This window comes from Cytobacillus firmus (assembly GCF_023657595.1).
GTDB lineage: Bacteria > Bacillota > Bacilli > Bacillales > Cytobacillaceae > Cytobacillus > Cytobacillus firmus_B.
In genome coordinates this window covers 3,740,803-3,856,145 of the sequence record NZ_CP098323.1, presented here as the reverse complement: position 1 = coordinate 3,856,145, position 115,343 = coordinate 3,740,803, and the positions used below count along the sequence as shown (strand labels likewise).

Genomic DNA, 115,343 nt, shown 5'->3' with positions numbered 1-115,343 from the left:
ACTGCCAAACATCAGAGACGCCATTTTCAAGAAGTCCCATCCACTCAGCTACTCTGTCATAAAACAGGAGCAACGCGGCAAGAATTAAGAATAAGATGCCCTGGAATAATCCTGCACCTGTTTTCTGATGCCGAAGGAGGAAGCCGAGAGCAATTATAAGAATGAATGTACCAATATGATCCGGCCAAATTTCGAGGCGGTTCACCACATGAAAATGCAGGCCAAATCCGGTTAAAATAACCCCTGGCAATATGGAGTCATAATCCCTGGCGCCATATCCCTGAGTTAAAAAGGCTGCTCCGACGATAATGAGAAGAGTCGGCCAGGAATAATAAGACTGTAAGGCAGTAAATCCGCTCTGCTGGAGAAAAAAGTAGGCTCCAAATCCGAGTAAAATAATTCCGGGGAAAATACGCTGATTTTTCATGAAAAACACCACTTCCAATAAGGTTCACTTGAATCCGGCAAGTTTTTTTGTTACTGTACATAAGGGAGTATTTGTCTATTTTAAGATTACCTTAATACAAGGCTCCTGTTTAAAATATAGTATCATATGTGTTCATTATCTGTTCACATTTAAGCATTAATTGAAAAAATAGAAATGATATAATTAATATTAATGAACTAGGCAATAATTCTGGGGGTGTCAATTTCAATGCATATCTTAGTCGTCGGTCTTAACTATAAAACTGCCCCTGTTGAAATCCGTGAACGTCTAACCTTTAATCCTTCACAATTGGGCGAGGCAATGAAGACTTTAAATGACAAAAAAAGCATTTTAGAGAATGTCATTCTGTCTACTTGCAATCGGACCGAAATTTATGCAGTTGTGGACCAGCTTCATACTGGCCGCTATTATATAAAGGAATTTTTGGCAGAACATTTCAATATGGATCAGAATGAATTTTCTCCATTCCTATTTATTTATGAAGGGGATGGGGCAATAGAGCATCTATTCAAAGTAGCATGCGGCCTAAACTCCATGATCCTTGGCGAGACACAGATTTTAGGACAGGTAAGGTCTAGTTTCCTGGGAGCTCAATCGGAAAATTCAACCGGTACCGTCTTTAACCACTTGTTTAAGCAGGCAGTAACGCTTGCTAAGCGTGCACACTCCGAAACGGATATAGGAGCAAATGCAGTATCTGTCAGCTATGCAGCAGTGGAACTGGCTAAGAAGATTTTTGGATCACTCGAAAATAAACATGTTCTAATATTAGGAGCCGGTAAAATGGGTGAGCTGGCAATCCAAAATCTTCATGCCAACGGAGCAAGCAAAGTAACGGTAATTAACCGTACATTTGAGAAAGCACAGAATCTTGCAAGCCGCTATGCGGGCCAGGCAAAAACGCTGCATGAGCTTCAGTGTGCTCTTGTTGAAGCTGATATTTTAATCAGTTCTACAGGGGCCAAAGAATTTGTTGTCACAAAGGAAATGATGGCTTACGCAGAAAGAATGCGTAAAGGCAAGCCTCTATTTATGGTTGATATTGCTGTTCCAAGAGACCTGGATCCGAAACTGGCAGACCTGGACAGTGTTTTCCTATATGATATTGATGATCTTGAAGGCATTGTTGAAGCGAACCTTCAGGAGCGTAAAAAGGCAGCCGAAAAGATTCAGCTTATGATTGAAGGAGAGATTGTTGAATTCAAGCAATGGCTGAACCTGCTTGGTGTTGTTCCGGTCATTTCCGCCTTGCGTGAGAAAGCACTGGCTATACAGAGTGAAACCATGACAAGCATTGAAAGAAAGCTGCCGCATTTGAGTGATCGTGATAAAAAAGTGCTGAACAAGCATACAAAGAGCATTATCAATCAGCTATTAAAGGATCCTATTTTACAAGCTAAAGAAATGGCTGGACAGAAAGATTCCGAACAGGCATTAGATTTATTTGTAAAAATCTTTAATATAGAAGAACTTGTTTCAGATCAGCAGAACGTGCACGCAGCAGCTAAACCAAAGCACGCATTCGCTCAATCACAGCAAACTTCCTTTCAATCATAAAAGGGGTTCTGTCCATGTTTGACATCTATATGACACGGCTGCATGAATTCACGGTGGTTCTGTATGCCTTATGTGTCTTATTATATTTTATTGATTTTCTTCATCATAACCGGAAGGCGAATAGAATTGCCTTCTGGTTACTTGCATTTGTATGGGTGCTTCAAACGGTGTTCCTAATTCTTTATATGATTAATACAGGAAGATTTCCCGTATTGACCATTTTTGAGGGCCTGTACTTTTATGCCTGGGTGCTTATCACTCTTTCTTTGGGAATTAACAGGCTGCTTAGAGTTGATTTTATCGTCTTTTTTACAAATGTTCTCGGCTTTATCATAATGGCGATCCATACATTCGCACCTGTGCAGATTGATTCGGCTGTCAAAGCGCAGCAGCTCATATCAGAACTGCTGCTGATTCATATAACAGTTGCGATACTTTCATATGGAGCCTTCTCGCTCTCCTTCGTTTTCTCATTGCTGTATCTTATTCAATATGATTTGCTGAAAAGGAAAAAGTGGGGAACGAGGCTGCTCCGGATAACGGATTTGTCAAAGCTTGAACATATGTCCTATGTATTAAATGTAATCGGTGTACCTATGCTGATGATAAGTTTAATTTTAGGCATCCAGTGGGCATACATTAAACTGCCGCATATGGTCTGGTATGACTCCAAGGTAATCGGTTCATTCATTGTCCTGGCTTTATATAGTATTTATCTCTATATGAAAGTAGGAAAGGGCTTATATGGAAAATCTTTAGCACTCTGGAATTTAGCATCATTTTTAATTGTATTAATTAACTTCTTTTTATTCGGCAAACTTTCATCTTTCCATTTTTGGTATTCATAGAAAAGCGGAGGCGACTGTTCAGCCCCGACAAGCATAAGATGGTCTGCGGCCGCGGCGCAGTTTGCCGCAGAGCAGAACAGCTTATGACCTCGAGGGGCTAGGAGCCGGAGCTGGACAAAGAAAAGCGGAGGCGACTGTTCAGCCCCGACAAGCATAAGATGGTCTGCGGCCGCGGCGCAGTTTGCCGCAGAGCAGAACAGCTTATGACCTCGAGGGGCTAGGAGCCGGAGCTGGACAAAGAAAAGCGGAGGCGACTGTTCAGGCCCGACAAGCATAAGATGGTCTGCGGCCGCGGCGCAGTTTGCCGCAGAGCATAACAGCTTATGACCTCGAGGGGCAGGAGCCGGAGCTGGACAAAGAAAAGCGGAGGCGGCTGTTCGCTGCCAGACATAATTGCAGGAGGCTGTCATGAGAAAAATAATTGTAGGTTCAAGACGAAGCAAGCTGGCATTAACTCAGACCAACTGGGTGATCAGCCAATTGAAAAACATCGATTCATCCTTTGAGTTTGAAGTGAAGGAAATTGTCACAAAAGGTGATAAAATTCTTGATGTTACCCTTTCAAAGGTCGGAGGAAAAGGTTTATTCGTAAAGGAAATTGAACAGGCCATGCTTGATGAGGAAATTGATATGGCTGTACATAGCATGAAGGATATGCCTGCTGTTCTTCCGGAAGGTCTGACAATTGGAAGCATTCCGGAAAGAGAAGACCATCGGGATGCACTCATTTCAAAAGGGCATATCAAACTGAATGACTTAAAGCCGGGATCTGTAATTGGAACAAGCAGCCTGCGCAGAGGGGCACAGCTTCTGGCGCAGCGTCCGGATCTCGAGATTAAGTGGATCAGAGGAAACATAGATACCCGATTATCCAAACTGGAAACGGAAGAATATGATGCAATCATTCTTGCGGCAGCAGGTCTATCCAGGATGGGCTGGGCATCGGATGCTGTTACGGAATTCCTGGAGCCGGAAATCTGTGTGCCGGCAGTTGGCCAGGGAGCACTTTCCATAGAGTGCCGTGAAAGTGATAAGGAGCTTCGGGCATTGCTGGATAAATTCACATGCCCTGAGACGAACCAGACTGTACGTGCAGAGCGTGAGTTCCTGCATAAGATGGAAGGCGGCTGCCAGGTTCCGATTGCAGGGTTTGCAACAATTAATGAAACAGGGGAATTGGAGTTAACTGGACTTGTAGGCTCTCCTGATGGAAAAGTGATTTATAAGGAGACATTAACAGGTTCAAACCCGGAAGAGCTTGGTGTTAAGGTGGCTGTTAAGTTAACCGAACAGGGAGCTAAAGAGCTTATCGACAGGGTAAAAGAGGAGCTTGACGGGCAATGAAACGGACTTCCCCTTTAGAAGGCATGAATGTTCTGGTGCCAAGAGGGAAAAAAGAGGCTCAGTCCTTTTCAGCTCTTATCCGAAGCTATGGGGGGATGCCGGTTGAGATCCCCCTGATTGCTTTCGAGCCTTTGCGGGATATAGCTTTATTTCAGGCCCATAAGAAAATTCATACTTATGACTGGGTGATATTCACCAGCAAAACTGCTGTGGATGCTTTTTTTGAAAATTTTAGTCTAAGCAGCCCCTTCCCTAAAATAGCGGTTATCGGCGAGAAAACTAAAAAATTGCTTGCCGACAAGGGATTAAAGGTGCAGTTTGTGCCCGGAGAATATGTTGCTGAAGGGTTTGTTGAGGATTTTTTGCCATTAGTAGAAAAAGGGATGAAGGTATTGATCCCTAAAGGAAATCTGGCACGTGACTATATCGCAGCATCTCTCTCAGAAAAGGGTGCAAATGTTGATGAAATTATTGTATATAAAACTGTTTTTCCACGTGAAAGCATCAGTCTGTTAAGAGATCAGCTTTCAGGAAAAGGGTTAGACATTCTTCCTTTTACCAGTCCTTCCACAGTGGATCATTTTATGGGGGCTGTTAAGGAGCTTGGATTTCTGAATGCTGTAAAAGACAGTGTGGTGGGCTGCATCGGCCCTGTGACTAAAGAACGTGCAGAGGCATATGGCCTGCAGGTACATGCAGTTCCGGAAGAATATACAGTACATAGCATGCTCAAGAGCATTAGCAGATACTTAGCAGAAACCAGGAGGGAAAATTAATGGATCTTCAATTTAACAGGCATAGACGCCTTCGTAAAAGTCCGAATATGAGAGCGCTTATTCGTGAAAACTTCTTGCGTACTGAGGATTTAATTTATCCGATTTTTGTGGCAGAAGGAGAAGGCATTAAAAGAGAAATACCTTCAATGCCGGGCATCTTCAACTTATCGCTGGATCATCTTGAAGAGGAAATGAACGAAGTCGTTTCTCTTGGAATAAAATCAGTTCTCTTATTTGGAATTCCTAAAGAGAAAGATGCATGTGGACAGCAGGCTTATCATGATCATGGAATCGTACAGGAAGCTACAAGATTTATTAAAGCTAAATTTCCGGAAATCATCATTATCGCTGATACTTGCCTTTGCGAGTATACCGACCATGGCCACTGCGGTTTAATTGAAAATGGGGAAGTGCTGAATGATGCATCTCTGGAACTGCTTGTGCAGACGGCTGTAAGCCAGGCTAAAGCAGGAGCAGACATTATTGCCCCATCAAATATGATGGATGGGTTTACAGCAGCCATCCGGGCAGGTCTTGATGAAGCCGGATTTGAAGATATCCCTGTTATGTCTTATGCAGTTAAATATGCATCTGCATTCTATGGTCCTTTCCGAGATGCAGCTGACAGCACACCGCAATTTGGCGACCGTAAAGCATATCAGATGGATCCTGCCAACCGCATGGAAGCCATGCGCGAAGCTGAATCTGATTTAATGGAAGGGGCAGACTTCCTGATAGTTAAGCCGGGAATGCCATATTTGGACATTGTACGGGACGTTAAGAACAACATCAATCTGCCAATTGTGATTTATAATGTGAGCGGTGAATATTCAATGGTTAAAGCTGCGGCACAAAACGGCTGGATCGATGAACAGAGAATAGTTATGGAAATGCTTACAGGCATGAAGCGTGCAGGAAGTGATTTAATTATTACTTACCATGCAAAAGATGCGGCAAGGTGGATTAAGGAACAAGGCTAAAACTGCAGATCATTAGTTAATGAAACTCCTTATTAAATTGAAAAGAGGGATGACATGCGCTCTTATGAAAAATCTAACAAGGCTTTTAAAGAGGCAAGCGAATTGATGCCTGGAGGAGTAAACTCTCCTGTACGTGCCTTTAAATCGGTTAATATGGATCCCATTTTTATGGAACGCGGACGCGGCTCTAAAATCTACGATATCGATGGCAATGAATATATCGATTATGTATTGTCCTGGGGCCCCTTAATTCTGGGTCATACGAATGAACGTGTGGTCGAGGGTATTAAAAAAGTAGCTGAAATGGGGACAAGCTTCGGAGCTCCAACTGAAATTGAAAACGAGCTTGCTAAGCTTGTTATTGAGCGCGTCCCATCCATCGAAGTGGTGCGGATGGTTTCTTCCGGAACAGAAGCTACCATGAGTGCTTTAAGACTTGCCCGAGGATATACCGGCCGGAATAAAATAATGAAATTTGAAGGCTGCTATCATGGCCACGGCGATTCTCTTCTAATCAAAGCCGGCTCTGGTGTAGCAACATTGGGGCTGCCTGACAGTCCGGGGGTTCCTGAAGGTGTTGCTAAAAACACGATTACAGTTCCTTATAATGATCTTGAAAGTGTAAGATATGCCTTCGAACAATTCGGAGATGATATTGCAGGTGTGATTGTGGAGCCGGTAGCTGGAAATATGGGAGTCGTTCCTCCACAGCCAGGCTTCCTTGAAGGCTTAAGGGAAATTACAGAGCAAAGCGGATCCCTGCTTATTTTTGATGAAGTAATGACCGGATTCCGCGTTGGCTACAATTGTGCGCAGGGCTATTTTGGGGTGACTCCGGACATTACATGTCTTGGAAAAGTTATTGGCGGCGGTCTCCCAGTCGGTGCATATGGCGGAAAAGCTGAAATAATGAAGCAGATTGCACCAAGCGGCCCAATTTACCAGGCAGGAACATTATCAGGAAATCCTCTTGCCATGACAGCCGGTTTCGAGACTTTAAGCCAGCTGACACCGGATTCCTACAAAGAATTTGAAAGAAAAGCAGACAGACTGGAAGAAGGGCTTAAGGCAGCTGCTGAAAAATATGATATCCCGCACACCATCAACCGTGCCGGATCCATGATCGGCATCTTCTTTACAAATGAAGACGTTATTAACTATGAAAAAGCCAAAACATCCAACCTAGAATTCTTTGCAGAATACTACAGGGAAATGGCAAACCAGGGAGTCTTCCTGCCGCCATCCCAATTCGAAGGACTCTTCCTCTCAACTGCACATACAGATGAGGATATCGAAAAAACAATCCTGGCTGCTGAACAGGCATTCTCCAAATTAAAATAAGCAAAACCTGACACTCATCATTTTTGATGAGTGTTTTTCATATTCCCATTAAGCGCTATTTTTCTAATCATAAAGTATCCTCATCCCTCATAGGATTGTTAATGACATAGTGATTAAACGCAAAGATTCGAAGGGAGGAGTCGCTTTGTCTCAGGGGAATCCATCGTGCTTACGATTTTCTTTAGAAGAATCAGTATGGTTTCAAAAAGGACAGGAAGTATCAGACCTGATTTCCATCTCGTTAGACCCCAATATAACGATTCAGGAAAGCGATCAATATGTAACAATCCAGGGAGCACTGGAACTGGCGGGTGAGTATAGACGCAGCGATGAAGAAGCATCCGAGGAAGAACAAGAGGATTTTGCAGTTACCAAGTTCGTTCAGACAATCGAAGAACGGGGAGAAGGAATTTGTGAATTCAAGCATTATTTTCCTGTCGATATCACCATTCCGAATAATAGAATCCAAAGCATTTACGATATTGACGTTGCGGTAGAGTCCTTCGATTATGTTCTGCCGGAAAGAAGCTGTATGAAGCTGACAGCTAATTTAACCATAACAGGATTATATGGCGATCAGCAGCATGTGCCTGTTCAAGTATGGGAGGAAGAAATTGAACCTGAAACTGAAATTGAACCTGAAATTGAAGAATTAGAGCCTCTGTACAGATCTCCTGAAGCGGTGGAGGAGACAGAGGAAGAAGAGCCGATTCTGCAGGAATGGCCGTCTTATCAGCAGGAAGAACAGGAGCAGGAGGAAGAAAGGGAGGAACGGGCATCCGCTGAGCAGGTATTCGCTGGTGCCGAGGAAGATATACGGGAAGAGGAACAGCTGGAAGAGCAGCCGGAGACAGCTGAGGTATATATCCCATTTGAGGCAGAGGCAAGAAAGCAGCCTGAAACGGAAGAGCAGGAAGTCATCAAACCTGCAGTGCCGGCAGCGCTTGAAGTAACACAAGACCAGCCGCAAGAAGAACAAACGCAAAAAACTGCACCGGAAATATCTTTCTCTTCTCAGCGCAGTGAAGAGGAAACACCGCCAACTGCACAGGAAATTTATCAAATGACGGAAGCATCTGAATCGGATAGCCCCTCTTTTGAAAAGAAACCTGTCCAGGCAGCTGCACAGCAAACCCCTGAGGAAACAGAGGAATCATCATCCTCTTCAGAACAGGAAGCTAAGAAAAAGAAAATCTCCAAAAAGAAAAGCATGTCGTTAACTGAGTTTTTTGCCCGCAAGGAAGAGTCGGAAGAACATGTTAAACTCAAGGTTTGCATTGTGCAGAACGGTGACACAATTGATGCCATTGCTGAAAGGTATGATATACCGGCTCAGCAGCTATTAAGGGTGAATCATCTGGAAATTAATCAGGATATTTATGAAGGGCAAGTGCTGTACATTCCTGTTGCGGTAGCCCATTAAAAGGTTAAAAGGCTGAGCAGGTATTGATAACCCGCTCAGCTATTTTTGTTTGACCAATATATATTTTTTCATTCTGGAAAGTGAGTGGTTAAGGTGGAAGAAAAAAATCGGCTGCAGAAAGTCTCTCCCATTTTAAAACATTATTCATTAGAGCCGCATTTTGTAGAGGATTTTGGGAGAGTTCAGAAGGTTTACAGCAGCAAAGGCGTGTTTGCTTTGAAAAAAATAAAGCCTCAGCGTGGAGCGGACTTTATAAGGCATGTACAAACACTCTTTCAAAAAGGCTATAACAGAATAGTTCCTATTTACCCAACGGTGGACGGGAGATATGCTGTGCTCCATCAGAATGAATTATTTTATTTAATGCCCTGGATGTCCAATGAAGAAAAGGAGGACAGATTTGAGCGGCATCAGCAGATGATTAGGGAATTGGCAAGACTCCACACATTGTCCTCACGGGAAGTTCCTATAAAAAAAGAAGACCGTACTGAACATTACGAAAATACCTTACAGGAATGGGAGAAGGAAAAGGAGTTTTTGGAGGGATTCATCGAGGCCTGCGAACGAAAAGAGTATATGTCTCCTTTTGAGCTAATGTTTTCCCTATACTACCATGATGTCAGCCAGGCACTAAAATTCTCCACAAACAAATTTAAGGATTGGTATGAAAAAACAAAGGAAAGTGAAAAAGCACGTACGGTCATCATTCATGGAAAAGTTTCAACCGAACATTTTTTATACGATGATAGGGGATATGGCTACTTCACAAATTTCGAAAATGCAAGACAGGGATCGCCGCTCCATGATTTGTTGCCGTTTTTATCAAGAACACTGAAAACATATCCAAAAAGATCGGAAGAAAGTGTAGAATGGATATACACATATATGAAGTACTTTCCCTTCAGGGACGACGAGATGCTGCTGTTTCAAAGCTACTTTGCTCATCCGGGTCCGATTATCAAAGCTTGCGAACAATATTATAAAGGGGAAGGAAAGAGAGGAGAGAGAAAGGCGGTTCAGCATCTGCAAAGGCAGTACTGGCTTTTAAAAAATATTGAATATGCTGTTATGAGAATCGATGAGATTGAGAGGCAAAAGCAGGAAGCCAAAGCCGCAGCAGAAGCTCAGACACAGGAAGGAGCCCAAAGCTGAAGAAAGCGGGCTCCTAAACCAATTGAAGATGAAAGGCGATAGCGATCAGGATGAACAGCGAGAGCAGCAGTACATCGAAGGTAGTAGGCAATAATATGGTTCTTATGCCTTGAAACACACAGAACGGGATAATGAATTGTGCACATACATTCCTGAAAGTTCTTAACCAGGGAGGCAGTGTGTATGGATTATATTTTCTTCTCATTTGTGCATACCCCTTTTCCCAATGTTCTTATATATATCCTATGATTCTTTTTTCCGTAAAGTGCCTATTTTCATTTTTCCCTCTATAACATTCACGCACCCGGCAATGAATAAGGGCAGATTAATCAGCACTTCAATGGAGACAGTGAATAATATATAAAAAACTGGGATATCCTTATTGACTATAACAGTCTTTTTTCGGTAGTATATTTTATATATAACTTTATATCGATGCTAAGACAGGGAAGAGTACAATGGCCATTTGCCTTTTAGAGAGGAAAACCAGCAGCTGAAAGGTTATCCAGGCAAAACCGTTGGAAGGTCGCCCCAGAGCATCTTTTGCGAAAGGCTTAAGCCAAGTAGTAAAAGACGGGAAATCCGTTATCTGCATAAGTGTCAATCACTATTTAGAATGTCTTTTGGGGATTTTCTTGAGTGGCTGAAAAAAAGGTGGTACCGCGAAACAAACTCCATTCGTCCTTTTATGGCGAGTGGAGTTTTTTTATTTTTGCTGATTGCTTTTAGAAAGGAAGTATGACATATGGATAACAATGAATTAACAATGCCGACGAAATATGATCCGCTGGCGATTGAAAAAGGAAGATATGACTGGTGGCTGGAAGGGAAGTTCTTTGAGGCAAAAGATGACGAAACGAAGCAGCCGTATACAATTGTAATCCCGCCTCCAAACGTAACAGGAAAGCTTCATCTCGGCCATGCATGGGATACGACGCTGCAGGACATCCTCACCCGAATGAAGCGTATGCAGGGTTACGATGTTTTATGGCTTCCTGGAATGGACCATGCAGGTATCGCCACGCAGGCAAAGGTTGAAGAAAAGCTTCGCAATGATGGAAAAAGCCGCTATGATCTAGGCCGTGAAAAATTTGTGGAAGAAACATGGAAATGGAAAGAGGAATATGCCAGCCATATCCGCCAGCAATGGTCAAAGCTTGGATTAGGGCTTGATTACAGCCGTGAACGCTTCACCCTTGATGAAGGCTTATCAAAAGCTGTTAGAGAGGTTTTCGTTTCACTTTATAATAAAGGCCTGATTTACCGCGGCGAGTACATCATCAACTGGGATCCGTCTACGAAAACAGCCCTTTCTGATATCGAAGTTATATATAAGGATGTTCAAGGTGCTTTCTACCATATGAGATATCCACTGACAGACGGTTCGGGACATATCGAAATTGCCACTACGCGCCCTGAAACGATGCTTGGCGATACAGCTGTAGCAGTACACCCGGAAGATGAGCGTTATAAGCATTTAATCGGCAAGACGGTTAAACTGCCGATTACAGGACGGGAAATTCCGATTGTTGCAGATGATTATGTAGAAATGGATTTCGGGTCAGGTGCAGTAAAAATTACACCGGCTCATGACCCAAATGATTTCGAAATCGGAAACCGCCACAATCTTGAAAGAATCCTTGTAATGAATGAAGACGGCACGATGAACACGAGAGCCGGTAAATACCAGGGTATGGACCGCTTTGAATGCCGCAAGCAGATCGTAAAGGACCTTCAGGAAGAAGGAGTTCTTTTCAAAATTGAAGAGCATATGCATTCTGTGGGCCATTCAGAGCGCAGCGGTGCAGTAGTCGAACCATACCTTTCAACACAATGGTTTGTAAAAATGCAGCCTCTTGCAGATGAAGCCATCGCACTTCAAAATAAAGAGGAAAAAGTGAACTTTGTTCCGGAGCGATTTGAAAAAACGTATCTGCGTTGGATGGAAAATATCCGCGACTGGTGCATTTCACGCCAGCTTTGGTGGGGACACCGCATCCCGGCCTGGTATCACAAGGAGACTGGTGAGGTTTACGTAGGTCATGAAGCTCCTGAAGACAGTGAAAACTGGGAACAGGATAAAGATGTATTAGATACATGGTTCAGTTCTGCATTATGGCCGTTTTCAACGATGGGCTGGCCGGATACTGAATCTGCTGACTTTAAGAGATACTATCCGACAGCAGCTCTTGTAACAGGCTATGACATCATTTTCTTCTGGGTATCACGAATGATCTTCCAAGGTCTCGAATTTACAGGAGAGCGTCCTTTCCAGGATGTATTAATTCATGGACTTGTTCGTGACTCACAGGGACGCAAGATGAGTAAGTCCCTTGGAAATGGCGTTGATCCAATGGATGTAATCGACCAGTATGGTGCCGATTCACTCCGTTATTTCCTTTCTACAGGAAGCTCGCCGGGACAGGATCTTCGTTTCAGTATGGAAAAGGTAGAGGCAACCTGGAACTTTGCCAATAAAATCTGGAATGCATCCCGCTTTGCCTTAATGAATATGGATGGATTAAAATTCGAAGAAATTGATTTAAGCGGTGAAAAGTCTGTTGCTGATAAGTGGATATTAACCCGTTTGAATGAAACAATTGAGACTGTTACAAGATTGTCTGACCGCTATGAGTTTGGAGAGGTTGGCCGAGTGCTTTACAACTTCATCTGGGATGATTTCTGCGACTGGTATATCGAAATGGCGAAGCTTCCCCTTTATGGAGAAGATGAAGCTGCCAAGAAAACGACGCGCTCCATCCTGGCATATGTTCTGGATAACACAATGCGCCTGCTTCATCCATTTATGCCATTCATAACGGAGGAAATTTGGCAGAACCTTCCTCATTCAGGCGAATCCATCACAGTTGCTCAGTGGCCAGCTGTAAACGATGAATACACAGACAACCAGGCTGCAAATGAAATGAAGCTGCTTGTTGAAATCATCCGTTCTGTCCGCAACAGCCGTGCTGAAGTGAACACGCCAATGAGCAAGAAAATTAAAATGATGGTTAGGGCTAAAGACCAGGAAATTCTTACTACACTGGAAAATAACAGTGCCTATATTGAACGCTTCTGTAATCCTGAGGAACTGGTGCTGGCTTTAGAGGTTGAAACACCTGATAAGGCGATGACAGCAGTTGTGACTGGTGCAGAAATTATCCTGCCTCTTGAGGGCTTGATTAATATTGAAGAAGAAGTGGCCAGACTGCAGAAAGAATGGGATAAATTAAATAAAGAAGTAGAACGGGTTCAAAAGAAACTTTCAAATGAAGGCTTTATTAAAAAAGCGCCTGAAAAGGTAATTGAAGAAGAGAAAGCAAAAGAACAAGACTACAGCGAGAAGAGAGCAGCTGTAGAAGCCCGCATTAGAGAGTTAAAAGGAGAATAATTAAAAGTTGCGGAAGGCGGGTCCATATTAAGGATTCGTCTTCCTTCCTGTTATAACGGAGGTGCATATAGATGTTTACTGCTTATGAGGAAGCTCTTGGATGGATTCATTCAAGGCTTAGGCTGGGGATGAAACCTGGTCTGCAGAGAATGGAATGGATGATGGAAAAACTCGGGCATCCGGAGAGAAGGATTAAGTCTGTTCATATTGGCGGAACGAATGGGAAAGGCTCAACAGTCACATTTTTGAGATCAATTCTTCAAGAGGCGGGTTATTCGGTCGGGACGTTTACATCGCCATATTTTGAGAATTTTAATGAACGCATTTCTCTTAACGGAACTCCAATTGGGGATGACGATCTCGTTCAGCTTGCTAATGATATATATCCGCTGGCTGTTGAATTGGAACAGACTGAACTTGGCGGCCCAACTGAGTTTGAAATCATTACCGCCATGGCTTTTCAATATTTTGGTCATATAAGACCAGTGGATCTTGTATTGTTTGAAGTGGGGCTTGGGGGCAGATATGACTCCACTAATATCATCTATCCCGTGTTATCAATCATTACAAGCATCGGGCTCGATCATACAGCCATACTTGGGGATACATATGAGAAAATCGCTTTTGAAAAAGCGGGAATCATTAAACCTGGTATCAGTGTTATTACAGCTGTTAAACAGGAAGAAGCCCTCGCTGTTATTCAAGATAAAGCTTTAGGTTTAAAGTCCCCGATTTATCAGCTGGGAAATGAATTTACTATTTCGGATCATAAATCCCTGGTCCAGGGTGAGTTTTTCTCCCTTGAGACAGTATTTCAGGAGTTCCGTGATCTTGAGACAGGGATGAGCGGGAAACACCAGATTGAAAATGCATCCCTGGCTGTAATGGCAGCAGAGCTATTAAATAAGTTTTATTCGTTCTTAATAGAGGAGAAACACATAAGAGCCGGATTGAAAACAGCCTTCTGGCCCGGCAGATTTGAAATTGTGTCTCATGACCCGCTGGTGGTAATAGATGGGGCACATAATGAAGAAGGGATATCTGCTTTAACTGCTGAGCTGGAGAAGCGTTTTGGAGATCGAAGCAAAAAGATTATATTTGCTGCGCTGGCTGATAAAAAGCTTGATAAAATGATCAATAAGCTTGACTCTGCTGCAGACTCCATCACCTTTACAGAATTTCACTTTCCGAGAGCAGCATCAGCTGAAGATTTATATAATCTCAGTGACAACAGCAGGAAACAATTTCACACAGATTGGAAAGAGCTATTGAAGACTGAAGTGTGCGAATCAGGAAAAAACAGTGTCCTTGTCATAACCGGATCCCTTTACTTCCTGTCAGAAGTGAAGCCAGTTCTTTTGAAACTTTTGGAAAACAAACAATGAAAATATGACAAAAGTTAGAAAATTTGATAAAATATTTTTATTATCAGACTATTTTCCTGAATAAATTGGAGGAGGGGAAAAAAGATAGTTAGTTCACGAGCCAAGAAAAAAATATGGTTATTATGGATACTGCTATTTCCCGCAGGTTCCATGCTAACCTATCATTTTTACCCTCCCGATCTTTCAGGACAGGGAATCAGTTTATTTGCCTTTTTTATTTTAATGTTTCTCGTTTCTTCCATGCCGATGGTTGTCAATAATACACCAATCTTTTTGATTCAATGGGTTTCCATGGCAGTATTCTTAACCTTTGGTCTTCTTGCTGAAATGGTTATGGTTCAGGTGGGTGTCCTGGTACTTCTTATTAGACTTAAAGTACAAAAAGACCAGTTGTTTCGTCTGCCGCTTAACTCACTTTTATTCTTTACGGTCTCTTTATTGAGCGGGCTGGCTTACTTTGCAATGGGAGGAAAAACAGGCATAGATTTGATTGCTGAACCCCGGTATTTCTGGGTTGCGGCCGCCTATCCGGTTATTCATTTTACACTAAATCAGATATTGATCAGTGTAATTCAGGCTGCCTTATACGGCAGGAGAATATCCTTTCTGGAAAAAGACCTGATTTGGGAAACGGTCACTTCACTCATAACATTCCCGATTGGCCTTATCCTTTACATTCTCTATGCTGAAGTGGGAATTCTTGCACTCCTGATTGTAGGTGTGCCATTTGTAAGTCTTTCAACCATACTTCATCTTTATTACTCAAGTGAAAAGGTGATTGATTACCTTCAAAAAGCCTCAGAAATTAGTCACAAAATGGCCGAGCATCTTGATGTTAATGAGGTTATGGAGCTTTTCATTTTGAAATTGAGCGAAATGGTTCCTGTTGATTATGCCTATATCCTTGATATCAAAGACAATGATGAACTTCACTCCATTTACCGGAAAGAGCATGAACTAATTAAGCCGAATGATCTTATGCCAACAAATAAAAATGAGGGAATCAGCGGATTGGTTTTGGAAACCGGAAAATCTGTCCTTTTTCATTCGAAAAATAAATGGAAAAGCATTGCTAAGGAATTTTTGCCTGAAGATGCTGAGAGCATCATTTGCGTTCCCATAGTCCGTAGTAATGAAATATTGGGGATTCTGCTGCTTTCATCCACGAAAAAGAGGGCATATGAAAAGTCGCAGCTCATGATTGTCGATATATTATGTTCGCATTTTGCAATAGCGATTGAGAATGCCAGGCACTATGAAGAAACAAAAGCCAAAAGCGAGCGCTGTGCGCTTACGAAACTATATAATTACCGCTATATAGAAGCGAAACTAAATGAAGAGTTCAGCAGATTGCATAATGGTTCAAGGGATCTCCTCTCTCTCATCATACTCGATATCGATCATTTTAAAAAAGTGAACGATACGTATGGGCATCAGAGCGGAAATGAAATCCTCTGTGAATTGGCTGATCGGCTGACAAATTTGATTGATACGGCTGGAATTGCTGCCCGATATGGCGGCGAGGAATTTATTGTCTTAATGCCTGATACCAGCAAGGAAGATGCAATAGGCTGGGCCGAGCTTATCAGACAGACCATTGCCAATCGACCATTTATACTCAAACAGACCATCGATGGAAGAAGCAGCAACACAAAAGTATATATAACCGCTTCTATTGGGGTAGCTGCTGCACCAGATGATGCCGATGATTCACTGGCCCTCATACGCCATGCTGACAGAGCTTTATATGTTGGAGCTAAGCAGGCTGGGAGGAATAGGGTTGCGGAATATGTGAAGTAAAATCCTTTTGCCTGTCAAAAGGATTTTTTTGGCAGAAGTAAACCTTTTTAGCAATTCAATATATGGTTCTTACAGGTGTATTGGTCTAATATTAGTGATATACATCATTGAAGTTTATAAAGATTACACATATACTGTCAAGTATATTCAGATTCCATTGATCATTTTTTGATTTTTTACAAATTTTAGAGGAGGAAACAAGCTGCGGGCATATAACAATATTGAGAACCTCTATAAATAGGACACTGAGGAAATCAGCTTTCTTGTGCCTACGCCGTTGCGTTAATATTTATGCTAAATCTCTTGATAATATTATTTTTATTTGGTTCCATACTAGGTTCCTTTTACAATGTAGTTGGCCTAAGAGTTCCTGAAAATCAATCAATAGTAAAGCCGAGGTCACATTGTAAACACTGTAAGCATACTTTATCATATTTAGAGCTTATCCCAATTCTTTCTTATGTATTTCTAGGTGGAAAATGCAGGCGCTGTAAGGAGTCAGTTTCAGCCTTATATCCGGCTGTTGAGCTTTTAACAGGTACTTTGTTTGCTGCTGCTCCATTAATTTTGGGGTGGACTTCAGAGTTGATTGTTGCCTGGACACTAGTTTCTCTTATGGTCATTATATTTGTATCTGACTATAAATATATGATCATTCCAAATAAAATTCTCTTTTTGTTTGGCGTGATCCTAACAGCAGAACGGATTCTAATTCCCCTTTCTCCATGGTGGGATAGTTTAGTTGGTGGGGTACTTGGTTTTTCACTACTTTTAATTATAGCTGTAATCAGTAAAGGCGGCATGGGTGGAGGTGATATAAAGCTATACTCAGTTATTGGTATTGCTTTAGGTGTGAAGCTTGTTTTGGTTTCGTTTTTTCTAGCAACTTTGCTTGGAGCATTTCTAGGTGGGATAGGCATGCTTTTAGGAGTTGTGAAAAAGGGAAAACCAATTCCATTCGGTCCTTTTATTGGTATGGGAACCATGATTGCTTACTTTTATGGCAATGAATTGATAGAATGGTACTTTCACTCAGTCTTATAGAGATACTCAGAATTGTAAAGAAGTTAATGAGTAAAAGATCTATATTTTTATTTCAAGATTTATATTATTTTGATATAAAATCAAATGCGGAAATGATAGACTCTCTGTTTACAATAATTCAGAGAAAATTCATAACCCGCTGTTTGTTTAAGATAAGAAAAGCGGAGCTGATGCTATTCTGATGGTAATTAAGGAATCCACAAAAAATAAATTAGATCCTGATATAATTTCAGTAACTAACTGAACAACCAAATGAAAAATTTGACGAAATCCTTCCGTAACAAGACGACAAAAGTCTTGTTATTTTTTTTTTTCATTATGTTAGGATGGAAACAATTCAGGAAACGGTGCGGAAGGGAGGATGAGATGTGGACAAGCCTAAAAGCGAAAAAACAATCACGATAAAGATTAATGGCAAGGACCGTCCGTTTCAGGAGAAAAAGGAAGAAATGAAGGAAAAATCATGGGATCCGAGGCAGCTGGATAGACAGAAAAAACAGGATCAAACTGAATTTTTCGCTTCCATACAAACAGCGGCCGGCAAAGAGGCGGATGACAGCTTTGACTGGATTCTGCCTGAGGAAACGGAAGATGAGGATATAAAGGAATATAAAATAGCAGCTCCTCCTAAATCACCAGCTAAAAATGGTCTGAGTACACTGGCCAGGAAATTCCGGGGAAGAAATAAGCAAGGATTCTTAACATCCATTTTTCTCGCTGTCTTTTTTGCGGTCCTTCTTGGGACAAGCTTCGGATTCATCATGCTGAAGCTGGTATTCACAGATCAGGCAGCAGAAACTGTGGTGGCGCCTCCAATCAATGAAAAACCGGCAGCAGCCAGTCAGCAGACTCCTGCAGGATCTGCGGGTTTAAAAACGATTGCAACATATGTAGTTCAAGGGGGCGTTTTTTCAAACAGCGAAGCAGCACAGCAAATCAAGGATGCCAACTCTCAAAAAGGGGTTTATAGCCAATCCATAACAATGGGAGAGCAAACTTTTCTTTTCTTAGGGGTATCAGGCAGCCTTGATGAGGCAAAGGAAATAGGAGCTGATCTTAAAAGCAAGGGAATTGATGTATTTGCTAAAGAAGTAACCTTTGAAGGCAAAGCAATTGAAGGAGTAAATGCCGAAGAGAAAAAACTGGCTGAAATTGCTCCCGCTTTATATCAAAGCCTGTCAGAAGGTGCAGCCAGTGCCACTCTCGGCAGCTCCATAACTCCTGAAACAGCTGAAAAAATAGAAAGCCACAGAAAGACAGTGAATGAACTGGAAACAGATCAAATTCAAAATAAAAGCCTGATTTCGGTAAGAGAAGAACTATTGAATGCTTCTAAGCAACTGGAAACTTACCAGCAGTCAGGTGATGCTGCATCAGCCGGTAAAATTCAGGAGCATCTGCTTGGGTTTCTTGCCGCTTATCAGTCACTGCTTCAGTCAGGCGGGCAGTAAGGACCCGGCATATTGTGCCATAAGGTTATAAGATTCGAATATTTTCTGGGAAATATCACATATTAAGCGGAGTCTGTTCGGGAAATTTAGACAGACTCTTTCTTTTTGTCATTATTTGATATAAAAATACCGTGAATTTCTTCTTTAAAATTGTTTGTCTGGCAATTTTTTGATACGATTAACCTGTATCTCCCAATATGATACATAAAGGTAAGGTGATTACATGCAAAACCTCATTTTAGCCTCCTCTTCCCCGCGGCGAAAAGAACTTCTTGAAAATCTTCATTTGCAATTTGAAGTCTCCAGCAGTGATGTCGATGAAAGTTTTGATCCAGTGCTGACACCAGGAGAGATCGTGAAGGAGCTTGCCCATAGAAAGGCAAAGGCTGTATTTAATAAGCACCCTGATTCATATGTAATTGGATCAGATACAGTTGTTGTTAAGGACGGCGCTGTTTTAGGAAAGCCAGACAGCAGCAAGGAAGCCTTTACTATGCTGAAAAGTCTGTCTGGAACCATTCATTCTGTTTACACAGGTGTATCTATCATGACGCCTGAAAAAAATGCCATTACATTTTATGAAAAAACTGATGTGGTGTTCTGGGAGTTAACAGATGAAGAAATTAACTCTTATATTGGCACCGGTGAACCGTTTGACAAGGCAGGGGCATATGGGATACAAGGCATTGGCAGCATGCTTGTAAAAAGTATAAGCGGAGATTATTTTTCTGTTGTCGGACTTCCTGTCTCCAGAACGGTTCGTGAACTGAGGAAAGCGGGATATTCGCTACCTTAATATACTTCATTCATCTTCAGCTCCCTGAGCCCAGAGTTTAGGGAGGACAATATGCAAACAGATTCTCTTTTAATTAAAGATTTTCCTCAGGATGAGCGCCCTCGTGAGCGCTTTGTCCAAAATGGTCCAGAGAGCTTGTCCAATCACGAACTGATAGCAATATTACTCAGAACAGGCACGAAAGATGAATCAGTTCTGCAATTAGCGAATAGGCTTCTTACCCATTTTGAAGGACTTCGGCTGTTAAAGGATGCATCCCTGGATGAAATAACGGCCATTAAAGGAATAGGATCGGCAAAGGCAATTCAGGTGCTGGCAGCAGTTGAAATTGGCCGGAGAATTTCAAAACTCACATATGATGACAGATATATTATCCGTTCGCCTGAGGATGGGGCAAATTATGTCATGCATGAAATGCGATTTTTGTCTCAGGAGCATTTTGTATGCCTTTATTTAAATACAAAAAATCAGGTGCTTCATAAGCAGACTATTTTTATTGGGAGCCTGAACGCTTCAATTGTTCATCCCAGAGAGGTCTTTAAGGAGGCATTTCGCAGGTCGGCTGCTTCCATCATCTGCATTCATAATCATCCGAGCGGCGATCCGACTCCAAGCAGGGAAGACATTGAAGTAACCAAAAGACTAGCAGAGTCCGGAAAAATAATCGGCATCGATGTGCTGGACCATCTGATCATCGGTGAAAATAAATTTGTCAGTTTAAAGGAAAAAGGGTATTTATAACACTATGTTTTTGTTTGACGTTAAGATATAATATTGGTTATGATTTTTGAGATGCCTTGCATTTTTGGAGGCGGATTGTACTAGAAAAATAAAAGAAAATTCCATTAAAAAACCTTACTTAGGAAAATGAGCAATTTGTATCAGAAAGGGAGATACCATTTATGTTTGGAATCGGTACTAGAGACCTTGGAATAGATTTAGGAACAGCTAATACGCTTGTCTATGTTAAAGGAAAAGGGATTGTTGTCAGAGAGCCGTCTGTAGTGGCACTGCAGACAGATACTAAAAATATTGTAGCCGTAGGTAATGACGCTAAAAATATGATCGGCCGTACTCCCGGCAATATTGTTGCGCTGCGTCCAATGAAGGATGGCGTTATTGCGGATTATGAGACCACTGCTGTCATGATGAAATATTATATTAAACAAGCCAATAAAAATAAGGGCTTCTTCTCAGGGAAGCCGTATGTAATGGTTTGCGTACCATCAGGTATTACAGCCGTTGAAGAGCGCGCTGTTGTGGATGCAACCCGCCAGGCAGGCGCCCGTGATGCTTATACCATCGAAGAGCCGTTCGCCGCAGCAATCGGAGCTAATCTGCCTGTTTGGGAACCTACAGGAAGCATGGTAGTTGATATTGGTGGGGGAACTACTGAAGTAGCGATCATTTCCCTGGGCGGAATTGTTACAAGCCAATCGATCCGCATTGCCGGTGATGAAATGGATGATGCGATTATTAATTATATCCGCAAAAATTACAACCTGATGATTGGTGATCGTACAGCAGAAACAATAAAAGTGGAGGTAGGCTCTGCCGGAGATCCGGAAGGCGTCGAAAACATGGAAATTCGCGGACGCGATCTGTTGACAGGCTTGCCTAAAACAATTGAAATTACTGCAGAAGAAATCTCAAAAGCATTGAATGATACAGTATATGCGATTGTGGATGCAGTAAAAAATACTCTTGAAAAAACACCTCCTGAACTGGCAGCAGATATTATGGACCGGGGTATTGTCCTGACTGGAGGAGGAGCGCTTCTTCGAAATCTGGACAAGGTGATCAGTGAAGAAACCAAAATGCCTGTCCTAATTGCAGAAAATCCATTGGACTGTGTTGCTATTGGAACCGGAAAAGCTCTTGACCATATCGATTTATTCAAAACAAAAGCTAAAGAATCCAGATAATAGAGTTCTGAATAAGTAAAATAATAAAGCCCATTCACTTCTTTAAAGTGTATGGGCTCAAATTTGGTTTTTTATTGAGCTTCAAATGATATCTTTGCAGATATATGTTATATTTTGTTGAGCAGTGCCTAAATGGCACAGGATTCCCTAGAAAAATACTATTCGAGGTGTAAAGGATGCCACAGTTCTTTCTGAACAAACGCCTGATTATTTTGCTTGTCAGCATTATTATTCTCGTGGCATTGATTGGATTTTCTTTAAAGGATAGAGAAAATTTGACCTGGCCTGAACAATTTTTAAAAGATACTACCGGGTTTATACAAAATGCTGTTTCCAGCCCTGTGAATTATGTGGCGGGATTCTTTGAAAATGTCGAAGACTTGCAAAATACATACAAAGAAAATAAAGATCTGAAAAAAAGGCTGGATGAACTTGCAAGACTTGAGTCTGAGGTTCAGAGGCTGAAAAAGGATAATACGGAACTTCGAGAAATTTTGGATAAGAAGGATTCTTTAAGTGAATTTGAACCAAAGCAGGCAACAGTAATAGGAAGAAATCCTGACAGATGGCATGAGCTGCTTATTATAAATAAGGGGAAAAATGCCGGAATTGAACCGAATATGGCGGTCATTACTTCAAAAGGCCTGATTGGCAAAGTAAAAAGCAGCAATACATTTACTTCAACCGTCCAGCTTCTTAGTTCAATGGATCCGACCAATCGCATCTCAGCTAAGATTCAGGCAGGCGAGAATAACTTTTTCGGTCTGATTGAAGGCTATGATGATGATAAGGGTCTTCTTTTGCTTAAGAAGATTCCTTATGATGCGAAGGTTGAAAAGGGTCAAAACGTTATTACATCAGGTCTGGGCGGTGTTTTCCCTGAGAGCCTTCCGATTGGGAAGGTTGTAGATGTTGTTCCAGATGAATTTGGTCTGACTCAAACCGCATATGTTAAGCCAGGAGCAGACTTCTATGATATCGGACATGTAATGGTCGTTAAAAGAGGGGCATCCCAGCCTGAACTAATGGAAATGGTTGATGAGAAGGAGGAGGAACTGTGAGAAGATTCCTTCTTCCTCTCATTCTCCTGGCCTTATTTATTGGGGAAAGCATATTTGTTCAAGTAACTCCGCATGATTTATTAGGCAGCGGAAAAATAGCAGTTCCCCGTTTTCTGATGGCTGCATTGCTTTTTTTGACTATTTTTGGCTCAAAAAAGCACGGAATTCTTTACGGCCTATTATTCGGGCTGCTTTTTGATATTGTGTATGTTGAAATTATCGGCATTTATTTGTTTCTATTTCCGGTCATTGCTTTTATTACAACCAAACTAATGAGAATTCTTCAGACGAATATAGCGATGGCTTCTATAATTGTTCTTTTGGGCATCACCCTTCTTGAGGCAGGTGTTTACCAGATGAACTTACTAATTCACCATACAGATATGGAATTTGCAGTCTTTCTTTCGTCCCGTCTCCTGCCTACTTTGATATTGAATGCCATTTTTATTATATTAGCTGTCTACCCATTTAAAAGACTTTCTGAAAAATTTGCAGACAGCTTAAACGAATAATTGTTGAAGTGATATAATTTTACAATTCAGAGAAAGAAACCGGATTACTCCGGTTTCTTTTAAATGAATCATTTTCAGTACCCTGTTTATTAAAGTTTGTTGCTTTTTCATAACTTAGTTTATTGCTGAGTTGATTATCGCTGTGGGCACTTGATCCTCGAAAAAGCTGACGCATTTCCTTCGTGCGGTGTTCAATCGAGGAAGCTTATTCAATGTCCTGCGGGAGGAGAGGGAAGTGTGAGACCCCGCAGGCGAAGCCGAGGAGGCTCGCATTCCTCCCCCCGCGTTCGCTGCGTGCCTGGAGCGGAACACAACAGGCAGAATTCACAAACTAAAACAAAAATCTTTGAAAAAAGAGCCTTTCAGTAAAAAAGGGATTTAGAAGGTTTCTGTCGAATTCTACCTTTATGGGCAAATAAGGATAAGGAAAATCGACATATTTTTTATGGGATTTCCCAAACTGGCTATGTTTATAGTAATAGCCTGTTTAAAAATAGAGTGCATCAGCACGAATGTGTTTCTTATCATTGAGGTGAACATCTTGTAATGAAAAAAAACCAAAACGTTACAATAAAAGGCACGAAAGATGGACTGACTTTGCATCTTGATGATTCCTGCTCTTATGGAGAGCTGAAGAAAGAGCTTGATAGAAAGCTTTCAGAAAACTCCAGATCTGTTGAAGACCGGCTTCTTTCCGTTAGGGTACAAGTCGGCAACCGTTATCTCACAGAAGAGCAGCAGGAAGAATTAAAGGAGTTAATCAGGCAAAAGAAGAACCTGATCGTCGAGTCTATAAGCTCCAATGTCATTACCAAAGAAGAAGCTGAAAAACAGAAGGAAGAAAACGAAATTGTATCTGTTGCGAAGGTAATTCGTTCGGGGCAGGTTCTCGAAACTCCTGGAGATTTGCTTCTTATCGGAGACGTAAATCCAGGAGGCACTGTTATGGCAGGAGGAAACATCTTTGTTATGGGTGCTCTAAAAGGCATAGCCCATGCCGGTTGCCATGGAAATAATGAAGCCGTGGTGGTAGCTTCGCTTATGAAGCCGTCCCAGTTAAGAATCAGCAATTGTATTAACCGTGCACCTGACAATGATCAGGAGGAAGAAAAACGGGAAATGGAATGTGCTTATATTGATGAAAATGATCAAATTACAGTAGATAGATTACAAGTTTTGATGCATCTAAGACCTAATATAACTAGATTGCAAGGGGGAAGCTAGGATGGGAGAAGCGATTGTCATTACGTCCGGAAAAGGCGGAGTCGGGAAAACGACTACTTCCGCAAATGTAGGTACTGCTCTGGCCCTTCAGGGAAAAAGAGTGTGCCTGGTGGATACAGACATTGGCCTTCGAAATCTTGATGTGGTAATGGGGCTTGAAAACCGCATTATTTATGATCTGGTCGATGTAGTGGAAGGCCGGTGCAAAATACATCAGGCTGTGGTTAAAGACAAACGGTTTGAAGATCTGCTGTATTTGCTTCCTGCTGCTCAAACAAGTGATAAGACGGCTGTTACACCCGAACAGATGAAAAAGCTGGTTGATGAATTAAAGCAGGATTATGACTATATTGTCATAGACTGCCCTGCCGGAATTGAGCAGGGGTACAAAAATGCGGTTGCTGGTGCAGATAAAGCAATTGTTGTAACCACTCCGGAAGTTTCAGCTGTACGTGATGCCGACCGGATTATCGGCTTGCTTGAAAAAGAAGAAAATGTAGAGGCTCCTAAACTGATAATAAATAGAATTAGAAGCCATATGATGAAAAATGGCGACATGCTTGATGTTGATGAAATAACTGCGCATTTGTCGATTGATTTAATCGGAATTGTGGCAGATGATGATGAAGTAATCAAGGCATCGAATCATGGTGAGCCTATTGCTTTAAACCCTAACAGCAAAGCTTCGGTTTCCTACCGTAATATCGCCCGCAGAATTCTTGGCGAAGCTGTACCCCTTCAGCCTCTGGAAGAAGAGAATAAGGGTGTATTTTCAAAACTGAAAAAGTTTTTTGGAGTAAAATAATAATATCTATTGAACCAAAGCCGGGGAGCCATCTCCGGTTTATTTTTTTATTCAAGACACCACTTCAAGTCATACTCTATTTGGACAACTCATAAACTTGTACAAATAGAGTTATATAGAAATGGTGGGGATATCATGAATTCAAGAGCGGATGAAATACGCAAGAGAATCGAGCGGAGAAAAAAGGACAAAGAGAGATTCTCCAAAAAGAAAGATTCAACGGTTCTTTGGACAGAAGATGAAGAGCGGTACGGCTTTAATAAGCTGCCCTCATACGAAAGCAAGCTTGAAGAGGGAAACCACCCTTTATTTCGCAAGGAACTATTTCTTTTCAAATTGCTTGCTTCTGCCTGTATTTTTTTATTCGCTGCCATACTTTTTAAAAACCAGGCAGCGACTTTTGATCCTGCAAGAGATTTTGTAAAAACAGCAATGGAGAAAGATTTTCAATTCGCCGCAGTTTCCGGCTGGTATGAAGAACAATTTGGTAAACCGCTGGCCCTGCTGCCATTTTCAGATGGCAAAAGTGAAGAGAAGAACGTTAAAGAAAACAGCGAATATGCATTGCCCGCTTCTGCAAAAATCCTGGAAGAATTTGATGATAATGGACAGAGAATAACAATCGAAACAGGAAAGGAAGCTTCCATTGAAGCAATGAGTGAAGGGCTTGTGCGGTTTGCTGGAAAGAAGGATGGTTTTGGAAATACGGTCATTATTCAGCATGGTGATAAAAGTGAGTCCTGGTATGGCAATTTGGCTGAAATTAATGTGAATTTATATCAATACGTCGAAAAAGGAACAGGTATTGGTACAGCGGGTGACGCCGGTGATGCTGAAAAAGGCTCTTTTTATTTCGCGATTAAAAAAGATGATGATTTTATAGATCCGATCCAGGTGATCCCATTTGAATAAAATAACAGGGTTAATTACACATATTCATATTCATCCTTTGTTATGGGCCGTTATCGGACTGTCTGTTGCAACTGCTCACTTTATGGAATTATGCATGCTGCTGCTGATTATCTTTGTTCATGAAATGGGCCATGCCGCTGCTGCATCCTTCTATTCCTGGAGAATAAAAAAGATTGCCCTCCTGCCATTTGGCGGTGTAGCGGAAATGGATGAGCACGGGAACCGGCCGCTGAAAGAGGAGATTATAGTCATTATAGCAGGGCCGCTTCAGCATATATGGATGATGGGGGCGGGGCTGTTATTTTATGAGCTTTCCTGGCTTTCTGCTGATATCTTTCATCTGTTTATTCAATTTAATTTAATGATATTAATTTTTAACCTGCTCCCTGTCTGGCCATTGGATGGAGGAAAGCTTGTATTCTTATGGCTTTCTCTTAATCAGGCATTTCCGGAAGCGCACAGAAAAACACTTTTCATTTCGGCTGCGGGTCTAATCAGTTTCATTATACTAACTTTGCTGACCTCTCCGGTTAACTTGAACATTTGGGTAATCCTCGCTTTTTTGGTGTTTTCGCTATATCATGAATGGAAGCAGAGCCGGTTTGTGTTTATCCGTTTTCTTCTCGAAAGGTATTATGGGAAGCACAGCGACTTTCGGACATTGAAGCCAATCGTTGTCCGGGAAGAGGAATTGGTTATTGACGTGCTGGAAAGATTTCAGCGAGGATGCAAGCACCCCATCATTGTTGAAAAGGACGGGAAAGAAAAGGGTGCATTAGATGAAAATGAACTGCTGCATGCATGCTTTGCGGAAAAAGTGCTGACAGCAAAAATAGGGGATTTGCTTTATGTTTACTGAAGAGCAAATTTTGATTAACATGAATAAATAATGTTTTAAAGTGAGGAAATCGTTTTGGATAAGTTAGTTGTAAATTATGCATCAAGAGAGCGCCGATTTGTGCATTTAAAAGATAATAGGGTCGAGAAGCTATTTATTGACCAGCCGAAGCATCGTTCATCAGTTGGGGATATATACTTAGGCACTGTTGCAAAAGTAATGCCTGGATTGAATGCAGCTTTTGTAGAGATAGGTGAAGATCAAAGCGGATTCCTTCACCGGGACAAACTGGCATCTTATGTTTGTTCTGCCGAGGATTTGCAAATGAAGGAAAAACGGAGCATTTCTTCCTTTGTCCATCAGGGAGAAAGAATACTTGTTCAAGTTGAAAAAGACGCTGCTGGCACGAAAGGACCAAGATTGTCTGGTTTAATTGAATTTTCAGGAGAGTCACTGATATATATGCCAAACGGCCGTTATGTTGCTGTTTCCAAGAAAATTGAGGATAGTAAAGCAAGAGAAAACTGGCGCCAATTTGGCTATCGTGCTAAAGAAGAGAATGAAGGTCTGATTTTCAGAACATCCTGCGTCAGCAGGAAAGAGAATGAGATTATGGATGAACTGGAAAAGCTCAGGCTGGAGTACAGGGACCTGTTAAGGGAAGCGGAAATGAAAAAGAAGCCGGGAAAAGTGTATGAAGCGGATTCTTTTATTAAGGAAATTATTGAAGAGGCGAAGAAAATGGCTGGCGGTGAAATCGCCGTGGACGATTTATCACTGAAGAATGTGCTAGCGAAAATCACGGGCCTGACAATTCAGCTATACACGGGCAAGGAAAATATCTTCTCTGCTTTTAATGCGGAAGCTGAGATTGATAAAGCGCTGAAACGAATTGTATGGCTTGAAAATGGGGCCTATCTTATTTTTGATGAAGCAGAAGCTTTAACAGTCATCGATGTCAATACCGGGAAGTTCGCCGGTAAACAGGACCGCAGAGACACTGTGCTAAAAACCAATGAAATGGCAGCTGAAGAAGCTGCAAGACAGATCAGGCTCCGTGATATTGGCGGCATGATCCTAATCGATTTTATTGATATGAAAGAAGCATCCGACAGGAAGCATATTCTTGCCATAATGGAAAACGCGCTGAAAAAAGATGAAAGACGCACGAATCTTGTTGGATTCTCCCCTCTAGGGATCCTTCAGATGACCCGCAAGAAAACGAGACCGGCCATTTCTGAATCACTTACCGAAAGGTGTCAATTATGCGAGGGCACCGGAAGAGTGCTGAGTGCTGAGACCATTGCCTTCAGGCTGGAAAGAGAACTGTGGGAACATCGCGGCAAAGACCATGAAGCTGTCCTGATCGAAACCACACGAGACACAGCAGCGGTATTCTCAGGGGAAAATGATGACCATAAAAAAAGAATCGAAGACAGTATTGGCTTTAGAATTATTTTTTCCATTAAGGAAAATAGCAAGCCATTTTATGAAATCCGAAAGTTTGGCAGAGTTAATGAGCTGGGATAGTTCCAAGCAGGCTGGGTTAAGCGTCCCGCCTGCTTTTTTAGTGCAGTATTTCCCACTTCCCTAATAACCCCATTAGCATTATAATTGTAAAGGCACGCAAAAGAGTTACTTTCAGGTGCAAACAAAGAGAATCATATAATTCTTATTGACATGATTAATCATTATATGATAGGATTTTCATGTTATGTTTGTAGCGCACCCGTGCTACAACCGCACAGAACAGGTACATAAGCCCGTATTTCGTGTCGGCGCCTGGGATGGCGAGTCTTAGTCTAAGAGGAGGTGCAGTTCATGTACGCGATTATCGAAACTGGCGGAAAGCAATTACGTGTAGAAGAAGGTCAAGCTATCTACATCGAAAAGCTTAACGCTGAAGCAGGCGAAACAGTTACTTTTGAAAAGGTTCTTTTCGTTGGCGGAGACAGCGTAAAAGTAGGAAGCCCTGTAGTTGAAGGTGCTACTGTTACAGCTAAAGTTGAAAAACAAGGCCGTCAAAAGAAAATCACTGTATTCAAATACAAAGCGAAGAAAAACTATCGTAAGAAGCAAGGTCATCGTCAGCCTTACACTAAAGTTGTGATTGAAAAAATCAACGCTTAATCAGGCGATTTAAGATGATTGAAATTACGATTATTCGTAAAGATTCCGGAAATATTCATTCGTTTGAAATTAGTGGTCATGCATTCTTCGCAAACAGAGGCAAGGATATCGTCTGTGCAGGCGTATCTGCTGTGTCCATCGGTGCCATTAATGCTGTCCATGCCCTAACCGGCGTGACACCAGAAATCAGCCATGGAGAGGGCTTTCTCCGCTGTGTCCTTCCTGATCTTCGGGATGACATGAATGAGAAAGTGCAGCTTCTGCTTGAAGGCATGGTTGTCTCATTGCAGACGATTGAAGAGGACTACGGAAAGTATATAAAAATTACCTTCAAAAAGCAGGAGGTGGAATAAATGCTATTAAAATTAGATCTTCAGTTGTTCGCTTCTAAAAAGGGAGTAGGTTCTACAAAGAACGGCCGTGATTCAATCTCTAAGCGTCTTGGCGCTAAGCGTGCGGACGGACAATTCGTTACTGGCGGCTCAATCTTATACCGTCAGCGCGGTACTAAGATCTACCCAGGTGTAAACGTGGGTAAAGGCGGCGATGACACACTATTCGCGAAAGTTGACGGTGTTGTTAAATTCGAGCGTCTTGGACGTGACCGCAAGCAAGTGAGCGTATATCCTGCAGCTCAAGAGGCGTAAGCCTTTTCGAGAAAACCCTAGCCCCACAAGGTTAGGGTTTTCTTTTTTTGGCAAAAAACCCCGCCGGTGCACTTCAAATTTTATCTGATAAATTTATAGCAGCTGAAGACATAAGCTCTTCATCGCATAAGCAATATTTTCTTATTTATCATAAATTTGCTTACTGTACCTATGTTTTTTGATATACTTACAGCAAGCACAGTCTTCTGACAGCCTAATAACCATACAGGAGTGCATATATGGAAAAAGACTGGAATATGATTGAAGTGCTGCGTCATGCCCGGCATGACTGGCTGAATAAAATACAATTAATTAAAGGCAACCTTTCCCTTAATAAGATAGACAGGGCTAAGGAAATCATAGATGAAATTGTAGTGGAAGCACAGCAGGAGGCAAGACTTTCGAATTTGAATCTTCCTGGTTTTGCTTCGCTTTTATTGACTTATAATTGGGAGAACCACTACTTTCAGGTTGAATATGAGGTGCTCGATGATCCCATTGCCGGACGGTTGGATGACTCTGTCCTTTCTGAGTGGACAGGCTCTTTTTTGGCCATTTTGGACTCATCAGTTAAGCCTTACCATGATAATCATTTATCTGTGTCCATCAGGCATGAAAAAGAAGGGGCTCGTTTCTTTTTTGATTTTAGCGGAATACTAACAGATATGGATCAATTGGAGAAGTTCTTTAAAAAGAAGAACACTGACATAACGGCTGCTGTTCAGGACTTAGCTGAAGAGGAGCTTGCACTGGAATTATTTGTGCCATTCATTGCGAATGGCAGAGAGTGATTTCCGCCAAAAAAAGCAATACTAAGTGTGAAACTCTGCAGGCTGGGCACTTCTTAAGTGTAAGAAGCGGATCCGGTCAGTGCCGGTAATCTGGCTGAATGCCAGACAATCGGGACATACTGCAGACGGGAGGAATTTATATATGTTTGTCGATCAAGTCAAAGTTTATGTTAAAGGTGGGGACGGGGGCAACGGAATGGTTGCTTTCCGCCGGGAAAAGTATGTGCCGAACGGAGGCCCGGCCGGCGGAGATGGCGGCAAGGGTGCCAATGTTGTTTTTGAAGTGAATGAAGGATTGCGCACGTTAATGGATTTCCGTTATCAGCGCCACTTTAAAGCTCCCCGCGGTGAGCATGGCATGTCCAAGAACCAGCATGGAAGAAATTCAAAAGACATGATTGTTAAAGTACCGCCGGGAACAGTCGTAACAGATGCCGAATCAGGGGAAGTAATCGCCGATCTGACTGAGCACGGGCAAAGAGCTGTCATAGCACGCGGGGGCCGCGGAGGCAGGGGAAATACCCGATTTGCGACACCTGCCAATCCTGCGCCTGAATTGTCCGAACATGGCGAACCTGGCCAGGAACGAGATGTTGTGCTTGAGCTCAAGCTTTTAGCTGATGTTGGTTTAGTAGGTTTCCCAAGCGTCGGAAAATCAACTTTACTGTCAGTTGTATCATCAGCAAGACCAAAGATTGCGGAATACCACTTTACGACAATTGCTCCCAATCTGGGAATGGTTGAGACTGAAGATGGACGCAGCTTTGTAATGGCAGACTTGCCTGGATTAATTGAAGGAGCCCATTCGGGAGTAGGACTTGGCCATCAGTTTTTGCGGCATATTGAAAGAACAAGGGTTATTGTTCATGTTATCGATATGGCTGCTGTTGAGGGCAGAGATCCTTTTGAAGACTATCTAACGATCAATAAAGAATTAAAAGAATATAACCTGCGTCTCACCGAAAGGCCGCAGATCATTGTGGCTAATAAAATGGACATGCCTGATGCAGAGGAAAATCTAAAAAAATTCAAGGAACAGCTTGATGAAGATTATCCGATTTTCCCGATATCCGCTTTAACAAGACAAGGGTTAAGGGATTTATTATTTGCCGTTGCAGATAAGGTTGAAGAAACCCCTGAATTCCCGCTGTCACATGAAGAAGAGGAAGACACAGGTGTCCACCGCGTTCTTTACAAGCATGAAGCAGAACAGACCGAATTTGTCATTACTAGAGATCCTGCAGGAGTGTTCGTTGTATCAGGTGATGCTATTGAGAAACTCTTTAAGATGACTGACTTCTCAAGAGATGAATCTGTCCGCAGGTTTGCCAGACAGCTGCGCGGAATGGGTGTGGATGATGCTCTTCGTGAAAAAGGAGCAAAAGACGGTGATACCGTTAAGCTGCTTGATTATGAATTCGAGTTTATTGACTAACCTTCTCGATTGACGGGGTGGAGAAATGAGAAAAGATAGATTCGATAAGAAATTTTATTTGGTTCGTGAAGATGTTCTGCCTGAAGCCATGAAGAAAACATTGGATGCGAAGGAAATGATCGAAAGGGGAAAAGCCGAATCGGTTTGGGATGCTGTCCAGAAAGTTGATTTGAGCAGAAGTGCTTTTTATAAATATAGAGACACTGTGTTCCCTTTCCATACGGTTGTCAAAGAACGGCTGATCACTTTATTCTTTCACCTGGAAGACAGGTCAGGGACTTTATCACATTTATTGGGCGTTGTGGCTTCATCGGGGTGCAATGTCTTAACAATTCACCAGACCATTCCCCTTCAGGGAAGGGCAAATGTCACGCTTTCCCTGAATGTAACTGAAATGGGCATCGAGATTGAGGAACTCTTGACGAGGCTTCGAAAATTGGAGTTTGTAGAAAAAGTAGAGGTGCTGGGAACGGGTGCATGAGAAAATGTGCTCTGTACCCTGCCCTTTTTTCATTTTTTATTTTGTAAACCACATACATATGTTAAAGTAATAAAGTATAAAGTAAATTTTCAGTGATTTAAAATAAGTCTGAATAAGAAGGAGGTAATTACCGTGAAGTTAGGATTTTTAGGACCTAAAGCCACTTTTACAGATATTGCAGCCAGGAGCTTGTTCCCTAATGAGACAGCCGTTGCCTACCCAACGATACCTGCCTGTTTTGATGCTTTAAATGAGAATGAAATAGAGCTGGCGGTAGTTCCTCTTGAAAACGCATTGGAAGGCTCAGTGAACATTACATTGGACTATTTAATCCATGAAGTGGATTTTCCGATTATCGGCGAACTGACAGCTCCTATTCGCCAGCATTTTATGGTTCATCCAGCTCATGTTAAGGAGTGGGATAAAACAGATGTGGTTTATAGTCATTCCCATGCTATTGCACAATGCCATAAATTTCTGCATAAAGAGCTGAAAGGGATCCCTTGTGAAAGCACTACTTCCACAGCAGCCGCAGCTCAATTTGTAAAGGAAAATCCAGACATGCGGGCAGGCGCCATAGCTAATGAATTAGCTGCGGAAGTATATGGGTTGGCGATCGTTAGAGAAGATATCCATGATTTTGATTATAACCATACAAAGTTCATTGTTTTAGCCAATAAAGAATTGTCAATCAGCGATGACCGCAAGGAATTTGCAGGGCACAAGACGACTGTTATGGTGACGCTGCCGGCTGACAGGTCAGGGGCTCTTCATCAGGTACTTTCGGCATTTGCCTGGAGGAAGCTCAACTTGACCAAGATTGAATCAAGACCGATGAAAACAGGATTAGGGAATTATTTCTTTATCATTGACGTGGATATGAAACTGGATGACATCCTAATCCCTGGTGCAGCTGCTGAATTGGAGGCATTGGGCTGCAGTGTTAAGGTTTTGGGCAGCTATCCGTATTTTCAGCTTCGGAATAAGAACAGCAGAGTTCTGCAGGAATAAAACAAAAAGGATCCGGCAAATACATATCCGGGTCCTTTTTGTATATAAAGCTATTCCAGGTTAATAAGAAATCCAGCTTCTTTTAATAATTTCTCAGCTTCATCGAGTTTCCGTTCGGAGGCTGCGGACAGAGTATGGAGGTGGATGCCGTCTGTTAATTCTGATAAGAAAGAAGCCTTTGTAGAAGTAATTTTATTCATAAATTGCTTCACTTCCTGGCGGGTGGATACCATAACCGATGCAGTTAAGTCACCATAGACGGGATGTTCAATTCTTACATCTTTTACAGTAACTCCATGATCGACAAGCAGATTCAATTCCTCTTCAGTCCTCCCAGGGTCATGATGACAGGCAATGACCCGCTCGGCTGCTGATGCAGGAGAAGCCTGATGAAGATACATATAACCCTGGCTCGTGGCAATGATTGGCTCTTTTCTTGCTTTTAGAAGGGTGATATCCCCAACAATTACCTGTCTGCTTACATTTGTTTTTGCTGCAAGGTCGCCTCCTGTAATGGGCTGTCCGCTTTCTTTCAGCAGCTCAAGCAGAAAGGTCCTCCGCTCTTCTCCGAGCACCTTTTTTTGTTCATTCATATTTTCTCACCCTTATAATCCGATAATGTCTCATTTTAACATAAGGAAACGGCAGAAGAAAAAATTAGAGAGGTACAAGTTCCCTGGCCATGATAGCCAGCTTTTCCCCCAATGCCTTTGCATCCGCTGCAGATGTATTCCATCCGAAAGAAATCCTGATAAATTCTTTGCCTTTTTTATCTGCAACTCCCAGTGCCTCCATCGTTTTAGAAACAGTTTGCAGGCCTGTGCTGCATGCACTTCCTGTAGATATGGCAAATCCGAGCCTATTGCATTCGAGCATGATGTATTGTCCTTCCACCCCTTTTAGCCGAAGTCCCAATGTAGAAGGAAGCTGGTAAGAGCCTGTAAAATCGTATATTACGAATTTCTCCTGTGCAGCTTCAAGTTCCTTTAGCAGTACTTCTCGCAGCATTTGGAAATGGCTGTTATGCTTGCTTAAATTTACATAAGCTTTCTGTGCAGCCACTGTCATCCCAACAACCCCCGGAAGATTTACGGTGCCTGGCCTGAATCCCTTTTCATGTGAAACTCCTGGTAAAAAGGAGCTCCACCGCATGCCTGGTTTTAAGTAAATCCCTCCGATCCCTTTTGGCCCATAAAATTTATGTGCAGAAAAGGACAGGCTATCAGCAAAGCGGGCGACTTCTTTTAAATCTGATTTGCCAAACGTATGGACACAATCACTATGCAGCAATATTTGCCTTTCCCTGCAAAGCTCGCTGATCTCAAGGAGAGGCTGCAATGTGCCGATTTCAGAATTGCCATGCTGTATGGTAACTAAGACGGTATCATCCCTGAAGGCGGAACTTAATTTTTTCAGGTCTATTCGGCCATCTGCACCAAAAGGAATTTTTGTAATTTCATACCCTTTCTCAAGGCGTAATTTCTCTAAAATACTATGAATGGATGAATGTTCAGCGATTCCCGTTATGATATGTTTTCCTGATTTTTCAGAAGCAGACAGCAACGCATCTATTGCAAGAAAATTGCTTTCCGTACCTCCGCTGGTAAAATAGATTCCTTCACTCTTAACGCTTAAAATGCCTGCCAATTCCATCCTGCAATTTTCAAGAAGCCCTTCTGCTGCGCTCCCGGTATCATGAAGGCTGCGGGAATTGCCAAAGTATTCAGTTGAGGCTTTTATATAGGCATCTGCGGCTTCCTTGTCAAGCGGACAAGATGCTGCGTAATCGAAATATTTAATGTACCTCACCTGCTTTCGCTTTCTAATTAAATCGTTCAAAAAGTCGGAAGTTCCTCTTAAACTATGAAAACCTCTTGTCATAATTCTAAATCTGTGTAAATATAGGTGTCAAGACACCTGTAAAAACAGGAGGTAAAAAATAATGAATGCCGACGTTTTAATTATTGGAAGCGGGGTAGCCGCTCTGCAGTTGGCAAAGAAGCTGCGCCAGGACTTAAATGTGATTATTCTCACAAAGTCGAGTATAAAAAATGGAAACTCATATATGGCGCAGGGCGGTATTGCTGCTGCCCTGGGAAAAAATGATCACCCATCAAAGCACTACATGGATACACTCGAAGCAGGAAGGTTCCATAATGATTCTGATGCAGTGCTGTCCTTGACCAGTGAGGCGCCAACCCTTATAAAAGAGCTGAATCAGGAGGGATGCCTGTTTGATATGGATTCTGAAGGATCCATTGCGTTAGGAAGGGAAGGGGCTCATTCAGAAAATAGAATTGTTCATGGGGGAGGAGACAGCACAGGAAAAACAGTCATCGATTTTATGCTGTTAAAGCAAAATCCCAACGTTCGTTTCTTAGAAGATATTCTTGTATTCCAATTGCTCATAAATGAAAAAGACGGCAGGTGTATAGGGCTAAAAGGAAAAGATTCTGCTGGTGCCATTCATCGATTCTTTTCCTCTCATGTTGTGCTCGCTACGGGAGGCTGCGGCCAGCTGTATGAATATACCTCCAATGCCGTCACTGTAACTGGAGATGGGATTGCCTTAGCATACAGGGCCGGGGCAGAGATTGCAGATATGGAGTTCATCCAATTTCACCCCACACTTCTCTATAAAGACGGCAAAGCACTGGGGCTGATCTCTGAAGCTGTAAGGGGAGAGGGCGGGCGTCTTATTACAGAAGACGGGAGCCCTGTAATGGGAGGTCTTCACCCACAGGGTGATTTAGCGCCTAGACATATAGTGTCACAGGCCATTTATCATTCACTGGAGAAGGGGAAAACCGTGTTCCTGGATATCTCTTCAATTGAAAACTTTAAATCCCGATTTCCGACCATAACAAAAATATGTGAAGAAAACGGCGTAGATTTAGGTCTTGGGAAAATCCCTGTTTCTCCCGGAAGTCATTTTTTAATGGGAGGAATAAAAACTGATTTATTGGGCCGCACCAGCATTCCTGGACTGTATGCGATTGGTGAAGCTGCCTGCACAGGCATACATGGTGCTAACCGGCTTGCAAGCAATTCCCTGCTGGAAGGGCTGTATTGCGGCAAGCGGCTAGCGGATTGGCTTAATGGACTGCCTTATAGTGAACCTGCTGAAGAAAAGCAAAGTCATAACCCTGAACTAAGGCGGCCATTTAAAGAAGATTTGCCTTCCATTGAAGAAATTAAAGTGAACATGATGAAAAATGCCGGGATTATCAAAACAAAGGAAGGGCTTTTCGCTCAGATGGCCTGGCTTGAAGGCTGCAAAATTGAAGAATGGATAAAAGCAGATCTTGAACATTTTTCAAAAGAGGAAATAACACGGGCTTTTATGCTGATTGCAGCCTATCTGATCACAGATTCTGCATTAAGGCGAACAGAGAGCCGGGGTGGTCATTTCCGGCAGGATTATCCTTTCGAAAGCCCGGAATGGCTTGGAAAAAGGATTATTCACTGCCGAAAAGCTGAAAGGAATGGTGAAAATGAACAAATTAAAGCTGCGATTGCAACTTGAACAATATTTTCTCGAGGACATTGGTGACCGCGACCTGACAAGTGAACTTATTTTTGGAGAGGGCCAGATAGGAAAGGTCATTTTTCTTGCAAAAGACAATGGGATTTTTTGCGGTGAAGAAATAGTCAGATCAGGATTTAAGGTGCTGAACCCGGCGGCTGAAGTCAATATGAAAGTAAGGGACGGAGAATGGATAGAGAAAGGTCAAATCCTTGCTGAAGCCGCAGGGCCAGTATCGGATTTATTAAAAGGAGAAAGAGTTATTTTGAATCTGCTCCAAAGAATGAGCGGAATAGCAACAAAAACAAATGAGGCTGTCCGGGTTCTGGACAGTTCACATACAAAGATCTGTGATACAAGAAAAACTACTCCAGGCCTGAGAATGCTTGAAAAATATGCAGTCAGGGCCGGAGGGGGATTTAATCATCGATATGGCCTCTATGATGCAGTCATGATCAAAGACAACCATATTTCTTTTGCCGGCTCAATTGCGAAAGCTGTGGAAGAAGTGCGGTCAAAAATTGGGCATATGGTAAAAGTCGAAGTCGAAACGGAAACAAAAGAACAAGTCCTGGAAGCAGTTGAGGCAGGTGCAGATGTAATTATGTTCGACAACAGGAGTCCGGAAGAGATAAAAGAGTGGATCAGAAGCGTGCCGAATGGGATAGTGACTGAAGCCTCCGGAGGAATAACCCTCGATAACCTGCAGGCTTACAGCGATACAGGAGTTGATTTCATTTCCCTCGGCTTTCTTACCCATTCTGTGAAATCACTTGATATAAGCGTGAAGGTTATTGTGGAATAAATTGTTGACAAAGGGGTTTGGGGCAAATGAATATTTTTCAGACAGCAGAAAAACAAGCAAATATCCTACCGGAAAAATATCGGATGATGACTGTAAAGGAATTGGAGGATCGGGCAAGGGAAATAAAAAATAGTTTTGGGAATAAGCTGTTCATTCCGGGTCATCATTATCAGAAGGATGAGGTCATCCAATTTGCGGACGCTACAGGTGATTCACTCAAGCTTGCCCAGCTTTCACAGGAGAATACCGAGGCGGAATATATTATATTTTGTGGAGTGCACTTTATGGCTGAAACGGCGGATATATTAACATCTCCACATCAAAAGGTGATTTTGCCTGATATGCGTGCAGGCTGTTCCATGGCTGATATGGCTGATATCAGCCAAACAGAAAGAGCCTGGACGAAGCTGCAGAATTTGTTTGGCGATACTATGCTTCCTTTAACATATGTAAACTCTACTGCGGCAATAAAGGCTTTTGTTGGCCGTTACGGGGGAGCTACAGTTACTTCTTCGAATGCTGAAAAGATGGTTGGCTGGGCCTTTAAGCAGAAGCAGAGAGTTCTTTTTCTGCCTGATCAGCATCTTGGAAGAAATACAGCATATAACCTGGGTATAGCTCTTGAAGAAATGGCTGTATGGAACCCTATTACAGATCAGCTGGAATATGAAGGGCAGCTGGAGGACATAAAAGTGATTCTTTGGAAAGGGCATTGTTCTGTTCATGAAAACTTTACTATAGAAAATGTACAAGAAGTTCGCGAACAATATCCCGATATGAAAATCATTGTCCATCCCGAATGCAGGAGAGAAGTGGTGGAGCTTTCCGATATGGCAGGGTCAACCAATTACATTATCGAAGCAATTGAACACTCAGAGCCTGGATCTTCCTGGGCAATCGGTACAGAGATGAATTTAGTTAAAAGGATTATCGCACAGCATCGGGATAAGAAAATTATTTCACTTAACCCGCATATGTGTCCTTGCCTGACCATGAACCGAATCGATTTGCCGCACCTGGTTTGGTCTCTTGAAGCAATCGGGGAGGGTGAAAGCCAAAATCTGATTCAGGTTGAAGAGCCAACTGCGGCATATGCCAAACTGGCACTTGACAGGATGCTTGAACGTCCATAAATGTGGCAAAAGGTTTTCAGGCTGTTAAAATTGAAAAATAGCTCGCAGGGTAAAATATACTTCGCGGAAGCTAAGCCTAAAAAAAATTCTCCAATCCAGGAGGATTTTTTTTATTGCCTTACTGCCAATTGCTGTGATTGGTATATGAATGAAACGATGAATCATAATTCCCGGAAAAAAAGCATATCTTTTTGTGTAGATTGTTAGCAATTTGCCCAATCCTTCATACACTATATGGACTCATCGAGATTAACGGGCACTAATCTGCACCTTTCACATAAATGGATGAAATGCCCGTAAATGCTGATTAGGGCACAGACTGAGAAAGCCGCACCTGCGGCAAATTCTGTGTGACCACCCACATCATGTGGACCTAAGCCCAGCCATCACAGATGGAAGCATCACCTTAAGCATAGGAGGGAATTCAGAGTGAAAATCCATATCGTACAGAAAGGGGATACTCTTTGGAAGATTGCCAAAAAGTACGGCGTGAATTTTGAAGAGCTGAAAAAGATGAATACACAGCTCAGCAACCCTGATATGATTATGCCCGGTATGAAAATAAAAGTTCCCGCAAGTGGAGGCTCTATAAAAAAAGAAGCTCCTATTGGAGGAAAACCGGAAGCAAAAATAAATTTGGGTGCCAAAAAGGAAATGCCAAAAGCAGAACAGCCTTTTGCCAAAGAGAAACCTATTACCATGCCGAAAGCTGAAGCACCAAAAAAGGAAATGCCAAAAGTAACGGCACCGAAGGTTGAAATTCCGAAAGAAGTGCCTAAGACTGCACCAAAAGCAGAGGCCCCGAAGGAAGTTCCAAAAAAACCTTATAAGCCCAAAATGCCAACACCTATTATGCCGGAAATTGATATAAATAATTATTACATGATGAATATTCAGCAGCCGGCACCGCAGCAAAAGCCGCTGCCGGCAAAAGAGGTTAAGCCGCAGCAGCAGAAACCTCTGCCTGTGAAAGAAGTTAAAGCAAAGGAAAAACCAGTGAAGCCTGCAGAAACAAAACCACAGCAAAAGCCATTGCCAATTTCAGAATCTAAGCCGCAGCCTCAGCTTCCGCCTAAACCAGTTAATATCCTTCCGCAGGTAAAGCCGTCTTCAAATCAAGAAAGCCCTGAATCGCCGGAAAGCGAATCATCTCTTTATACACATCAAGGAGGTCAATATCAGCCGATGTTTCCTTATAATCCATGTTACCCGCAAATGCCATTCCCTCAAGTGCAGGGAGCGATGATGCCGCAGATGCCGCACCAGATGCCACAGGTGCAGGGAGCGATGATGCCGCAGATGCCGCATCAGATGCCACAGGTACAGGGAGCGATGATGCCGCAGATGCCGCACCAGATGCCACAGGTGCAGGGAGCGATGATGCCGCAGATGCCGCATCAGATGCCACAGGTACAGGGAGCGATGATGCCGCAGATGCCGCACCAAATGCCACAGGTACAGGGAGCAATGATGCCGCAGATGCCGCACCAGATGCCACAGGTACAGGGAGCAATGATGCCGCAAATGCCGCATCAAATGCCACAGGTACAGGGAGCGATGATGCCAGAGCATCAAATGCCTCATATGGGTATGATGGCCGGAGTGGAAAGTCCGGATTATGATGAATCTTCGCCGTTTATGCCAATGGCTCAAATGCCATCAGGTGTGATGGGCGCAGAAGATATGGGACAGCAGATGCCGCATCAAATGCCGCAGGTACAGGGAGCGATGATGCCGCAGATGCCGCACCAGATGCCACAGGTGCAGGGAGCAATGATGCCGCAGATGCCTCACCAAATGCCGCAGGTACAGGGAGCGATGATGCCGCAGATGCCGCACCAGATGCCGCAGGTACAGGGAGCAATGATGCCGCAGATGCCGCACCAAATGCCGCAGGTGCAGGGAGCAATGATGCCGCAGATGCCGCACCAAATGCCGCAGGTGCAGGGAGCAATGATGCCGCAGATGCCGCACCAAATGCCACCGGGTGTGATGGGGGCAGAAGACATGGGAATGCAAATGCCGCATCAGATGCCACAGGTGCAGGGAATGGAAGAATCCCCAGGCATGTCTCAAAAGCCATTGATGCCTGGCTCGGTGATGGGAGCTTCCAATGATTGCGGCTGTGGAGGACCGCAATTTGCTCCTGGAGGCTTCGGACCTGGACCAGGATTTGGTCCAGGGCAGGGGTATGGTCCGGGATTCGGCTATGGCCCGGGACCTGGTTTCGGTCAGGGTTTTGGCCCAATGGACGGAGCGGCTTTCGGAATGCCAAGAAACATAGACGAAAGCAGTGAATACGACGGTTAATAATGGAGGAGACGATTTAGTTCAAAATCGTCTCCTCTCCTATTTGCAGGATCAGCTGCCATTTAAAATTGAAGAATTAAAGCCAATCAGAAAGAAGGTTTATTTACTGAGGACACAGGAAAGATCCTTTATACTTAAAGGGTTTTCATCCTATCACCGTCTAAAGCTACAGGAAGCATTCACCTCTTCATTAATGAAGGAAGGATTTTCAAAAACATATATTTTTTACGAAGTTGCCAAGGAACCGCCTTTGTTTTTTGACAGGACTTATTACGGCTGCTTGGAGTATTTACCGCCTTCGAAAGAAGTTTTTACTTATTACCTGAAGACAGATCGTTTAGAAGGGCTGGAGCTGCTGAAGAAATTCCACGATACTACAGAGAAGCTCGTCAGCCGCTATCAAACGGTTGTACCGGCATATAGGCAGGCGGATAAGTGGAGAGAAAGAGCAACCCTTTTCCTTAATAATCTCCCTGTAGTAAGGTATTTTGTCCAAAAAGAAATTATTAATGAGCTATTAGCCTGGGCAGATTGGTCCTTAAAAGGCATGGAAGACGAAGCCTGGCTATTTCAGTCAGGGAAGCAGGTAATTCTGCACGGTGATGTAGCACATCATAATTTTCTCAGAGCAAAAGATCAATCTTTATATTTGCTCGATTTTGACCTGGTAGCAATAGGGTCTCCTCATTCTGATTATCTGCAGTATGCAAATCGCATCCTTCCTTATATGAATTGGTCCTTTGAAGATTTGAGAAAATACCCCACCTTAAAATCCAATCTTGAAGAAAAGGGTTTTCTTCATGCCTTGGCATTTCCTACTGATATATTCAGGGAATGGAATCGTGTAATAAGGGATAGATCATATCTTGATTCTGTGAAAATTCGTCCTGTTCTGGACTTAACTGTAGGCCAGTTTGCTGAAAGACAGCGTTTTATTAAAGCTCTTAAATATGCTGCCAATGACAAAAACTAATAATGCCCATTAAAAAATTGGACGTAAATGGACAGAATGAAAGCCCCTCTTCGCTCACAAGCTAAATAAGAGCAGAAATGCTCAGGGCTTGTAATATTAGCGAGGGGGGTTTTTCGCTTGCACAAGAAACTGCTTGCAGTGCCGATGGCTGCTATTTTATCAATGGGAATGACAGGATGCGGAACGAACGAAGATGCAGGTGTTGAACGGAACAATGAAATTGGTCAGCCCATGGGATATTACTCGAATGAGAATCACGGAAACCGCGGCGGCAATGCCCGGGTGGAAGATGGTACCGATAATGATGGGCCTCTGACAGAAATGATCTATCATACGCTTGGAGGCGAGGGGGAAAACAATCGCCATAACCAAGTAAACAATAATGCCAGAAGAGTCCGGAACGAAAATACCGGAAACCCTACTATTCCTATTGCGGACAGAGATCGCAGCTTTTTCATGAAAGATAATCGTTTTAGCCATAGTGATGCAAATTATCACGGGCATCTCGATGATAATACGCGACAAGCTAAAAATTCCTATTATCAGGCTTATGAAGGTGAGCTTGCTGAAAAAATCGGCGACGTTGCAGCATCTGTTCCGAATGTTGAAGACGTCAGATCTGTTACGTATGGCAGCAATGTTTTGATTGCTGTAGATCTGACTGATTACGATAAGGAAGAACAAACGAAAGAAGCGATTCATGAAGCTGTTGAGCCATATTTGCGGGGAAGATCTGCAAAGGTGGTAACAGACGAAGGAACATTCAGCCGTTTAAGAAACATTGATAACAACCTTCGTGATGGAGGCCCAAGAGAGCAAATTGATTGGGATTTGAAAAACTTATTCCGCAGGGAAAAATAACGAATTAGCAAGGGGGAAAGCAGCTATGCTTTGCCCCTTTCCACATATAAAATTATTTCAGGATAAACATGAAAATTTTGGCCACACTAATCATAAAGATCTGGGAAAAACAGGCTCAGGCAGATAGTGAAGAAGTTACTATTTAATCGAGGTGATCGATCATGAGAACCATATGGTGCTTGCTAATAGCAGGAGCTGCTTCCTTTTATCTCTTCTTCCATCCGGATGCATTCAATTTTCTATCTAACAGCACATCTATATATGCTAAGGCAGCAGAGGAACGAATTGAAGGTCCGCTTAAGATGGAGGTCATTTTGGAAAGGGAGTATCTGGATGGGGAAGTGAGCCAGGAAACAATAGAGGAAACCATATGGACTCTTGAAGATTTCTGGGCTAAATATGATCAATGGCAGCTTGTTGATATGGATATAGATTATATGGTATTCCGCAGGAAAGTGGATGATATTTCACCGTTATTAAAAGCAAATGGGTATTTCGGTGTAACGGAGGACGGAACACTTACCATCTTCAATGGAAAGCCGCAAAATACGAATATTATTCAGTCATTCTTTCAAATCGACTTAGGAAAATTAGAAAGTGCAAAATGTGAAGAATTAAAAAAAGGAATACCTATTGTTTCAAAAGATCGATATGTGAAAGTTCTGGAAACCTTTAAAAGCTATTCTGCCGGTGAAAAGCAGGCGAATTGAAAAAGCGGTGAAACATGCAAGGGAATGTACTTCTCTTGCATGTTTCTGTTGTGGACAAAAATACAAATGAATTGTTTGTAATGTTACTTAGTTTCTGATAGCATATAATTAAGTAACATTAGATGCAGGAGGGAATCTAGTGGAATATGTTGATCCTATCAAGGACATCAAAAGTATTTATAAAATTAAAGAGATTTTAAAGAGACAATCACAGCGGGACTTATTGCTATTTGTATTGGGAATAAATACAGGCATTAGAGTCAGTGACCTGCTTTCTTTGAGAATCAGCGATGTTTCAGATGGGAAAGAAATAAAGGAATTTATATATATTGATGATTTAAACAATTGTGCCGAATCTAAAAATAGCAATGAACAGAAAGCGTATTATTTAAATAACAGTGTGAAAAAAGAATTAAAAAAATATTTTTCCCAGCATGATTTTACTGAGTGCGATTTTCTTTTTAAATCCAAGAAGAATAATCAGCCAATAACTCGCCAGCAGGCTTACCGGATCATAAATAGTGCTGCAAAGGAAGCGGGAATAGAGGGAAAAATCGGTACACACACACTCCGTAAAACCTTTGGTTATCATGCTTACAGAAAAGGGATTGCCATATCGATCATTATGTCCATATATAATCACCATTCATCAGCTGAAACATTGCGTTATTTAGGAATTGAGAGAGGCCAAAAGCAATTAATTAAGGTGGATGTTAATCTTTAGTCTTATTGAAAGCATAAAAAAACTCCTCCGCATTTCAGCAGAGGAGGAATTATTCATTATTCATCATCATCATTCAAGGAATCATCTAAATCAACATTAGTTAAGTCAGATATTATGTCTTCTGTCACGATGACTTGTAGTGTCTTCTGGTCTTTCATAAATTTAAAAACCCCATTATTAAAGTCAGTACCCTGATCTTTAAAGAAGATTCCTTCATATTCAGCATCCTTCGTATGTTTAAATGTCACACGATAGTTGCTGCCATCCTTAACGAGGTATGCTCGGACGCCTTTTTCAAATTGGCCCTCCTGATCTTTCAGGTAGCGGGACACAGAAATGATATGAAGATCCACAAATGGAATTTCACGAAGAAGTGTATTGATGATGGACCCTTTGGCAATTTGTTCCCAGCGGCTTTGAGCTGTTTGGCCAAGAATTATTTGTGTAATTCCTTTTTCCCTTGCCACTTCGGTGATTACTTTGGATACTGGCCGCTTATCATTATCCTTCAAAATGAAAGCATCAGCACTAAAGTGTTCGGCTAATTGTTTCCATCTCGTGATGTAATGGGATTTCTCCGCATCCATTTCATCAAAAGGTTTTGGATCAATGGTCAAAATATATAAAGGACAATCTAGCATACTTGCTATTTGGCATCCGCGGCGAATTAACTTTTCACCATTTGGGCCGTAATAAACGCAAACAAGAATGCTTTCGTCCATTCGTCCTTTTAGTTTCTTCACTGTAAACTCACCTCGAATAGATGTGAAAAATAGTAGTGTTCATAAATTAAACTATGTATGACTATAGCTTATGCAACTTGAACAGTCAATGTCATTCAAGAAATTTAATCAATCTCTGAGGTAATGGTTTTATGAATATGGGAGCATACTCTAAGAGACCAATTAAAATACCCTGAAATTCTAAAGCAGCAGAGTGACCTGGAATTCATAAGAAAGGGAGGGGACCAATTTGTCTTGGCTGCACATAATGGTTTTAATTCCATTTTTATTTGCAATAATTGTTCCGTTGATTTATAGAGTGTTTACACCACGTATACATACGGGCTGGTTTGTGCTTAGTGTGCCTTCAGTTATCTTTCTGTATTTACTAAGGTATATTCCAGTTATTTCAAAGGGTGAAACGATTTTTATTTCTGTGCCCTGGATACCATCTTATGGAATAAATTACACAACATATATTGATGGATTAAGCTTAGTTTTTGGCTTGGTTATTACAGGAATCGGCTCATTGGTTGTTCTGTATTCCATTTATTACATGTCAAAGCTGAAAGAATCACTGCATAATTTTTATGTTTATTTGCTGTTATTTATGGGAGCCATGCTTGGCTTGGTTTTCTCTGATAACATTCTTGTTTTATATGTTTATTGGGAATTGACAAGCATCTCATCTTTCTTATTAATTGCTTATTGGTATCAAAGGGAAAAATCGCGGTATGGGGCACAGAAATCAATGAATATTACGATTTTTGGCGGACTTGCCATGCTTGCCGGATTTATCATGCTGTCAATGATGACAGAAACATATAGCATTCGTGAAATAATCCACCAAACTGACTCAATATATGATCATTCCTTATTTTTGCCTGCAATGATTCTCCTTCTTCTTGGGGCGTTCACAAAATCCGCACAATTCCCATTCAGCATTTGGCTTCCAGATGCAATGGAAGCTCCAACGCCAATTAGTGCTTACCTGCACTCAGCGACAATGGTAAAAGCGGGAATATACCTAGTAGCGCGTATGACGCCGATTTTTGGAGGTTCTGCAGAGTGGTTTTGGCTCGTAACCAGTGCCGGGCTTGTAACATTACTGTATGGTTCTCTTAACGCGGTAAAACAAACAGACTTAAAGGCTTTATTAGCCTACTCAACCATCAGCCAGCTCGGGCTGATTATGAGTCTGCTTGGCATGGGGTCAGCTTCCCTGTATTACGGTACAGGTGATGAAGCTTCAATGTACGCAGTAGCCGTCCTCGCTGCAATCTTTCATTTAATCAATCACTCTACGTTTAAGGGAAGTTTGTTTATGGTTGTGGGGATCATTGACCATGAAACCGGAACAAGGGATATTAGAAGACTTGGCGGTTTGATGCACCTCATGCCAATTTCTTTTACCCTGGCTATAATTGGCGGCTTTTCAATGGCTGGCCTTCCTCCATTTAATGGATTTCTAAGTAAAGAAATGTTCTTTACCGCTGTGTTGAATGCTTCTGATATGTCTATATTCAGCATGGAATCCTTAGGGGTAATTTTCCCTGTTATCGCCTGGGCAGCAAGTGTGTTTACTTTTATCTATTGTATGATCCTGATTTTCAAGACCTTTACCGGGAAATACAAGCCGAAAAAGCTGGAAAAAGCAGCTCACGAAGCACCAGTTGGAATGTTAGTGCCTCCGGTTATTTTATCTTCCCTGGTTATTATTATTTTCTTTTTCCCTAATGTACTTTCTAAATACATTCTTAAGCCTGCAATGGGAGCCGTTTTGCCTGCCTATTCTCAGCCTGGGGAAATTGAGATCAAGATCAGTGCCTGGCATGGCTGGAATACTGAATTATTTATGACCATGGGGGTCGTCGCAGCAGGAGCACTTCTATATCTATATCTAAAAAAGTGGATTGGCATTTATTCGACCTATCCGTATAGCATGACCTTCAATAACTTCTATAATCAAGGGCTCGGCAAAATGGAAGACATGTCCCTTTCTCTAACAAAGAGTTATATGACAGGTTTTATACGTGATTATTTTGTTTATATCTTCACTTTTCTAATCATTATTGTTGGCGGTTGTATATTGTTCTTGGATGGAGCAGCCTTTGATGCCAGCAATAATGGACCTGTCAGCATATATGAAGGTGTGTTAATCATTAGTATGTTAACAGCGGCCTTAACCGTTCTATTTTCCAAATCAAGGCTGACGGCTATAGTAGCAGTTGGTGCTCTTGGATACCTGGTTTCACTTTTCTTTGTCATTTTCCGCGCACCGGATTTAGCTTTAACACAGCTGGTGGTTGAGACAGTAACAACTGCCCTTTTCCTTTTATGTTTTTACCATTTGCCCGAATTACGGAGGGAAGCAGTCAGAGTGAAATTCAGAATGACAAATTTAGTGATTTCTCTTGGTGTTGGGGCGATAGTGGCAATTCTAGCACTATCAGCTAATGGGACAAGGTTATTCGAGCCTATCGCCTATTATTATGAAAATTCATATGAACTTGCCGGGGCAAGAAACATTGTTAACGCCATACTTGTAGACTTCCGGGGGATTGATACAATGCTTGAAATATTTGTTCTTGGCATTGCTTCCTTAGGAGTGTACACACTTGTGAAACTGAGAATATCGGGGAGGGATAGAAGTGAAAGAACCAAATGATATCATTTTGCATGCTGTTATAAAGGTTGCAGTAGTTATCATACTTACCTTTTCGATTAACCTATTCTTCTCAGGACATCATAACCCTGGCGGAGGATTCATCGGAGGTTTAGGGTTTTCAGCTGCTCTGACGCTTCTGTTACTGGCTTTCGATATTGAAACAGTCCGTCAAAACATACCCGTTGATTTTAAAGTGCTTACAGCCATTGGAGTTTTAATTGCTGTTTTTACAGGGGTAGGAGGCATTGTTTTTGGGGCGCCATTTTTAACACAGGCATTTGATTATTTCGACATTCCGGTTTTCGGAAAGACTGAACTGGCTACTGCAGTTCTCTTCGATGTCGGGGTTGCGCTGGCAGTTATTGGGACATCGATGTCCATAATTCTGAGTATAGGTGATGATCACTAAGAATGGAAACTTTAATGTCACTGCTTGTCGGTCTGTTTTTTGCTATAGGAACCTATTTAATCTTAACCAAGAGTTTGCTTAGAATCATCTTGGGAACGTCCATTATCAGTCATGGGGTCCATCTGCTTATTCTCACTATGGGCGGTTTAAAGACGGGAGGTCCTCCATTATTGGGTCTGCAGGACCTTCCATTTACCGATGCGCTGCCGCAGGCACTTATATTAACTGCGATTGTTATTAATTTTGCAACAACTGCCCTTTTCTTAGTGTTGAGCTATCGTGCATATAAAGTGCTGGGCACAGACGATACGGATCAAATGAGAGGTAATCATGATGAATAACTTAATTATTTTGCCCATAATCATCCCTCTGATTACAGGAATGGTCATGGTGATTTTTAGGAGGAATATAAAACTTCATAAAATCTTAAGCCTCATTGCATTATCAGCATCAGGAATCATTGCGGTCATGTTAATGGGCGAAAATAAAAACACCGGGATTCAGACCCTGCATTTAGGCGGCTGGAAGCCCCCGTTTGGGGTAAGCATGGTCGCTGATATGTTTTCTTCCATGCTGCTTTTAATAACAAGTATTGTAGCTGTCTGCTGCTTGCTTTATGCCTTCAGATCAATAGGAGAAGAAAGGGAGAGCCATTATTTTTATCCTTTATTTTTATTTCTGATTACCGGAGTAAATGGCTCTTTTATTACTGGGGACTTATTTAACCTGTTTGTCTGTTTTGAAGTGATGCTCATTTCTTCATACGTATTGATTTCATTGGGGGGCACTAAGGTGCAGCTCCGGGAGTCTATTAAATATGTACTTACCAATATTATTTCATCATTTCTTTTCCTCGTGGCAATCGCCTATATTTATGCTATTACAGGAACTTTAAACTTTGCCCATCTTTCAGTGAGGGTTGCAGAGACAGGCCAGAGCGGGCTATTGACCATTATATCTATATTATTGCTGGTCATATTCAGCCTCAAAGCTGCACTCTTTCTATTCTTTTGGCTCCCAGGCTCATATAGTGCCCCACCAGCGGCTGTGGCTGCGGTTTTTGCCGCGCTATTAACAAAGGTTGGCATCTATGCGATATTTCGTTTGTTTACCCTGGTTTTCTACCACGAGCCAAAAGTTACACATCTCCTAATCGGCATTTTGGGAGCGGCAACCATGATCCTTGGTGCGATTGGAGCTGTTGCACATTGGGATATTAAGAACATACTTGCTTATAACGTCATTATAGGCGTTGGTTTTATCATTGCTGGGCTGGCCTCTTTCTCAATCGAGGGATTAACCGGCTCTGTATACTATATGATTCATGACATAATCGTTAAGGCGCTTATATTCTTATTAGGCGGGACAATCATCAGTCTTACAGGCACAGGGAAACTAAAAGATATGAGCGGTCTCATTCGCAATCACCCATATCTTGGATGGATGTTCTTTATTGCTGCTCTGTCCCTGGCAGGAATACCTCCATTAAGCGGTTTCCTTGGCAAAGTATTTATAACGCAAGGCACTTTCGAAGCCGGCTATTTCTGGCTTGGCGCAATAGGTCTGTTAACAAGTCTGATGGCCCTCTACTCCGTTATTAAAATTTTTATGAATTGTTTTTGGGGAGAAACGTTTTTAAGTGAGGAAATGGAGTCAGGTACCACTAAAGGGGTGATGTTCCCGATAGCCTGTCTCAGCCTGCTGACAATATTGCTGGGCTTGGGGGCTGAAGGAATCTCTGCATATACCCAGCTGGCAGTTCAAACCTTAATGAATCCGGAGATTTATATTCAAGCTGTTTTTGGTGGCGAGACTGCGCCGTAATACCTGGAATAAACAGATTTTCTTCGAAAGGGGTTATCATTTTGCCCATTCAAGTATTAATCAATCTATTTATAGCTTTTTTATGGATGTTTCTTCAAGATGACTGGAGCGTATTATCCTTTTTCAGCGGTTATCTGGTGGGGATAATTGTTTTGATCGTTTTAGAGAAGTTCTTTAAAGCCCCTTTATATTTGAGATCACTCTTAGCCATCCTTAAATTGTTTTTTGTATTTATTTGGGAATTGTTCACTTCGAGCATACTTGTAATCCGGCAGGTAATAAGGCCAAGAATTAATATCACTCCCGGGATTTTCACAATAGAAACTGAGCTTGAAGGAGAGCTTGAAGTAACTCTGCTTGCTTTGCTGCTTTCACTGACTCCCGGTTCTGTTGTTGTGGAGGTATCCCACGATAATAAAGTGTTCTACATTCATGCCATGGATATTCCGGAATCAAGTGAATCTGTCATAGTATCAAAGGATCGGTTTGAAAAGGCGATAAAGAAGGTGACCCGCAAATGATAGAAATTATTTTAATGCTTTCATTGGGATTTCTGGCGCTTTCAATGATGGCAACAATCTTCCGGCTGGTCATAGGACCCACGATACCAGACAGGGTACAGGCTTTGGATATTTTAGGGATAAATTTAATTTCAGCGGTAGCTATTTTATCGGTATTACTAAAAACACATGCCTTTATGGAAGTCATTTTATTAATTGGCATTCTTTCCTTTATTGGAACAATTGCCTTTGCTCGATTTATGGAAAGAGGTGTTGTCATTGAACGCAGACGTCACAAGTGAACTGGTAGCAGCCATACTGATATTGACAGGCACCATTTTCAGTTTTTTAAGTGCAATCGGAATTATTCGGCTTCCGGATGTGTATACCCGGTCTCATGCTGCCTCAAAAAGCTCCACTCTGGGTGTAATGTTTACATTGTTTGGAGCATTCCTGTTTTTCCTGTTTGCAGATAATTACTTCAGTATTCGATTACTGCTTGGCATATTTTTTGTATTCCTGACTGCCCCCGTTTCCGCACATGCAATTTGCCGCGCTGCTTATCGCTCAAGTGTAGAATTGAGCAGTACTAGTGTCCAGGATGATTTGAAGGGTGCTTTAAGGAAAGAACAAGAGGATGCATAGATCACTTCAAAAGAGTGTCTGCAGCATTTTTTACTTCTTGTCAAAATAGTTTATGGTACAATGAGGTACAGTTGAATTAGGGGGTAGAAAGGCATTGTTTGAATTTGTAAGAGGCAGGCTCGATTTTATCGGACCTGAATATGTAGTGATTGAAAACAATGGAATTGGCTATCAGATATTAACGCCTAATCCATTTAGCTATACCCCGGAGTTTGGGCAGGAAGTCAGGATATTCACGTATCATTATGTACGGGAAGATATCATGGCATTGTATGGTTTTCAGACCCGTGAGGAGAAAACTCTGTTTACCAGGCTGCTTAATGTTACCGGCATTGGGCCGAAGGGAGCACTTGCAATTCTTGCATCAGGTGAACCCGAACAGGTGGTGCAGGCAATTGAAAATGAAGATGAAGCATTCCTTGTTAAGTTTCCTGGAGTCGGAAAGAAAACAGCCAGGCAAATGATTCTTGATCTTAAAGGGAAGCTACCGGATATTGTCCCTGACTTCTTCCCGAATCTGTTTTCAGCGGATAGAATACAGTCGGAGAGCGGGCATGCGGGAGATTTGGAAGAAGCCTTGCTTGCATTAAAAGCTCTGGGCTATTCAGATAAGGAACTAAAAAAGATTACGCCGGAACTGAAAAAGGAAAAGCTTACAACGGACCAATACATAAAGAAGGCTCTGCAAAAGCTTTTAAAATTATAATTTATTGATGAAGGCCGTTGCGTTTTATGCCGAATTAAGAAGGTGATTAAGTATGGAAGAGCGGATAATATCCGGTGAAGCTGATCTTCAGGATTTTTCATTTGAACAGAGTCTGCGCCCGCAGACACTAAAGCAGTATATTGGTCAGGATAAAGTAAAGGAGAACCTCGAGATCTTTATCAAAGCTGCCAGAATACGCAAGGAGACCTTAGATCATGTCCTTCTATATGGGCCGCCGGGTTTGGGGAAAACGACACTGGCTGCTATTATTGCCAATGAAATGGGCGTTAATATCAGAACAACTGCAGGCCCTGCAATTGAAAGGCCAGGTGATCTGGCGGCGATCCTGACTGCATTGGAACCGGGTGACGTCCTGTTTATTGATGAAATTCATCGCTTGCCTCGGTCTATAGAGGAAGTTCTTTATCCGGCAATGGAAGACTTCTGCCTTGATATTGTTATCGGAAAAGGGCCAAGTGCCAGATCAGTAAGGCTTGATTTGCCTCCTTTTACTCTGGTTGGCGCGACTACAAGGGCCGGGTCTTTATCGGCTCCGTTAAGAGACCGCTTTGGCGTGCTCAGCAGGCTTGAATATTACTCAGAACAGCAGCTGACTAATATTGTTGTCCGTACAGCTGACGTGCTGGATACAGGTATAGATCAAAAAGCAGCGATTGAAGTGGCCAGAAGATCAAGAGGCACGCCCAGAATTGCAAACAGGCTCCTCCGGAGAGTCAGGGACTTTGCACAGGTCAAAGCGGATGGCCAAATTGATGAAACACTTGCCAAGGAAGCCCTGGAGCTTTTGCAGGTTGACCGTTTAGGCCTTGATCATATTGACCATAAATTATTAAGAGGGATAATAGAAAAATTCCGGGGCGGACCTGTTGGTCTTGAAACGATTGCTGCGACCATTGGGGAAGAAGCGCATACGATTGAAGATGTTTATGAACCTTATCTATTGCAGATCGGGTTTCTTCAGCGGACACCAAGAGGAAGAATTGTAACGGACCTGGTGTATCGACATTTTCAAATGGAGGTGCCTGCTGATTGAGCGGGATATCAAAATGGCTGATGGTCATAGGTGCCATCATTTTTGCCATAGGATTTATAAGCCAGTTTATTAATATTGGCAAGCTGCCTGGAGATTTAGTGATTAAAAAAGGCAATACGACCTTTTATTTTCCAGTCGTTACATCGATATTGCTGAGTATTATCCTATCTGCCATCTTTTATTTTATTGGCAGGTTCCGGTAGTCTATTTGAATAACAGAAGGGTGACATCATGAAAGTAGATTGGTTTGATTTTCATTTGCCTGAAGAATTAATTGCACAAACGCCTTTGGCTGATCGGACAAGCAGCAGGCTAATGGTCCTTGATAAAAAAACCGGGGATATTCAGCATAGTGTTTTTAAAGATATTAAGAATTATCTTAAGGCAGGAGATTGCCTTGTATTAAATGACACAAAGGTCCTTCCTGCGAGGCTGTTTGGAGAAAAGACAGGCACTGGTGCAAAAATAGAGGTGCTTCTTCTCAAACAGATTGAAGGGGATTCCTGGGAAACACTTGTCAAACCAGCCAAAAGAGTAAAAGAAGGAACTGAGATAACTTTTGGAGACGGCAAATTGACTGCTGTCTGCACTGGAACTTCAGATCATGGCGGCAGGGTACTTGAGTTCCGATACGACGGAATATTCTATGAGGTCCTTGAGCAATTGGGAGAAATGCCTTTGCCTCCTTATATTAAAGAGCAGCTTGATGATCGAGACCGTTATCAGACTGTGTTTGCCCGTGAACGCGGTTCAGCTGCAGCTCCGACAGCAGGCCTTCATTTTACTGAACAGCTTCTTGAAGAAATAAAAGAAATGGGTGTGCATATTGCTTTTATTACTCTGCACGTTGGTCTTGGAACTTTCAGGCCTGTTAGTGTAGATGATATAAATGAGCATGAAATGCATGCTGAATTTTACCAGGTAACTGAAGGAACTGCACGGCTATTAAATGAAGTGCGTGAGCAGGGAGGAAGAATCATCAGTGTGGGGACTACTTCCACGAGGACTTTAGAAACCATTGCTTCTGCGCATAATGGCCGTTTTGAGGAAGCAAGCGGCTGGACTGATATTTTCATTTATCCAGGCTATGATTTTAAAGCGATTGATGGCATGATTACGAATTTCCACCTGCCTAAATCAACTTTAATTATGCTTGTTAGTGCACTGGCAGGCCGTGAGAACGTTCTGAATGCCTATAATCAGGCAGTTGAGGAGCGGTACCGGTTCTTCAGCTTTGGAGATGCTATGCTCATTTTGTAATATTATTCTGCCTTTTCCAGGCAGGACTAATGTGCTTTTAAATGGAAGGAGAACTGCAACTTGACTGCAATTCGTTATGAATTAATTAAAACATGTAAGCAAACAGGTGCCCGTCTGGGACGGGTCCATACGCCGCATGGTTCTTTTGAAACCCCTGTGTTTATGCCCGTAGGAACACTCGCTACAGTAAAAACCATGTCCCCGGAAGAATTGGTGGAAATGGGAGCAGGCATCATTCTGAGCAATACTTATCATCTCTGGCTTCGGCCGGGTCAGGAAATCGTGGAAGAAGCAGGCGGCCTGCATAAGTTTATGAATTGGGACCGGGCCATTCTGACAGATTCCGGCGGATTTCAGGTGTTCAGCCTGAGTGAATTTCGCAAAATTGAAGAAGAAGGCGTTCATTTCAGGAACCACTTGAATGGTGACAAGCTGTTTTTATCTCCTGAAAAAGCAATGGATATCCAAAATTCGCTTGGATCTGATATTATGATGGCATTTGATGAGTGCCCGCCTTATCCAGCTTCTTTTGAGTATATGAAGAAGTCAGTAGAGCGGACTTCCCGATGGGCTGAGCGCTGCTTAAAAGCTCACAAGCGCCCGAATGACCAGGGACTTTTTGGTATTATACAGGGCGGAGAATATGAGGAGCTGCGCAAACAGAGCGCGAGAGACTTAACATCTCTTGATTTCCCGGGGTATGCTGTGGGCGGATTATCGGTAGGCGAGCCTAAGGATGTTATGAACCGTGTGCTTGAATTCACAACACCGCTAATGCCGTCTGATAAGCCAAGATACCTTATGGGAGTGGGATCCCCGGATTCTTTGATTGATGGTTCGATCAGAGGAATCGATATGTTCGACTGTGTTCTTCCTACCAGGATTGCGAGGAACGGAACATTGATGACAAGTAATGGCCGGCTGGTTGTTAAAAATGCAAAATTTGCAAGAGATTTCGGCCCTATAGATGAGAATTGCGATTGCTACACATGCCGAAATTACAGCCGCGCTTACATCAGGCATTTGATCCGCTGTGATGAAACATTCGGAATCAGGCTTACAACTTACCATAATCTTTATTTTCTGCTAAAATTAATGGAGCAGGTAAGACAGGCAATTAGGGAAGATCGTCTGGGTGACTTTAGAGAAGAGTTTTTCGAAAGGTATGGATTCAATAAGCCTAACGCGAAGAACTTTTAATAATAAAAATTGAGAGTTCATTTAAGGAGCAGCTTTTCCTTAAATCGGGCCGTTCTTTGAAAGGGGGGAAAACAATGGAGCTTTTAGGAACATTAGGACCATTATTGCTGATGTTTGTTTTATTCTATTTCCTGTTAATTCGTCCGCAGCAGAAACGCCAAAAGGCAGTTCAGCAAATGCAGAGTGATTTGAAAAAGGGAGATAAGGTTGTTACAATCGGCGGCCTTCATGGATTCGTTGATGCCATCGACGAAGACAAAGTGGTTATTAAATGTGGTGACGGAAGCCGTCTTACATACGATCGTGCAGCGATCCGCGAAGTAACGCAGGCAACTGGCGATGCATTAGCAAAATCTTAATATCAAAAAAGAAGGTCCTGAGCTGCAGGACCTTCTTTTTTATCGCAGTCTAACGGGCAGTAAGACCCCCACTTCAAGACTCAGAGGAATCCAAGGAGGATAAGCGGGGGTCAAACTGCCCGTAAAGGCCCGATTGGTGAGATACAGTGAAACTTGCCGACGCGCAGGCAGAGGCTTAGTTGAACAATCGGGTTCGTAGTGTCGATTGATCGAAGCGCTAGCGGAGATCTTAGCGACACTAGAACGCGACTAACAATCAGTGGGGGATAAGGAAAACCCCCACTGATTGAAGTTTCACTTTATGCGGTTCTTTTGGTGTTAAGATTCACTCCCAATATACCGCCCATCATGGCCGTAAGTGTGAAACAGGTGTGGTAAATCATTTGCTCCATATTAAATAAACTGTCATGTCCTAAATATTGAAAAAGAAAAATGACGATTGAATAAATAAGGCCGGTTAGGCCTCCGAGCAGCCAGCCTTTTTGCTTGCCTTTGCCTCCGGAAATGAACCCGCCTGCAAAAAGAGAAATGAATGAAACAGCAGTAATAATATACTGCAGGGATGACTCCTGCAGAGATGTAAACCGCAGGAGCAGTGAAAAAATGAGACTGCCGGCAACGGCAATGGCAAAAATCGCAATAATACCGTAAAGGACAGCGCTGCCAAAGTTCTTTGATTCTTCTATATGAACCCTCTCCCTTCTTAATAAGTAATAGGAACAGCTTTCAACCCTTGGGGAAGCCAGCCTTTTTCCTTAGTACAAGCATATTCAGACAATGAAAAAATAGAATATAAATTGTTCAAAGAAAAAACCTCATATACTCATAAAAGTTCAAATATGCGGAAGAATAGAAAGGATTGCATCAAAAGGAGTGCTGTAGAAGTGGAAGAATATCTAATCATCATTGTAAGAACCTTATTTCTATATGCAGTCATTCTTCTCATCTTTAGACTAATGGGCAAAAGGGAAATTGGTGAACTAAGCATCTTGGACCTCGTCGTCTATATCATGATTGCTGAACTTGCAGTTGTCGCTATTGAAACTCCGGATTCAAATATTTTGAAAAATGTGTTCCCCATGCTCCTTTTGATGGTTGTACAAATTGTATTGGCCATATTCTCCCTGAAGAGCAAAACATTCAGGGACGTAGTTGATGGAAAACCGACCATAATTATTAATAAAGGAAAAATAGATGAAAATGCCATGAGGAAGCAGCGGTATAACTTTGATGACCTGCTTCTACAGTTAAGAGAAAAAGATATTGCCAAAATCTCCGATGTGGAATTTGCTATCCTTGAATCCTCAGGTACATTGTCCGTGTTTGAAAGAAATGACAGTAAAGAGGGAGGGATAACGATCCCTTTAATTATAGATGGAACGATTCAGAAAACGAATCTGGAAACGATAAATAAAAGCGACTTTTGGCTGCGTCAGGAACTTCGAAAAGAGGGGTATAAAGAAATATCCAATATTTCTTTCTGCAGTTATGAAAATGGCCAATTTTATGTGGACCTGCTTGATGAAAGAAAATAAACAAGGACAGTTCAGCTGACCTTGTTTATTATTTAAATGCAAGCCTGGATATCATTTTGCCGATTCCCGGAATACGAATTAAGTCATTCTTTCTAATCAGCTTTAAGATTAATAAAAGGATGGTATAGACAATTGTGATGACTGTGGATATCAAAATAACCCTTAAGGCGGTATTCATGTCTGAGGCAAGGATGTTTTTTAGCATCCAGAACCCTAAGCCTCCTGACATACCCATTGCAATAATCGTTTTTATATAATCCCTTACGAAAAAAGTAAAAGAAATAGCTTTCAGAACGGTTGCAAAGTGAAGCATTGTAACCAGAACTGTGCCTGTCAAAATCCCCATTGCAACTCCGTTTATCCCGAATGCAGGCTGGCTGGCAAGGAGAAAGATAACGGCCGTCTTTACAACAGCTCCAATCAAACTGTTGATCATGGCCGCACGGGCAAGATTCAATGCCTGTAAAGTTGCCTGAAGAGGTCCCTGATAATAATAAAACAGGAAAAAGGGCGCCATCAGTTTAATAAAATGTGAACCGCTTGAGGAGCCATACATCACTTCCATTAGCTGATCGGAAAGGACGTAAAGAACCACCACTGCCAGGCCGCCGGTAATAAATGCAAATCGAAGCGCCTGCTGAAGCCGGTATTCGATCAGAAGCATATTATTTTGGGAATTTGCCTCGCTTATAGCCGGAACAAGAGAGGTTGACAGAGAATAAGTAATAAACGATGGCAGCATCAGAAGAGGCATGGCAAAGCCCGTAAGAGCACCATACTGCTTCGTAGCCGCAGCTGCTGCCACACCTGCAAGTGCCAGACTCTGCGCTACCACAATCGGTTCAAAAAACCAGGCGACAGAACCGATCATTCTGCTCCCAGTCGTTGGGAGAGCAACGGTCATCAATTCGTTAAATGTACTTTTTCCGGAAGACACATATTTAAAAAATTGTTTCCTGACTCTGAATTTCTTTTTAAGCTTAAATGTGGTCATCAAATAAAGCAATGATGCAAGCTCCCCGATAACTGCTGCCAGCATGGCACCCGCTGCCGCATACTCAATTCCATATGGCAGGAATGCCTTAGTCATTAAAGCGATCAGACTGATTCGGACTACCTGCTCAATCATCTGGGAATAGGCAGCAGGCTTCATGTTCTGCCTTCCCTGGAAATAACCCCGAATGACAGAGGAAACTGCAATGATCGGCACAATTGGAGCGATTGCCATCAAAGGCAAATGGGTCCGGTTATCAGTAAAGAGTGTCTCTGATAATAATGGTGCGAGCAAAATTAAAGCGGGAGTGAAAACAATGGAAAGCGAGATGGTCGTCGCTAAGGAAACAATTAATATTTTCTTGATTTTTGCTGTATCGCCTCTTGCCTCTGCCTCGGCTACATTTTTAGAAATAGCAACCGGCAGCCCAAGCTGTGTGATGGTTACGACAAGAATCATGGTGGGAAAGGCCATCATATATAGGCCAACACCTTCTTCTCCAATAAATCGGGCAATGACAATTCTGTTAATAAAGCCAAGGACCCTGGTCACCAGCCCTGCAGCGAGCAGGATCATGGTACCTTTCAGAAATTTGGACATTCAACTCCCTGCCTTCTCAAAATGGGTAATATCATATACAATTATCTATATGCAAGATAGAGGACAAAGCATGACAAGCTATCATAATTTCCATGTTATTAATGGCGGGGAGGCGGCTGAAAATGAAAATCGGCCATGAATATGATTATTTTCGCACTACGGTAAAACCTGCATTGGAAAGCAAACTGGAGGAATTTCGGCTTCTGGGATATAAAAAAGTGACTGAACAGGAACTCTGGGGATATCTGACAAAGAAAAAGTGGAAAAAACCAAAAGAAAATGTCAGGCTATTTCAAATTGTGGAAGAAGTAATGGGGGTAAAGGTGAGTGAATACATTCACTATGCTACCATCGAGTCTTTTAAAGAAGCAGAATTTGATTTAGATAATGAAGAAGAACGAAAAAAACTATTAAAGTAGCCCAGTGTTTCCAATTTTTTCAAGGATTAACATGATATAAGACAAATTGACAGGTTTTACAATCTGTTTCATAATGAAAAGCGGAGTAATCGGCCTTTTTCATGTAATCGGTTATACATAGAATGAAAGTTAAGGACGAGTAGTAAAAGTTTCAAACAGTAGTCTTAATTAACGGGAAGGCTTATTAGATAGTAATGCAGGCTTCACGTGCAGGAATGTATGGTAAATAATGCATCACGCCGCTGATGCAGTGCCTGCGGGCGATAGTTAAGGAGGATTTATTCAGAATGGTAAAGCGCAGCCGTATCGTTGCTTTTTTCCTGATTGTTTTATTATTGGGAAGCTTGGCTGGGGCAACGACAAACAACATCTTAAAAAATATTAAGCTTGGACTTGATTTACAGGGCGGATTTGAGGTTCTCTATGAGGTAACGCCAAAAGATGGGCAGAAGGTGACTAAAGAAGTCCTAGCAAGTACTGCCGAAGCGCTCGACAGGCGAATCAATGTACTTGGAGTCAGTGAGCCGAATATCCAGATTGAGGGAGATAAGCGGGTCCGTGTTCAGCTTGCCGGTGTAACAGATCAGAATAAAGCAAGGGAAATTCTGTCCACAGAAGCTAATCTCTCATTTAGAGATGTTAATGATCAGTTGATGATGGATGGTTCAGATCTTGCTGAAAATGGTGCAAAGCAGACATTTGATGAAAATGGAAAGCCAAGTGTTTCATTGAAGCTGAAAAGCGCTGGAAAATTTAAAGATGTAACCCAAAAAATTGTCAATATGGGAGCGCCAAATAACCTGCTTGTCATTTGGCTTGATTTTGAAGAAGGCCAGGATTCCTTCCAGGCTGAGGCAGCAAAAGAAGACCCAAAATACTTATCTGCTCCACAGGTAAGCCAAATCTTTAATCAGGATACCGTTTCCATTGTGGGAAACTTTACAATTGAAGAAGCACAGACGCTGGCGGATTTATTGAATGCAGGATCCCTTCCTGTACAGCTCGATGAAGTTTATTCAACATCAGTAGGTGCTAAATTTGGTGAGCAGGCAATGGAAACGACTATTCTTGCCGGAATAATAGGAGTATTGATTATCTTTATCTACATGATTGCGGTATATCGTTTCCCTGGATTTATTGCAACTCTTACTTTATCGTTTTATATTTATCTGATTTTACTCGTTTTTGACTGGATGAATGGCGTATTGACGCTGCCTGGTATTGCTGCGCTCATCCTGGGGGTTGGTATGGCGGTTGATGCGAATATCATTACCTATGAGAGAATCAGGGAAGAAATGAAAGTGGGCAGAACAATCAAATCTGCTTTCCAGGCTGGAGAGAAAAATTCACTTTCCACCATCTTTGATGCAAATATCACAACAATTCTGGCAGCAGCCGTATTATTCTTGTATGGGACAAGTTCTGTAAAGGGATTTGCTACCATGCTTATAATAAGCATTCTGGCCAGCTTTATTACTGCTGTATACGGTACAAGGCTGCTTATGGGGCTTTGGGTCCATAGTAAAGCACTTGATAAGAAACCAGGCTGGTTTGGAGTTAAGAAAAGTGAGATCAAAAATATTGCAGAAAATTACGATACCCTTGATTTGCCGACCAAATTTGATAAATTTGATTTTGTAGGGAACCGCAAGAAGTTTTTCATCCTTTCTGCTGTTTTAATTACTGCAGGAATAATTGTTCTTTCTATATTCCGCTTAAATCTTGGAATCGATTTTGTCAGCGGTACCCGGATCGAGCAGCAGGCAAGTGAATCCTTAACAAAAGAAAAATTCCAAGCTGAATTATCAGCTCTTGGAATCGAGACAGATGATATTGTCATCTCTGGAGATAATAATGAAATTGGTGTTGCTAGATTTAAAGATGTTTTAACTAAAGACGAAATAGCAGAAGTTAAAACTCAATTTCATGAAAAATTCGGTCAAGATCCGAATGTCAGCACAGTTTCACCAACTGTAGGAAAAGAACTTGCTAAAAATGCACTGAAAGCTCTTGCGATAGCCTCTGTAGGCATTATCATTTATGTATCCATTCGCTTTGAGGTCAAGATGGCCATTCCGGCAGTACTGGCACTTCTGCATGATGCCTTCTTTATTATCGCAGTATTTAGCTTTACACGCATGGAAGTGGATATTACCTTCATTGCAGCAATTCTTACAGTGGTCGGTTACTCAATAAATGATACAATCGTAACGTTCGACCGGATGCGTGAGAATATGCAGAAAAAGAAAAAACTCAAGTCATTTGAAGATATTGCGGATGTTGTAAACAAGAGTCTTCGCCAAACGCTTGGCCGCTCTGTAAATACTGTTTTAACGGTTGTATTTACAGTCGTTGCGCTGCTTGTGTTTGGAAGTGAATCAATCAGAAACTTCTCGTTTGCACTTCTTATTGGTTTAATAGCAGGTACTTATTCTTCCATTTTCCTTGCTGCACAGATTTGGGCAGTATGGAAAGGCAAGGAACTGAAAGAAAAAGGTGTTATTCATACTGTTAAAGAAAAACGCAAAGTCAGTGACGAACCTCAAGTGTAATAATTACAAAAAACTCAGGCGAGTGCCTGAGTTTTTTTATTAAATCAGGATGCTGTCTATTTTACAAATTTGGTTAATGATTCCGGGAAATAGGATAAACTAATAGCAAGATCAGGGAGGAAGGAAGTATCGCTTTGGAAAATAACGATCGTTTTAAGAAAGCTGAATTTGCAGCTATAATTGGCATCGTGGGCAATATTATTCTTGCCGCCCTCAAATGGGGAATTGGCGTTTATTCAGGAAGTAAAGCGCTGGTGGCGGATGCGGTCCATTCAGCTTCAGATGTTGCCGGATCTTTTGCTGTTTATTTGGGTCTGAGGGCTGCGAAACAGCCGCCGGATGAGGATCATCCATACGGTCATGGCAAAGCTGAATTGATAGCGGCCATAATTGTTGCCGTTCTGCTGTTCCTCGTGGGAATAGAAATCGGAAAATCATCATTTGAATCATTCTTTTCGCCAATTGAACCTCCAAAAGCAATTGCAATAGCTGCAGTGGTGGTTTCCATCGTTGTGAAAGAAGCTATGTTTCGATATAAGTATAATTTGGGAAAGAAACTAAACAGTGATGCTTTAATTGTAAATGCTTATGAACACCGTTCAGATGTTTATTCATCAATTGCAGCTTTAATAGGTATTGGCTGTGCGATTATTGGAGGAAGAATGGGGATCGAATGGCTTGAGTATGCAGATCCTGTGGCTGGCCTCATTGTGTCCCTTATGATTCTCCAAATGGCATGGCGGCTTGGGAAAGAATCCATTCACAGCACACTTGATCACGTGCTTCATGAAGAAGATACTCTTGAAATGCGCAAAACGGCTGAATCCGTCGACCATGTTAAAAGGATCGATGAATTGCATGCCAGGGAGCACGGACACTATGTTATTGTTGATATTAAAGTGTCGGTGGATCCGAATATGACTGTTGAGGATGGACACCGGGTCGGCAAAGAAGTAAAACGCAAGCTGCTCCAATTGGAAAATGTGCAAAATGTCTTTGTGCACATTAATCCTTTCAGTGAAGAACATATAAATTAGAGAATATATCAGGGAGAGGATAGCATGAAATTTCAATGGACTTTATTATTTGGTTTTTTATTTGCGCTGATCGTGGCTGTTTTTGCAGTGATCAATGTCGATAATGTAACGGTAAACTACTTGTTTGGGGAAAGCCAGTGGCCGCTGATTCTAGTGATTTTAGGATCTGTTCTTATGGGTGGACTAATAGTAGGTTCTGTCGGCATTGTCCGCATTTACTCACTTCAAAGGCAAGTGAAATTACTAAAAAGGGAAAATGAAAAGCTGAAAGCAGGAAATTCTGTAAAAGATAATGCTGAGAAGGAAGAACTTGAAAAAGAGCTGGATAGGGATATACATTAAATGAACATGCTTGAGCTTATGCTCAAGTTTTTCTTTTGGTCTCAAAAAGTGACCTGCAGCACCTGTTTTTCTTTCCAGAATTGTATGGATTAACCCGATTTTAACTTATTGAAACACACCTTCCCCTCTTGTATAATTAATAAGCTGAGGGGTGAACGTATGTTACATTCAAGAACGCGATGGATTGTTCGGCAAACAGAGGAGGATAAAGTACAGCGGCTTTCAAAGGAACTGAATATTTCTCCTCTTGCAGCATCGCTTTTAATTAATCGCGGAATGGATACCGTTGATTCAGCACGGTATTTTCTGATGGATAATGAGCAGGAATTTCATGATCCTTTTTTAATGACAGATATGGCAATTGCTGTTTCCAGAATAAAAGAAGCTATTGAAAAACAGGAACCTATTTTAATTTTTGGTGATTATGATGCGGATGGTGTGACCAGCACTTCTGTCATGGTGATGGCACTTAAAGATCTCGGTGCTGCTGTCCAATTCTACATACCGAATCGTTTTACGGAGGGCTATGGGCCAAATATCCCGGCTTTTGAACATGCAGCCGAAATTGGCATCCGTTTAATTATTACTGTAGATACTGGAATCTCTGCTGTAAATGAAGCAAAAGCTGCAAAAGAGCTTGGAATGGATTTGATCATTACAGATCACCATGAGCCCGGCCCCGAGCTTCCTGAAGCATTGGCCATTGTGCATCCTAAGCATCCGCAGAGCAGATACCCGTTCCGGGAACTTGCCGGTGTTGGGGTAGCATTTAAGCTTGCACATGCGCTTTATGGTGAAATGCCTGAACACCTTTTGGAGATAGCTGCGATCGGCACAATTGCTGATCTTGTTTCTTTAACAGGAGAAAACAGACTTATTGCCAAGCGCGGGATTCAAAAGCTGAAATCAACTAAAAATACAGGTTTGAATGCTTTGTTTAAAGCGGCACGAATCGAGCTTCCATCCATTAGTGAGGAAACGATCGGCTTTACAATCGGCCCTCGCCTCAATGCAGCAGGAAGGCTTGAAAGCGCGGATCCTGCTGTGGATCTGCTTTTGACAAATGATCCTTATGAAGCACAAGCCATTGCCGAAGAAATTGAAATGCTGAATAAAGAAAGGCAATCTATTGTCAATGACATTGCAGCGCAAGCGGTTCATGAGGTTGAAACAAATTTCCCAATCAGTGAGAATTCAGTTATTGTTGTCGGGAAAGAAGGCTGGAACGCCGGGGTAATCGGAATAGTAGCTTCGAAGCTTGTCGAAAAGTTTTACCGCCCGGCCATTGTCCTTAGTTATGACAGTGAAAAAGGGCTGGCGAAGGGTTCAGCAAGAAGTATAGAAGGTTTTGATCTGTTCAAGAATCTTTCTGAATGCCGGGATATCCTGCCTCACTTTGGAGGTCACCCGATGGCAGCGGGTATGACTTTATCCATTGATTCGGTTGATGATCTGAGAAGCAGACTGAATACTCTTGCAAATGAACAGCTGAGTGAGGAAGATTTTATTCCTGTAACCTCTATTGATGGGGTTTTCCATTTAAAAGATATCAATCTTTCTTCCATTGCGGAAATGCAGCTGCTTGCTCCATTCGGGATGGGAAATGCGAAACCAAAAGTAATGATAAAAGATGCTAATATTGCAGCTATGAGAAAGATCGGATCTGAACAGAACCATATTAAAGTCACAATCGAGAATGATGGATCTTCACTTGATGGCATCGGTTTTGGACTTGGGCATTTGCATGAACATATTTCCCCATACTCCAAGCTGTCCGTTATTGGTGAATTATCCATTAATGAATGGAATAATATTAAAAAACCGCAAATTTTCCTGCAGGATATGGCAGTCAACTCCTGGCAGCTCTTTGATATCCGGAGTTTAAAACGGCTTGAAAGGCTCCAAAGTGTCATTCCTGAGGCAAACACAACCTGGTTATTTTTTAATGAGGAATATATTTCTAAATATAAACCATTTGCAGGGGAAAACATGGTGAAAATAACATCTGCAGAAGACGCAGAAGACATAAAAATAGATGGCTCAAATGTTGTACTGGCTGATTTGCCGCCTTCAAAGGAAATTCTTGCACAGGTTTTCTCCGGAAAAAAACCTGCCAGAATTTATGCTCATTTCTATAAAGAAGACAGTGACTTTTTTAGCACATTACCAACAAGAGACCATTTTAAATGGTACTTTGCCCTGATTGCTAAAAAAGGTTCAATTGATATCAGGCGTCATGGGAATGATATAGCGAAGCATAAAGGATGGAGCAGAGAGACAGTAGATTTTATGTCTCAAGTGTTTTTTGAATTGGAATTTGTTAAAATAAATAATGGTGTCATTTCGTTAAACAATACATCCACTAAACGTGATTTAGCTGATTCACAAACTTATCAGCTTAAACAGGCACAATACACTCTTGAGAGCGATTTGCTCTATTCATCCTTTCAGCAGCTCAAAGACTGGTTTGATGAAGTTATGCAAGGGGCTGTAAAACTTGAGGAGGCAAAGGAAGAAAAATGGACTTAAAACAGTATATAACAATTGTAGAAGATTGGCCGAAGCCAGGCATTAAATTTAAAGATATTACAACTCTTATGGACAATGGTGACGCATATAAATATGCTACTGATCAAATTGTTGAATATGCCCGCGAAAAGAAGATTGACCTGGTTGTCGGCCCTGAAGCCCGCGGATTCATCATCGGCTGCCCTGTGGCTTATTCTTTAGGTGTAGGCTTTGCCCCAGTCCGAAAAGAAGGCAAACTTCCACGTGAAACAGTCAAGGTTAATTATGGCCTAGAATATGGCAAAGATGTTTTAACCATTCATAAGGATGCCATCAAACCAGGGCAAAGAGTCCTGATTACTGATGACCTCCTTGCAACAGGCGGAACAATCGATGCAACTATCCAGCTGGTTGAAGAACTTGGCGGAGTAGTGGCAGGCATTGCATTCCTTATTGAGTTAACATACCTTGACGGGCGTAAAAAGCTCGACAACTACGACATTCTGACATTAATGCAGTATTAATTTTTTTTATAAAGAGAGCGCCATTCGAAATGGGGCTCTTTTTAATTGGCTGTTTTTCTCAAGTTTGTTGTTTTTTGTATTAGATATGCTGAGCTGATTGGAGCGGAATCAACGGACAATATTGATAAGTAAAAACAATAATTTATACGAAAAGAGCCTTTTAATTTATATTAGAAAATAGTTTTTAAAGGGTTTCCAAATCCATTTATGGAAAAACAATAAAGGAATTCGGACAAAAAACGACAAAACTTTTGTTATTCCCATAAAAATAACAGTCTATCCCTTTACATCTTCACTTTTTTTTTCGATAATAGTAGCAATATTAATTTTTTTAATAACTTGTTATTCATTATCAATTTCAAAATTACTACATTATGCAACTGCATAAAATTCAGGGAGATAAAGGTGATTCCATGGCGAACGATCAAGTTCTGACCGCCGAGCAAGTCATCAACAGGGCAAAAGAATATTTAAACGATGAGCATGCAGAGCTTGTTAAAAAAGCATACGAGTTTGCCAAGCATGCCCATCGTGAACAATATAGAAAATCCGGTGAACCATACATCATCCATCCGATCCAGGTAGCAGGCATCCTTGCAGATCTGGAGATGGATCCATCTACGGTTGCAGCCGGCTTTCTTCACGACGTGGTTGAAGACACCGAAGTCTCATTGGAGAATATCGAAGAAGCCTTCAATTCAGAAGTGGCCATGCTTGTCGATGGTGTAACGAAGCTGGGGAAAATTAAATATAAATCTCAGGAAGAGCAGCAGGCTGAAAACCACCGGAAAATGTTTGTGGCTATGGCCCAGGACATCCGTGTAATCTTGATAAAGCTTGCTGACCGCCTTCATAATATGCGGACACTTAAGCATCTGCCTGCTGAAAAGCAGCGCCGCATTTCAAATGAAACACTTGAAATCTTTGCACCTCTTGCCCATAGGCTTGGAATCTCCAAGATTAAGTGGGAGCTTGAAGATACCGCATTGAGGTACCTAAATCCGCAGCAGTATTACCGGATTGTAAACCTGATGAAGAAAAAAAGGGCGGAGCGGGAAGAGTATTTAGATGATGTAATCAATGTTATGAGGAGCAGAATGTCAGAGGTCTCAATTAAATCAGAAATCTCCGGACGCCCTAAGCATATTTACAGCATCTACCGTAAAATGGCCCTTCAAAATAAGCAATTCAATGAGATATATGATTTGCTGGCTGTACGCATTGTTGTTAACAGCATTAAGGATTGCTATGCGGTTCTCGGGATTATTCATACTTGCTGGAAGCCAATGCCCGGCCGCTTCAAAGATTATATTGCCATGCCTAAACAGAATATGTATCAGTCACTTCATACTACGGTTATCGGACCAAAGGGCGACCCTCTGGAAGTCCAGATCCGCACCATGGACATGCACAGAATTGCAGAGTTTGGTATTGCTGCACATTGGGCTTATAAAGAAGGTAAAAGAGTGAATGAAGGCTCTTCTTTTGAGGAGAAGCTGACATGGTTCCGTGAAATCCTGGAATTCCAGGATGATGCAGCCAATGCTGAAGAATTCATGGAATCATTGAAAATTGACTTGTTTTCCGATATGGTGTTTGTTTTTACTCCCAAAGGGGACGTCATCGAGCTTCCTTCCGGATCAGTCCCAATTGACTTTGCTTACAGGATACATTCAGAAATAGGAAACAAGACAATCGGCGCCAAAGTGAATGGGAAAATGGTAACCTTGGATTATAAGCTGAAAACCGGAGATATCATTGAAATTCTGACATCCAAGCATTCCTATGGGCCAAGTAAAGACTGGCTGAAGCTGGCTCAGACTTCACAGGCAAAAAATAGAATTCGGACGTTCTTCAAAAAGCAAAGAAAAGAAGAAAATGTGGAAAAAGGGAAAGAGCTGGTTGAGCGGGAAATCCGCAATATGGATTTCGAGCTGAAGGAAATCCTGACACCTGATAATGTCAAAAGGATTGCAGAGAAATTCAATTTCGCTACTGAGGAAGATATGTATGCTGCTGTTGGCTATAATGGGGTAACAGCTCTTCAGGTTGCCAACAGGCTTACAGAAAAATGGCGCAAGAAGCGCGACCTTGAACAAACCTCCGATATTACAAATGCTGTTTCGGAACTAAAGACATTTACTTCAGCTAAAAAGCGCGAATCCGGTGTCCGGGTTTCCGGCATAGATAACCTGCTCATTCGCCTTTCACGCTGCTGTAATCCTGTCCCAGGGGATGAAATCGTCGGGTTTATTACAAAGGGCAGAGGTGTCTCTGTACACCGTGATGATTGCCCTAATATCGAAACGGATGATGCAAAACAAAGGCTAATCCCGGTAGAGTGGGAAACAGCATTAAATGACCGGAAAGAATATAATGTTGAAATTGAAATTACCGGTTATGACCGCAGAGGATTATTGAACGAGGTTCTTCAGGCTGTTAATGAAACGAAAACCAACATTTCAGCCGTATCAGGCCGTTCTGACCGAAATAAATCAGCAACGATCAATATGTCCATTGCTATTCACAATGTAAGCCACCTGCAAAGGGTTGTAGAGCGGATAAAGCAAATCCCTGATATTTATGCGGTAAGAAGGATTATGAACTAAAGGGAGCAGATAGAATGCGTGTTGTAGTGCAGCGAAGCAAAGAAGCCAGCGTAACGGTGGACGGAGAAACCGTTGGAAGCATCAAAAAGGGGTTTGTTTTGCTCGTTGGAGTCACCCACGAAGATAAAGAAGAGGACGCAGCTTTTCTGGCTGATAAGATTGCCAATCTTCGCGTCTTTGAAGATGATGCCGGCAAAATGAATCTATCACTGCTCGATCAGGAAGGTGAAATTCTTTCGGTTTCGCAATTTACACTGTATGGAGATTGCCGAAAGGGCAGACGGCCCAATTTCATGGATGCGGCCAAGCCTGCGCACGCCGTGAAAATCTATGATGCTTTTAATCGGTTTCTGGAAGCTAAAGGCCTGAAAGTCGAAACAGGTGAATTCGGCGCCATGATGGATGTTCAGTTAACCAACGATGGACCTGTTACCTTAATCTTAGAAAGCAAATAATGAACGCAAAAAGCCCCGGCATCCTAATTTGAGTGCCGGGGCTTTTTGGCTAATTTTTAAAATAGCGGGCAAGTCCCTGATAAATTCCTGCTGCTGCTGATTGCTGATACTGTGCAGAAGCAATCAGGGCTTCTTCTGCCGGATTGCTAAGATATCCGAGTTCAATCAGAACAGCATTGCGTTTGTTCTCCCTGATTACATGATAATCTCCGACTCTATAGCCCCGATCTCTCAGGTTTGTCATCGCTGTTACATTGGAGTGGATATTGGCGGCGATTTCCTTTTGGAAAGGATGATAGTAATAGGTAGTCGCTCCTCGTGCAGTTCGGTCCGGCGTACTGTCATAATGAATACTGATAAAAGCATCTGCATTGTGATGATGTGAAATGCCTACTCTCGAAGGCAGCGGCAAATAGGTATCCCCGCTCCTGGTCAGAATGACATTAGCACCTGCAGCCCTTAATTTTTCGGCAAGCACTTGAGCTGTCCTGATAGTAATGTCCTTTTCACGTGTTCCTCGTGCGCCCGTTGTACCATTATCACGGCCTCCATGACCGGGATCAATGACAATAGTTTTATTATTCAGATGCTTTTCTGCTCCCGGCTTTGTTACTGCAGGTGCAGATCCTTTAACTGAAACGATCCACCCTGCTACAAAACCCTTTCCGCCGTTTGGCAGGCGAATTTCATACCAATCATTATTCAGGCTCATTATTTCAAAGCTGTCCCCTTTATTTGCCCTGTGGACGACAGCTGAATGGGTACTCGCTTTTTTTCTAATATTTGATCCGTTATGTAAGATAATTGCAGAACTGCCGTTTACATTTTGCTGAGATGAGCCGGAGTTCTCTTGGGCTGTTATGTCTATGAACCAGCTTGCCGCCCATCCATAAGAACCAGGCTGATATTCAATCTTTACCCAATTATCAGCTTCTTCATGAATGGAGAAAGCTTGGCCTTTGGCAACTGAACCAATTGGTTTTCCATTTAAAGATGCTTTGTTTCTTACGGTTAAAGTGGTTGCTGTTACAGTGCCTGTTTTTCCGGATGAAGCCTTTTTTGGTTTGCTTTCTGATTGTGAGGATTGAAACGTAATAAATTGGCTGCTGATCCATCCTGTATTTCCCGAGAAAGAGATCTCTGTCCAGCTGCCATTTTGAGAAAGAACAGCAACTGTCTCCCCCGAATTAAGTTTGCCGATGATGTCACTTTGAAGAGAAGGCTTGTTCCTGACATTTAGAGAGTCTGCTGTGATCTTCCCGGTTTGACTGCTGCTGGATGAACTTTTCTTTTGTGTGCCGCTGAATTGGACAAATTCATTTGCCACCCAGCCATCTCCATATGGAGTTTGAATCTTAACCCAGCTTCCTTCTGTGCTCTTGACCTCATAGGCTGTGCCTTTTTGGATAGTCCCCAGAACCCCGTAACTTGTACCAGGTCCCTTTCTCACCCTAAGGCCATCTGTTGTGATAACCGCCTGGGAATTTTCACCTGCCATTTTTTCCCCTGTCTGATTTGAAGTCAAATTGGAAACAAGCCAGCTTGCGACATAGCCATTTTCCCCCTGGAAATTAATTTTAATCCATTCTCCTTCACGGGAAAGGATGTTAAATTGATCGCCTTTTTGGGCTTGTCCCAGAATGGGGTAGCTTAAACCTGGTCCTTGACGTACGTTAAGATTGCTGGTGGTGATTGTTACAGAACTGTTTTCAGCTTTAACCTGTGTTTCCGTCTGTGTTATGCCGGCAAAAAGCATAAGGCATATCACGAGAATAAGTGGCTTTCTTTTCTTCAACAGGCTGCCTCCTTTCATAATTAAAATCCTTATTAAAAGAAAAACAAACAAGGTGCCGGCAGTCAAGAGAACTTTGGTCCTAAAATACTTCTCCATCTTGTGCAATATCCCTTCTAATATCGGAATATCAGCGATCAATTTTAGCTGGGAAATTAATTTGTCCCTTATGAAACATTTCAACTGAAAATGGCAAGAATAGAACAGACTACATAAAAAAGGGTGAGCACAATGAGATTTGGAGAAAAAGGAATGTCTGCACAATCTGGTGAAAATCAGCTGTTTGGGGTGGATTTTCATGATTTTATACAAAAAGAACAGAACTCAAACATGATTGAACTCGCGTCAGAGTTTGGATTATCTCTTAGGGATGTAAGAAAACTGAAAAAAAGGCTGGAACGATCATAGCATGTTTTTAGTCTTGACATTGAAGGAAATGCTCCGTATTATAATATAAATAAAATGACAAAACAATTAAATGTCTAGCTGCAGCGCCCGACCAAGGCGTTCATGCTTTTCGATAATAAACCATTGATGGAGAAGAGTAGTTAAACCCCACATGAAAAGAGAGAGAATGCCGCCCGGCTGAAAGCATTCTCACATGATGATTTAACGAAAGAACACTTCGTAGGTTTCTCTCTGAAAAGGATTCATCTTTAGTAGGAGCTGAACGTTAACAGGCGTTAACTGTAAAAGAGGAAGTCTATTTATAGGCTTCAACTAGGGTGGCACCACGGGAAAAACCAAACTCTCGTCCCTTGTATTTAATATACAAGGAGGCGGGGGTTTTTTTATTTTTGCGATTGCAAATCTAAGAATTTTATACATACTTATCATTTTGCATTAGGAGGTAATTTTCATGTCAATTCGAATACCGAGGGGAACGCAGGACATTCTGCCTGGAGAAGTTGAGAAATGGCAATTGATTGAAGTAAAGGCAAGGGAGCTTTGTGAGAAGTTTCAATATCGTGAAATCAGAACACCTATATTCGAACATACAGAATTATTTCTTCGCAGTGTGGGAGATACAACGGATATTGTTCAAAAAGAGATGTACACGTTTGAAGACCGCGGCGGTCGCAGTCTGACCCTTCGTCCTGAAGGAACTGCTTCAACTGTAAGGTCATTTGTTGAGCATAAAATGCATGGCGATCCAAGCCAGCCTGTAAAGCTTTACTATATGGGGCCAATGTTCCGTTATGAACGCCCGCAAGCTGGTCGCTTCCGCCAGTTTGTCCAGTTCGGAGTCGAAGCGATCGGCAGTGCTGATCCGGCAATTGATGCAGAAGTAATTGCACTGGCAATGTCACTTTATAAAAGCATGGGCCTGCAAAAGCTTAAATTGATTGTGAACAGCCTGGGAGATAAAGAAAGCCGAACTGCACACAGAGAGGCTCTGGTCAGCCACTTTAAGCCGCGGATCGGTGAGTTTTGCCAGGATTGCCAGAACCGTCTTGAGAAAAATCCAATGCGCATCCTGGACTGTAAACAAGACCGTGAACATGAACTTATGAAATCTGCTCCATCCATTATTGATTATTTAAACGATTATTCAAAAGCCTACTTCGAGAAGGTTCAAAAGTATTTAAAGAACCTGGATATTGATTTTACGGTTGATCCAAATCTTGTTCGCGGCCTGGATTACTACAATCATACTGCCTTTGAAATTATGAGTGATTCCGAAGGTTTTGGAGCTATAACTACTCTTTGCGGCGGCGGACGATACAATGGCCTTACTGAGGAAATTGGCGGTCCTGAAGCGCCGGGAATTGGATTTGCTTTAAGTATAGAGCGATTCATTGCTGCTCTTGAAGCGGAAAAGGTCGATTTACCTCTTATTAAGAGCATTGATTGCTACCTTGTATCCCTTGGGGAGGAAGCAAAGGATTATACAGTCGGCCTTCTTCAAAAACTTAGGATGGCAGGATATTCTGCTGAAAGAGATTATCTTGACAGAAAAATTAAAGCGCAGTTCAAAGCGGCAGACCGTTCAAATGCGAAATTTGTTGCTGTCCTGGGCGAAGATGAACTTAAAGCGAATAAAATTAATGTAAAATCGATGGAATCAGGGGAGCAAACAGAGGTTGACCTTGATTCGTTTATAGAGAAATTCACAGCACTTTATCAATCATAAACTTGTGTTTACAGGAGGAATTAGTATGTTTGGGCGAACGTATTTTTGCGGGGAATTAACGGAAAAAGCGATAGGAGAAAAAGTCAGCTTAAAAGGCTGGGTGCAAAAGCGCCGGGATTTGGGCGGTCTGATCTTTGTAGATCTTCGTGACCGCACTGGCATAGTTCAGGTTGTATTTAATCCGGAAGTTTCCCCGGACGCTCTTGCAGCGGCTGAAAAAATTCGCAATGAATTTGTGCTTGATATAGAGGGAGAAGTAATTGCGCGCGAAGAAGGCACCATCAATGAGAACTTGAAAACAGGGCGGATTGAGATTAAAGCAGAGAAAGTGACGATCATCAATGAAGCAAAAACACCTCCTTTTGTCATTGATGATAAAACGGATGTTTCCGAAGATGTCCGCTTAAAATACCGTTATCTGGATTTGAGACGTCCAGTTATGTTTGATACCTTTAAAATGCGTCATCAAGTAACAAAAACTATGAGGAATTTTCTTGACAGCGAAGGGTTTCTTGATGTAGAAACACCGATCTTAACGAAGAGCACACCTGAAGGAGCCCGTGATTATTTAGTTCCAAGCCGTGTGCATCCGGGTGAGTTCTATGCTCTTCCTCAATCCCCTCAAATCTTTAAGCAGCTATTAATGGTCGGCGGATTTGAACGCTATTACCAAATTGCCCGATGCTTCCGTGATGAAGACCTGCGGGCAGACCGCCAGCCTGAATTTACTCAGGTCGACATCGAAATGAGTTTTATGAGCCAGGAAGAAATCATCGGCCTGATGGAAAACATGATGGAAAAGGTCATGAAAGAAGTAAAAGGCCTGGATGTCCAGCTTCCATTCCCGCGAATGACTTATCAGGAGGCGATGGACCGTTTTGGATCTGATAAGCCGGATACACGCTTTGGAATGGAATTGACGGATCTATCGGAAATAGTAAAAGATTCAAGCTTCAAAGTATTTGCCGGAGCAGTAGCTTCCGGGGGGCAGGTTAAGGCCATTAATGTGAAAAATGGCGCAGGAAAGTATTCTCGAAAAGATATTGATGCTCTGACAGAGTTTGCAGCTGTATATGGTGCAAAAGGACTTGCGTGGTTAAAAGCTGAAGAGGACGGATTAAAAGGCCCGATTGCCAAGTTTGTAACCGAGGAAGAGCAAAAATCATTCTATTCCGCTTTAGCGGCAGAACCAGGAGACTTGCTCCTCTTTGTTGCTGATAAGAAGAATGTTGTCGCTGATGCACTTGGCGCTCTCCGTTTAAAGCTTGGAAAAGAGCTGGAGCTGATCGATCAAAGCAAATTTAATTTCCTTTGGGTTACAGACTGGCCGCTTCTGGAGTACGATGAAGAAGAAGGCCGCTATTATGCTGCCCATCATCCATTTACAATGCCTGCCAGAGAAGATTTAGATCTTCTTGAAAAGGATCCTGCTGGGGTCCGTGCACAAGCATATGACCTTGTATTAAATGGCTACGAGCTTGGCGGCGGTTCATTGCGTATTTTCGAAAGAGATGTTCAGGAGAAAATGTTCAGTGTGCTCGGATTCTCAAAAGAGGAAGCTGTAGAACAGTTTGGATTCCTGCTTGAAGCATTTGAATACGGCACTCCTCCGCATGGAGGTATTGCCCTGGGATTGGACAGACTCGTAATGCTATTGGCCGGCAGAACAAACCTGAGGGATACAATTGCATTCCCTAAAACTGCAAGCGCGAGCTGTGTGCTTACAGAAGCTCCCGGGGAAGTCAGCCAGTCGCAGCTGAATGATTTAAATTTAGCACTTAATTTGAAAAAAAGTGAGTAATCTCCTATTTAATGGTTAATTTGCAGAAAAAAATTATTTTTCAGAAAGTTAAACCAGGAAGTTACTCCTGACTTTTAGGGAAACTTTCATATCTAAAGGAATAAAATGGATATATTTGTCCATATCACCTCCATTTCAGCAGCTTGAAAAAGACGAAATCGTGTGATATGATCATATCAATAAATAAAGAGTCCTGATGTGTTCGTTGTAAAACCTGAAATTTTGACCAACATTATTCCTTCGGGAGTCCGGAGTTTTCCAGCAGCGTAAATGCCTCATGGATGAGGACTTACAAACGCAGGAAACAGGACACCCACCTGCTGAGTGCGGGTTCAAAACGAGGGCATCAACAGCGACGGCACGATTGGGACTCTTTAGTACATACGGATATTAAAAATCCATGCCAGCGGGCATGGATTTTTTTGATTGTCCTCTTCACTATGAGCGCCCATAAGAAGGTAAGTTTAAATAAGAGAACGCTGTGAACACTATTGGGGAGAATTTTGACTGGCTGTTTTCGCAAGGTTTGCTGCATTTTTCATCTTATTTACTGAGTTGATTGGAGCGGTAGGTGCGAGATCCTCGAAAATGCTATCACATTTTCTTCGTGCGGTGTCTACTCAAAGAAGCTTATTCAAAGTCCTGCGGGAGTAGCGGGACAGGTGAGACCCCGCGACGCGCAGCGTCGAGGAGGCTCACCGCCCGCCCCGCGGAAAGCGAGCAACCTGGAGCGGAAAAATCAACGGACAACATGGATATGCAAAAAAAACAATTAATACGAAAAGAGCCTTCTGGTTTTATATTAAAATGTTAATATCATTAATCCCATAGAACTACTTGTTTTAATATTCAAGTATGATATATTCATTATCGGGTATAAGATAAAACATGCTTATTAAATAACATCTGATGGAGTTGATATATATGCTTCACCAATTTTCCAGAAATGAATTGGCTATTGGCAAAGAAGGCCTAGAAAAAATGAAAAATAGTACCGTTGCAGTCCTGGGCATCGGCGGAGTTGGCTCCTTTGCAGCGGAAGCATTGGCGCGTTCCGGTGTTGGCCGGCTTGTGCTGGTTGATAAAGACGATGTCGATATTACCAATGTGAACAGACAGGTCATCGCTTTATTATCCACTGTCGGGAAACCAAAGGTGGACTTAATGAAAGAAAGAATCAAGGATATCAATCCTGACTGTGAAGTTATTGCTTTGAAAATGTTTTATACAGAAGAAACCTATGAACAATTCTTCGATTACGGTCTGGACTTTGTAGTTGATGCTTCCGATACAATTGCCTATAAAATTCATCTAATGAAAGAATGCTTGAACAGAGGGATTCCAATAATCTCAAGCATGGGTGCTGCAAATAAGATGGATCCAACCAGATTCCAGATTGCTGATATCTTCAAAACTCATACTGACCCGATTGCAAAGGTTATCCGCACGCGCCTGAGAAAAGAAGGAATCAGAAAAGGCGTTCCGGTTGTATTTTCCGATGAAAGCCCGATTGTAATCCGGGAAGATGTCCGAAAAACAGTAGGAAAAGATGATGCTGAAATCAGAAAGGCCAAAATGCCGCCATCTTCTAACGCATTTGTTCCTTCTGTTGCAGGTTTAATCATGGCCAGCTATGTAACCAGAGAACTCTTAAGCGATATAAAAATTGCACGTGTAAATGACTGAAAAGAGACCGGCCTTCTGGAGGCCGGTCTTTGCGCGTTTAAATGTCCTGAAATCCCTGCAGTTAATGAACTGCTTTTTTCTCTTCTAGGCTGTCATGCTTAAGCAGCTGGTCTGCTTCTTTCAGGATGCTTGTCATTTCCTCATATTGCAAAAGGTGATTTTTATATTCCGCTTCTTTTTCCTTCAACTTTTTTATTAACTGCTCATTCTGAAGCTTTAAGTGAACTTGTTCTTCGTGCAGACGTTTATTTTCCTTCAATTGCTCTGGGTTAGGCTGTGTCTTGGCGTAGTTTTTTAAGAAGTGTATGACTTGAGACAAATCGGCTGGGGGAACAGTACCATAAGTTTCATTGGTTTGGGTGCCGGCAGAATTCCTTGTCTCTTCTTCGGATCCATGATCTTCCCTTTTGGTTATGACCATGTTCCAGCGATATTGGCAGGCTGAAACTGTACGTCCGAGCTTCGTACTTGCCTTCTTAAAGGCTGATGCTTTTGAATCGCCATTTGATGTATATTCAAGGACTGTCTCTTCGAGTAATTGATCCTCTTCCGGCTTCCATAAGTCTTTCCGTTCCTTCATTTCTTTGATCACCTCGAAAATACGATTGTTAGGTTTATCGTCACCTTAATAGATGAAAATATTCCATTCTCAGCTGGTGAAAGGTAAAATAGCAAGGAGCAAATCTAATTTTGATCCCGGCCTTAAAAGATGTCTGCAAAATGGACAAAACATTATTAGCTGGGAGGAGGATGAATACATGGATGTTCTTGTAGAAATACAGGAAGTTACAAAAGTGATAAAAGGAAAAACAATAATTGATTCTGTCAGCTTTGACGTGAAAAAGGGAGAGGTATTTGGTTTCCTTGGCCCAAACGGTGCTGGTAAAACCACCACTATTCGAATGCTGGTGGGTTTGATCGGCATTACTTCCGGTGACATAAAAATTCTCGGCAGCAGCATTAAAACAGATTTTGAAAAGGCAGTTTCCCATATTGGAGCCATTGTAGAAAATCCTGAGATGTATAAGTTTTTATCAGGTTATCAAAATCTAATCCATTATGCACGAATGTCAAAAGGAGTGACTAAGGAGAAGATTGATGAGACTGTCGAGCTGGTAGGCCTGACTGATCGGATTCATGATAAAGTGAGGACATACTCTCTTGGAATGAGGCAGAGACTTGGTCTGGCGCAGTGTCTTTTGCATGATCCCAAAATCCTCGTTCTGGATGAGCCTACGAATGGGCTTGATCCGGCAGGCATCAGGGAGATTCGGGATCACCTGAGGATGCTAGCGAGAGACAGAGAAATGGCTGTCATTGTTTCCAGCCACTTATTATCTGAAATGGAAATGATGTGCGATAGAATCGGCATTATTCAAAACGGGAAGTTGATTGATGTTCAGCACATCAGTGATTTTGTGCAGGGGAAAGAAAAAGTTTATGAAGTAGAAGTGGATGACCCTGATATAGCACAAAAAATGTTAAAGGATTTATACCCTGAATTGCCTATACAAGTCACAGAAAACAGAGTGTACCTTCCGCTCGTCCGTGAACGCATACCTGAGATGGTAAAGGGGTTGGTCCGGAAAGATATTAATATTTTTGCTGTCCGTGAAGTAACCAAAACATTGGAAGATCGCTTCCTGGAAGTTACTGAGTACAAGGGAGGTGCCGAACATGCTCGGACTGATTCAAAATGAATGGATGAAGATTTTTAGGCGTCCAGGGACTTATGTCATGATTGGACTGCTTTTAATCATGACGACTGTTGCAGGCGCTTTTATAAAATATCAGGAAAGCGGGGGGACGGTCCCGGATAATACGGAATGGAAAAGGGGTTTGCAGACTCAAAACGAAAGCTATCAAAAACAGCTTGAAGAGATGGGAGATACGGTTCCCAGAGATATGAAGGAACAGTATCAGAGGGAGATTGCCCTTAATGAATACCGAATTCAGCATGATATTTCACCGAATGAGGAATATTCTGTCTGGGGATTTGTATCCGATACCTCACAGCTGATTGAATTTGCCGGCTTGTTTACCATCATCATTGCCGGAGGGATTGTGGCAAGTGAGTTTAGCTGGGGAACCATCAAACTGCTTTTGATTAGGCCTATCAAAAGAGTGAAAATCCTAGGAGCAAAGTATATTACCGTGATTATATTTGGTGTGATGCTGCTTTCCGTCCTCTTCGGATTTTCAGCACTTCTGGGCGGGCTCCTCTTTGGATTCCCTGAAAAAGTAATTCCTTATTTATATTATTACAATGGCACTGTGGGAGAACAAAGCATGGGACTTCATCTGATAGCTTATTATGGCCTTAAATCCATTAACATGCTTATGCTTGCAACCATGGCTTTTATGATTTCGGCAGTTTTCAGGAATAGCTCTCTGGCAATAGGACTTTCTCTGTTTCTGATGTTTATGGGAGGACAAGTCACAAGACTGATTGCCATGAAGTATGATTGGGCAAAGTACAGCCTTTTTGCCAATACAGATCTTCTTCAATATTTTGAAGGAGTGCCAATGGTTCAGGGAATGACGTTTGGCTTTTCGATCATGATTATTCTTATCTACTTCCTGCTTTTCCAGGTGCTTGCATTTTATGTATTTAATAAAAGAGATGTTTCTGCTTAGAAGTAAATAAGAAAAGGTCTGGCATCATAGCCAGACCTTTTGCTATTTAAGGAGTTTTTCATAAATTGATGCTAATGCCTGTTCAAATTTGCCTGTTTTCTTAGGCTGATAATATACCTTGTTTTTTATTCTGTCCGGCAAGTACTGCTGTTTGACCCAGCCCGTTTCATAATCATGAGGGTACAGATAACCAATGCCTCTTCCGAGCTCTTTTGCTCCTTTGTAGTGGGCGTCCTTCAGATGATCGGGGACTTCACCGCTTTTGCCTGCTCGAATATCTGCAATGGCAGAATCCAAAGCTTTGTATGCAGAATTGGATTTTGGAGACAAGCAAAGCTCTATGACCGCATTTGCAAGCGGTATCCTTGCTTCCGGAAATCCAATTCTTTCGGCTGTTTCGACGGCTGCGAGAGTCCTGGCTCCGGCTTGGGGTGATGCCAGGCCGATATCTTCATAGGCAATAACCAGCAGTCTTCTGCTTATGCTCTGCAGATCGCCTGCTTCAATTAACCTGCCCAAATAGTGAAGCGCAGCATTTACGTCGCTTCCGCGGATAGACTTTTGAAAGCCGGATAATACATCGTAATGGGCATCCCCATCTTTATCGTGTGTAAAGCTTTTGCGCTGAATGCATTCCTCGGCAACGGACAAGTCAATTTTAATGATGCCTTCTTCATCCTCTTTTGTTGAAAGCACAGCCAGTTCCAAGGCATTAAGCGAGCTTCTGACATCCCCATTTGAAGCAGTGGCCAGATGAGTTAGAGCTTTATCGGTAACATCGGTTTGTTTATTGCCGAGGCCCCGTTCCTTATCCTGCAAGGCTCTTGCCAGTGCTTTTTTTATTTCATCTGCAGAAAGCGGCTTCAGTTCAAAAATTTGACACCGGCTTCTGATCGCAGGGTTTATTGCATGATATGGGTTACTGGTTGTGGCGCCAATTAAAGTGATGCTGCCGTTTTCCAGATAGGGGAGCAGAAAATCCTGTTTGCCTTTATCAAGCCTATGGACTTCATCCAGCAGCAGAATGACCTTACCCGACATTTTTGCCTCTGCCGCTACCACTTCCATATCTTTTTTATTATTAGTCACTGCATTTAAAGTGCGGAAAGCATATTTGGTGCTTCCAGCAATGGCACTTGCAATCGACGTCTTGCCTATACCTGGAGGCCCATACAGAATCATCGATGAGAGCTGCTTAGCCTGCACCATGCGATAAATAATTTTTCCTTCTGAAACAAGATGCTCCTGGCCGATGATTTCATCTATCGTTCTCGGCCTCATCCGGAATGCAAGAGGTTTAATGTTCAAAGTTATCACTCCAGCCTTTTGCCGGCAGTTTGCAGTCTGCCTATCAATTTTCAGCAAAGCTTCCGCTTTCTATTTAAGATACCATAACATTTCCTGCTGCGAAATCAATTAGACCGCCATTGCCAGCGTCCGGGATTCAATCCCTCGCGCCCCTTTTCTCCCTAAAATATGCTATAATGTCAAAAGTCTATAATCTTACTAAGGATTAAAACTTAATATATTTTTGCAGGTCATGCGGGGAGCGTTGGGGACATGTTACTGAAAAATAAAGGGCAAATCGGTCCCAGGTTTTTGGTGTATCTAACAGGACTGCTTGTCATGAGCCTGGGTATTGTTTTGTTAATAGTGGCTGATATAGGGGCAACCCCCTGGGATGTTCTGCATGTTGGGCTGTACTACCAGCTTGGACTGACGATAGGCAGCTGGTCCATCATTGTCGGGATTATCATATTAGCTGCTGCAGCACTAATTTCAAAGGAATTTCCACAGGCCGGTGCATTCTTGAATATGATACTGATTGGTCTGTTTATTGACGCCTATTTGCTTTTGCCATTTATGCAGACGCCAAATGGTCTTGCAGGGAAAATGGCCATGTTTGGTTTTGGTATAGTTGTTTATTGCTATGGGATGGGGATGTATATTTCGGCTCAGCTCGGAGCGGGGCCGAGGGATAGCCTGATGATTGCATTGACAGCAAAAACTGGCTGGAAGGTTAGAAATGTCAGAGTCTTAATGGAAATTGCTGTGCTGACAGTTGGATGGCAGCTGGGAGGACCTGTTTTTTGGGGCACCATTGTACTCAGTTTGGCAGTCGGGCCGATTGTCGGAGCAGCTTTGCCGCAATGCCAGGCTTTAACTGACCGGTTTTTGGCAAAGCTTAAAGAAAAGGATATTTATTCGAATCAAATGCTTAAAGAAAAGGATAGAGGTGCAAGCTGATGAAAATATCTACTAAAGGCCGTTATGGTTTAACTATAATGATTGAATTAGCTAAAAAGCATGGGGAAGGTCCCACTTCGTTAAAATCGATTGCCCAGACGAATGACCTGTCTGAGCATTATCTGGAGCAGCTTATTGCTCCGCTTCGAAACGCCGGCCTTGTTAAAAGTATCCGCGGTGCATACGGCGGATATATTTTAGGCAAAGAGCCGACAAAAATTACCGCCGGGGATATCATCAGAGTTCTGGAAGGACCGATTAGTCCAGTGGAAGGAATTGAAGATGAGGAGCCTGCAAAGAGAGAACTTTGGATGCGAATTCGTGATGCTGTGAAAGATGTGCTTGATAACACAACGCTTGAAGATCTTGCCAGCCATACAGATACCGGAGAATCGGATGCCTATATGTTTTATATTTAGGTCATAATCAGGGAATAATTTTTGTTGAAAATAAAGCAGCAGGATGAAATGAAGTAGGTGAAATAATTTGGAAAGAATATACCTTGACCATGCCGCAACTTCGCCAATGCACCCTGAAGTGATTGAACGGATGACTGAAATCATGAAATCTGAATATGGAAATCCCTCAAGCATTCATCATTTCGGACGGAGTGCACGCCATATTGTCGATGAAGCAAGATCTGCTTTAGCAAACAGTATTGGGGCAAAAGCCAATGACATTATTTTTACAGGCGGCGGAACAGAAGCAGATAATCATGCGATTTTTGGAACGGCTGAATCCTGCCGCCATAGGGGCAACCACATTATCACAACTCAAATTGAACATCATGCGGTTTTGCATGCATGTGAGGAGCTTGAAAGACAGGGCTTTGAGGTAACGTATTTGCCTGTTGATTTAAATGGGCGTGTTTCTGTAAAGGACGTAGAAGATGCTTTGCGGGAGGATACCATACTTGTAACTATCATGTACGGAAATAATGAAATAGGGACTCTTCAGCCGATTAAGGAAATAGGCGGGTTATTGGAAGAGCATCCTGCGAAATTCCATACCGATGCTGTACAGGCTTATGGAATTGAAAAAATTGATGTGCAGGAATTGAGAGTGGATTTGCTTTCCGTCTCCGCCCATAAAATCAATGGCCCAAAAGGAATCGGCTTTTTATACGCCCATCCTGATGTGAAGCTTGCTTCACGGCTTTTTGGGGGTGAACAAGAAAGGAAGCGGCGGGCAGGAACGGAAAATGTTCCTTCTATTGCAGGCTTCCAGGAGGCTGTCCGGATCTCTCAGAAGGAGATGGAAGCAAAGCGGGAAGAGCTGCATTCTTTTAAGATGCTGTTCATGGATAAAATGAAGCAGGAAGATGCTGTTTTTGAGCTGAACGGATTGCTTGATTATTCCCTCCCTCATGTTTTAAACTTAAGCTTTCCCGGAACAAATGTTGAAGCCATGCTGGTTAATCTTGATTTGGCTGGAATAGCAGCATCAAGCGGGTCGGCCTGTACTGCTGGCTCCATCGAACCATCCCACGTCCTTGTCGGCATGTTTGGAAAAGGATCAGATAAACTGCAAAATTCCATCCGTTTCAGCTTCGGCCTTTTTAATACAAAAGAACAAGTCGAACAAGCAGCAGAACAAACAGCCAAAATCGTGAAACGGCTGGCTAAATAGATAAGATAATGGAAACATGCACGTCATAGCGTGGTTTCTGAAGATTTGAGGTGAAAGAGATGAACAAAGATCCAAAGGATATCCGGGTAGTGGTTGGTATGTCCGGAGGCGTTGATTCTTCTGTGGCGGCCCTGCTTTTGAAAGAACAGGGTTACGATGTAATCGGCATCTTCATGAAAAACTGGGATGATACAGACGAAAATGGTGTTTGTACCGCTACAGAGGACTACAATGATGTCATCCGAGTATGCAACCAAATCGGCATCCCATATTACGCAGTCAACTTCGAAAAGCAATATTGGGATAAAGTATTTACCTACTTCCTTGAAGAATACAAGGCAGGGCGGACACCTAATCCGGATGTTATGTGCAATAAAGAAATTAAATTTAAGGCATTTCTTGAACATGCTATGAGCCTTGGCGCCGACTATCTGGCGACAGGACACTATGCACGTGTGAAATTCAGAGATGGCGAATACAAAATGCTGAGAGGTCTTGATGATAATAAGGACCAAACCTATTTCCTGAACCAGTTGACACAGGAGCAGCTTGAGAAAGTGATGTTCCCGATTGGCGACATTGAAAAATCCAAAGTTCGTGAACTTGCAAAAGAAGCCGGTTTGGCAACTGCAGCAAAGAAAGACAGTACGGGAATCTGCTTTATTGGTGAGCGCAACTTCAAGGAGTTCCTTGGGAATTACCTTCCGGCGCAGCCCGGAAACATGGAAACCATGGACGGAAAAGTTGTCGGCAAGCATGATGGCCTCATGTATTATACCATTGGACAGCGGCATGGACTTGGCATTGGCGGAGCAGGTGAACCCTGGTTTGCAATCGGTAAAGATCTAAAGAGAAATGTCTTGTATGTTGGACAAGGCTTCCACAATGAAATGCTCTATTCAGACTCCATTACTGCTGTTAACGCCAGCTGGGTAACAAACTCAGAACAGCCGCAGGAATTTGAATGTACGGCTAAGTTCCGATATCGTCAGGCTGACAGCAGGGTAAAGGTTCAAACACTTGGAGATGGCAAGGTCAAAGTTACTTTTGAGGAGCCAATCCGGGCTGTTACCCCTGGTCAGGCAGTTGTCTTTTATAATGGAGACGAGTGCCTTGGCGGCGGAACAATTGATGAAATTTTCAAGGATGGCAAACAGCTGGATTATGTCGGTTAAGAAAAGACTGGACCCCGATTCTTATCAAAGGATCGGGGTTTTATTACTGGAATAGAAGACAGCGGAAAAGGTGAATTCAAATATGCTATACTTTGATTTGAATGGAGTGATGGATAATGGATAAAAACCAAATGGGTATTCAATATATGCAAGAAGGAAAATGGGAAGAAGCAGCGAAGGTTTTTATGGAAGCAATTGAAGAGAATCCTTCAGATCCTGTTTCATATATTAACTTTGGAAATGTGTTATCTGCCGTAGGAGAAAACGAGAAAGCGCTGAAGTTCTATGAGAAAGCAATAGGACTTGATGAAAATGCCGGTGCTGCTTACTACAGTGCGGGGAATTTATATTATGAATTACAGCAGTTTGACGAAGCTAAAAAGATGTTTGAAACAGCACTGCAAAAAGGCCTGGAAACTGCAGATAATTTCTTCATGCTTGGCATGTCCCTTACAGCCCTTGACCAGGGCAGACTGGCTTTGCCTTATTTGCAGCGAAGTGCGGAGCTGAATGAAAATGACGCCGAAGCACATTTCCAATATGGATTATGCCTGGCACAGCTGGATTACATTGATGAAGCGATCGGGCAGATGAAAAAGTGCATAGAAATTGAGCCGGAGCATGCAGATGCTTATTATAATCTTGGAGTAGCATATGGATTTAAGGAAGACGAAAATGAAGCACTTGCTTACTTTAATAAGGCACTGGAAATTCAGCCGGACCATATGCTTGCTGGCTACGGAAAAAAGCTGATTGAAAAGGGCGGCAGTGAATTGAATTAAAGTTGTTTTTAGGGGAGGGAATGGAAATGGAAAAACAGGATTCCATGGATCTTTTTGCCGAACAGGGGAAGTTCATAAAGGGCAGACATCTGGTCACAATCTTTCATAATGAGCAAAACTTATATACGGTTGTGCGCATTAGGGTTGATGAAACGAATGACTCTTATGATGAGAAAGAAGCGGTCATTACCGGCTATCTTCCAAAGATGCATGAGCATGAAACCTATATTTTTTATGGTGAATTCAAAGACCACCCTAAGTTCGGCATCCAATTCCATGCAAGCCATTACAGGAAAGATCTTCCCCAGACGAAACAAGGCGTAGCCAATTATTTATCAAGTGAATTATTTAAAGGGATTGGCAAGAAAACAGCCGAGCAAATCGTGGAGACACTTGGAGAAGATGCGATTACTCGTATTCTAAACCAGCCGTCCCTCCTCGATAATGTTCCTAAGCTGTCACCTGAAAAAGCTAAATTGCTTTACGATACGCTGATGGAACACCAGGGCCTTGAGCAAGCCATGATCGCTCTTAATCAATATGGGTTTGGACCGCAGCTTTCCATGAGAATTTATCAGGTGTATAAAGAAATGACGATTGAAGTCGTTCAAAATAACCCTTATAAGCTGGTTGAGGATATAGAGGGGGTCGGCTTTGGCCGTGCTGACGAGCTGGGATATCAAATTGGCATATCAGGCAATCATCCTGACCGTATTAAAGCTGCCTGCCTCTACATACTTGAAACGGAGAGTATTCAGGCAGGCCATGTTTATATTGAAGCAAAGCCTCTTCTGCAAAGTGTGAAGAAGCTGCTGGAAGAAAATAAACGTGATTTGATTGAATACAAGGATATATCCAATGAACTGATTAAGCTTGAAGAGGAAGGGAAGATCATGGCTGAAGGCCAGAAAATTTTCCTTCCATCTCTTTATTTTTCCGAAAAAGGACTAGTAACCAATATTAAGCGGATCCTCAAGCAAACCCAGTATGATGAACAGTTTCCGGAGTCGGAATTTCTTTTGGCCCTTGGAAATTTGGAGGAGCGCCTGGGTGTCCAATATGCCCCAACTCAAAAGGAAGCCATTCAAACAGCTCTTATGTCTCCTATGCTGATATTGACCGGCGGGCCGGGGACAGGAAAAACAACCGTTATTAAGGGGATTGTTGAGTTATATGCCGAGCTGCATGGCTGCTCCCTGGAACTGAAAGATTATAAAAAGGAAGAGCCCTTTCCCTTCCTGCTGGCAGCCCCTACAGGAAGGGCTGCAAAACGGATGGCAGAATCAACAGGGCTGCCAGCTGTAACGATTCACCGTCTTCTTGGATGGAATGGGTCTGAAGGATTTGACCGGCACGAGGAGAGTCCGCTGGAAGGCAGGATTTTAATTGTAGATGAAACATCAATGGTTGATGTTTGGCTTGCAAATCAGCTTTTCAAGGCTCTTCCTGAAAATATGCAAGTGATACTGGTTGGTGATGAAGACCAGCTGCCTTCAGTGGGTCCCGGCCAGGTTTTGAAGGATCTTCTGCGCTCAGAACGCATTCCAACTGTCCGTTTAACAGATATATACAGGCAGGCTGAAGGGTCTTCAATTATTGAACTGGCACATGAAATGAAAAAAGGCAAGCTTCCTGCGAACATCACTGCGCAGCAATCGGACCGTTCATTTATCAAATGCCAGCCGGGCCAAATTGCTGATGTTGTTGAAAAGGTTGTCCTTAATGCCAAAAAGAAAGGTTATTCATCTAAAGATATTCAGGTGCTTGCCCCAATGTACCGCGGACCTGCAGGCATCGACAGACTAAACGAAATACTGCAGGAAATACTGAATCCAAATCCCGATGGATCGAGGAAAGAGCTGTCCTTTGGTGATGTGAAATACAGAATTGGCGATAAGGTCCTTCAGCTTGTCAACCAGCCTGAGAACAATGTTTTTAACGGGGATATGGGTGAAATTGTTTCTATTTTTTACGCAAAGGAAAATACGGAAAAACAGGATATGATTGTCGTATCCTTTGATGGTGCGGAAGCTACATACACAAGGCAGGATTTGAACCAGATCACTCATGCCTACTGCTGCTCTGTCCATAAATCGCAGGGAAGTGAATTTCCGATTGTCATTATGCCTGTTGTTAAAAGCTATTACAGGATGCTGAGAAGAAATCTCCTTTATACCGCCATTACCCGCAGCAGACAATTTTTGATATTGTGCGGCGAAGAAGATGCATTAAAAATGGGTGTGGAACGTGCGGATGAACAGGCCCGCTTGACCACTCTTTCTGAAAAGCTGAGAGATGCAATCCTGTTTAATGATGAAACAGGGCTTGAAGATACAACTGAGGCTTCTCTTACGGAAACACTTTCTCTCGAAGAAAAGCTTCTCCAATCCGATCCAATGATAGGAATGGGAAATATAACACCGTATGATTTTTTGGAAAAAGAATATAGCTAAGAAGAGCAGTCTACAATAAAAGACTGTTCTTTTTGTATATCTAAGCAATAGACATGCAATTTGGCGGTTTAATCTAAATATATAAAGGAGAGATAAATGTGGAAAAGAAAAACAGAACTTCTCTTCTCAATCTCCATGGAGTAAAACGACGCAGACAGCCGCGGCAGGACTTTGAGTTTTCAGAGGAACTGTCAGACGGCGGGGAGCGCAGCGAGCTTTTTAATAAGCCAAGGTACAGCGGAAAGTAGGCTTATGCAGGCTTTCTAATCCGTTCTTAACAATATTTTTTGGCTCCCATGGGAATGGTTTTCCGTTATGTTTTTTTCGGGACAGTGAAAACTATAAATGTTCGGGAAGGCGGGATTCTCTTTGCGGACATTTTCTTTATTAAAAGGGCTGCCGGTGTTTGAGCTGAAAACCGGCAATAAAGCAGGCGATATTTGTGATTTATCCATTTCAGGAACCGGAAAAGTTCAGGGATTACTGCTGCGAAAGGGCGCATTTCTGAAAAAGACCTATATCATCAATATTGAAGACGTGGCATCTTTCGGCTGGGATGGAGTGATGATTGAAGATACCTCTGTTCTCCAGGCAATTCCTAAACATGATGATTATACATGTGAGACCAATAACCGGTTAACCGGCAAAATGATTATGAGCCGGGAAGGAGAACGGCTGGGTTTGCTTGAGGATGTATACTTTAAGGAAGAATTGGGCACGATTGTAGGGTACGAACTGTCGGATGGCTTCTTTTCAGATGTGCTGGAAGGAAAACGTGTCATAAAAACCGATGACCCGCCTGCAATTGGAAAAGACGCCATTATTGTAAATGTAAAATAGTGAGGTGTCTTTTTCGTGCTGAAATGTCCAAATTGCCAGAGCAAAGATATTGGTAAAATCGGGATTAACCAATATTATTGCTGGAATTGCTTTATTGAACTTTCCTTGTCCAAAGGGATCATTAACACCCATCAAGTAGAGGAAGATGGTACGCTCAGCTCCCTTGATGATTTATTTGAAGAAGAAGAGCGCCGGTTTCTTTCGTAAGAATTAACGGAAGAGGTGAACCAGTTTGAACAAAATATTAACCTCTGCAATGATGCTTGGGGCAGGCATGGCTGCTTATAATTATGCTCAAAAGAATAATATGATATCAGGCCGAAAAATGAAACGCATCCAGAAAAGAATAACCAAAGCTTTATTTTAAATGATCAAGGCTGGTTCTTAAAAAAGGGCCAGCTTTTTTTCGCAGCTCCATGCTTATCATATTGAGTAAGATGCATAATTCCCATGGAAGCTATCACAATAATTACAAGGAGGGGGGCCATATTGAATATTCAAATGAAATGGTATTACCGGCTTGGATTTCTGCTTCTCTTGTTTATTGTGATTTTAGTTTTCCTAAAGCTCCAGGCATTATGGATGCCCGTTCTGGAAATCATTTTTGCCGTATTCATTCCTTTTGTCATTGGGGCATTTATTACATATCTTCTTCACCCGATCGTGGAAAAACTGCATGAAACGGGGCTTCACAGGGGGCTTGCCGTTTTTATTATATATTTTTTGTTCTTCGGGGGAATTGGCCTTATCCTATATAAAGGGATTCCGGCTTTTATTCATCAATTGCGTGATCTGGCGGAAAATGCACCTCAATTTGCAAATCAGTACCGCGGGTGGATCGACACGATTCAGAGTAAAACATCAACATGGCCAGATGGCCTGCAGACCAGGATTGATGAGGTTATTGCTGCTGTAGAGCAAAGATTAAATAATCTTTTATCAAAGGTAATCACATTTTTTCTGAATGTACTGAACTATGCTGTGATTATCGCAGTTATTCCCTTCATTTCCTTTTACCTTCTTAAAGATTTTTCGATTATGAAAAGAGCTGCCTGGTACTTGACGCCAAGAAAATGGAGGAAGGAAGGCGTGTTATTCTTAAGAGATATAGATAAGTCCCTCGGAAGCTATATCAGAGGACAGCTTCTGGTATGTGCAGCCATTGGGGCGATTTCTTCTCTGCTATTCTGGGTTTTTGATATGCGCTATCCTCTTTTGCTGGGCACAATTATAGGTGTTACCAATGTAATTCCTTATTTTGGTCCAATTATCGGAGCGGTTCCGGCTGTCATCATTGCTTCAGCTTTATCGGTTAAAATGGTTGTAATAACAATTGGGATTATTATTGTTCTTCAATTCCTTGAGGGGAATATCCTATCACCCCTGATTGTTGGAAAAAGTCTTCATATGCACCCTCTTCTCATTATGCTCGCACTGCTGGCCGGCGGAGAAGCTGGAGGGATATTGGGCTTGATTATTGCAGTTCCGATTTTAGCTGTTATTAAAGTAAGTATGATACATGCAAAAAAACACTTTTCAAAAAATAAACAGCCAAAAATCAGCGGAACCTCATCATGATGTTGACAACAATAAAGGTAAATCGCTATAATGCGTCTATAAAGTTATATATTAAACATTTTGACGGAATGAGTATGTTATAGGCCATCTGCGTGAATGCATTGCTGCGTTCATAAAAGAGAGGGAGTTCCATGGCTGAAAGAACTTCCAGATGAAGGATAACAGAAAGCTAATCCTGAGTGCAGCTAATCCCTGCCGTATTTCCGCGTTAAGGATCTGAGAGATGGAAGATTGTCTAATGAACCGGATAAGGATCTGGTCTTTATACTATTAACTTCCATAATCAGGGTGGTACCGCGAGCAAGCTCTCGTCCCTGTCCAGGGATGAGGGCTTTTTTTGTTGTTTTTAAAAGTTTTTACATATTTTAGGAGGTTGGTTAGAATGAAACAATTATCAGGTGCTGAAATACGCCGAATGTTCCTGGATTTCTTTAAAGAGAAAGGACACGCTGTTGAACCGAGCGCATCCCTCGTTCCTCACGAAGATCCATCCCTTCTCTGGATTAACAGTGGTGTTGCCACTCTGAAAAAATATTTTGACGGCCGTGTCATTCCAGAGAACCCAAGGATTACAAATGCCCAAAAATCCATCCGCACAAACGATATCGAAAATGTCGGCAAAACAGCAAGACATCATACTTTTTTTGAAATGCTGGGCAATTTCTCAATTGGTGATTACTTTAAAGAAGAAGCAATCGTCTGGGCTTGGGAGTTTTTGACTGATAAAAAATGGATCGGCTTTGCTGAAGAAAAGCTTTCTGTTACGATTCATCCTGAAGATGATGAAGCTTTTAACATCTGGCGGGAAAAAGTGGGAGTGCCGGAAGAGAGAATTATCCGTTTGGAAGGAAACTTCTGGGATATTGGAGAAGGCCCAAGTGGTCCAAATACAGAAATCTTCTATGATCGCGGTACTGAATATGGAAATGACACAGAAGATCCTGAACTTTATCCCGGCGGTGAAAACGATCGCTATTTAGAAGTTTGGAACCTTGTGTTTTCTGAATTCAACCATAATCCAGATGGCACTTATACGCCGCTTCCTAAGAAAAATATTGATACCGGGATGGGACTTGAGCGGATGGCATCTGTCGTTCAAAATGTTCCTACCAACTTTGATACAGACTTATTTATGCCGATTATCCGGGGAACGGAAGAAATCTCAGGCCGGAAATATGGAGCATCAAAAGAAACGGATGTTGCATTTAAAGTTATTGCTGACCATATCCGCACAGTGGCATTTGCAGTGGGTGACGGTGCTCTGCCTTCTAATGAAGGACGGGGCTATGTATTAAGAAGATTGCTTCGCCGTGCTGTCAGATATGCTAAACAAATTAATATAAACGAGCCATTTATGTATGAATTGGTGCCTGTGGTAGGAGAAATTATGCATGACTTCTATCCGGAGGTAAAAGAGAAAACAGAGTTTATCCAAAAGGTCATCAAGAACGAAGAAGAACGTTTCCATGAAACACTACATGAAGGTCTTGCCATTCTTTCATCTGTTATCAAGAAAGAAAAGGAAAAAGGCAGCGATACGATTCAGGGTGAAGACGTTTTCCGTCTTTATGATACGTACGGATTCCCTGTTGAGTTAACAGAGGAATATGCTGAAGAAGAAGGTATGAAAGTGGATCATGCCGGATTTGAAAAGGAAATGGAGGGACAGCGTGAGCGTGCACGTTCAGCACGTCAGGATGTAGATTCCATGCAGGTCCAGGGCGGTGTATTAGGAGAGCTGAAAACCGAAAGCAAATTTGTCGGATATGATAAGCTTCAGACAGAAGCCATAATAGCTGCAATTGTGAAGGGTGGGCAATTAATTGAAGAAGCTCATGCTGGTGATGAGATTCAGCTGATCCTGAATGAGACACCATTTTACGCAGAGAGCGGCGGACAGATTGCTGACCAGGGAACTCTTGAAGCAGAAGGATTAATGGTTTCAATTAAGGATGTTCAAAAAGCTCCGAATGGACAAAACCTTCATAGAGCTGTCGTTGAAAAAGGAACGCTGAAGGCTGAAGCATCTGTACTGGCTGCCGTAAATGAGCAAATCCGTTCAAAGGTAATCAAAAATCATACTGCAACTCACTTGCTTCATCAGGCTTTAAAGGATGTTTTGGGAGGCCATGTTAACCAGGCTGGTTCTTTAGTAGGGCCGGATCGCCTGCGTTTTGACTTCTCTCATTTTGGGCAAATTACTTCAGAAGAGCTTGAGAAAATTGAAGCGATTGTCAACGGACAAATTTGGCAAAGCCTTAAAGTTGAAATCAACTACAAGGACATTGAAGAGGCAAAGGCAATGGGGGCTATGGCTCTATTTGGTGAGAAATATGGCAAGATTGTCCGGGTTGTTCAGGTTGGTGACTACAGTCTCGAGCTTTGCGGCGGATGCCATGTTCCTAATACTGCTTCCATCGGATTGTTCAAGATCCAATCGGAAAGCGGAATTGGCGCTGGAACTCGCAGAATAGAAGCAGTAACTGGCGAATCTGCATACAAGCTAATGAATGACCAGATTACTGTATTAAAAGAAGCTTCAGGCAAATTAAAGACCAATCCAAAAGATTTGTCCGCAAGAATTGATGTGCTGCTTGGAGAAATGAAGCAGCTGCAGCGAGAAAACGAATCTTTAGCAGCGAAATTGGGCAATATTGAAGCAGGGAGCCTGGTATCAAAGGCAAAAGAAGTCAATGGCATTACCGTTCTTGCTGAGAAGGTCCAGGCATCAGACATGAATAACCTGCGCAATATGGCTGACGATTTAAAACAAAAACTCGGATCTGCAGTTGTTGTATTAGGCAGTGTAAACGAGGGAAAAGTGAATATTATTGCCGGGGTGACAGATGATCTGATTAAAAAAGGCTTCCATGCGGGCAAAGCGGTCAAAGAAGTTGCTGCAAAATGCGGAGGCGGAGGCGGAGGCCGTCCGGATATGGCTCAGGCTGGCGGAAAAGACCCGGAAAAACTTGAAAGTGCTCTGCAATTTGTAGAAGAATGGGTTAAATCCGTTTGATATCCCAGTAAAGTAGTGTAAAATGGAGGTAACCAAGAGAGATTGTTCATCATCAGGAAGAAACAGCTTGTTCTTCACCATGTTTTCCTGTCAGGAACAAGATCATTTATTGATTGCTCTGTTTATTCAGGCGGCAGGCCAAACAGTTATGAAGAGGGGGACAAGCGGGTAATGAACCGGATTCAATCCGGTAAATAAAAGCTATCCTATCCTTCATACAGAAAAGCGAGGTGTAAGATATGAGCTCATTTGACAAAACAATGAGGTTTAACTTTCCTGAAGAACCAATCGAACAGGATGTGAATGAAGTTCTGTTTCAAGTGTATGGTGCCCTCCAGGAAAAAGGGTATAATCCTATAAACCAAATTGTCGGTTATCTGCTGTCCGGGGATCCGGCTTACATTCCCCGCCATAAGGATGCACGCAATATCATCCGTAAACTTGAACGGGATGAGATCATCGAAGAATTGGTTAAATCATACTTAAAACAGCAGCGTGAGGGGTAAACATGCGGACTATGGGACTGGATGTCGGCTCTAAGACAGTCGGCGTCGCTCTAAGCGATGCGTTCGGATGGACAGCGCAGGGCTTGGAAACCATCAAAATCAACGAGGAAGAAAAAGAGTTTGGTTTTGAAAGAATTGGTGAAATAATAAAAGAGCATGAAGTCAGTAAAATTGTTGTCGGCCTGCCTAAAAATATGAATGGAACCATTGGCCCACGCGGTGAAGCCAGCCAGTTCTTTGCTTCAGAGCTGGAGAAGCTATTTGGCCTTCCGGTCGTATTATGGGACGAGCGTCTCTCAACAATGGCAGCTGAAAGAGTTTTGCTTGAAGCGGATGTCAGCCGCAAGAAACGGAAAAAAGTCATTGATAAAATGGCAGCCGTAATGATTTTACAAGGCTTTTTAAATAGCCAAATTTAATGAGGTGAACAGAAATGAACCATGGAGATAACAACATTACTGTAATTGATGAGGAAGGCAACGAGCAGCTTTGCGAAGTATTGTTCACGTTTGATTCCGAAGAATTCGGAAAGTCATATGTCCTTTACTACCCAGTGGGGGCAGATGAAAATGATGATGAAGAAATTGAAATTCACGCATCAGCATTCAGCCCAAGCGAAGACAGCAAGGATGGCGAGCTGCAGCCGATCGAGACAGAAGAGGAATGGGATCTAATTGAAGAAATGCTAAACACATTCCTTGATGAGCAGGAAGATTAATTAAACTGGCCCCCGGGCCAGTTTTTTATTTGCTTCTTTTTCGGCTGGAGCTGAATAAACCGAAAGTGCAAAATGTGGGAAAAAATGGCGAATCTTTTTGGTTTTTGTAATATCCTGCGACTTCCAAAAGAAAATATAGTATAATAAGCCCGTGATGTCTCAGGAACAAAAAGAAAATACAATTTCTTAGGCCAGTTGGCAAGAAAACGTGCAGTTAATTTACAATGCTGTTTTTGCAAAGTTTTTTGCTTTTATAATATTATTTACTGAGTTGATTGCAGCGGCAGGCGCGAGACTCCAGCGGGAGTAGCGGGACAGGTGAGATCCCGCAGACACGAAGCGGTGAGGAGGCTCACCGCCTGCCCCGAGGTTCGCTGAGCAGCCTGGAGCGGAAATCAACGGACAATATTGAAAGGCGAAAATAAACAAATTATACGAAAAGAGCCATTTACAAAGCTAAGGTCTTTGGAACGGGGGGATATGTGATGTCGGCAGACGATCAAAAAGGGAAAAAAGAAATAATACGCGAAAAAATGATTGAGCGCCAAGGTGAAGCAAAAGTAGTCCGTAAAATTGTACTGATAGTTGCAATCATATTATTAATCTCAGCTGCTGCAGTGCTCGGCGGCGGATATTTTTATATTAATTCAGCTTTAAAGCCTGTTGATCCCGATAATAATAAGCCGAAAAAAGTAGAGATACCAATCGGGTCTTCTGTTACAGGAATCGGCACAGTCCTTGAAGAAAATGGAATTATCAGGGATGCACGTGTTTTTAAATATTATGTGAAATTTAAGAATGAAGCTGGATTCATGGCAGGAGAATATGAATTGAAGCCTTCCATGAATATGAAGGAGATTCTGGATAGCTTGAAAACAGGTAAGGTAATGGAAGAAGTTGCTTTCAAGATCACCATTCCAGAGGGAAAACAGCTTGAGCAGATAGCAGGGATCATTGCAGAAAAAACTGATAAAAAACCAGAAGATGTGTTGAAAAAACTTAATGAAAAAGCTTTTATTAAGTCTTTAATGGCAGAATATCCTGGATTGCTTACAAAGGAAATCCTGGGTGAGAATATTAAATATCCTCTTGAGGGATATCTATTTCCGGCAACCTATCCTTTTTACAAAGAAGATCCTACTATAGAGGAAATTGTCAAAGTTATGCTTGATAAAACGGCTTCAGTTATTAAAGAGTATAGCGGTGATATGGAGAAGCAGGAATATACTCCGCACAAATTATTGACAATGGCATCGCTCATAGAGGAAGAAGCAACGGCGAAAGTAGACCGTGATCAGATTGCGAGTGTTTTCTACAACAGGATTGACACAGGAATGCCTCTGCAGACAGATCCAACTGTTCTGTATGCACATGGTGAACATAAATCAAGGGTCCTATATAAAGACTTAGAAATCGACTCACCATACAACACATATAAGTACCCTGGACTGACTCCCGGTCCAATTTCAAATGCAGGAGTTTCCTCAATTGAAGCAGCATTGGTGCCTGCAGAAACGGATTACCTTTACTTCCTTGCTACATCATCAGGAGAAGTTCTTTTCTCAAAGACATTGGATGAGCATAATCAAAAAAAAGCACAGCATATATCAAATAATTAAATTGGGAAAAGGGGAATGTGCACATATAGCATTCCCCTTTTACTTATGGTAAAATAGATCAGGTGTTTTAATGTCTTTAAGATAGCGTAAATCACGGACAAGCATGGATACAGGCTCAACTAAGCCGGAATGCAGCACAGCGCATTTTCACATCCTATCTGTGAACGCTATTTTTTCATGTCTAAATAAAAAAACGGCTGAGACCTGAGTGTCTCTTAGAGCCGCAGCTTGACAATAAAATTCCATCTGATCGAGGTGATGCCAGCTTGATGAACGATAAGCTGCATGCATATATAGAGGAAATAATACCTGAAAGAACCCAGTTACTGGACAAAATGGAGCAGTACGCCAAAGAGCATAATGTTCCAATCATGGAGCTGGCAGGAATCGAAGCGATGCTTCAGCTTTTGCGCATTCAAAAACCGAAAATGATTCTCGAAGTAGGCACGGCAATTGGCTATTCAGCACTCAGAATGGCGTTCGCAGTTCCTGAATCGAAAATTGTTACTATTGAACGCGATGCGGAACGTTACCAGCTTGCCGAAAAGTATATAGAAGAAGCCGGGAAAAAGGAGCAAATCATCATCATTAAGGGAGATGCCCTGGAAGTCGAGGAAGATGTTGAAAAGCACGGACGCTATGATGCTATATTTATTGATGCAGCAAAAGGCCAATATCAGCGGTTCTTTGAAATCTATTCACGTTTTCTCTCAGATGGCGGTGTGATTATAACAGACAATGTCCTTTTCAAAGGCCTTGTGTGTGAACCAGATATAGAAAATAAACGTATCCGGAATATGGTTAGAAAAATTGATGTGTTTAATAAATGGCTAATGAGTCATCCTGAATATCATACAGTTATTTTGCCTGTTGGGGATGGCGTGGCAATTAGTAAAAAGAGGTGATTATAATGAATAAACCTGAACTGTTGGTAACGCCAACAAGTGTTGAAGATATCGGGCCCCTTGTGTCTGCGGGTGCAGATGCCTTTGTTGTAGGAGAACAGCGGTATGGACTGAGACTTGCAGGGGAATTCACAAGGGGAGATGTGAAAGAAGCGGTTCAACTTGCACACAAGCATGGGAAAAAAGTGTATGTGGCGATGAACGCTTTATTTCATAATGATAAAGTGCCTGAACTTGAAGGCTATATCAGTTTTTTAAATGAAATAAATGTTGATGCAATCATTTTTGGAGATCCTGCTGTATTAATGGCCGCCCGCTCGGCTGCGCCGGACATGAAGCTCCATTGGAATACAGAAACTACTGCAACAAACTGGTATACATGCAACTACTGGGGCAGAAAAGGTGCAAAACGCGCAGTCCTTGCAAGAGAGATTAATATGGATGCCATCATTGAAATAAAAGAGAATGCCGAGGTAGAAATTGAAGTGCAGGTTCATGGCATGACTGCCATGTTCCAATCAAAGCGCTCCCTGCTGGGCAATTATTATGAATACCAGGGGAAAGCCCTGGAAGTGGAAAACCGCAAACAGGAAAAAAATATGTTCCTCCACGATAAGGAACGGGAAAATAAATACCCGATTTTTGAAGATGAAAATGGCACTCATATCATGAGTCCTAATGACATCTGCATTATAGATGAACTGCAGGAAATGATTGAAGCGGGCATTGATTCATTTAAAATTGACGGGATATTAAAAACTCCTGAGTATATTGTTGAAGTGACTAAACTCTATAGAAAAGCTATTGATCTATGTGTCGAAGATCCGGACCAATACGATGAAATAAAAGATGGTCTTCTCACTGAAGTTGAAGAAATTCAGCCGGCGAATCGTCCGCTTGATACCGGATTCTTCTTTAAGGAAACTGTCTACTAATTTGACTATATTAAAAATTAAGAGGAGGAAGCTCTATGGCAGCGGTAAAAGAAAAAATTTCCGAAATTGTCAACGGCAAACGGGTTATTGTAAAAAAGCCTGAATTGCTTGCTCCGGCTGGAAACCTTGAAAAGCTGAAGATTGCCGTCCACTATGGTGCCGACGCTGTGTTTATCGGCGGACAGGAATACGGCCTTCGTTCAAGCGCAGGCAACTTCACTTTTGAAGAAATGAAAGAAGGCGTAGAATTTGCCAAAAAATACGGAGCGAAGATTTATGTTACAACTAATATTTTTGCTCATAACGAAAATATTGATGGTCTTGAGGAGTATTTGCAGGGTCTTAAAGAAGCAGGAGTTGCAGGAATCATTGTGGCAGATCCGCTGATCATTGAAACCTGCCGCCGTGTTGCACCGGAGATAGAAGTGCATTTAAGCACACAGCAATCCCTCTCCAACTGGAAGGCAGTCGAGTTCTGGAAGGAAGAAGGATTGGAGCGTGTCGTCCTTGCGCGTGAAACAAGTGCGGAGGAAATCAAAGAAATGAAGGAAAAGGTTGATATTGAAATTGAAACCTTCATTCATGGGGCGATGTGTATTGCCTACTCCGGTCGCTGCACACTCAGCAACCATATGACTGCACGTGATTCCAACAGGGGCGGCTGCTGCCAGTCCTGCCGCTGGGATTATGATTTGTATCAGCTTGAAGGAGAAAATGAGGTACCTTTATACAGCGAAGGAGATGCTCCTTTTGCGATGAGTCCTAAAGATCTTAAGCTGATTGAATCAATTCCGCGTATGATCGAATTGGGAATTGACAGTTTAAAAATTGAAGGACGCATGAAATCCATCCATTACATTGCAACAGTAGTAAGCGTGTACCGCAAAGTGATTGATGCCTATTGTGCAGATCCGGATAACTTCCAGATTAAGCAGGAATGGCTTGAAGAGCTTGATAAATGTGCAAACCGCGAAACAGCGACCGCTTTCTTTGAAGGGGTACCCGGGTATAAAGAGCAAATGTTTGGAAATCATAGCAAAAAGACGAATATCGATTTCGTCGGGCTTGTGCTGGATTACAATCCGGAAACACAAATTGTTACCCTGCAGCAGAGAAACAAATTTATGCCTGGAGAGGAAGTAGAATTCTTCGGCCCTGAAATTGAAAACTTTACACAAGTCATCGATAAAATATGGGATGAAAAAGGCAATGAGCTGGATGCAGCGCGCCATCCGCTTCAAATTGTTCAATTTAAAGTTGATAAGCCGGTATACCCTGACAACATGATGCGAAAGGAGCTCTAATCAATGAAACGCAAACCCGTTGTAATTGGGGTAGCCGGCGGTTCCGGCTCAGGAAAAACGAGCGTAACTAAAGCGATTTATGACCGATTCAAAGGGCACTCAATCCTTATGATCGAACAGGATTATTATTATAAGGATCAGACTCATCTGCCCTTCGAGGAAAGACTGAAGACAAATTATGACCATCCGCTTGCATTTGACAACGACCTGCTTATTGAACATATTGAAAGCCTGCTGAAATATGAGCCGATAAGAAAGCCTGTATATGATTATGCCATGCATACAAGGTCTGAAGAAGTAATTGAAGTCGAACCAAAGGATGTCATCATCTTAGAGGGCATTCTGATTCTTGAGGATGAGAGGCTCCGTAATCTGATGGACATGAAATTATATGTAGATACAGATGCAGACCTGCGGATCATCCGCCGCTTATTCAGGGATATAAAAGAGCGGGGACGCACCATGGATTCAGTCATTGAACAGTATGTAAATGTTGTACGGCCAATGCATAATCAATTTATTGAGCCGACGAAAAGATATGCTGACATCATTATTCCCGAAGGCGGGCATAATTACGTTGCCATTGATTTAATGGTCACAAAAATTCAAACAATTCTTGAACAAAAGTCATTTTTATGAAACAATAGCATTGAAAATGTTCTATAGGACTTATCCTTTTACCGAGTGGCTTTTTTAGATCTATTGCTTGTCCCGGTTCAATATAACCGTCAGCTAAATCTTTCAGAGCCGGTCAAAATAAAAAGATGATCTGCGCGCCCTTTAACAAAGGACGCGCTCCTGTTCATTTTCTTGATAATATGATAAAAAGAAGTACATACATTATAGAACACATCCTTTTAAAGGATGTGTAATTCGAAGGAGTGAAGGTTTTGGCTACAGAAAAGGTTTTCCCAATGACACAGGCAGGTAAAGAAAAACTTGAGCAGGAACTTGAATACTTAAAATCGGTTAAACGCAAAGAAGTAGTTGAACGTATAAAAATCGCAAGAAGCTTCGGAGATCTTTCCGAGAACTCGGAATATGATTCAGCAAAAGAAGAGCAGGCATTTGTTGAGGGCCGGATTACTACTCTTGAAAATATGATCCGCAATGCAAAAATCATTCAAGAGGAAGAAATGGCTGGAGATATCGTTGGACTTGGCCGTTCCGTTACGTTCGTGGAGCTTCCGGATGGAGACGAAGAAACTTACACTATCGTAGGAAGTGCCGAGGCGGATCCTTTTGAAGGTAAAATCTCAAACGATTCACCAATTGCCAAGAGCCTGATTGGACGTACAGTCGGAGACGAAGTTACCGTTCAGACTCCTGGAGGAGAAATGAACGTACGCATTGTTTCCATTAAATAAGAATAGCTGGTTTGAAATCAGAAAACCTCGTCAAGACTTTTGACGAGGTGTTTTTTATGTGGAGAAAAAGAGCAGTTGGCTGGCTAATCGTTAGTTTCATAATTCTTTGTTTTTTAATGGGAAGGCTTATACAGCTGCAGCTTGTTTCAACAGAGCATTTTACAGGCAGGGAAATCAATCTTTTGGAAGCAAGTGTCCGTCAGCGCTCCCAGGAAATGATTATCGATGCCGGGAGAGGGGATTTTCTTGATCGCAGCGGTAATCCCATGACATTTGAAAACAAATCTGTTCTTATATTATTCCCCTTCCTCGCAAGAATGGATTGGGATATAAAAAAGATATCTGAAATTACGGGTGCTTCGGAGTATTCTTTGCGTCATTCTGTTGAGAATGCAAAAGAACCTTTTGCATTTGGAAGCCCGCAGCCCATTCAGCTGTCTTACGATCAAATGGAGAAAATCAATGATTTGAAAATTCCGGGTGTCTTTGCTGTTGAAAAGAAATACAGCCGTTCCGAAAAACCCGCATCCCAGCTAATTGGAATTACCGGCCAAAATCAGGACGTCCTTAATGAAAGGTACCCAGACAAAGATCTGTCTCCTGACACAATGATCGGCATTACTGGCATGGAGAAGAGCTTTGATGAATTTCTGCTTCCTGAAGGGGCATCAAAACTTGTTTATCATGTAGATGGAACAGGCGGACCCCTGTTTGGCATCGATGTAAAATATGTTGAACCGGCAAATCCCTTTTATCCGGTTAATATTAGGACAACTTTGGACTATGATTTGCAAATGATGGCTGAAAAATTGGCGGATCAGCATGGGATTAAAAAAGGCGGTATTGTCCTGCTTGATATAGAGACTAATTCAATTTTGGCAATGGTGTCGCGTCCATCCCTTAATAAACATAATCCATTTGATGAAGAAAGCAGAGGGACGATTAATCATATGATTAAACAGCAGATCATGGGATCGGTTTTTAAAACGGTAGTGGCAGCAGCCGCAATTGACCATGGTCTGGACGACCCTAAAAGGCAATTTGACTGCAGCAGGAAAATAAATGGGGAGCCGGATCTTAAATATCAGCATGGCATGCTGAATTTCGATGAGAGCTTTGCCAGGAGCTGTAATAATACATTTGCATCCATTGCTAAGGAATTAAAAGATATTAACCCGGATCTCCTTGAGGAGTATGCAGACAAACTGTCATTAATAGGTCCTGTAAGCTGGGAGGGAGATATTTATCACTTCAGCGATTTTAAACAGCTTCAGGACGAAGAAAAAGGACGGGTGTTTCTGTCTGAAGATGCTAAGAAAGACAGTAATTTTGCAGGCCTGACAGGAATTGGACAGCATGAGGTGAGAGCTACTCCACTTGCTGTTGCCAACATGATGGCAGCTATAGCCAGAGGAGGAGAGAAAGATATGGTCCGGGTTGCGTCAGAAATTGAATATAAAAACAGTACATCTCTTATAGAATTCGAGAAACAGAAGCTGCAGGGAGAAATAATTGCCCCGTTTACCGCTATGAAGCTTCAAAGGCTGCTAAGGGAAGTCGTAATCAATGAAGAAGGGACCGGCCGCTGGTTTAAAGAACTTCCTTACGAAGTTGCAGGCAAATCCGGCACTGCCGAAACGGGCATAATGGCAGATGGAAAGCAGCTTCACAATAAATGGTTCGCGGGTTATTTTCCATATAAAAATCCAAAATATGCCCTTGTAACTGTAAATCTGGAGGTTACTGAAGACACAGGAGGAGTGAATCCGCTCTTTGCTGATATCGTCAAAGAAATCTATAACTATAATCATAACCAGGAAACTCCTCCATTGGGCTCTGCAGACCAGTAAACAAATATGGTATAGTGTAACTTTCCGAATACTTCTGTCGTCCATTTAATTGCCGGCAGTACAGGTGTCCATAGGTTATTTCTTTTAACATAACCTGATTCCGTGTTAGAATGTTGACAGCCGCTGTTTGAGTAAAGTAATCCTCATTTTTTATATTAATTTCTTTCAAAGTATGTAGATTTGTGCACTAAGTATATGCACTGAGTTGATCCTCGCTGTGGGCACTTGACTTCTGCGTGAAGTGAGGGAATGCGAGACCCCACAGGCAAAGCCGAGGAGGCTCGCAGGACTCCCCGCGGGTTCGCTGCGTGCCTGGAGCGGAAATCAACAGACTAAATTATAAGTGAAAATTATATTATATTAGTGCATTAAACAGTTCATTTTGATATTTACTTGTAATTCTGACAGATTGGGGAGGAGAAAGTCTTGAAAGGGAATAACAGAGAATCCCGTTTTGGTAAACGGGAAAAAAGAAAAAAAACCAATATCATCTTAAATAGCCTTATTGCACTTGTCATCATCCTTATTATTGTTGTATCAGCCAAGATATTCTTCGGCGGTAATAATGACCAGGCACTTCCTGCCGATGAACAGACAGCATCTGAATCGAAGCAAAATGAGAAAAACAAGGAAGACAAGGGCAATGATATAGAGCAAAACGAGGATAAAGACGAAGAGAAAGCAGATAAAGAGTCTGAAGAAGAAGAAAAAGAAACAGAAGAGAATGCTGAAGAGGAACCTGAAGAAGATAAAGAACAAGTCGTAACAGAAGGTGGAAGCGGACCTGACGTTGAAAAAACGATTGAAAATCCATCATGGAAACCAGTCGGAACCTCTCAAACGGGAGAGCATACTGCTGTCTACGATCAAAATCATGCAGATTGGCAGGAAATGCTCAGTGCCATTTCTTATGCGACAGGTGTTGATCAGGGGAATATGACTGTTTGGTTCCTCGGAAATAATGGGCCCAATAGCTCTGTTGGGACAGTTTCCACAAAAGATCAAAGTGAAAAGTACCGTGTCTATATAGACTGGGTTGACGGAGAAGGATGGAAGCCATCCAGAGTAGAGGTCTTAAATGCAATAAATTAGTTAATAAGGACGCCAAGGCGTCCTTATTTTTTTGCTTTATAGTGAACCACCGCCGAGAAATAAGTCCTTCCATTCTCATCAAGATGCATTTGATGCGATACGTGGTGGACAGATAAAAGGATGGCTTTATTATGCTCAATCTGTAAATTTATCTTCTTTTCAAGCTCCTTTAAAGTAGGAGCCTCATAAAACTCAACCTTATCTTCTATCAAATCAAACTGGAAATTCATCGTGATTCCCCCTTCCCTTCGATACTATCTTTTATTTTATGGGGTGAGTTTTAGTCTGGCAACTTTCAAAACCTGAGAGGTTAATGCATGAATTATTTACGAATATGGCAAACATCCCGTCTATGATGGTAGAATAGAGTTTGCATAAATCATATGGGCAAACTAATTCCATGAATGTAATCAAAGCATAGAAAGAGGTCTTAAAATGAAAATAGCTATTATTGGAGCAATGGAAGAGGAAGTTACTTTACTTAGAGATAAAATAGAAGATAAGCAACAGGATACTATTGCAGGATGCGAGTTTACAGCAGGAAAAATGAGTGGTGCGGATGTTGTGCTGCTCCGTTCTGGAATAGGCAAAGTAAATGCAGCCATGTCGACTGCCATCCTTTTGGAGCGGTACAAGCCGGATTATGTCATTAACACCGGTTCAGCTGGAGGATTTAATCCTGAACTGAATGTGGGAGATACGGTAATTTCGACTGAGGTTAGACATCATGATGTAGACGTTACCGCTTTTGGCTACGAATATGGACAGGTACCTCAATTGCCGGCAGCATTCGAAGCCGATCACAGCCTCGTGCAGATTGCTGAAGCATGCGCCAAGGAAATCGGGGATATCCAGGTTGTAAGAGGGTTAATTGCAACAGGTGACTCCTTCATGAGTGATCCTGCAAGAGTGGATTATATCCGTGATAAATTTACAGACCTTCAGGCAGTAGAAATGGAAGCAGCAGCGGTTGCTCAGGTTGCGCATCAGTTTGAGACTCCTTTTGTTGTCATCCGTGCCCTGTCAGACATTGCAGGAAAAGAATCTGATGTTTCATTTGAGCAATTTTTGGAGAAGGCAGCACTTCATTCTGCTACACTTGTAATGAAGATAGTAAATGCCCTTAAGAATAACAAATAACTTTAAAAAGGGATAATCTCTTCCCTATTTTTCCTATCTTACATTATTTACATCACCTTCAAACTTGCTAAGTATGTTAAAGTAGAAACATAGTCTTTCTTAGAAGGTGATAATAAATGATGAACGAAGCAAAGAACTTATATCAAAAAATGGTTGATTTCAAGCGGTTTGCAATTTCAATGCTCGCTGTCGGATCGTTTTTTTACATTGGCTTAATTATCCCTGACACTGCAAATACAGTTTCTGATTTATATATAATGGCTGGATCTTCTTCAGCTTTCCTTATAGGCTCAATCCTTTTCTTTATCCTTTCCAGACGATGCAGAACGAAATTGAATGAAACGGATGAAGGTCAGGAATACCTCATGAGAAAATAAGTAAAATAAACGTCCGGATATCCGGGCGTTTTTTTCATTGGCTATTTTCGTAAAGCATGTTGCTTCTTAATAACGAACACCGCACGAAGGAAATGCGTCAGCATTTTCAAATGCCCCCAGCGAAGAGCAACTCACTAAACTACACCCTGCAGCGGAAATTAACAGGCTGTATTTATAAAACAAAAAAATAAAATAAAAATTTATCAAAAAAGGTTTACAAACTGCATAATCGTGGATATAATTACCAGTGTAAGTGAAAATTCTAAAAAGGAGGTCGAATGAAATGATGTTAACTGCAATTGTATTAGGAACACAGCTAAATAAATATTGTACAAATTCGACCTACATGGAATGGATCGCTTAGATTTGCTTTATTGACATTACATATCCATGCCGCAGGGAGAATTGTGCCCTGCGGTTTTTTATGCCTTAATGGCAGGCCGCTGGGAGTATATCTCTTTGCGGCTTTTTTGTGCCTTTTGGCAGGATATGAAAGAGGAGGTGGAATATCTAATGACATTAAATATCTTATTTTTAACAGTCACGATAAAAAAACGTCACGTATCAGCAGAAGATGTTGTTCGTGAACAAATGGTTGAAAAAATTATTGAACAAAACCGTGATCGTCAATTCTCAATTTACCGTCCATTTTAATTTCAGTGACAAAAAAACAAGAAAGGTGGTTTGTTAGATGATTTACATTTTACAAGGACGTCAGGCAATTTTTTGGGTGGAGAAAGATTCCACCTAACAAAGCTGTAACCGGTTAGGAGGTAAGGAGCGTGTCTTTGCATATTTTAATTTTAACCTTGAAATTCCGAAAGAAAAGGAACTGATCCACTTGATGCTGATTAACAGAATGTTCACATTCCTCCCGTTTTCTGAAGCAGAAACCATGTTACATTAAAGAAAATAAGGAATTAAAAAAGGGGTGTGGAGGATGTTCTGGATCGTAATGGGATTAGTTGTGTGCGGTACTGTCGGCTGCATCATTTCTGCTGAGGTAAGCGTAATAGAGTAATATGAAATATAAAAAAAAGGACTGACTTCTGGATTGAGAAGTCAGTCCTTTTTGTTAGGGTAAATCCAGAGAAATAGGACAATTCCAGAAACTGCGAGCAATATCAGCAAGGTCTTTAAAGAAAAACCTTCAAAAATAAACTTTGCAAGGCTGTCAAGAAAAACAATAAAAAATACGAGGGCTAAAATTATTCTCTGACCATTCAAATTATCAAGACCTCTTTCTTCCTGATTATTTATATAACTTGAAACGGAGCTATGTATACCGCATGCAGGCGATAAAAATCATACCATGAATAATTATATCCTATCATCATAGCGAAAAGCTTTATTGAAGGACTATTGGCTGAAAAAATGAGGGACGGAATTTTTTCTGAGGAAATTATCTGAATTGGACAGACAAAAACAACTCCATCCATACATAGGAATTAGTTATAGGCATTTTTGAACGCATTATAAGCGGGGGTGGAACGATGTCCGGTATTTTAACTGCACTCGGGTTTTTGGTTAAGGAGATAGTGTTTCTTGTATCTTATGTAAAAAATAATGCATTTCCTCAACCGCTGTCTCCTGCAGATGAAAAGAAATACCTGCGTTTGATGGCTGCTGGCGATTCGCATGCCCGTAATATGCTTATTGAACATAATCTAAGGCTCGTTGCCCATATTGTAAAGAAATTCGAAAATACAGGAGAGGATTCTGAGGATCTGATTTCAATAGGGACAATCGGACTGATAAAGGCCATCGAGAGCTATTCGGAAGGGAAAGGCACAAAGCTTGCCACCTATGCAGCCCGCTGTATTGAGAATGAGATACTGATGCACTTACGGGCACTGAAGAAGACTAAAAAAGATGTATCCCTTCATGATCCTATTGGGCAGGACAAAGAAGGCAATGAAATATCTCTTATTGATGTTCTTAAGTCGGAATCTGAGGATGTTATTAATACGATTCAGCTAAATATGGAGCTGGAAAAAGTGAAGGAGTATATTGATGTTTTAGATGACAGAGAAAAAGAAGTCATTGTCGGCAGGTTCGGACTTGACCTGCAAAAAGAAAAAACACAAAGAGAAATAGCCAAAGAGCTTGGCATATCAAGAAGTTATGTCTCCAGAATTGAAAAGAGAGCATTAATGAAAATGTTTCATGAGTTTTATCGGGCGGAAAAAGAAAAAAGGAAAAGTAACAGCTAAAGGGACAGTTTGACTGTCCCTTTAGTTATTTAATTCTGCCGTTTTTCAATAGGAGCTTCCAGTTCTCACTGCTGTCTGCAGATTCATATACATCTTTTAGATAAGTTGAAACAGCAAGCTTTCCGTCAGATTTATGTTCGGCAGCAATGTATGTAATAGGGTTGTCATAGCTGAGAAAAGGGATTTTAACCTGTGAGTTTTCCATCGTTTTAAGATCAATTTTGCTCATTTGGACCTTTTCCTGATCTGCATAGGCATAATACAAGCTGTTTTCCGTAAATGCGAGGGCTGTAGCCATAATTGGCTCAGATACTAACTTTACAGTTTCCCCTTTATCCTGTGAGTAAAAGATGCCGCTTCTTGTTGACATGGCCATGATTTCAGGATTAGTTGGATGTGCCGCAATCATACCAAGTGTGTCGGCCTCAAGTCCTTTTAAGCTGACTGGATCCCATGTTTTTCCTGCGTCCTGAGAGCGGTATACACCTGCCTTGAGTTCATCGTTATTTTCCTGATTGATCATATAGATTAGATTGGTATTATAGCCTGCAGCTAGAAAAGGAAAGGAACTTGTTCCGTTAAAAGCCAGTTTCTTGAAAGAGGCTCCTTTATCTGTACTTTTCACAATTCCAAGAGGTTTTTTTATAACGGAATTCTTATCAGGATGGCCGCTGACAATAAATCCATCTTTGACAGCCTGAAATCCCATATAGTCATGGTTAAGAGAAGTCGTCTCGTGCCAAATGCCATCTTTAAAAAATTTTAAGCCTTCGCTGGATGAAAGGTAAAGTCCGGCATCATTTCCGGGATATCCAATTCCTTGAATATGCTCGATTTGCTGAGCTGAGGCCTCAATAATAGTATAATCAGTCGCTTCTGAAGTTTTATTTGAAGGTTCATCAGCAGTTTTCTTACTTTGCTCATCCTCCACAGAACAGCCGGCAGTGAGCAATAAAAGGAGAACCGCCAAAATCGTTCTGCCATGTTTCATTCGTTTCACTCCAATCCATAACTTTCAATGGTTATAATTATCGATGTCATTATATAGTATTTCAGCAAAAAATAAAAAACCCTTGCCTGTGGAAGGGTTCAAATTAATGGCTACCTGTTATGAGTGAAGAAAAAACTTATTTCTCTCCAGATACTTGATATCGGAAAGGTGTTTTGTCATTTTGCCTGACCCCTTACAGGCAGGGCAGGTTTTCTTTATGAATTTACATGCTGTTATGCTGCCAGTGCCTTTGCATTTTTTGCAGATTGAGATAATCTTCATTTAACACTCCTCCCATAAAATTCCTTCTAGTATATTCTATGAATTATTCTAATAGAGGTGCTAAGAAAACATCATTTTAAACCGTGATTTAGTACAAAAGCCTAAGCGATTGTCCATTATATACATATCTTAGTAATAGAAGGCGAAGGGAGGTAATTGGTTATGCCTTATGGTTATGGCGGTTATCCTGTTCCCCCTCCTTATCCATGCGGTTATTATGGTGGAGGCGGTTTCTGGCTGGCCCTCGCAGTTGTCCTGCTGATCTTGCTGCTTGTTTTTGGGGGATTTGCTTATTATGGCGGCTATTTCAGGTAGCGATAACCAGCAATTGGCTCATATCTTAGGATATGGGCTCCTTTTATGTGTTATTTTATAGAAATTTCGGAAAAATCAAGGTATAATATTTCTGCAGCCGAAACTTTTTAAGGGGGGATTATATGACTGCAACAGCATATTCGTCCGTGTGGGATTTAGATGTTTTTTTTAAGGGTGGAAGCGACTCAGCTGAATTTAAACAGCATTTACAGGAAACAAGAAAACATATTGATTCATTTTCTAATCTAATACATAATTGGGAGCCTTCTAACTCAGCTGAAGATGCCGATGAAATAAGTAAAATTATTGAGCTGTTTCAGCAGACGGCAAGAAAAGTGCGCCAGGCCGGAGCTTTTGTCAGCTGTCTTCAGGCACAAAATACCGAAGACAAAAAAGCGAAAGACCTTAGAGGCGCAACTACTGAATTGAGTGCAGGTTTTCAAAACGCTTTGACTGTATTTGATCAGAAGCTGGCAAGTTTAGATCACGGTGCATGGGAGCAAATAATAGATGATCAAGATTTAAATGAACTCTCATTTGTATTAAGCGAGCGCCGCGAAAAAGCCTCAGAAAGGCTTTCGCAGGAGGAAGAGACTGTCATTAATGCTCTTGCTGTTGATGGTTACCACGGATGGGGCCAGATGTATGACGTAATAGTAGGAAACATAAAGATTCCATGCAATGAAAATGGGGAGATAAAACAGCTGTCAGTTGGGCAGGCTGCCAATAAGTTTTCTAGCCCTGACCGAAAGTTGCGCAAGGAAGTTTTTGATAATTGGGAAAAGTCATGGAACAGCCAGTCTGACTATCTATCCAAGACTCTAAATCACTTAGCCGGCTTTAGATTAAATGTATATAAATTAAGAGGCTGGGATGACTTTCTTAAGGAACCGCTGGATTTAAACAGGATGAAAAAAGAAACCCTGGAGACAATGTGGGGGGTAATTTCCCGAAATAAAGCACCTCTTGTTCAATATTTGGAGAGAAAGGCAAAGCTTTTAGGTTTAGAGAAATTAAGCTGGTATGACCTGGATGCGCCGCTCTCCGAGTCAGAAACGAAATTATCCTATCAGGAAGGCGCAGAATTTATCCTTGAGCAGTTTGCCCAATTCGGAGAAGAGATGACCTCCTTTTCTAAAAAAGCCTTTGAAGAAAAGTGGATTGAAGCTGAGGACCGTCCAGGAAAGGCGCCAGGCGGTTTTCATACTTACTTTCCTGAAGACAGCCAATCAAGAATCTTTATGACATACTCAGGGACACCATCCAATGTTTCTACCCTTGCACATGAACTCGGGCATGGTTTTCATACATATGCAATGAGAGATCTCCATTTGCTGAATCGAAATTATGCCATGAATGTTGCAGAGACAGCTTCTACTTTTGCAGAAATGATTGTCTCTGATGCCGCAGTGAAAAAAGCAGGGTCAGAAGAAGAGAAGCTGGCACTATTAGAAGATAAAGTACAAAGATCTGTTGCACTGCTAATGAATATCCATGCGCGATTCCTGTTTGAAACCAGATTCTATGAAGAAAGAAAACAGGGGAATGTGAGTGCCGAACGTCTGAATGACATCATGGAGGCAGCCCAAAAAGAGGCTTATGGCGACGCGCTTGATGAGTATCATCCGTCCTTCTGGGCTTCAAAACTGCATTTCTTTATTACTGGCGTGCCATTCTATAATTTCCCATATACTTTTGGGTATTTATTCTCGCTCGGAATCTATGCACAGGCACTAAAAGAAGGGAAAGGATATGAAGAAAAATATATAGCATTATTAAAGGATACTGCATCGATGACAGTTGAAGATTTAGCGATGAAGCATTTAAATGCTGATTTAACCAAGCCTGAGTTCTGGGAAAGTGCCGTGCAATTATGCATGGATGATGTGGAAGAGTTCCTGGCATTAACAGGAGATAAATAAAATATAGAAGCCGCGCTCTTATTTTGAGCACGGCTTTTTTACATTTTTTTCAGCCTGAAAGGGCTTATCATTAAAATTGAAAGTATCAGCATTATGAAAAGGAATATAGGTGAAGGCCAATACGGGACAGCCAGAAAACATAAAGTGGCGAGGCATCCGGAAGCTGTTATTGGCAGGCCTGTAAAATAGCCGTTATTCTCACTAATGTTAAAACGGGCGAGCCGCAAAGCTCCACATCCTATATATAGAGCAGTCAGGAAGGCGCCGGGTGCCCCGAATGCATAAAGTACTCCCATGTAAAGGAGCAGTGCAGGTGCAACTCCAAACGAAATAATGTCACTCATCGAATCCAGCTGCTTTCCTAATTCAGATTCAATATTCATTTTCCTTGCTGCCATCCCATCAAATCGGTCAGCAAGAGCTGCGATAAAGATCAGCAGCACACTCAATTTCAAATTGTCATTAATAGAAAACAAAATAGCAAAGCACCCTAAGAATAAGTTAGACAGAGTTAAGATATTGGCAGTCTGAGCCTTTAGCTTCTTAATGGTTAAATCAAGAACATCCTGAGAAAACATATCGAACACTCCTTGCAACGGGGAATCACAGCTTGCAGACTTTAGGAAGTTTTTCTAACAGCTATGTGTAAATGTCTTCTGGCAAATGGGAACTATCGGGAAGGGCGGAAAAAGAAGTAATCTGCAAATTTACTGAAGCTAATAATAAAAAAAGCGCCAAATCTGAGGAAGTCTATGGCAAACTTAGTTTTATATGTTATATAATAATATTTTATTCTATGCTTTTTATGCCTGTTCGTAAAGAACATATTTAGTTAGGGGGCATTTCCTTTGTTAAAACCTGTATATCGACTGCTGATTGAATTGACAAATGGAAGATGGACATCCGGTATACTTCAGAAATTTGCACAATCAAGTTTAAGCAGGAGGGTCATTCCTTCATTTTCAAGAATTTATAATATTAATGAGAGTGAAATGGAAAAAAAACTGCATGAATATCCAACACTTCATGAGTTTTTCATTAGAAAGCTGAAGGAAGGGGCACGAGTAACCGATGAGAGCCCTGATTCAGCAGTAAGTCCTGTAGATGCTGTAATCGAAGATATTGGGGATATCCGGGAGGATCGTATAATTACAGTAAAGGGGAAGAACTATTCCATCTCTGAGATGCTTGGTGCAAATAAAGCAGGGAAATATGCAGGCGGCACTTACATGATCTTTTATTTAAGTCCGAGCCACTACCACAGGATACACAGCCCGGTCACTGGAAAAGTAGCAGATCAATGGATTCTGGGGTTAAAATCTTTTCCGGTTAACAAATGGGGTTTAAAATATGGAAGAGAAACGCTTTCTAAGAATTTCCGGAGCATAACTGAAGTAAAGCATGGTGATTCAGCAATCGCAATTGTGAAGGTGGGTGCTATGTTTGTAAATTCCATCGAACTGACCCATGAAGGGGACCAGCTTGAAAAAGGAAAGGAAATGGCCTATTTTACATTTGGCTCTACCGTCATTCTCTTATTTGAGAAGGGGAAATTCCAGCTTGAAAAGTCAATTAAGACTCCTGCTCATATTAAAGTAGGAGAGCGGATTGGAACTCTATTGTGATTGTGCAGGCCAATTGTTCCGGTTTTAAATATGTAGAATAAAAAAAGCCCTATTCAGGGCTTGTCCATTTTTAGGATGTAACTTTTATTCTGTTTGATAGTGAACGACGGTGGATTTCTGTTTCAATTAAACGGATGAAGTCTTTGCTTAGCTGCAGTTCCTTTGCCTTATAATAGGATTCGATTAATAATTCATCTGACAGTTTACGCATTCCTGTCCCACCTCCAGGTCCTTGATATTTCAGTTCTAAAAGAATTATTTTATACATATAATGTAAGATTTTATGTTGTACCCCTACTCTAGCAAATTAAAACGATTAGAACAACTGTTCTCTTATCCACAGGAAACCGTGGATAACCTGTGATTATTTTGTTTATAAAAAGGGAAAAAGTATTAAAATCATATGGGATTATGTGCATAAAGTTATCCACAGGTGTGAGGAGCAGTTGATTTTTGTCGAAAAATTTTTATTTTAAGGGTGAATAACAACTATTCCGTGGAAATTTACTGAGTTTTGAGTGTCTTTCCCCATTTTGTGGAACCGTATAAAATAGAACTGCCTGATTGTATCCGTCATTCTTTATTTTGAAAGAGCGGGTGAAATTGGGTATGATGAAATCGGTGTTTTATCAAGTGAAAGGCTGCAGACCCTAATTGTCATTAAAGACGGGGAACTAGTTGAGGGCAGCAGAAACATTTTTGCCGGAAAATATGAATAAATGATTGAGGTGTAAATATAGTGTTAAAGCAATTTTTGCCTAATCAGCATGTTAAAAGTATTTTTGAAATAACTCCACACAGTTTACAGGAAAAAGGAGTTAAAGGGATAATCACGGACCTGGATAACACTCTAGTCGAATGGGACAGGCCGAATGCAACACCGAAGCTGATTAGCTGGTTTGAAGAAATGAAGCAAAGCAACATCAAGGTTACCATTGTGTCTAATAATAATGAAAATCGTGTAAAGGCTTTTTCCGATCCCCTTGATATTCCGTTTATTTATCAGGCTAGAAAGCCAATGGGCAGTGCCTTCCGGAGAGCTCTATCCGAAATGGGGCTGAGAAAAGAAGAAACAGTAGTGATTGGAGACCAATTGCTGACTGACGTGCTGGGAGGAAACAGAAGCGGTTTCCATACTATTTTGGTCGTACCTGTAGCTCAAACTGACGGATTTGTTACGAAATTTAACCGTCTGGTGGAGAGACGGATTTTAAATTGGTTCAGAAAAAAAGGAATGATTCAGTGGGAGGATTAAAAAGTGAGTGAAGAACAATTTGTTTGCATAGGCTGTGGAGTAAAAGTTCAGGCAGATAACCCTGATGAGTTGGGTTATGCTCCTCAATCAGCTCTGCAGAAGGAAACAATTATTTGCCAGCGCTGTTTCAGGCTGAAGCATTATAATGAAGTTCAGGATGTAAGCTTGACTGATGATGATTTTCTGAAGATCCTGAATGAAATTGGACAAAGTGATGCACTTATTGTGAAGATTGTGGACATTTTTGATTTTAACGGCAGCTGGCTTCCAGGTCTTCACCGTTTTGTGGGCAGCAATAAAATCCTGCTTGTTGGAAACAAAGTTGACCTGCTTCCAAAGTCCGTGAAGACAAACAAGCTGATTAACTGGATGAAGCAGGAATCAAAACAGCTGGGGCTGAAACCGGAAGAGGTTTATCTGGCTAGTGCTGCAAAAGGGTACTCCATTAATGAAATTGCAGCAGCCATCGATCATTATCGGGAAGGAAAAGACGTTTATGTAGTAGGATGTACTAATGTAGGTAAATCCACTTTCATCAATCGTATATTAAAAGAAGTAACAGGTGAGGGAGATGTCATCACTACTTCCCACTTCCCAGGAACGACTCTTGATATTATCGAGATACCTCTATCTGACGGAAAGGCTTTAGTGGATACACCAGGTATAATTAACCATCATCAGATGGCCCATTATGTAGATAAAAGGGATTTAAAGGTGATAACACCTAAAAAGGAAATTAAGCCTAAGGTTTACCAGCTGAATGAAGAGCAGACTCTGTTTTTTGGCGGACTGGCCAGGTTTGATTACATTGCTGGCGGCCGGCGGTCATTTGTTTGCCATTTCTCCAATGACTTAACTATTCACCGCACCAAAACAGAAAAGGCGGATGAGCTATATGAGAATCATGCGGGAGAAATGCTTACGCCGCCAAGAATAGAGCAGATGGAAACCTTCCCGGAGCTTGTGAAACATGAATTCACAATAAAAGACCCGAAAACGGATATAGTATTTTCAGGACTTGGCTGGATAACGGTAAATGAGGGCGGGGCCAAAGTAGCTGCATATGTTCCCAAAGGTGTCCATGCCATGATAAGGAAGTCTTTAATTTAGGCTGTGTCTTGCATTTGCTTACGCTTTTCAAAAGGGGTGAGGATTTTTGAAAAAGCTGTTTGGAGTGATTGGGGATCCAATTTCCCATTCAATGTCCCCTGCTATGCACAATGAATTATTTAAGATTTACAATATTGATGCACATTATCAGCCATTTCATGTATCCAGGGGAAATCTGAATGACGCTATTAAAGGGTTCAGGGCAATCGGCATTGCGGGATTTAATGTTACAGTACCCCATAAGGAGGCTATCATTCCTCTTTTAGATGAATTGGATCCTCTTGCTGAGGCAATTGGGGCAGTTAATACAGTGGTCAATCAGGAAGGTAAGCTAATTGGCTGCAATACGGATGGAAGCGGATTTGTAAAAGGCCTGCTGAATCAAAACCAATCAATTAATGACAAAAAGGTTCTGATAGTGGGGGCAGGCGGGGCTGCGAGAGCCATTTATTTTACAATTGCTAAAGAAGCCCCGGAGCTTCTGGACATTTGCAATCGGACTCCAGAAAGGGCAGAACAGATTTTGAATGATTGCCCTTTTGAGGTTCCTTCTCGTGTGCTGAACCGGCAGAAAG

Annotated in this window: 114 protein-coding genes, 1 other RNA gene and 3 other annotated features (2 of these 118 only partly in view); of the genes, 101 read left to right on the top strand and 14 right to left on the bottom strand. The window is 41.9% G+C overall.

The features are described 5' to 3' along the window. Nucleotides 1–427, bottom strand: the 5' portion of a protein-coding gene (locus NAF01_RS19555) for a LiaI-LiaF-like domain-containing protein (RefSeq protein WP_048011016.1). 59 nt of this gene lie to the left of the window's left edge; the window shows 427 of its 486 coding nt (coding positions 1–427); it begins with the start codon at nucleotides 425–427; its stop codon lies beyond the left edge, outside the window. A gap of 228 nt (nucleotides 428–655) precedes the next feature. Between NAF01_RS19555 and hemA the strand changes: the two genes are divergently transcribed. The 8 genes from hemA to ysxE all read left to right on the top strand — a co-directional run bounded on the left by hemA (nucleotide 656) and on the right by ysxE (nucleotide 9,869). Continuing rightward, nucleotides 656–2,005, top strand: a complete 1,350-nt coding sequence (gene hemA / locus NAF01_RS19550; protein ID WP_250801006.1) for a glutamyl-tRNA reductase — start codon at nucleotides 656–658, stop codon at nucleotides 2,003–2,005. Between the two features lie 14 nt (nucleotides 2,006–2,019). Then, complete coding sequence (locus NAF01_RS19545) at nucleotides 2,020–2,853, top strand: cytochrome c biogenesis protein (protein WP_035332624.1); 834 nt, start codon at nucleotides 2,020–2,022, stop codon at nucleotides 2,851–2,853. Nucleotides 2,854–3,261: 408 nt separating this feature from the next. Next, a complete protein-coding gene (hemC, locus tag NAF01_RS19540; RefSeq protein WP_250801005.1) occupies nucleotides 3,262–4,197 on the top strand; it encodes a hydroxymethylbilane synthase in 936 nt (311 codons plus the stop codon). Beyond that, nucleotides 4,194–4,973, top strand: coding sequence for a uroporphyrinogen-III synthase (locus NAF01_RS19535; protein ID WP_250801004.1), 780 nt, complete (start codon nucleotides 4,194–4,196; stop codon nucleotides 4,971–4,973). Before hemC ends, NAF01_RS19535 begins: the two co-directional genes overlap by 4 nt. Beyond that, a complete protein-coding gene (gene hemB, locus NAF01_RS19530; protein WP_048011012.1) occupies nucleotides 4,973–5,953 on the top strand; it encodes a porphobilinogen synthase in 981 nt (326 codons plus the stop codon). Before NAF01_RS19535 ends, hemB begins: the two co-directional genes overlap by 1 nt. A gap of 54 nt (nucleotides 5,954–6,007) precedes the next feature. After that, nucleotides 6,008–7,294, top strand: coding sequence for a glutamate-1-semialdehyde 2,1-aminomutase (hemL, locus tag NAF01_RS19525; protein ID WP_197213228.1), 1,287 nt, complete (start codon nucleotides 6,008–6,010; stop codon nucleotides 7,292–7,294). A gap of 145 nt (nucleotides 7,295–7,439) precedes the next feature. Beyond that, entirely contained in the window at nucleotides 7,440–8,717 is a 1,278-nt protein-coding gene (gene spoVID / locus NAF01_RS19520; protein ID WP_048011010.1) for a stage VI sporulation protein D, read from the top strand. Between the two features lie 93 nt (nucleotides 8,718–8,810). Beyond that, nucleotides 8,811–9,869 (top strand): spore coat protein YsxE, encoded by a 1,059-nt coding sequence (gene ysxE, locus NAF01_RS19515; RefSeq protein WP_226618267.1) that lies wholly within the window; start codon nucleotides 8,811–8,813, stop codon nucleotides 9,867–9,869. A gap of 13 nt (nucleotides 9,870–9,882) precedes the next feature. Here ysxE and NAF01_RS19510 read toward each other — a convergent pair whose 3' ends face one another. Beyond that, the gene (locus NAF01_RS19510) at nucleotides 9,883–10,074 is read right to left on the bottom strand and encodes a hypothetical protein (protein WP_019380294.1); all 192 of its coding nucleotides are present in this window, start codon (nucleotides 10,072–10,074) and stop codon (nucleotides 9,883–9,885) included. A 226-nt stretch (nucleotides 10,075–10,300) separates the two neighbouring features. Continuing rightward, nucleotides 10,301–10,558, top strand: a binding site (T-box leader). 56 nt (nucleotides 10,559–10,614) lie between these two features. Here NAF01_RS19510 and NAF01_RS19505 point away from each other — a divergent pair. From NAF01_RS19505 to pheA, 22 genes are all read left to right on the top strand, one after another. Next, nucleotides 10,615–13,260 (top strand): valine--tRNA ligase, encoded by a 2,646-nt coding sequence (locus NAF01_RS19505; protein ID WP_226618268.1) that lies wholly within the window; start codon nucleotides 10,615–10,617, stop codon nucleotides 13,258–13,260. Between the two features lie 71 nt (nucleotides 13,261–13,331). Further along, entirely contained in the window at nucleotides 13,332–14,645 is a 1,314-nt protein-coding gene (locus NAF01_RS19500; RefSeq protein WP_250801003.1) for a bifunctional folylpolyglutamate synthase/dihydrofolate synthase, read from the top strand. Between the two features lie 150 nt (nucleotides 14,646–14,795). Next, the gene (locus tag NAF01_RS19495; protein WP_250801002.1) at nucleotides 14,796–16,445 is read left to right on the top strand and encodes a sensor domain-containing diguanylate cyclase; all 1,650 of its coding nucleotides are present in this window, start codon (nucleotides 14,796–14,798) and stop codon (nucleotides 16,443–16,445) included. A 291-nt stretch (nucleotides 16,446–16,736) separates the two neighbouring features. Beyond that, the gene (locus tag NAF01_RS19490; protein ID WP_250801001.1) at nucleotides 16,737–17,489 is read left to right on the top strand and encodes a prepilin peptidase; all 753 of its coding nucleotides are present in this window, start codon (nucleotides 16,737–16,739) and stop codon (nucleotides 17,487–17,489) included. A 368-nt stretch (nucleotides 17,490–17,857) separates the two neighbouring features. Beyond that, nucleotides 17,858–18,940 carry a hypothetical protein gene (locus NAF01_RS19485; protein ID WP_250801000.1) on the top strand — a complete coding sequence of 361 codons (1,083 nt, stop codon included), beginning with the start codon at nucleotides 17,858–17,860 and terminating at the stop codon, nucleotides 18,938–18,940. Between the two features lie 223 nt (nucleotides 18,941–19,163). Next, nucleotides 19,164–19,736, top strand: coding sequence for a Maf family protein (locus NAF01_RS19480; protein ID WP_048011003.1), 573 nt, complete (start codon nucleotides 19,164–19,166; stop codon nucleotides 19,734–19,736). Nucleotides 19,737–19,787: 51 nt separating this feature from the next. Next, entirely contained in the window at nucleotides 19,788–20,477 is a 690-nt protein-coding gene (radC, locus tag NAF01_RS19475) for a RadC family protein (RefSeq protein ID WP_048011002.1), read from the top strand. 161 nt (nucleotides 20,478–20,638) lie between these two features. Then, nucleotides 20,639–21,661 (top strand): rod shape-determining protein, encoded by a 1,023-nt coding sequence (locus tag NAF01_RS19470; protein WP_035331317.1) that lies wholly within the window; start codon nucleotides 20,639–20,641, stop codon nucleotides 21,659–21,661. Between the two features lie 176 nt (nucleotides 21,662–21,837). Continuing rightward, nucleotides 21,838–22,722 (top strand): rod shape-determining protein MreC, encoded by an 885-nt coding sequence (gene mreC, locus NAF01_RS19465; RefSeq protein WP_048011001.1) that lies wholly within the window; start codon nucleotides 21,838–21,840, stop codon nucleotides 22,720–22,722. After that, entirely contained in the window at nucleotides 22,719–23,234 is a 516-nt protein-coding gene (gene mreD / locus NAF01_RS19460; RefSeq protein WP_048011000.1) for a rod shape-determining protein MreD, read from the top strand. The genes mreC and mreD overlap by 4 nt, the downstream gene beginning before the upstream one ends. A gap of 546 nt (nucleotides 23,235–23,780) precedes the next feature. Then, a complete protein-coding gene (minC, locus tag NAF01_RS19455) occupies nucleotides 23,781–24,458 on the top strand; it encodes a septum site-determining protein MinC (protein WP_048010999.1) in 678 nt (225 codons plus the stop codon). 1 nt (nucleotide 24,459) lies between these two features. Further along, on the top strand, nucleotides 24,460–25,263 hold the full coding sequence (minD, locus tag NAF01_RS19450) for a septum site-determining protein MinD (RefSeq protein ID WP_048010998.1): 804 nt from the start codon (nucleotides 24,460–24,462) through the stop codon (nucleotides 25,261–25,263). Nucleotides 25,264–25,398: 135 nt separating this feature from the next. Next, nucleotides 25,399–26,175 carry a M23 family metallopeptidase gene (locus NAF01_RS19445; RefSeq protein ID WP_250800999.1) on the top strand — a complete coding sequence of 259 codons (777 nt, stop codon included), beginning with the start codon at nucleotides 25,399–25,401 and terminating at the stop codon, nucleotides 26,173–26,175. Continuing rightward, complete coding sequence (locus NAF01_RS19440; RefSeq protein WP_048010996.1) at nucleotides 26,168–27,034, top strand: M50 family metallopeptidase; 867 nt, start codon at nucleotides 26,168–26,170, stop codon at nucleotides 27,032–27,034. The genes NAF01_RS19445 and NAF01_RS19440 overlap by 8 nt, the downstream gene beginning before the upstream one ends. A gap of 54 nt (nucleotides 27,035–27,088) precedes the next feature. Further along, nucleotides 27,089–28,543: an Rne/Rng family ribonuclease gene (locus tag NAF01_RS19435; protein ID WP_048010995.1), complete on the top strand. Its 1,455-nt coding sequence runs from the start codon at nucleotides 27,089–27,091 to the stop codon at nucleotides 28,541–28,543. A 198-nt stretch (nucleotides 28,544–28,741) separates the two neighbouring features. Continuing rightward, nucleotides 28,742–28,821, top strand: a sequence feature (ribosomal protein L21 leader region). A 13-nt stretch (nucleotides 28,822–28,834) separates the two neighbouring features. Beyond that, nucleotides 28,835–29,143: a 50S ribosomal protein L21 gene (gene rplU / locus NAF01_RS19430; RefSeq protein ID WP_035331309.1), complete on the top strand. Its 309-nt coding sequence runs from the start codon at nucleotides 28,835–28,837 to the stop codon at nucleotides 29,141–29,143. A 14-nt stretch (nucleotides 29,144–29,157) separates the two neighbouring features. After that, nucleotides 29,158–29,496: a ribosomal-processing cysteine protease Prp gene (locus NAF01_RS19425; protein WP_048010994.1), complete on the top strand. Its 339-nt coding sequence runs from the start codon at nucleotides 29,158–29,160 to the stop codon at nucleotides 29,494–29,496. Further along, nucleotides 29,497–29,790 (top strand): 50S ribosomal protein L27, encoded by a 294-nt coding sequence (gene rpmA / locus NAF01_RS19420; protein WP_009333115.1) that lies wholly within the window; start codon nucleotides 29,497–29,499, stop codon nucleotides 29,788–29,790. It begins immediately after the preceding gene. Nucleotides 29,791–30,029: 239 nt separating this feature from the next. Next, nucleotides 30,030–30,581, top strand: coding sequence for a sporulation initiation phosphotransferase B (locus NAF01_RS19415; RefSeq protein ID WP_163143650.1), 552 nt, complete (start codon nucleotides 30,030–30,032; stop codon nucleotides 30,579–30,581). A 142-nt stretch (nucleotides 30,582–30,723) separates the two neighbouring features. Further along, on the top strand, nucleotides 30,724–32,016 hold the full coding sequence (gene obgE, locus NAF01_RS19410) for a GTPase ObgE (protein ID WP_035331304.1): 1,293 nt from the start codon (nucleotides 30,724–30,726) through the stop codon (nucleotides 32,014–32,016). Nucleotides 32,017–32,041: 25 nt separating this feature from the next. Continuing rightward, nucleotides 32,042–32,497: an ACT domain-containing protein gene (locus NAF01_RS19405; RefSeq protein WP_035331302.1), complete on the top strand. Its 456-nt coding sequence runs from the start codon at nucleotides 32,042–32,044 to the stop codon at nucleotides 32,495–32,497. A gap of 132 nt (nucleotides 32,498–32,629) precedes the next feature. Continuing rightward, a complete protein-coding gene (gene pheA / locus NAF01_RS19400) occupies nucleotides 32,630–33,508 on the top strand; it encodes a prephenate dehydratase (protein ID WP_048010993.1) in 879 nt (292 codons plus the stop codon). Nucleotides 33,509–33,558: 50 nt separating this feature from the next. Here the strand turns inward: pheA and NAF01_RS19395 are convergent, their stop codons facing one another. After that, the gene (locus tag NAF01_RS19395) at nucleotides 33,559–34,101 is read right to left on the bottom strand and encodes a transcription repressor NadR (protein ID WP_222497656.1); all 543 of its coding nucleotides are present in this window, start codon (nucleotides 34,099–34,101) and stop codon (nucleotides 33,559–33,561) included. Between the two features lie 64 nt (nucleotides 34,102–34,165). Further along, nucleotides 34,166–35,347, bottom strand: a complete 1,182-nt coding sequence (locus NAF01_RS19390; protein WP_227888179.1) for an IscS subfamily cysteine desulfurase — start codon at nucleotides 35,345–35,347, stop codon at nucleotides 34,166–34,168. Between the two features lie 103 nt (nucleotides 35,348–35,450). Between NAF01_RS19390 and nadB the strand changes: the two genes are divergently transcribed. The 8 genes from nadB to NAF01_RS19350 all read left to right on the top strand — a co-directional run bounded on the left by nadB (nucleotide 35,451) and on the right by NAF01_RS19350 (nucleotide 44,550). Continuing rightward, the gene (gene nadB / locus NAF01_RS19385; protein ID WP_250800998.1) at nucleotides 35,451–37,034 is read left to right on the top strand and encodes an L-aspartate oxidase; all 1,584 of its coding nucleotides are present in this window, start codon (nucleotides 35,451–35,453) and stop codon (nucleotides 37,032–37,034) included. Beyond that, complete coding sequence (gene nadC, locus NAF01_RS19380; RefSeq protein ID WP_250800997.1) at nucleotides 37,003–37,839, top strand: carboxylating nicotinate-nucleotide diphosphorylase; 837 nt, start codon at nucleotides 37,003–37,005, stop codon at nucleotides 37,837–37,839. The genes nadB and nadC overlap by 32 nt, the downstream gene beginning before the upstream one ends. A 26-nt stretch (nucleotides 37,840–37,865) precedes the next feature. Then, entirely contained in the window at nucleotides 37,866–38,972 is a 1,107-nt protein-coding gene (nadA, locus tag NAF01_RS19375) for a quinolinate synthase NadA (RefSeq protein WP_227888182.1), read from the top strand. A gap of 429 nt (nucleotides 38,973–39,401) precedes the next feature. Then, nucleotides 39,402–41,282: a SafA/ExsA family spore coat assembly protein gene (gene safA / locus NAF01_RS19370; RefSeq protein WP_250800996.1), complete on the top strand. Its 1,881-nt coding sequence runs from the start codon at nucleotides 39,402–39,404 to the stop codon at nucleotides 41,280–41,282. Beyond that, entirely contained in the window at nucleotides 41,266–42,255 is a 990-nt protein-coding gene (locus NAF01_RS19365; protein WP_250800995.1) for a phosphotransferase, read from the top strand. The genes safA and NAF01_RS19365 overlap by 17 nt, the downstream gene beginning before the upstream one ends. A gap of 117 nt (nucleotides 42,256–42,372) precedes the next feature. Beyond that, entirely contained in the window at nucleotides 42,373–43,116 is a 744-nt protein-coding gene (locus NAF01_RS19360; RefSeq protein ID WP_250800994.1) for a YhcN/YlaJ family sporulation lipoprotein, read from the top strand. Between the two features lie 161 nt (nucleotides 43,117–43,277). Further along, nucleotides 43,278–43,826 (top strand): intercompartmental signaling factor BofC, encoded by a 549-nt coding sequence (locus NAF01_RS19355; RefSeq protein ID WP_250800993.1) that lies wholly within the window; start codon nucleotides 43,278–43,280, stop codon nucleotides 43,824–43,826. A 139-nt stretch (nucleotides 43,827–43,965) separates the two neighbouring features. After that, on the top strand, nucleotides 43,966–44,550 hold the full coding sequence (locus tag NAF01_RS19350) for a tyrosine-type recombinase/integrase (RefSeq protein ID WP_250800992.1): 585 nt from the start codon (nucleotides 43,966–43,968) through the stop codon (nucleotides 44,548–44,550). A gap of 56 nt (nucleotides 44,551–44,606) precedes the next feature. Here NAF01_RS19350 and NAF01_RS19345 read toward each other — a convergent pair whose 3' ends face one another. After that, nucleotides 44,607–45,293: a universal stress protein gene (locus NAF01_RS19345; RefSeq protein WP_250800991.1), complete on the bottom strand. Its 687-nt coding sequence runs from the start codon at nucleotides 45,291–45,293 to the stop codon at nucleotides 44,607–44,609. Between the two features lie 229 nt (nucleotides 45,294–45,522). On the opposite strand from NAF01_RS19345, the gene NAF01_RS19340 reads away from it, so the two are divergent. The 13 genes from NAF01_RS19340 (at nucleotide 45,523) to yajC (ending at nucleotide 55,897) form a co-directional block, all read left to right on the top strand. Then, nucleotides 45,523–47,940, top strand: a complete 2,418-nt coding sequence (locus NAF01_RS19340) for a Na+/H+ antiporter subunit A (protein WP_250800990.1) — start codon at nucleotides 45,523–45,525, stop codon at nucleotides 47,938–47,940. After that, nucleotides 47,924–48,349, top strand: a complete 426-nt coding sequence (locus tag NAF01_RS19335) for a Na(+)/H(+) antiporter subunit B (protein ID WP_250800989.1) — start codon at nucleotides 47,924–47,926, stop codon at nucleotides 48,347–48,349. The genes NAF01_RS19340 and NAF01_RS19335 overlap by 17 nt, the downstream gene beginning before the upstream one ends. 2 nt (nucleotides 48,350–48,351) lie before the next feature. After that, a complete protein-coding gene (locus NAF01_RS19330) occupies nucleotides 48,352–48,690 on the top strand; it encodes a Na(+)/H(+) antiporter subunit C (protein ID WP_048011602.1) in 339 nt (112 codons plus the stop codon). Continuing rightward, entirely contained in the window at nucleotides 48,683–50,173 is a 1,491-nt protein-coding gene (locus NAF01_RS19325) for a Na+/H+ antiporter subunit D (protein WP_250802500.1), read from the top strand. The genes NAF01_RS19330 and NAF01_RS19325 overlap by 8 nt, the downstream gene beginning before the upstream one ends. Before the next feature lie 41 nt (nucleotides 50,174–50,214). Then, entirely contained in the window at nucleotides 50,215–50,694 is a 480-nt protein-coding gene (locus NAF01_RS19320; RefSeq protein WP_159345302.1) for a Na+/H+ antiporter subunit E, read from the top strand. Beyond that, entirely contained in the window at nucleotides 50,691–50,975 is a 285-nt protein-coding gene (locus tag NAF01_RS19315) for a Na(+)/H(+) antiporter subunit F1 (RefSeq protein ID WP_061791159.1), read from the top strand. The genes NAF01_RS19320 and NAF01_RS19315 overlap by 4 nt, the downstream gene beginning before the upstream one ends. After that, nucleotides 50,953–51,318, top strand: a complete 366-nt coding sequence (gene mnhG / locus NAF01_RS19310; protein ID WP_115596783.1) for a monovalent cation/H(+) antiporter subunit G — start codon at nucleotides 50,953–50,955, stop codon at nucleotides 51,316–51,318. The genes NAF01_RS19315 and mnhG overlap by 23 nt, the downstream gene beginning before the upstream one ends. A gap of 94 nt (nucleotides 51,319–51,412) precedes the next feature. After that, nucleotides 51,413–52,024 (top strand): Holliday junction branch migration protein RuvA, encoded by a 612-nt coding sequence (gene ruvA / locus NAF01_RS19305; RefSeq protein WP_159345301.1) that lies wholly within the window; start codon nucleotides 51,413–51,415, stop codon nucleotides 52,022–52,024. A 52-nt stretch (nucleotides 52,025–52,076) separates the two neighbouring features. Continuing rightward, nucleotides 52,077–53,078, top strand: coding sequence for a Holliday junction branch migration DNA helicase RuvB (ruvB, locus tag NAF01_RS19300; protein WP_061791157.1), 1,002 nt, complete (start codon nucleotides 52,077–52,079; stop codon nucleotides 53,076–53,078). Then, a complete protein-coding gene (locus tag NAF01_RS19295) occupies nucleotides 53,075–53,281 on the top strand; it encodes a DUF2905 domain-containing protein (RefSeq protein WP_061791156.1) in 207 nt (68 codons plus the stop codon). Before ruvB ends, NAF01_RS19295 begins: the two co-directional genes overlap by 4 nt. Before the next feature lie 28 nt (nucleotides 53,282–53,309). After that, a complete protein-coding gene (gene queA / locus NAF01_RS19290; RefSeq protein WP_250800988.1) occupies nucleotides 53,310–54,338 on the top strand; it encodes a tRNA preQ1(34) S-adenosylmethionine ribosyltransferase-isomerase QueA in 1,029 nt (342 codons plus the stop codon). Nucleotides 54,339–54,398: 60 nt separating this feature from the next. Continuing rightward, nucleotides 54,399–55,538 carry a tRNA guanosine(34) transglycosylase Tgt gene (gene tgt / locus NAF01_RS19285; RefSeq protein WP_048011594.1) on the top strand — a complete coding sequence of 380 codons (1,140 nt, stop codon included), beginning with the start codon at nucleotides 54,399–54,401 and terminating at the stop codon, nucleotides 55,536–55,538. A gap of 74 nt (nucleotides 55,539–55,612) precedes the next feature. Continuing rightward, the gene (gene yajC, locus NAF01_RS19280; protein ID WP_009333093.1) at nucleotides 55,613–55,897 is read left to right on the top strand and encodes a preprotein translocase subunit YajC; all 285 of its coding nucleotides are present in this window, start codon (nucleotides 55,613–55,615) and stop codon (nucleotides 55,895–55,897) included. 299 nt (nucleotides 55,898–56,196) lie between these two features. Here the strand turns inward: yajC and NAF01_RS19275 are convergent, their stop codons facing one another. Further along, nucleotides 56,197–56,583, bottom strand: coding sequence for a TIGR04086 family membrane protein (locus NAF01_RS19275; RefSeq protein WP_082804448.1), 387 nt, complete (start codon nucleotides 56,581–56,583; stop codon nucleotides 56,197–56,199). A 198-nt stretch (nucleotides 56,584–56,781) separates the two neighbouring features. Between NAF01_RS19275 and NAF01_RS19270 the strand changes: the two genes are divergently transcribed. Beyond that, nucleotides 56,782–57,432 (top strand): DUF421 domain-containing protein, encoded by a 651-nt coding sequence (locus tag NAF01_RS19270; RefSeq protein WP_250800987.1) that lies wholly within the window; start codon nucleotides 56,782–56,784, stop codon nucleotides 57,430–57,432. A gap of 28 nt (nucleotides 57,433–57,460) precedes the next feature. On the opposite strand, the gene spoVB is transcribed toward NAF01_RS19270, so the two are convergent. Further along, complete coding sequence (spoVB, locus tag NAF01_RS19265) at nucleotides 57,461–59,026, bottom strand: stage V sporulation protein B (RefSeq protein WP_197213321.1); 1,566 nt, start codon at nucleotides 59,024–59,026, stop codon at nucleotides 57,461–57,463. A gap of 122 nt (nucleotides 59,027–59,148) precedes the next feature. Here spoVB and NAF01_RS19260 point away from each other — a divergent pair, with 122 nt between their 5' ends. The 8 genes from NAF01_RS19260 to dtd all read left to right on the top strand — a co-directional run bounded on the left by NAF01_RS19260 (nucleotide 59,149) and on the right by dtd (nucleotide 69,472). Then, nucleotides 59,149–59,445 carry a post-transcriptional regulator gene (locus NAF01_RS19260; RefSeq protein ID WP_061791152.1) on the top strand — a complete coding sequence of 99 codons (297 nt, stop codon included), beginning with the start codon at nucleotides 59,149–59,151 and terminating at the stop codon, nucleotides 59,443–59,445. Between the two features lie 287 nt (nucleotides 59,446–59,732). Further along, nucleotides 59,733–61,997 (top strand): protein translocase subunit SecDF, encoded by a 2,265-nt coding sequence (gene secDF, locus NAF01_RS19255; protein WP_197213322.1) that lies wholly within the window; start codon nucleotides 59,733–59,735, stop codon nucleotides 61,995–61,997. Between the two features lie 134 nt (nucleotides 61,998–62,131). Then, a complete protein-coding gene (locus tag NAF01_RS19250) occupies nucleotides 62,132–63,034 on the top strand; it encodes a cation diffusion facilitator family transporter (RefSeq protein WP_222497680.1) in 903 nt (300 codons plus the stop codon). A 24-nt stretch (nucleotides 63,035–63,058) separates the two neighbouring features. Then, entirely contained in the window at nucleotides 63,059–63,376 is a 318-nt protein-coding gene (locus NAF01_RS19245) for a LapA family protein (RefSeq protein WP_048010356.1), read from the top strand. 159 nt (nucleotides 63,377–63,535) lie between these two features. Beyond that, on the top strand, nucleotides 63,536–65,905 hold the full coding sequence (recJ, locus tag NAF01_RS19240) for a single-stranded-DNA-specific exonuclease RecJ (protein WP_250800986.1): 2,370 nt from the start codon (nucleotides 63,536–63,538) through the stop codon (nucleotides 65,903–65,905). Then, nucleotides 65,896–66,408 (top strand): adenine phosphoribosyltransferase, encoded by a 513-nt coding sequence (locus NAF01_RS19235; protein WP_048010354.1) that lies wholly within the window; start codon nucleotides 65,896–65,898, stop codon nucleotides 66,406–66,408. Before recJ ends, NAF01_RS19235 begins: the two co-directional genes overlap by 10 nt. Before the next feature lie 413 nt (nucleotides 66,409–66,821). Next, the gene (locus tag NAF01_RS19230; RefSeq protein WP_061791146.1) at nucleotides 66,822–69,017 is read left to right on the top strand and encodes a RelA/SpoT family protein; all 2,196 of its coding nucleotides are present in this window, start codon (nucleotides 66,822–66,824) and stop codon (nucleotides 69,015–69,017) included. 14 nt (nucleotides 69,018–69,031) lie between these two features. Continuing rightward, on the top strand, nucleotides 69,032–69,472 hold the full coding sequence (dtd, locus tag NAF01_RS19225; RefSeq protein ID WP_048010352.1) for a D-aminoacyl-tRNA deacylase: 441 nt from the start codon (nucleotides 69,032–69,034) through the stop codon (nucleotides 69,470–69,472). Between the two features lie 49 nt (nucleotides 69,473–69,521). Here dtd and NAF01_RS19220 read toward each other — a convergent pair whose 3' ends face one another. After that, a complete protein-coding gene (locus NAF01_RS19220) occupies nucleotides 69,522–71,267 on the bottom strand; it encodes an N-acetylmuramoyl-L-alanine amidase family protein (RefSeq protein ID WP_250800985.1) in 1,746 nt (581 codons plus the stop codon). A gap of 228 nt (nucleotides 71,268–71,495) precedes the next feature. On the opposite strand from NAF01_RS19220, the gene NAF01_RS19215 reads away from it, so the two are divergent. From NAF01_RS19215 to NAF01_RS19195, 5 genes are all read left to right on the top strand, one after another. After that, nucleotides 71,496–71,672, top strand: coding sequence for a hypothetical protein (locus NAF01_RS19215; RefSeq protein WP_048010351.1), 177 nt, complete (start codon nucleotides 71,496–71,498; stop codon nucleotides 71,670–71,672). 114 nt (nucleotides 71,673–71,786) lie between these two features. Next, nucleotides 71,787–72,026: a binding site (T-box leader), on the top strand. 97 nt (nucleotides 72,027–72,123) lie between these two features. Beyond that, nucleotides 72,124–73,398 carry a histidine--tRNA ligase gene (gene hisS / locus NAF01_RS19210; RefSeq protein WP_250800984.1) on the top strand — a complete coding sequence of 425 codons (1,275 nt, stop codon included), beginning with the start codon at nucleotides 72,124–72,126 and terminating at the stop codon, nucleotides 73,396–73,398. Between the two features lie 25 nt (nucleotides 73,399–73,423). Beyond that, nucleotides 73,424–75,199: an aspartate--tRNA ligase gene (gene aspS / locus NAF01_RS19205; protein WP_250800983.1), complete on the top strand. Its 1,776-nt coding sequence runs from the start codon at nucleotides 73,424–73,426 to the stop codon at nucleotides 75,197–75,199. Nucleotides 75,200–75,386: 187 nt separating this feature from the next. Beyond that, nucleotides 75,387–75,574: non-coding RNA, 6S RNA (ssrS, locus tag NAF01_RS19200), on the top strand. Nucleotides 75,575–76,123: 549 nt separating this feature from the next. Continuing rightward, entirely contained in the window at nucleotides 76,124–76,885 is a 762-nt protein-coding gene (locus NAF01_RS19195) for a tRNA threonylcarbamoyladenosine dehydratase (protein WP_163143598.1), read from the top strand. A gap of 61 nt (nucleotides 76,886–76,946) precedes the next feature. Here the strand turns inward: NAF01_RS19195 and NAF01_RS19190 are convergent, their stop codons facing one another. Continuing rightward, nucleotides 76,947–77,465 carry a hypothetical protein gene (locus NAF01_RS19190; RefSeq protein WP_250800982.1) on the bottom strand — a complete coding sequence of 173 codons (519 nt, stop codon included), beginning with the start codon at nucleotides 77,463–77,465 and terminating at the stop codon, nucleotides 76,947–76,949. A 178-nt stretch (nucleotides 77,466–77,643) separates the two neighbouring features. Between NAF01_RS19190 and NAF01_RS19185 the strand changes: the two genes are divergently transcribed. Beyond that, on the top strand, nucleotides 77,644–78,585 hold the full coding sequence (locus NAF01_RS19185) for an ABC transporter ATP-binding protein (protein WP_048010346.1): 942 nt from the start codon (nucleotides 77,644–77,646) through the stop codon (nucleotides 78,583–78,585). Next, nucleotides 78,563–79,522 carry an ABC transporter permease gene (locus NAF01_RS19180; protein WP_250800981.1) on the top strand — a complete coding sequence of 320 codons (960 nt, stop codon included), beginning with the start codon at nucleotides 78,563–78,565 and terminating at the stop codon, nucleotides 79,520–79,522. The genes NAF01_RS19185 and NAF01_RS19180 overlap by 23 nt, the downstream gene beginning before the upstream one ends. A gap of 42 nt (nucleotides 79,523–79,564) precedes the next feature. Here NAF01_RS19180 and NAF01_RS19175 read toward each other — a convergent pair whose 3' ends face one another. Then, nucleotides 79,565–80,830: a replication-associated recombination protein A gene (locus NAF01_RS19175; RefSeq protein WP_250800980.1), complete on the bottom strand. Its 1,266-nt coding sequence runs from the start codon at nucleotides 80,828–80,830 to the stop codon at nucleotides 79,565–79,567. 252 nt (nucleotides 80,831–81,082) lie between these two features. Here NAF01_RS19175 and NAF01_RS19170 point away from each other — a divergent pair, with 252 nt between their 5' ends. The 24 genes from NAF01_RS19170 (at nucleotide 81,083) to NAF01_RS19055 (ending at nucleotide 103,538) form a co-directional block, all read left to right on the top strand. Beyond that, a complete protein-coding gene (locus NAF01_RS19170; protein ID WP_048010344.1) occupies nucleotides 81,083–81,769 on the top strand; it encodes a YczE/YyaS/YitT family protein in 687 nt (228 codons plus the stop codon). Further along, nucleotides 81,769–82,188 carry a cysteine metabolism transcriptional regulator CymR gene (gene cymR, locus NAF01_RS19165; RefSeq protein WP_009333072.1) on the top strand — a complete coding sequence of 140 codons (420 nt, stop codon included), beginning with the start codon at nucleotides 81,769–81,771 and terminating at the stop codon, nucleotides 82,186–82,188. Before NAF01_RS19170 ends, cymR begins: the two co-directional genes overlap by 1 nt. Before the next feature lie 67 nt (nucleotides 82,189–82,255). Next, nucleotides 82,256–83,398: a cysteine desulfurase family protein gene (locus tag NAF01_RS19160; protein ID WP_250800979.1), complete on the top strand. Its 1,143-nt coding sequence runs from the start codon at nucleotides 82,256–82,258 to the stop codon at nucleotides 83,396–83,398. A gap of 59 nt (nucleotides 83,399–83,457) precedes the next feature. Continuing rightward, on the top strand, nucleotides 83,458–84,573 hold the full coding sequence (mnmA, locus tag NAF01_RS19155) for a tRNA 2-thiouridine(34) synthase MnmA (protein ID WP_250800978.1): 1,116 nt from the start codon (nucleotides 83,458–83,460) through the stop codon (nucleotides 84,571–84,573). Between the two features lie 116 nt (nucleotides 84,574–84,689). Then, nucleotides 84,690–85,355 (top strand): tetratricopeptide repeat protein, encoded by a 666-nt coding sequence (locus NAF01_RS19150; protein WP_222497696.1) that lies wholly within the window; start codon nucleotides 84,690–84,692, stop codon nucleotides 85,353–85,355. Nucleotides 85,356–85,381: 26 nt separating this feature from the next. Beyond that, nucleotides 85,382–87,808, top strand: coding sequence for an SF1B family DNA helicase RecD2 (gene recD2 / locus NAF01_RS19145; protein WP_226618296.1), 2,427 nt, complete (start codon nucleotides 85,382–85,384; stop codon nucleotides 87,806–87,808). A 98-nt stretch (nucleotides 87,809–87,906) separates the two neighbouring features. After that, a complete protein-coding gene (locus tag NAF01_RS19140; protein WP_226618297.1) occupies nucleotides 87,907–88,056 on the top strand; it encodes a hypothetical protein in 150 nt (49 codons plus the stop codon). Between the two features lie 121 nt (nucleotides 88,057–88,177). Continuing rightward, entirely contained in the window at nucleotides 88,178–88,648 is a 471-nt protein-coding gene (locus NAF01_RS19135; protein ID WP_163143571.1) for a PRC-barrel domain-containing protein, read from the top strand. 15 nt (nucleotides 88,649–88,663) lie between these two features. Continuing rightward, nucleotides 88,664–88,855 carry a hypothetical protein gene (locus NAF01_RS19130; protein ID WP_035331236.1) on the top strand — a complete coding sequence of 64 codons (192 nt, stop codon included), beginning with the start codon at nucleotides 88,664–88,666 and terminating at the stop codon, nucleotides 88,853–88,855. A gap of 25 nt (nucleotides 88,856–88,880) precedes the next feature. Continuing rightward, entirely contained in the window at nucleotides 88,881–89,015 is a 135-nt protein-coding gene (locus NAF01_RS19125) for a YrzQ family protein (protein ID WP_081757307.1), read from the top strand. Between the two features lie 122 nt (nucleotides 89,016–89,137). Further along, nucleotides 89,138–90,226, top strand: coding sequence for an AI-2E family transporter (locus tag NAF01_RS19120; RefSeq protein WP_226618298.1), 1,089 nt, complete (start codon nucleotides 89,138–89,140; stop codon nucleotides 90,224–90,226). A gap of 382 nt (nucleotides 90,227–90,608) precedes the next feature. Further along, entirely contained in the window at nucleotides 90,609–93,242 is a 2,634-nt protein-coding gene (alaS, locus tag NAF01_RS19115) for an alanine--tRNA ligase (protein ID WP_226618299.1), read from the top strand. 42 nt (nucleotides 93,243–93,284) lie between these two features. Next, on the top strand, nucleotides 93,285–93,440 hold the full coding sequence (locus NAF01_RS19110; protein WP_226618300.1) for a hypothetical protein: 156 nt from the start codon (nucleotides 93,285–93,287) through the stop codon (nucleotides 93,438–93,440). A gap of 41 nt (nucleotides 93,441–93,481) precedes the next feature. Beyond that, the gene (locus tag NAF01_RS19105) at nucleotides 93,482–93,748 is read left to right on the top strand and encodes an IreB family regulatory phosphoprotein (RefSeq protein WP_009333061.1); all 267 of its coding nucleotides are present in this window, start codon (nucleotides 93,482–93,484) and stop codon (nucleotides 93,746–93,748) included. A gap of 2 nt (nucleotides 93,749–93,750) precedes the next feature. Next, nucleotides 93,751–94,167, top strand: coding sequence for a Holliday junction resolvase RuvX (gene ruvX / locus NAF01_RS19100; protein WP_048010335.1), 417 nt, complete (start codon nucleotides 93,751–93,753; stop codon nucleotides 94,165–94,167). Nucleotides 94,168–94,181: 14 nt separating this feature from the next. Further along, nucleotides 94,182–94,466, top strand: a complete 285-nt coding sequence (locus NAF01_RS19095) for a DUF1292 domain-containing protein (protein WP_009333059.1) — start codon at nucleotides 94,182–94,184, stop codon at nucleotides 94,464–94,466. 485 nt (nucleotides 94,467–94,951) lie between these two features. Then, nucleotides 94,952–96,085, top strand: coding sequence for an endolytic transglycosylase MltG (mltG, locus tag NAF01_RS19090; protein ID WP_197248225.1), 1,134 nt, complete (start codon nucleotides 94,952–94,954; stop codon nucleotides 96,083–96,085). Between the two features lie 269 nt (nucleotides 96,086–96,354). Then, complete coding sequence (locus NAF01_RS19085; protein WP_226618421.1) at nucleotides 96,355–96,990, top strand: O-methyltransferase; 636 nt, start codon at nucleotides 96,355–96,357, stop codon at nucleotides 96,988–96,990. Nucleotides 96,991–96,995: 5 nt separating this feature from the next. Next, on the top strand, nucleotides 96,996–97,925 hold the full coding sequence (locus NAF01_RS19080) for a peptidase U32 family protein (RefSeq protein WP_250800977.1): 930 nt from the start codon (nucleotides 96,996–96,998) through the stop codon (nucleotides 97,923–97,925). A 35-nt stretch (nucleotides 97,926–97,960) separates the two neighbouring features. After that, nucleotides 97,961–99,229, top strand: coding sequence for a peptidase U32 family protein (locus tag NAF01_RS19075; protein ID WP_250800976.1), 1,269 nt, complete (start codon nucleotides 97,961–97,963; stop codon nucleotides 99,227–99,229). 3 nt (nucleotides 99,230–99,232) lie between these two features. Continuing rightward, nucleotides 99,233–99,868: a uridine kinase gene (gene udk, locus NAF01_RS19070; protein ID WP_076257413.1), complete on the top strand. Its 636-nt coding sequence runs from the start codon at nucleotides 99,233–99,235 to the stop codon at nucleotides 99,866–99,868. Between the two features lie 251 nt (nucleotides 99,869–100,119). Beyond that, nucleotides 100,120–100,596, top strand: a complete 477-nt coding sequence (greA, locus tag NAF01_RS19065) for a transcription elongation factor GreA (protein WP_009333053.1) — start codon at nucleotides 100,120–100,122, stop codon at nucleotides 100,594–100,596. A 56-nt stretch (nucleotides 100,597–100,652) separates the two neighbouring features. Beyond that, nucleotides 100,653–102,446, top strand: a complete 1,794-nt coding sequence (locus tag NAF01_RS19060) for a peptidoglycan D,D-transpeptidase FtsI family protein (RefSeq protein WP_250800975.1) — start codon at nucleotides 100,653–100,655, stop codon at nucleotides 102,444–102,446. 426 nt (nucleotides 102,447–102,872) lie between these two features. Continuing rightward, nucleotides 102,873–103,538, top strand: coding sequence for a YrrS family protein (locus NAF01_RS19055; RefSeq protein WP_197213346.1), 666 nt, complete (start codon nucleotides 102,873–102,875; stop codon nucleotides 103,536–103,538). Nucleotides 103,539–103,561: 23 nt separating this feature from the next. Here the strand turns inward: NAF01_RS19055 and NAF01_RS19050 are convergent, their stop codons facing one another. Then, complete coding sequence (locus tag NAF01_RS19050) at nucleotides 103,562–103,768, bottom strand: YrzA family protein (RefSeq protein ID WP_048010327.1); 207 nt, start codon at nucleotides 103,766–103,768, stop codon at nucleotides 103,562–103,564. 205 nt (nucleotides 103,769–103,973) lie between these two features. Here NAF01_RS19050 and mtnN point away from each other — a divergent pair, with 205 nt between their 5' ends. The 4 genes from mtnN to sigK all read left to right on the top strand — a co-directional run bounded on the left by mtnN (nucleotide 103,974) and on the right by sigK (nucleotide 107,268). Beyond that, complete coding sequence (mtnN, locus tag NAF01_RS19045) at nucleotides 103,974–104,678, top strand: 5'-methylthioadenosine/S-adenosylhomocysteine nucleosidase (RefSeq protein WP_197213349.1); 705 nt, start codon at nucleotides 103,974–103,976, stop codon at nucleotides 104,676–104,678. A gap of 116 nt (nucleotides 104,679–104,794) precedes the next feature. Further along, nucleotides 104,795–105,055: a YrhC family protein gene (locus NAF01_RS19040; RefSeq protein WP_048010325.1), complete on the top strand. Its 261-nt coding sequence runs from the start codon at nucleotides 104,795–104,797 to the stop codon at nucleotides 105,053–105,055. Between the two features lie 513 nt (nucleotides 105,056–105,568). Next, nucleotides 105,569–105,709, top strand: coding sequence for a YrzI family small protein (locus NAF01_RS19035; protein WP_082139001.1), 141 nt, complete (start codon nucleotides 105,569–105,571; stop codon nucleotides 105,707–105,709). Between the two features lie 839 nt (nucleotides 105,710–106,548). Continuing rightward, a complete protein-coding gene (sigK, locus tag NAF01_RS19030; RefSeq protein ID WP_048010323.1) occupies nucleotides 106,549–107,268 on the top strand; it encodes an RNA polymerase sporulation sigma factor SigK in 720 nt (239 codons plus the stop codon). A 25-nt stretch (nucleotides 107,269–107,293) separates the two neighbouring features. Here the strand turns inward: sigK and NAF01_RS19025 are convergent, their stop codons facing one another. Then, a complete protein-coding gene (locus NAF01_RS19025) occupies nucleotides 107,294–108,259 on the bottom strand; it encodes a F510_1955 family glycosylhydrolase (RefSeq protein ID WP_250800974.1) in 966 nt (321 codons plus the stop codon). 444 nt (nucleotides 108,260–108,703) lie between these two features. Between NAF01_RS19025 and NAF01_RS19020 the strand changes: the two genes are divergently transcribed. Together NAF01_RS19020 and NAF01_RS19015 are read left to right on the top strand one after the other, a co-directional pair. After that, the gene (locus NAF01_RS19020; protein WP_174749532.1) at nucleotides 108,704–108,856 is read left to right on the top strand and encodes a hypothetical protein; all 153 of its coding nucleotides are present in this window, start codon (nucleotides 108,704–108,706) and stop codon (nucleotides 108,854–108,856) included. A 122-nt stretch (nucleotides 108,857–108,978) separates the two neighbouring features. After that, on the top strand, nucleotides 108,979–110,778 hold the full coding sequence (locus NAF01_RS19015; RefSeq protein WP_250800973.1) for a M3 family oligoendopeptidase: 1,800 nt from the start codon (nucleotides 108,979–108,981) through the stop codon (nucleotides 110,776–110,778). 38 nt (nucleotides 110,779–110,816) lie between these two features. Here the strand turns inward: NAF01_RS19015 and pssA are convergent, their stop codons facing one another. Beyond that, on the bottom strand, nucleotides 110,817–111,356 hold the full coding sequence (pssA, locus tag NAF01_RS19010) for a CDP-diacylglycerol--serine O-phosphatidyltransferase (protein WP_222497715.1): 540 nt from the start codon (nucleotides 111,354–111,356) through the stop codon (nucleotides 110,817–110,819). A 270-nt stretch (nucleotides 111,357–111,626) separates the two neighbouring features. Between pssA and NAF01_RS19005 the strand changes: the two genes are divergently transcribed. Further along, entirely contained in the window at nucleotides 111,627–112,403 is a 777-nt protein-coding gene (locus NAF01_RS19005; RefSeq protein WP_048010319.1) for a phosphatidylserine decarboxylase, read from the top strand. A 70-nt stretch (nucleotides 112,404–112,473) separates the two neighbouring features. Here NAF01_RS19005 and NAF01_RS19000 read toward each other — a convergent pair whose 3' ends face one another. Continuing rightward, nucleotides 112,474–112,614, bottom strand: coding sequence for a sporulation histidine kinase inhibitor Sda (locus NAF01_RS19000; RefSeq protein WP_035331211.1), 141 nt, complete (start codon nucleotides 112,612–112,614; stop codon nucleotides 112,474–112,476). Nucleotides 112,615–113,142: 528 nt separating this feature from the next. On the opposite strand from NAF01_RS19000, the gene NAF01_RS18995 reads away from it, so the two are divergent. The 3 genes in view from NAF01_RS18995 to aroE are tightly spaced (at most 46 nt apart) and all read left to right on the top strand, a layout consistent with a single transcriptional unit that may run on beyond the window. Beyond that, nucleotides 113,143–113,658 (top strand): YqeG family HAD IIIA-type phosphatase, encoded by a 516-nt coding sequence (locus tag NAF01_RS18995; protein ID WP_250800972.1) that lies wholly within the window; start codon nucleotides 113,143–113,145, stop codon nucleotides 113,656–113,658. A gap of 3 nt (nucleotides 113,659–113,661) precedes the next feature. Further along, nucleotides 113,662–114,768: a ribosome biogenesis GTPase YqeH gene (gene yqeH / locus NAF01_RS18990; RefSeq protein WP_197248207.1), complete on the top strand. Its 1,107-nt coding sequence runs from the start codon at nucleotides 113,662–113,664 to the stop codon at nucleotides 114,766–114,768. A gap of 46 nt (nucleotides 114,769–114,814) precedes the next feature. Beyond that, nucleotides 114,815–115,343 carry the 5' portion of a shikimate dehydrogenase gene (gene aroE / locus NAF01_RS18985; protein ID WP_250800971.1) on the top strand. 311 nt of this gene lie beyond the right edge of the window, so only the first 529 of its 840 coding nucleotides appear in the window; it begins with the start codon at nucleotides 114,815–114,817; its stop codon lies beyond the right edge, outside the window.

Excerpts from the sequence above, each read along its gene's own strand:
- hemL (WP_197213228.1), top strand. The coding sequence starts at position 6,008 with ATGCGCTCTTATGAAAAATCTAACAAGGCTTTTAAAGAGGCAAGCGAA.
- NAF01_RS19415 (WP_163143650.1), top strand. The coding sequence starts at position 30,030 with ATGGAAAAAGACTGGAATATGATTGAAGTGCTGCGTCATGCCCGGCAT.
- NAF01_RS19050 (WP_048010327.1), bottom strand. The coding sequence starts at position 103,768 with ATGAATTTCCAGTTTGATTTGATAGAAGATAAGGTTGAGTTTTATGAG.
- NAF01_RS19495 (WP_250801002.1), top strand. The coding sequence starts at position 14,796 with ATGCTAACCTATCATTTTTACCCTCCCGATCTTTCAGGACAGGGAATC.
- NAF01_RS19545 (WP_035332624.1), top strand. The coding sequence starts at position 2,020 with ATGTTTGACATCTATATGACACGGCTGCATGAATTCACGGTGGTTCTG.
- NAF01_RS19035 (WP_082139001.1), top strand. The coding sequence starts at position 105,569 with ATGACATTAAATATCTTATTTTTAACAGTCACGATAAAAAAACGTCAC.
- NAF01_RS19235 (WP_048010354.1), top strand. The coding sequence starts at position 65,896 with ATGGACTTAAAACAGTATATAACAATTGTAGAAGATTGGCCGAAGCCA.
- NAF01_RS19180 (WP_250800981.1), top strand. The coding sequence starts at position 78,563 with ATGCTCGGACTGATTCAAAATGAATGGATGAAGATTTTTAGGCGTCCA.
- dtd (WP_048010352.1), top strand. The coding sequence starts at position 69,032 with ATGCGTGTTGTAGTGCAGCGAAGCAAAGAAGCCAGCGTAACGGTGGAC.
- NAF01_RS19105 (WP_009333061.1), top strand. The coding sequence starts at position 93,482 with ATGAGCTCATTTGACAAAACAATGAGGTTTAACTTTCCTGAAGAACCA.
- NAF01_RS19230 (WP_061791146.1), top strand. The coding sequence starts at position 66,822 with ATGGCGAACGATCAAGTTCTGACCGCCGAGCAAGTCATCAACAGGGCA.
- udk (WP_076257413.1), top strand. The coding sequence starts at position 99,233 with ATGAAACGCAAACCCGTTGTAATTGGGGTAGCCGGCGGTTCCGGCTCA.
- NAF01_RS19330 (WP_048011602.1), top strand. The coding sequence starts at position 48,352 with ATGGAAACTTTAATGTCACTGCTTGTCGGTCTGTTTTTTGCTATAGGA.
- NAF01_RS19500 (WP_250801003.1), top strand. The coding sequence starts at position 13,332 with ATGTTTACTGCTTATGAGGAAGCTCTTGGATGGATTCATTCAAGGCTT.
- mtnN (WP_197213349.1), top strand. The coding sequence starts at position 103,974 with ATGAAAATAGCTATTATTGGAGCAATGGAAGAGGAAGTTACTTTACTT.
- secDF (WP_197213322.1), top strand. The coding sequence starts at position 59,733 with ATGGTAAAGCGCAGCCGTATCGTTGCTTTTTTCCTGATTGTTTTATTA.
- nadC (WP_250800997.1), top strand. The coding sequence starts at position 37,003 with ATGAACAAATTAAAGCTGCGATTGCAACTTGAACAATATTTTCTCGAG.
- NAF01_RS19185 (WP_048010346.1), top strand. The coding sequence starts at position 77,644 with ATGGATGTTCTTGTAGAAATACAGGAAGTTACAAAAGTGATAAAAGGA.
- mltG (WP_197248225.1), top strand. The coding sequence starts at position 94,952 with ATGTCGGCAGACGATCAAAAAGGGAAAAAAGAAATAATACGCGAAAAA.
- mnmA (WP_250800978.1), top strand. The coding sequence starts at position 83,458 with ATGAACAAAGATCCAAAGGATATCCGGGTAGTGGTTGGTATGTCCGGA.
- NAF01_RS19510 (WP_019380294.1), bottom strand. The coding sequence starts at position 10,074 with ATGAGAAGAAAATATAATCCATACACACTGCCTCCCTGGTTAAGAACT.
- NAF01_RS19080 (WP_250800977.1), top strand. The coding sequence starts at position 96,996 with ATGAATAAACCTGAACTGTTGGTAACGCCAACAAGTGTTGAAGATATC.
- NAF01_RS19470 (WP_035331317.1), top strand. The coding sequence starts at position 20,639 with ATGTTTGGAATCGGTACTAGAGACCTTGGAATAGATTTAGGAACAGCT.
- hisS (WP_250800984.1), top strand. The coding sequence starts at position 72,124 with ATGTCAATTCGAATACCGAGGGGAACGCAGGACATTCTGCCTGGAGAA.
- NAF01_RS19505 (WP_226618268.1), top strand. The coding sequence starts at position 10,615 with ATGGATAACAATGAATTAACAATGCCGACGAAATATGATCCGCTGGCG.
- NAF01_RS19355 (WP_250800993.1), top strand. The coding sequence starts at position 43,278 with ATGAGAACCATATGGTGCTTGCTAATAGCAGGAGCTGCTTCCTTTTAT.
- rpmA (WP_009333115.1), top strand. The coding sequence starts at position 29,497 with ATGCTATTAAAATTAGATCTTCAGTTGTTCGCTTCTAAAAAGGGAGTA.
- NAF01_RS19020 (WP_174749532.1), top strand. The coding sequence starts at position 108,704 with ATGCCTTATGGTTATGGCGGTTATCCTGTTCCCCCTCCTTATCCATGC.
- nadB (WP_250800998.1), top strand. The coding sequence starts at position 35,451 with ATGAATGCCGACGTTTTAATTATTGGAAGCGGGGTAGCCGCTCTGCAG.
- ruvX (WP_048010335.1), top strand. The coding sequence starts at position 93,751 with ATGCGGACTATGGGACTGGATGTCGGCTCTAAGACAGTCGGCGTCGCT.
- NAF01_RS19405 (WP_035331302.1), top strand. The coding sequence starts at position 32,042 with ATGAGAAAAGATAGATTCGATAAGAAATTTTATTTGGTTCGTGAAGAT.
- NAF01_RS19075 (WP_250800976.1), top strand. The coding sequence starts at position 97,961 with ATGGCAGCGGTAAAAGAAAAAATTTCCGAAATTGTCAACGGCAAACGG.
- NAF01_RS19215 (WP_048010351.1), top strand. The coding sequence starts at position 71,496 with ATGAGATTTGGAGAAAAAGGAATGTCTGCACAATCTGGTGAAAATCAG.
- NAF01_RS19490 (WP_250801001.1), top strand. The coding sequence starts at position 16,737 with ATGCTAAATCTCTTGATAATATTATTTTTATTTGGTTCCATACTAGGT.
- NAF01_RS19150 (WP_222497696.1), top strand. The coding sequence starts at position 84,690 with ATGGATAAAAACCAAATGGGTATTCAATATATGCAAGAAGGAAAATGG.
- ruvB (WP_061791157.1), top strand. The coding sequence starts at position 52,077 with ATGGAAGAGCGGATAATATCCGGTGAAGCTGATCTTCAGGATTTTTCA.
- NAF01_RS19085 (WP_226618421.1), top strand. The coding sequence starts at position 96,355 with ATGAACGATAAGCTGCATGCATATATAGAGGAAATAATACCTGAAAGA.
- NAF01_RS19025 (WP_250800974.1), bottom strand. The coding sequence starts at position 108,259 with ATGAAACATGGCAGAACGATTTTGGCGGTTCTCCTTTTATTGCTCACT.
- NAF01_RS19395 (WP_222497656.1), bottom strand. The coding sequence starts at position 34,101 with ATGAATGAACAAAAAAAGGTGCTCGGAGAAGAGCGGAGGACCTTTCTG.
- pssA (WP_222497715.1), bottom strand. The coding sequence starts at position 111,356 with ATGTTTTCTCAGGATGTTCTTGATTTAACCATTAAGAAGCTAAAGGCT.
- nadA (WP_227888182.1), top strand. The coding sequence starts at position 37,866 with ATGAATATTTTTCAGACAGCAGAAAAACAAGCAAATATCCTACCGGAA.
- hemA (WP_250801006.1), top strand. The coding sequence starts at position 656 with ATGCATATCTTAGTCGTCGGTCTTAACTATAAAACTGCCCCTGTTGAA.
- yajC (WP_009333093.1), top strand. The coding sequence starts at position 55,613 with ATGGAGCTTTTAGGAACATTAGGACCATTATTGCTGATGTTTGTTTTA.
- NAF01_RS19015 (WP_250800973.1), top strand. The coding sequence starts at position 108,979 with ATGACTGCAACAGCATATTCGTCCGTGTGGGATTTAGATGTTTTTTTT.
- aspS (WP_250800983.1), top strand. The coding sequence starts at position 73,424 with ATGTTTGGGCGAACGTATTTTTGCGGGGAATTAACGGAAAAAGCGATA.
- radC (WP_048011002.1), top strand. The coding sequence starts at position 19,788 with ATGCAAACAGATTCTCTTTTAATTAAAGATTTTCCTCAGGATGAGCGC.
- mreC (WP_048011001.1), top strand. The coding sequence starts at position 21,838 with ATGCCACAGTTCTTTCTGAACAAACGCCTGATTATTTTGCTTGTCAGC.
- rplU (WP_035331309.1), top strand. The coding sequence starts at position 28,835 with ATGTACGCGATTATCGAAACTGGCGGAAAGCAATTACGTGTAGAAGAA.
- minD (WP_048010998.1), top strand. The coding sequence starts at position 24,460 with ATGGGAGAAGCGATTGTCATTACGTCCGGAAAAGGCGGAGTCGGGAAA.
- recJ (WP_250800986.1), top strand. The coding sequence starts at position 63,536 with ATGTTACATTCAAGAACGCGATGGATTGTTCGGCAAACAGAGGAGGAT.
- NAF01_RS19480 (WP_048011003.1), top strand. The coding sequence starts at position 19,164 with ATGCAAAACCTCATTTTAGCCTCCTCTTCCCCGCGGCGAAAAGAACTT.
- sigK (WP_048010323.1), top strand. The coding sequence starts at position 106,549 with ATGTCCGGTATTTTAACTGCACTCGGGTTTTTGGTTAAGGAGATAGTG.
- spoVB (WP_197213321.1), bottom strand. The coding sequence starts at position 59,026 with ATGTCCAAATTTCTGAAAGGTACCATGATCCTGCTCGCTGCAGGGCTG.
- hemC (WP_250801005.1), top strand. The coding sequence starts at position 3,262 with ATGAGAAAAATAATTGTAGGTTCAAGACGAAGCAAGCTGGCATTAACT.
- obgE (WP_035331304.1), top strand. The coding sequence starts at position 30,724 with ATGTTTGTCGATCAAGTCAAAGTTTATGTTAAAGGTGGGGACGGGGGC.
- hemB (WP_048011012.1), top strand. The coding sequence starts at position 4,973 with ATGGATCTTCAATTTAACAGGCATAGACGCCTTCGTAAAAGTCCGAAT.
- NAF01_RS19195 (WP_163143598.1), top strand. The coding sequence starts at position 76,124 with ATGCTTCACCAATTTTCCAGAAATGAATTGGCTATTGGCAAAGAAGGC.
- NAF01_RS19425 (WP_048010994.1), top strand. The coding sequence starts at position 29,158 with ATGATTGAAATTACGATTATTCGTAAAGATTCCGGAAATATTCATTCG.
- NAF01_RS19325 (WP_250802500.1), top strand. The coding sequence starts at position 48,683 with ATGAATAACTTAATTATTTTGCCCATAATCATCCCTCTGATTACAGGA.
- NAF01_RS19170 (WP_048010344.1), top strand. The coding sequence starts at position 81,083 with ATGTTACTGAAAAATAAAGGGCAAATCGGTCCCAGGTTTTTGGTGTAT.
- minC (WP_048010999.1), top strand. The coding sequence starts at position 23,781 with ATGAAAAAAAACCAAAACGTTACAATAAAAGGCACGAAAGATGGACTG.
- NAF01_RS19190 (WP_250800982.1), bottom strand. The coding sequence starts at position 77,465 with ATGAAGGAACGGAAAGACTTATGGAAGCCGGAAGAGGATCAATTACTC.
- NAF01_RS19060 (WP_250800975.1), top strand. The coding sequence starts at position 100,653 with ATGTGGAGAAAAAGAGCAGTTGGCTGGCTAATCGTTAGTTTCATAATT.
- cymR (WP_009333072.1), top strand. The coding sequence starts at position 81,769 with ATGAAAATATCTACTAAAGGCCGTTATGGTTTAACTATAATGATTGAA.
- recD2 (WP_226618296.1), top strand. The coding sequence starts at position 85,382 with ATGGAAAAACAGGATTCCATGGATCTTTTTGCCGAACAGGGGAAGTTC.
- NAF01_RS19535 (WP_250801004.1), top strand. The coding sequence starts at position 4,194 with ATGAAACGGACTTCCCCTTTAGAAGGCATGAATGTTCTGGTGCCAAGA.
- NAF01_RS19315 (WP_061791159.1), top strand. The coding sequence starts at position 50,691 with ATGATAGAAATTATTTTAATGCTTTCATTGGGATTTCTGGCGCTTTCA.
- queA (WP_250800988.1), top strand. The coding sequence starts at position 53,310 with ATGAAAGTAGATTGGTTTGATTTTCATTTGCCTGAAGAATTAATTGCA.
- alaS (WP_226618299.1), top strand. The coding sequence starts at position 90,609 with ATGAAACAATTATCAGGTGCTGAAATACGCCGAATGTTCCTGGATTTC.
- NAF01_RS19245 (WP_048010356.1), top strand. The coding sequence starts at position 63,059 with ATGAAATTTCAATGGACTTTATTATTTGGTTTTTTATTTGCGCTGATC.
- NAF01_RS19445 (WP_250800999.1), top strand. The coding sequence starts at position 25,399 with ATGAATTCAAGAGCGGATGAAATACGCAAGAGAATCGAGCGGAGAAAA.
- NAF01_RS19040 (WP_048010325.1), top strand. The coding sequence starts at position 104,795 with ATGATGAACGAAGCAAAGAACTTATATCAAAAAATGGTTGATTTCAAG.
- NAF01_RS19000 (WP_035331211.1), bottom strand. The coding sequence starts at position 112,614 with ATGCGTAAACTGTCAGATGAATTATTAATCGAATCCTATTATAAGGCA.
- NAF01_RS19260 (WP_061791152.1), top strand. The coding sequence starts at position 59,149 with ATGAAAATCGGCCATGAATATGATTATTTTCGCACTACGGTAAAACCT.
- NAF01_RS19095 (WP_009333059.1), top strand. The coding sequence starts at position 94,182 with ATGAACCATGGAGATAACAACATTACTGTAATTGATGAGGAAGGCAAC.